Raw genomic sequence first — 115,343 nt, forward strand, 5'->3', positions numbered from 1 at the left:
CGCTGAAAGCGCTGCCGGAACTGACGGCCATCGATGCCCGTGAAGGCCGGGGCGCGCAGCAAGTGACGCTGATTGTCGACCGCGATCAGGCCAAGCGCCTGGGCGTCGACATGGACATGGTCACCTCGGTGCTGAATAACGCCTACAGCCAACGGCAGATTTCGACGATTTACGACAGCCTCAACCAGTATCAGGTGGTGATGGAGGTCAATCCGAAATACGCCCAGGACCCGATCACCCTGAAACAGGTTCAAGTGATCACGGCTGACGGCGCGCGGATCCCGCTGTCGACCATCGCCCATTACGAAAACAGCCTGGAAGACGATCGGGTCAGCCACGAAGGCCAGTTCGCCTCGGAAAGCATTTCGTTCGACATGGCTGAAGGCGTGACGGTGGAGCAGGGCAGTGCGGCCATCGAGCGGGCGATTGCCAAGGTCGGCTTGCCGGAAGACGTCATCGCGAAAATGGCCGGCACTGCCGACGCCTTTGCCGCGACACAGAAGAGCCAGCCGTGGATGATTCTCGGCGCGCTGGTGGCGGTGTATCTGGTGTTGGGTGTGCTGTATGAAAGCTACATTCATCCACTGACCATTCTCTCGACCTTGCCCTCGGCCGGCGTCGGTGCGCTGCTGTCGATCTATGCACTGGGCGGCGAGTTCAGCCTGATCTCGTTGCTCGGCTTGTTCCTGCTGATCGGCGTGGTGAAGAAAAACGCGATTCTGATGATCGACCTGGCCTTGCAGCTCGAACGCCATCAAGGCCTGGCGCCGCTGGAGTCGATTCGCAGCGCTTGCCTGCAACGTCTGCGACCGATTCTGATGACCACGCTGGCGGCGATCCTCGGTGCCTTGCCATTGCTGCTGAGCCGTGCCGAAGGTGCGGAAATGCGCCAGCCGCTGGGCCTGACCATCATCGGCGGGCTGATCTTCAGCCAGGTGCTGACCCTTTACACCACCCCGGTGGTTTACCTCTATCTCGACAAACTGCGCCATCGCTTCAACCACTGGCGTGGGGTGCGTACCGATGCTGCTCTGGAAACTCCGCTATGACTGACCGTTCGCTTATCAACCTGACTGCACCGCTGATCACGGCCCGAGGCTCGCGGTTGTTGAGCCTGTCGCTGTGTGTCGCACTGCTCAGCGCCTGCGCCATCGGCCCGGATTACCAGCGCCCGCAAACCGCCGAGCCGGTTCAATACAAGGAAGCAGCCGGTTGGCGTCAGGCCAAGCCGAGCGATTCCCTGGCACGTGGTGCCTGGTGGGAGTTGTATGGCGATCAACAGCTCAACGGCCTGATCGAAAAACTCAACAGTTCCAACCAGACGATCGCCCAGTCCGAAGCCCAGTATCGTCAGGCGCAGGCCTTGGTAAAAAGTGCCCGCGGTGCGTTTTTTCCGACGGTGGACCTGACGGTCGGGAAGAACCGCTCCAGCCAGGGCACCGGTAGCAGCAGTTCGAGCCTGACCAGTTCTTCCAGCGGGATTCGCGACACCTATACCGCCCAGGCCGGGGTCAGCTGGGAAGCCGATATCTGGGGCAAGTTGCGCCGTGGGTTGCAAGCCGACACCGCGAACGCCGAGGCAAGTTTTGCCGATCTGGCGGCGATGCGCCTGAGCCAGCAGTCGGAGCTGGTGCAGAACTACCTGCAATTGCGCGTGATCGATGAGCAGAAGCGCTTGCTTGAAGCGACGGTCGAGGCCTACCGGCGTTCGCTGACAATGACCCAAAACCAATACCGCGCCGGTGTTTCCGGCAAGGACGCAGTGGCTCAGGCGCAGACCCAGCTCAAGAGCACCGAGGCCGACCTGGTCGATCTGATCTGGCAGCGTGCCCAGTTCGAAAACGCCATTGCCGTGCTGATCGGGTCGGCGCCGGCCGAGTTCAGTCTGGCGGAAACCAAGGACATCCCGGTATTGCCCGAGGTGCCGCTGGGCTTGCCTTCGCAGTTGCTGGAGCGCCGCCCGGACATTGCCTCTGCCGAGCGTTCGGTGATCGCCGCGAATGCCAACATCGGCGTGGCCAAGGCTGCCTACTACCCGGACCTGACGTTGAGCCTGAACGGTGGCTATAGCAGCAGCACGTATGCCAACTGGATCAGCCTGCCCAACCGTTTCTGGTCGGTCGGGCCGCAACTGGCCATGACCTTGTTTGACGGTGGCCAGCGTTCGGCGGAAGTCGACCGCAGCGAAGCCGCCTACGACGAAACCGTGGCCAAATACCGGCAGACCGTGCTCGATGGCTTCCGTGAGGTGGAAAACTATATGGTCCAGCTCAAGGTCCTGGAAAACGAAGCAGGTGTTCGTCAGGAAGCGCTGGACGCTGCGCGCGAGTCCTTGCGCCTGATCCAGAACCAGTACAAGGCCGGGTTGATCGCTTACCTCGATGTGGTGGTGGTGCAAGCCACGGCGCTGAACAATGAACGCGAAGTGCTGAACTTGTTGCAGAGCCGCTTGATAGCCAGTGTGCAGCTGATCGCGGCGCTGGGCGGTGGCTGGGATGGGGCGTTGCAAGTCAGCGACAACGCGCAACGCAACTGAAGCAAAACCCAATGTAGGAACCCCGTAGGAGCCCCGTAGGAGCCCTGTAGGAGCTGTCGAGTGAAACGAGGCTGCGATCTTTTGATCTTTTAAAAGCCAGGATCAAAAGATCGCAGCCTCGTTTTACTCGACAGCTCCTACATAACGGCCATAACTCCCCCCACATTCCCCGTAAGCATCTCGTTACAGAACGTTCCCAGGCAATCAAACAAGCGTTTCATCGGCTTGATGGCTTTTTGCTAAATATTGTCAGTGCGTTCTTTTGCGCAATCAGTACAATCGCCCGATTTACCCCTCCGAGAATGGAAGCAGTACGGAGGGTCGTCGCGCGAGAAGTCTCATGCTCATCGGTAGCTATTCCCCCACGCTGGTTATCATCTCGCTCTGTGTGGCGATTCTCGCCTCCTATACCGCGCTCGACCTGACCGAACGCATCGCCACCGCCAAAGGCCGGGCGGTGCACCTATGGACAGCCGGCGGCGCGTTGGCCATGGGGATTGGCGTGTGGTCGATGCATTTCATCGGCATGCTCGCGTTCAAACTGCCCATCGACCTCGGTTACGACGTCGCCATTACTTTTCTGTCGCTGCTGATCGGGATCCTGTCCTGCGGCTTCGCCCTGTGGCTGGTCAGCCAGCCGCGATTACCGGCCTGGCAACTGGCGTTCGGCGCGTTGGTCATGGGGGCCGGCATCAGTGCCATGCATTACACCGGCATGGCCGCGATGCGCATGCAACCGGGGATCGATTACGACCCGACGCTGTTCGGCACATCGCTGCTCATCGCCGTCGGCGCCTCGGGTGCCGCGTTGTGGATTGCCTTCCGGCTGCGCCAGCACACCCCGTATGTCGGCCTGATTCGTGGCGGCGCGGCGGTGCTCATGGGCATCGCCATTGTCGGCATGCACTACACCGCCATGGCGGCGGCGCGCTTCGCCGATGGCAGTTTCTGCGGCGCGGCCATCACCGGGCTCAACGGCAAGGGCCTGGACAATCTGGTGCTGGTCACCACCCTGGCGGTGTTGAGCATTGCCTTGCTGACCTCAATTCTCGATGCGCGCCTGGAAGCCCGCACCGCCAGCCTGGCCCACTCGCTGACCGAGGCCAACCGCGAACTCACCCAACTGGCCCTGCACGACACCCTGACCGGCCTGCCGAATCGGGTATTGCTGGCGGACCGCATCGATCAAGCGATGTCGCGAGTGCAAGAGCAGGGGGGTTGTTTTGCGCTGATGTTCATCGATCTGGACGGCTTCAAACCGGTCAACGATGCCTTCGGCCACCACATGGGTGATCAGCTGTTGCGCGAAGTCGCCCTGCGTCTGCGAGAAGATCTGCGTAGCCAGGACACGCTGGCGCGGATCGGCGGCGATGAGTTCGTGTTGCTGGTGCAACTCGAAGAACAGAATGATGCCTTGAACCTGGCGGCTCGTCAGGTCGGGCTGATCGCGCGCTCATTCCGGGTTGGCGAACATGACTTGCAGATATCCGCCAGCGTCGGCATCGCGCTCTACCCGGGCAATGGCCAAACCGCCCACGAATTGCTGATGAACGCCGACGCGGCGATGTATCACGCCAAGGGCGCGGGGAAAAACGGCTACAGCTTCTTCGACGTTTCAATGAACAGCAACGCGCGCAAACAGTTGCAACTGCTGCAAGACCTGCGCAATGCAGTTGAGCAGCAACAGTTCAGCCTCTACTACCAGCCCAAGTTCGACGCCGCCAATGGCCGGCCGGTCGGTGCCGAGGCGCTACTGCGCTGGGAGCACCCGACTCAGGGCATGCTGCTGCCGGACAAGTTCATCGAACTGGCGGAGAAGACCGGGCTGATCATCCCGATTGGCGACTGGGTGCTCAACGAAGCCTGCCGCCAGATGCGCGAGTGGTACGTGCTCGGTTACACCCACTGGCGCATCGCAGTGAATCTCTCGGCCTTGCAGTTCTGTCACGTCGGCCTGGTGCAGAGCGTCGCCAAGGCGCTGGCCACGCACCATTTACCGGCCAACAGCCTGACCCTGGAAATCACCGAAACCACCGCCATGAGCGATGCCGATGCGAGCATGACGGTGCTTCAAGAGCTGTCGGAAATGGGCGTCGACCTGTCCATCGATGACTTTGGCACCGGCTATTCGAGCTTGATGTACCTCAAGCGCCTGCCGGCCAACGAGCTGAAGATCGACCGGGGTTTCGTTCGCGATCTGGAGCGTGACAGCGATGACGCCGCGATCGTGTCCGCGATCGTCGCCCTCGGCCAGGCCCTGGGGCTGCGAATCGTCGCCGAAGGCGTGGAAACCGACTCGCAGCAGGACTTCCTGACTCAGCTTGGGTGCGATTCGTTGCAGGGCTACCTGCTCGGCCACCCACTGCCGGCCGAACGCTTCATGATCGACATTCATCGCGCAGAACAACTCGCCACCGCCTGAAAATGCCCTGTGTAGCAGCTGTCGAGCCTGCGAGGCTGCGTTCGGCAGCGCAGCCGTCGTGAAATCAGGCAGCGCGGTGATTCTGGAAGATCCGGTAGTCAGGGTTTACGACGGCTGCGCCGCCGAACGCAGCCTCGCAGGCTCGACAGCTGCTACAGGTGTGTGAGCCATGGCATGCAAAAACCGGCAATGGCGGTTATTCTTGGCCCCGACCGCTTACGCTTGGATTGGGGGAAAATCACATGGATAAAGTCATCGTCATCACCGGCGGCAGCCGCGGCATTGGTGCCGCCACCGCCCTGTTGGCCGCCGAACAAGGCTATCGGATCTGCATCAACTACCAGGCCGACGAAGAAGCCGCGCAACGCGTGCTGGAGCAAGTCCGTGCCCTGGGTGCGCAAGCCATCGCGGTACGTGCCGACGTCAGCATCGAAGACGAAGTGATCGGCCTGTTCAATCGCGTGGACGCCGAGCTGGGCCGGGTCACGGCACTGGTCAACAACGCCGGCACCGTGGGGCACAAGTCCCGGGTCGACGAAATGTCCGAATTCCGCATTCTCAAAATCCTCAAGACCAACGTGCTGGCACCGATCCTCTGCGCCAAGCACGCGATCCTGCGCATGTCGCCCAAGCACGGCGGGCAGGGCGGCAGCATCGTCAACGTGTCCTCGGTGGCCTCGCGCTTGGGCTCGCCCAACGAGTACGTGGATTACGCGTCGTCCAAAGGTGCGCTGGACAGCTTCACGATCGGCTTGTCCAAGGAAGTGGCGGGCGAGGGCATTCGTGTCAACGCCGTGCGGCCAGGCTTTATCTACACCGATTTCCATGCACTGAGCGGTGATCCGGACCGGGTCAGCAAGCTTGAGTCGGCGATCCCGATGGCTCGCGGTGGACGACCGGATGAAGTGGCTGAGGCGATTGTCTGGTTGCTGTCGGACAAGGCGTCGTATGCGACGGGGACTTTTGTTGATCTGGGCGGCGGGCGTTAGCAGGTTGGATGTGCAATGCTGGATCTGGCCTCTTCGCGAGCAAGCCCGCTCCCACATTGGAATGCGTTCGAATGTGGGAGCGGGCTTGCTCGCGAAGGCGATAACCCAGACATCAGAGAACCCTCAGAACGACCGCACAATCCGCCCCAACGTCTCCATCGCCTTCTCGCAAGCCTCATCCCACGGGCTGCCGTAATTCAGCCGAATGCAATTCCTGAACCGCTGCGTCGGCGAGAAAATCGGCCCCGGCGCGATGCTGATGCCTTGCGCCAGCGCCATCTGAAACAACTTCAACGAATCCATCTGCGCCGGTAATTCCAGCCATAAAAAGTAGCCGCCGGCTGGTTGGCTGACGCGAGTCTGCGCCGGAAAGTACCGTGCAATGGCCGCGAGCATCGCGCTTTGCTGTTCTTCCAGGGCATAGCGCAATTTGCGCAGATGCCGGTCATAGCCGCCATGCTGCAAGTAATCGGCGATGGCGGCCTGGGCTGGCATTGAGGCGCAGAGCGAGGTCATGAGTTTCAGCCGTTCGATTTTTTGCGCATAGCGCCCGGCGGCGACCCACCCGATGCGGTAACCGGGGGCCAGGCTCTTGGCGAAGGAACCGCAATGCATCACCAGCCCTTCAGTGTCGAAGGCCTTGGCTGGTTTCGGCGCCTGTTGACCGTAATAGAGCTCGGCGTAGACATCGTCTTCGATCAGCGGCACCTGATGGCTGCGCAGTAATTCCACCAGTTCCTGTTTTTTCGCCTCGGGCATGGTCGCGCCCATGGGGTTCTGGAAGCTGGTCATGCACCAGCAGGCCTTGATCGGGTGCCGTTCCAGGGTTTGCGCGAGTACGCCGAGGTCGATGCCGTCGCGCGGGTGCACTGGAATTTCCACGGCCTTGAGTTTCAACCGTTCGAGTATTTGCAGGCAGGCGTAGAACGCCGGGGCTTCGATGGCCACCAGGTCGCCGGGCTCGGTGACGGCTTGCAGGCACAGGTTCAACGCTTCAAGGGCGCCGTTGGTGATCAGCAGCTCTTCCATGGGCAGCATCAGCCCGCCAACCATGTAGCGCAGGGCGATTTGCCGGCGCAACTGCGGGTTGCCCGGCGACATGTCGGTGACGACCATGCGCGGGTCCATCTCCCGGGCGGCGCTGGACAGCGAGCGGGACAGCCGCTGCAACGGAAACAGGGTCGGGCTGGGGAACGCCGAGCCGAAGGGCACGGTGTTGGGGTCCTTGATTGAATCGAGGACCGAGAACACCAGTTCGCTGACGTCGACTTCGGTGGACTCGTTGACCTGGCTGCTGATCACCGGCTCGGAAAACGGGCTGGGCGCATGGGCGTTGACGAAGTAACCGGAACGCGGACGGGCGCGGATCAAACCGCGACGTTCGAGCAGGTAATAGGCCTGGAACACCGTGGACGGGCTGACGCCGTAGGTCTGGCTGGCGTAGCGCACCGACGGCACGCGCTGGCCGGGGCCGAGGACGCCGGAGCGGATCAGTTCAGCGATGTCGTCGGCGAATTTTTCGTAGCGTTTCATCGAGTGCCCGGTTTGTTTTCATTCAAAAAAATCGAGGTGGCTTCTTCGCGGGCAAGCCTCGCTCCTACAGACACCAGTAGGAGCGAGGCTTGCCCGCGAAGGCCGCCCCGCAGTCTAAAGGCTCAACGATTCATCGGCGCAACAAACCGACTCTTCGCCACGCTATAAATATCCGGCTCATCACTGTCGACCACCTTGAAATTGAGGTTCTGCGAACTGCTGCTCGGCCGCTCCGTGGTCATCGCCACCGACACCGGCACATCGATAATCTCACCGGGCGCCAGGCTCAGTTCAGTCTTGCCTTGCAACTGGAAGCCGTCGCCATCGATCAGCGTCAGACGATAGTCCTGACGTTGCTGGGTTTTGTTGATGACCTTGAGGCTGTAGATGTTTTCGATCTGCCCCTGACTGTTCTCGCGGAACAAGCCACGGTCCTTGCTCACGTCCAGCGAGACCATCGGCCGTTCGACCAAGGCCAGGGCGAGGGCGCCGATCATCAGCACCAGCACCGCCGTGTAGCCGATCAAGCGAGGTCGCAGTAGGTGAGTCTTGCCGCCCTGCAACTGGTGCTCCGAGGTATAGCTGATCAGGCCGCGGGCGTAGCCCATTTTGTCCATGATCGAATCACAGGCGTCGATGCAGGCCGCGCAGCCAATGCATTCCATCTGCAAGCCGTCGCGGATGTCGATGCCGGTGGGGCAGACCTGCACGCAGAGCTGACAGTCGATGCAATCGCCGAGTCCGACCTCGGCCGGCGCCACGTCACGTTTACGCGGGCCACGGTTTTCACCTCGGGCCACGTCGTAGGAAATGGTCAGGGTGTCCTTGTCGAACATCACGCTCTGGAACCGGGCATACGGGCACATGTGCATGCACACCGCTTCACGCAGCCAGCCGGCATTGATGTACGTGGCGCCGGTAAAGAACAACACCCAGAACAGACTGACCCCGCCCATCTGCAAGGTCAGCAACTCTTCGGCCAGTGCCCGGATCGGCGTGAAGTAGCCGACAAAGGTCAGGCCGGTCAGCAGACTGATGGCCAGCCACAGGGTGTGCTTGGCCGAGCGACGCATCAGTTTGTTCACGCCCCAGGGCGCGGCTTGCAGCTTGATCCGCTGGTTGCGTTCGCCCTCGGTGATCTTCTCGCACCACATGAAGATCCAGGTCCAGGAACTCTGCGGGCAGGTATAGCCGCACCAGACGCGACCGGCAAACACGGTGATCGCAAACAGACCGAACGCAGCAATGATCAACAACGCCGACAGCAGGATGAAATCCTGCGGCCAGAAGGTCGCGCCGAAGATGTGGAATTTGCTTTCGGAAAGGTCCCAGAGCACCGCTTGCCGGCCACCCCAGTTCAACCACACCGTGCCGAAAAACAGCAGAAACAGAAACCCCGCGCCGCTCATGCGCAGGGTGCGGAACAGCCCGGTGAAACTGCGGGTGTGGATCAGGTTGTCGCTGGACTTGGCCTTCATCTTGGGACGCGAAGGCTCGAAGGTCTCAACTATTCGGACGGGGATTCTATCGCTCATGGTCTTTCGCTCATCAGCCTCCATCAGGCGTGAGCACTATGAGCGGCGATCTGTTTGCATAACAGACTCAGCTATTGCAATAAAAAGCGGATCAGATGGGTCTTGATCCGCTGCCTGCGACAACTTGATGCACCCGCCACAATGGGGCGCGGACGCCTATATCAGGCGCCCGGGCGAGTTATTGATGCGGGTCAGTCAAATCACCGAATCACTGTCCGTGGCCTTCAAATGCCTACGACCGTCGACGGCGCCTGCTACGGTCAATGCGTCGGCTTCTGCTTCGGTGATGTAGATACGCTGGCCGTTGAGCTCGACCGCCGACATGGCTTTTTCCGAGTCGGTGATGATGGTGACGTCGGGACACAGACGAATTTCTTCGCCGTTTTCGGTGGTGAAAAAGCAAGTCTGGTTTTCGATGCGCACGGTCATGGAGGCGTCCTTTTTTCTGCGGGGTTCTACAGTGTTAGGGCGCGCTCGGCGGTCATCGTTCGGTGCAACCGATTAATGGTCGGCGCGGTCCATCCTCTATTGGGCACTTTTCAGGGATTGCAGCATGAATGCTTGGTGGCATGAGGTTTGGGTGACCCTGCAAGCGGAGTTCGCCGACATCGGCGACGCGTCGCAACTGACGCGCATTACCGTGCGCCTGTTAATGGCCGCCGTGCTGGGCGGGATTCTCGGTTTCGAACGCGAGCAAAAGGGTAAGGCCGCGGGTGTGCGCACGCACATGCTGGTGGCGCTCGGCGCGGCGTTGTTTGTGCTGGTGCCGCAGATGTCCGGTTCCCAGGCCGATGCCATGAGTCGGGTGGTGCAGGGTGTGATCGCCGGGATTGGTTTTCTCGGCGCCGGGACCATCCTGAAAAACCAGGAAGGCGACGAAGGCCACGTCAAAGGCCTGACCACCGCCGCCGGGTTATGGATGACCGCGGCCATTGGGGTTTCGGCCGGCTTGGGGAGAGAAGCGACGGCGGTGTTCAGTACGTTTTTGGCGTTGGCGATTTTCAGCGTGATGCCGAAGATCGTGAAGATGCTGGAACGGAATCCCCCGTAGGCTGCGATCTTTTGATCTTGATCTTCAGCGATCTTCGAGGCGCCAAGTCAAAGTCAAAAGATCGCAGCCTCCGGCAGCTCCTACATTGAATCTTCATACGGCTCGGGCACTGTTCAGGGGTTTACGATCACCGGCGGCATGGTGTCCGGTGGTTCCTGCCGTGGGGGCGGGGTCGTGCCGGGCGGCTCTTGCTCGGGCACCGGTTCCGGCTCGGTCGGCGGGATGGTTGGACTGTCGATGTTCGGATCAGGCGTTTCGGCGGGAATCGGAATACTCATCGTTGAAGCCTCCAGTGGCACTTGGCGTAAGTCGTGCTTAAGTTGATTGACCACCGCGCAATGGAATTGATTCCCCCGAACGCCCAGGCAAATCGCCGTGAACTTTTACCGCCGCCAGTCGCTCGGAACCTAAGTGAGTCAATTCAGGGAACATCAGACACAAGAGCGTCCATGGGGCGTAAAGGAGAGATGCTCGATGACTGCCGAAAAACCGACAGAGCTTAATTACAACCCTCATATGCCGCTGTCGCAGGCGTTACTGCTGCCGCGCATCGCCATTGAAAACACCATGCCGACCCTCGATGGCGGGCAGTTTGCCGTGAAAGCCGTGGTCGGTCAGGACGTGGTCGTGAGCAGCAAAGTGTTCGCCGACGGTCACGACAAACTCGCCGTGCGCATCCGCTGGCGCGCCGATGGCGACGAGATTTGGCAGAGCGACGCCATGAGCGACCTGGGCAATAACGGCTGGCAGGGCCAGTTTCGTGTCGCGCGCCAGGGTCGTTATGTGTTTTGCATCGAAGCCTGGATCGATCAGTTCGCCAGCTTCTGCTATGAGCTGGAAAAAAAGCACGCCGCCCGAGTGCCCGTCAGCCTGGAGTTGCAGGAAGGGCGCACGATGGTCCAGCAAGCCGCTGAACGCGCCGATGGACAACTGAGCGAGCAACTGGCGCAGCTGCACCATGAATTGTCGGGCCTGCTCGAAACCGAGCAAGTCGCGCTGTTCATGCACCAGCGCAGCGCCGATTTGATGGCCGAGGCCGATCATCGCGCCTACTTGAGCCTGAGCCCGGAGTACCCGCTGGACGTCGAACGGGAACTGGCGCAGTTTGCCAGTTGGTATGAGTTGTTCCCACGTTCGATCACCGACGATCCGGCCCGCCACGGCACGTTCAACGATGTGCACTCGCGGCTACCGATGATCCAGGACATGGGCTTCGATGTGCTGTACTTCCCGCCGATCCACCCGATTGGCCGCAGCTACCGCAAAGGTCCGAACAACTCGCTGACCGCCGGGCCGGATGATCCGGGCAGCCCGTATGCGATCGGCAGCCCCGAAGGCGGGCATGAGGCGATTCACTCGGAACTGGGCACCCGCGAAGACTTCCGTCGGCTGGTGGCGGCCGCCGCTGACCATGGCCTGGAAATCGCCCTCGACTTCGCCATCCAGTGTTCCCAGGATCACCCGTGGCTGGAACAGCATCCCGGCTGGTTCAACTGGCGGCCGGACGGCACGATCAAATACGCCGAGAACCCGCCGAAGAAATACCAGGACATCGTCAACGTCGACTTCTATGCCTCGGACGCGATTCCAAGCCTGTGGGTCGAGTTGCGTGACATCGTGGTGGGCTGGGTCGAGGAGGGCGTGAAGATCTTTCGCGTCGACAACCCTCACACCAAACCGCTGCCGTTCTGGCAGTGGCTGATCGCCGATGTGCGGGCGTTGTACCCGGAAGTGATCTTCCTCGCCGAAGCCTTCACCACGCCGGCGATGATGGCCCGCTTGGGCAAGGTCGGTTACTCCCAGAGCTACACCTACTTCACGTGGCGCAACACCAAATACGAGCTGGCGACTTACTTCACCGAGCTCAACGAATCGCCGTGGCGCGAATGCTATCGCCCGAACTTCTTCGTCAATACCCCGGACATCAACCCGGCGTTTCTCCATGAGTCGGGGCGTGCCGGTTTCCTGATCCGTGCGGCGCTGGCGACCATGGGCTCCGGTCTGTGGGGCATGTACTCGGGCTTCGAACTCTGTGAGTCGGCACCGGTGCCGGGGAAAGAGGAATACCTCAACTCCGAGAAGTACGAAATCCGCCCAAGGGATTTCAACGCGCCGGGCAACATCATTGCCGAGATCGCCCAGCTCAACCGCATCCGTCGGCAGAACCCGGCGCTGCACACCCATCTGGGGCTGAAGGTCTACAACGCCTGGAACGACAACATCCTGTATTTCGGCAAACGCAGCGCGGATGGCAGCAATTTCATTCTGGTGGCCGTGAGCCTTGATCCGCATAACGTGCAGGAGGCGAATTTTGAGTTGCCGCTGTGGGAGATGGGTTTGCCCGACGACGCCAGCACCCAGGGCGAAGACCTGATGAGCGGGCACCGCTGGACCTGGCACGGCAAGTACCAGTTCATGCGCATTGACCCGGCGCATCAGCCGTTCGGCATTTGGCGGATCACCGTTTAGACGCAAAACCTGTGGGAGCGACGGTGCGACGATTCGACCTGCTCGCGAAGGGCCGGCACATTCACTATTGATGTCGCCTGACACACCGCCTTCGCGAGCAGGCTCGCTCCCACAGGGTAGGTGATCGGCTCAGGATTTTTCGAATTCAACAGGAGTTACCAATGGCGAAGAAACCCAAGGCAGCCACCTTCATCAAGGACCCGCTCTGGTACAAGGATGCGGTGATCTACCAGGTTCACGTTAAGTCTTTTTTCGACTCCAACAATGACGGGATCGGCGACTTTCCCGGTCTTATCGCCAAACTCGATTACATTGCCGATCTGGGCGTCAACACCATCTGGCTGTTGCCGTTCTACCCCTCGCCACGCCGCGACGATGGCTACGACATCGCCGAATACCGCGGCGTGCATTCCGACTACGGCACCCTGGCGGACGCCAAGCGGTTCATCTCCGAAGCGCACAAACGCGGTTTGCGGGTGATTACCGAGCTGGTCATCAACCACACCTCGGACCAGCACGCCTGGTTCCAGCGCGCGCGCAAGGCCAAGAAAGGCTCGGCGGCGCGGGACTTCTATGTCTGGTCCGATGACGATCAAAAGTACGACGGCACCCGCGTCATTTTCCTCGACACCGAAAAGTCCAACTGGACTTGGGACCCGGTAGCCGGCCAATACTTCTGGCACCGTTTCTATTCCCACCAGCCCGACCTGAATTTCGACAACCCGCAAGTCATGAAAGCCGTGCTGTCGGTGATGCGCTACTGGCTGGACATGGGCATCGACGGCCTGCGACTGGACGCGATCCCGTACCTGATCGAACGTGACGGCACCAACAACGAAAACCTGCCCGAGACCCACGACGTCCTCAAGCAGATCCGTGCCGAAATCGACGCCAACTACCCGGACCGCATGCTGCTGGCCGAGGCCAATCAATGGCCGGAAGACACTCAGCTGTACTTCGGCGACACCGATAAAAAAGGCCTGAACGGCGACGAATGCCACATGGCTTTTCACTTCCCGTTAATGCCCCGCATGTACATGGCGCTGGCCCAGGAAGACCGCTTCCCGATCACCGACATCCTGCGCCAGACCCCGGAAATCCCGGCCAACTGTCAGTGGGCGATTTTCCTGCGCAACCACGATGAGCTGACCCTGGAAATGGTCACCGACAAGGAACGCGATTACCTGTGGAACTATTACGCCGCCGACCGGCGGGCGCGGATCAACCTGGGGATTCGACGGCGTCTCGCGCCCCTGATGGAGCGTGATCGTCGCCGCGTGGAATTGCTCAACAGCCTGTTGCTGTCGATGCCGGGCACGCCGACCCTGTATTACGGCGATGAGATCGGCATGGGCGACAACATCTACCTCGGCGACCGCGACGGCGTGCGCACACCGATGCAATGGTCGATCGACCGTAACGGCGGCTTCTCACGCGCCGACCCGGCCAGCCTGGTGCTGCCGCCGATCATGGACCCGCAATACGGTTACCTGTCAGTCAACGTCGAAACTCAGGCCGGTGACCCGCATTCATTGTTGAACTGGACCCGACGCATGCTCGCCGTGCGCAAGCAGTCCAAGGCTTTCGGGCGTGGCACGCTGAAAATGCTCTCGCCAAGCAACCGGCGGATTCTGGCCTACACCCGTGAATACACCGGCCCGGATGGCAAGTACGAAATCATCCTGTGTGTGGCCAACGTATCGCGCAGTGCGCAAGCGGCGGAACTGGATCTATCGGCGTATGCCGGCATGGTGCCGGTGGAAATGCTCGGCGGTAACGCCTTCCCGCCGATCGGCCAATTGAATTTTTTGCTGACCCTGGCGCCTTACGGCTTCTACTGGTTCGGCCTCGCAGCGGAGAATCAGATGCCGAGCTGGCACGTCGAACCGGCGCAAAGTCTGCCGGACTTCACCACACTGGTGTTGAAAAAACGCATGGAAGAACTGCTCGAAGCGCCCTCGCGCGGCACGCTGGAGCAGGGCATCTTGCCGAGTTGGTTGCAGAACCGTCGCTGGTTTGCCGGCAAGGACGCGGCCATCGAAAAGGTCAACCTGGCCTACGGTGTGCGCTTCGGCGATGCGCAGCATCCGGTGCTGTTGAGCGAAATCGAAGTCACCAGCGGCGGCCAGACCAGCCGTTACCAACTGCCGTTCGGTTTTATTGCTGACGATCAGGTCGGTCCTGCGTTACCCCAGCAACTGGCGCTGTCGCGTGTCAGGCGTGGGCCTCAGGTCGGTTTGATCACCGATGCGTTCAGCCTTGAGAACTTTATCCGCACGGTGTTGCAGGGCATGCAGCACAACCTTGTGCTGCCATCCGATGGCGGCGAGATCCATTTCGAACCGACCGCCGAGCTGGCCAAGCTGGGCCTCACGGCTGAATCGGAAGTGCGTTACCTGTCGGCCGAACAATCCAACAGTTCGGTGGTGATCGGTAAAAGCCTGGTGCTGAAACTGATCCGCAAAGTCGCCTCGGGCGTGCACCCGGAACTGGAAATGAGCGCGTACCTGACCCGTGCCGGTTTCGCCAATATCTCGCCACTGCTGGGTTCGGTGATTCGCCGCGATGCGGCGGGCGAGGACAATCTGTTGATGATCGCCCAAGGCTACTTGAGCAATCAGGGTGACGCCTGGGAGTGGACGCAGAACAACCTTGAGCGTGCGCTGCGTGATGAACTCGCCGACGCCATGTCCGAGCAGGAACAGCACTACAACGCCCTCGGCGAGTTGAGGGACTTTGCCGGCATGCTCGGTCAACGCCTGGGCGAAATGCATCAGGTGCTCGCGGCGCCGACCGACAACCCTGACTTCGCGCCGCAAGTCACGACGCAAAAGGATGCGTTGGCTTCGGCCAAGGATGTCGCGGCGCAACTGGAACATGCGCTGAAGTTGCTCAAGCAGCATCAAAGCGAATTGAACCCGGCGGACAAAGCCTTGGTCAGTCGTTTACTGGACAACAAAAAAGCCATCCTGAGCCATGTCCAGGCGCTGGGTAAAAAAGCCGCCGGTGGCCTGCGCATTCGCGTCCACGGTGACTTGCACCTGGGCCAGGTGCTGGTGATCAAGGGCGACGCTTACCTGATCGACTTCGAAGGCGAACCGGCACGGCCGCTGCACGAACGCCGCGGCAAGCACAGCCCTTATAAAGACGTCAGCGGCGTATTGCGTTCCTTCGACTACGCGGCGGCGATGGCGATCAACGTACACAACGTCGATAACACGGCCGATGCACAAGCCGCTCGTCAGCGTGTCGCCGATCGGTATCTAAATGATGCAAAACAAGCATTTGTCGACGCTTATCGGCTGGCGGCAGCTAGTCTTGCTCATGCGTGGCAAGATCCGGAAGGCGAGGACGCCGCGTTGGCGTTGTTCGGTCTGGAGAAGGCGGCCTATGAGGTGGCGTATGAGGCTGAAAATCGCCCCACGTGGTTGCCGGTGCCATTGCACGGCTTGTATGGACTATTGAGTGGGCTTAAACCCTTTTCCGATCTTGGTGGAGAGTAGTTATGAGTTTCTCGAACAAGGAACAGGGTCATCATAAAGAGGCGCTGCTGCCCAAAGCGCGGGATATCGATGCGCTGGTACGTGCCGAACATCACGACCCTTTTGCAATTCTTGGCCCTCACGGCGATGGTGCCGGCGGGCAATTCATTCGGGCTTATCTGCCGGACGCCCTGAGCGTGCAGGTGGTGGCGAAGGACTCCGGGGAAGAACTCGGCAACCTTGAAGCCACCCAAACGCCGGGGCTGTTCGTCGGGCACTTTGACCGGGGCCAGGCGTATTTGCTGCGGACCCGGTGGGCCGGCGGCGAGCAACTGTCCGAAGACCCTTACAGTTTTGGCCCGCTGCTGGGCGAGATGGACTTGTACCTGTTCGCCGAAGGCAATCACCGCGACCTCAGCGCTTGCCTCGGCGCGCAGCTGAAGACGGTCGAGGGTGTCGACGGCGTGCGTTTCGCCGTGTGGGCGCCGAATGCCAAAAGGGTTTCGGTGGTCGGTGACTTCAACAACTGGGACGGTCGCCGCCATCCCATGCGCCTGCGCCATCCGACCGGTGTCTGGGAGTTGTTCATCCCGCGCATGCAGGCCGGGGAAGCCTATAAGTACGAGATCCTCGGTGCCCACGGCATTCTGCCGCTCAAGGCGGATCCGATGGCATTGGCCACCACACTGCCGCCAGACACCGCGTCCAGGGTCGCCGCGCCGCTGAAGATCGACTGGCAGGATCAGGCGTGGATGCAATCGCGGGGCGATCGGCATCGGCCGAGTGCGCCGCTGTCGATCTACGAATTGCACGCCGGCTCCTGGCAGTGCGAGCTGGACGATCTGGGCGAAGTCGCTCGCCAGTACACTTGGCACGAACTGGGTGAACGGCTGATTCCGTATGTGAAGGAGCTGGGCTTCACCCACATCGAACTGATGCCGATCATGGAACACCCGTTCGGCGGTTCCTGGGGTTACCAGTTGCTTTCGCAGTTCGCCCCGAGTGCCCGTTACGGCTCACCGGATGACTTCGCGGCGTTCGTCAATGCCTGTCACCAGGCCGACATCGGCGTGATCCTCGACTGGGTGCCGGCGCATTTCCCCACCGATACCCACGGCCTCGCGCAGTTCGACGGCACCGCGCTGTACGAGTACGGCAACCCGCAGGAAGGTTTCCACCAGGACTGGGACACGCTGATCTACAACCTGGGCCGCACCGAAGTGCATGGCTACATGTTGGCTTCGGCGCTGCACTGGCTCAAGCATTTCCACGTCGACGGCCTGCGGGTCGATGCCGTGGCGTCGATGCTCTATCGCGACTATTCGCGCAAGGCGGGCGAATGGGTGCCGAACCGTCACGGCGGTCGCGAGAACCTCGAAGCGATCGACTTCCTGCGCCACCTCAATGATGTGGTCGACCTCGAAGCGCCCGGCGCGCTGGTGATTGCCGAAGAGTCCACGGCGTGGCCCGGTGTCAGCCAGGGCACGCAACAAGGTGGGCTGGGCTTCGACTACAAGTGGAACATGGGCTGGATGCACGATTCGCTGCACTACATCCAGCAGGATCCGGTGTACCGCGCGCATCACCACAACGAACTGAGTTTCGGCCTGGTGTATGCCTGGTCCGAACGTTTCATCTTGCCGATCTCCCACGATGAAGTGGTACACGGCAAGCATTCGCTGATCGACAAAATGCCCGGCGATCGCTGGCAGAAGTTTGCCAACCTGCGGGCCTACCTGAGTTTCATGTGGGCGCATCCGGGCAAGAAGCTGCTGTTCATGGGCTGCGAATTCGGCCAGTGGCGCGAGTGGAACCACGATCAGCAGCTGGACTGGTACTTGCTGCAGTATTCGGAACACAAAGGTGTGCAGAAACTGGTGGGCGACCTCAATCGCCTGTACCGCGAAGAGCCGGCATTGCATGACCAGGATGACGCGCCTCAAGGGTTCCAGTGGCTGATCGGCGACGATGCGACCAACAGCGTTTACGCGTGGATGCGCTGGAGCAAGGAAGGTCGGCCGGTGCTGGTGGTGGCCAACTTCACGCCGGTGCCGCGTGAGGCTTATCGCGTGGGCGTGCCCTTCGCGGGGCGTTGGTCTGAGTTGATCAACAGCGATGCGGCGATGTATGCCGGTTCTAACTATGGGAACAGCGGCGGGGCGTTTACCGAAGAAGAGCCGAGCCATGGGCAGGCGCTTTCGCTGGTGCTGAATTTGCCGCCGTTAGCGGTACTGATCTTGCGGCCGGAGGGTTGATCTAACACCGCGTCGCGCCATTCGCGAGCAAGCCCGCTCCCACATTGGATTGATGTCGTACACATAACCAATGTGGGAGCGGGCTTGCTCGCGAAGGCGTCAGCCCAAACAACATCCCTCTTCAAGCCAATCGCTCACCAGCGCATCCGCACACCCAAACTGCCAATCAACCCGTTCAAATCATTGTCATCCACATCGCTGCTGTAATCGGCGCTGACGTACAGACTCACGGCGGGCGTCACCCTGGCCACCAGTCCCAAACCCAACTCAACCGTCGATGAGTTGCGGCTACTGCTGATTTTGTCGACCTGATCGAGGGTCACGGTGTTGCCGGTGTAGACCGTGTGCCACAAGTTGGTCCGCACATAAGGTTCGACCCCCAGGCCGTTGAAATCGTAACTACCTTTCAAGCGTGCACCGACCCGACCGCTCCAGGACGTCAAGTCTGTGGACGACGCATTGCCGGAGCCGGCATACGGCGTGTCCAGGGTAATGCGTTGATTGACTAACTGCGCTTGTGGTTCAACGACCCAGTTTTCGCTGATGCCGATGGGGAAACCACCTTCCACCGACAGCGTGACCGCGCTGCCCTCGGTGGCTTGTCGGGCGCCCTGGTCATTGCGGCTGTAGCCATTGACTCGCCCGCCACTGGCGGTCAAATCCACGTGCCAGCCATTAGGCCCGGTCAAGCTCCAGTAGGCGCCCAGGCTTTGGCCTTCAAGGTTGAGGGTGTCGGTGCCGGGGGCAGACAGGGCGCGACTGGTCAGCAGGCCATTACTGTTGCCCTGGATCTGATTGATCCCGCCGATCAGCCCCACCTGTTGCGTATGGCCGCTGTTGCTTTGCAGGGTCAGGATCGCCGGACCCTTGAATTCGGTTGCGCCAGGGCCGGAATAACCCTGCGCCATGACATCGGTTTGTGCTTGTCGCGAAGCCTGGCCATAGAGCTGATCCCAGGCCGAAGGCGCGACTTCTTCAATCGTCAGGTGCGAACTTCGCAAATCGGGACTGGCACTGAAACGGCCAGGATAGGTGGTAGCGAGTGCGGGCAAGGTGAGTACCGGAACGTCCTGTTTATACCAGGGCGTAGTGTCTTCCTCGACAGGTGAGGCTTGCACTTCCATTGTGGAGCACAGCAGGAGGGAACTCGAGACAGTGCAAAAAGTGACTTTGATCTCTTGTGAGTTGAGTGAGTTTTTCATGGAGGTCTACCTTGCAATCGCATGCGGTATCTCGCTCTGGCGTCTCTCCTACCCCGAATGAGGGGCGACCGAATGTATTGAGGCAAGCCTCTGGCCGCCCGTTTTTGCGGGTGTCTGGGGGTTTGCCCCTGGTGGTGATTCCGGGGGTAGTAACGTGTAGCTAAGAAGACCCCCGGCACTGCGTCAAGAAAATGGCCGATAAGTGGTATAGGTATTTTAGAGACTTCAAGTGACTGATTTACGCCGCACATCTAAGTTCTTGTTTGTTCGAAAAATCGTCAAAAAACCCGCGAGCTAGAGGGGTTTGGTAGCTGCCTAACGGCCTACCAGCTCACTCGCAATCCGACGTTTCCAAACAATCCTCGCATCGGATTGCTGTCGATATTGCCGGTGTAATCTGCGCTGGCGTACACGCTGACGGAAGACGCGAGACTCAACACCATCCCGATGCCGAGATCGGCTGAAGAGGACTTTTGTTGAGTCTCGATTTGATCGGCTCCGTTAAATGTGACCGTATCGGTGCCCGAAAACGTGTGCCACAGATTGGCTCGCAGATAAGGCTCCAAGGGGCGACCGCTGACTTCATAACGCCCCTTGAGGCGCGCGCCGAGGCGCCCGGTCCAGCTGCCGTCGGAATCGAACGACACGCGGGAAACGCCGTCGTTCTGGCTGTCCAGCGAGACTTTTTGATGGATCACTTGCGCCTGGGGTTCGATTTCCCAGTTGCCCGCCACTGGCAAGGGATACCCGGCCTCTGCCGACAGGGTCAGGGCATGGCCGCGGTTGTCGAGCTTGAGGCCGCGTTCGGAGTGGCTATCGCCGTCCAGCCGAGTGCCCATCACCACCGTGTCGACGTACCCGCCTTCAGGGCCGGTCAACGTCCAGTAGAGTCCGACGCTGTCACCCTCAAGTTCGACGCTGCCGGCGCGTTTGCCTTCGAAGCCCTGGTTGAAACCGTCGACATCGCCCTGCAAGCGACTGTGACCGACGAAAAATCCCATGCGCTGAGTTTGGCCGCCTGCCAGTTGAGAAGCGAACACGTCATTCCCCACCTGAAAACCGTTGAGTGAACCGTCGAGCCGGGGCGTCACAGTGCCGGCCCAGGTCTGGTCGAGGTTTTTGCCATAGACGCGGCCCCAGCCAGCGCCGAAGGCACCGGTTTCGCTGAGCAGGCGTTGATCGCCCTGGCGATCGTGGAAAGTACCGAGGGCTGTCAGGGTCAGCTGTGCAGCCGCTGGTGGCAGCACTGACCAGGTCGGGACCTCCGGACGATAAAGGGCGATCGGTGCGGCCCCTGGCACGGCGGCGGGGAGTTCCGGCAGTGCCGGGCTACCGGCCGGCGCGAGCGCGGCGACGGGTGTTGCCACCACGGGAACCGTTATCGGCGGCAAGGTGGGGTCGGGATTGGGAATAGTCGTGACGGCTGGCGCGACAACCGCAGAGCGCAGGTACCAGCTGTTTTCGGTGCCAGCGGTGACACCGCCCTTGAACAGTCGGTAATCGAAGGCACCCGCCGACAGCGTGCCGTCATTGAGCGCAAAAGCCCCGTTGTCGCTCACGGCCGTGCCTTGGGCTTGCACCAGCTGGATGCCATTTTGCGCGGTCAGTGCGCCGAGACCGCCAAGGTTGGTAACGGTGATCAGGGTCGTGCCGGTCAAGGTTCCCTCGTTGACCACCAGTTTGTCGCTGGGAGAACTGTCGTCACCCACGACACTTTGCAACAACAACCGGCCGCTGCTGCCGGCGTAATTGCCCTGTACCGTCAACGTGTCGTTGGTGCGGGTATTGCCACTGCTCAAGTCGATCACACCGGCATTGTTCAAGGTGACGCGCTGACCTGTGGCGAAGGGCGTGAAGCCGCCCTGGGTCGAAGTCACTGTGCTGCTGTCATCGATATTGAACACGCCGGTGCCAGTGCCGTTGTCGCCGAGGACGAAATTACCGCTGAGGTCGAATTGCGAGCCGTTGCGCAGGGTGACCGTTTCCCAGTTGAGGTAACGACCGGCGCCGGCTGAGGTGGTGTGATCGAAGGTCAGCAGATCGCTGCCACTGCCGCCATTGAGGCTCGGGGTCAGGGCGAGGGTGCTTTCGCCGAGATTGCGCAAGGTCGCGCTGTCGTTGCCGTCCTCCATCAGAATCGCCGAGTGGATAATGCCGCCGCCGTCCCACAGCAGCGTGTCGTTGCCGGTGCTGGCGCGGATCTCCCCGAGGATCTCGCCACCGGTCACAGTGATGCTGTCGTTGCCACCGCTGACACTGATGTTGCCGCCAATCCTGCCGCCGGAGACGATGATGGTGTCGGTGCCGAAGCCGGTGACCAGGTTGCCATCGATGAGACCACCCGACATGTCGAAGAGATTGTTATCCAGTTTCATGTCGACCCGACCGATTCTGCCACCGGTCATTCTGGCGGTGTCGCCATCCTCAAAAGCACCCATGATCCAGCCGTCGGTCATCAGGAAGAAATCGCGACTGTCGCCTTGGGCCAGGGACTGGAGGAGCCCGCCACTGATGATGACGTTATCGACGCCATTGCCCTGATTGACTGCGCCGGTAATCTGGCCGGCGCTGATGTTCAAGGTGTCGGCGCCGTCACCCTGAGTGAGTGTGCCAATGAGGGTGCCGGAGTTCATGTTGACCGTGTCGGCCCCGGCACCGAAGGTCACGTTGCCATTAATCGTGCCGGTGCCATTGGCGGGGAAGGTCAGGGTGTTGTTGCCCGACAGGTCGGTCAGCGGCCCGTTGCTGCCACTGTCACAGACGAAATTGTCGTTGCCGGCAGTGGGGATGAGGGTGCAGGCCGCTTGGCTGGTGTGCGGCCAACCGATGCATAAGCAGATGGAAACGGCGCAGGCGCTGTAGCGGTAACGGGGCAAGACTGTCGAAAAGTTCACACGCGTCTCCCGCGTAAGGATCGACGTCCGAGCCGCCACTATTCATCAGTGGCAAGGCAGCGGACGTGATCGGCAGCGCGAGTGGCGAGACAGCATCGGGAAAGTCATCACCCGAAACGGAACACGGCTACAGTGGGTCGTGTCCTTACCGTAGCAATAGTTCTGGGGTGTATCTACTGTCAGAAGTAACAGGTCGGATGGGTCAATTCGCCTTCAATACGGCGCATCTCGGGTGCTCATAGATGCACCTCAACCGCCAACGGCAAATGATCCGACAGGTGCGTCCAGGGCTTGCTCCCCAGTATTCGTGGCTCATGGCTGCTGGCATTACGCAGGTAAATCCGGTCCAGACGCAGTAGCGGAAACCGTGCCGGATAGGTTTTAGCCGGGCGGCCGTGGTGACGCTCGAAAGCTTCGTGCAGGTAGTCGCGGCGGGCGAGGGCGGCGTTGCCCTGGAGTTGCCAGTCGTTGAAGTCGCCGGCGATGATCACCGGGGCGCCATCGGGCAGGGATTCGAGCAGTTGGCAGAGTAGCTGCAACTGCAACTGACGATGGCTTTCGAGCAAGCTCAGGTGAACGCAGATCGCGTGGACTTCGGCATGCCCCGGCACGTCCAGCACGCAATGCAGCAATCCGCGGCGTTCGGGGCCGGTGATCGAAACGTCGAGGTTGCGGTACTCGCGGATCGGGTATTTCGACAGCAGCGCGTTGCCGTGGTGACCGTCCGGGTAAACCGCGTTGCGGCCGTAGGCGAAGTCGCTCCACATGCTGTCGGCGAGGAACTCGTATTGCGAGGTTTGTGGCCAGTCGTTGTAACGCGACGAGTGGCGCTCGTGCACGCCAATCACTTCTTGCAGGAACACCAGATCCGCCGAGGTACTGCGGACCGCCTCACGCAGTTCCGGAAGGATGAAGCGTCGGTTGAGTGCGGTAAAACCCTTGTGCGTGTTGACCGTCAACACTCTCAGTCGATGAATCGCCGGTGGCGTGTTCAAGGGGACCGATTCGACGGCCTGCGGCTTGGAATCGCTGGTCACGTTCACTCCTCTGAATCAGGGATGCCTATGTATGCGACTGATGTGGGGACGGGCAGTTCAGTTTGAGCGACGTCATTCTAATGTGGGAGCGGGCTTGCTCGCGAAAGCGGACTGTCAGTCGATAGAGATGTTGACTGACACACCGCTTCGCGAGCAAGCCCGCTCCCACATTGGGTCGGTGTTGGATCGAATATCCCATGATTCAGATGAACACAATTTCATAGGGCAAGCGCATACGCTCCAACAGCACCGGCGGCAGGAGCGGGGCGAGGCCGATGGCGGGTTCACCGTCGAGCTGGGTGGCGTAGGCGTGGGTGGCGTGGCTTTTACGCGCGACGGTCCAGGTGTCGAGGCGCACCTTGCGTGCACGGTCCCAAGGGATCAACCCTCGGTCGCGAGTCGGCCAGTGCCAGGCCCAGACCGGTACTTCGTTGAACCCTGCGCCTACCAGGGCGGCGGCCCTGGCGCTGGCTCGCCCGACGGTGTCGTGGTCGATGTTGCCGTCCTCGCACCACGTGCTGAACACCACATCGCCGGGGCGCAAATAGCGCACGATGAATTGGGTCAATTGCAGTTCGCGTTCGGCCAGGGCGTTGTCGGTGAAGCCGCCGCGAATCCACTTCAGGCTGTGCATCGGCAACCCGAGCCGACGCAAGGCTTCGACGCTTTCCTGCGGGCGAAACACGCTCAGGCGTTTCTCCGACCACTGTTGCGACCCCGGATGGCTGGCACTGCCGTCGGTGATCGAGATCAATTGCAGCGGATGCCCGAGACTGCTGAGCAACTGCAGCAGGCCGCCGCAGGTCACCACTTCATCGCCCGGGTGCGGGGCAATCACCACGGCGCGTGCGCCGCTCGGAACCAGGGTCTGGGTACTGATGACAGGGATGTTGTCGAGTTGCGGGGCGCTGTTCCAGATCTGTGCCGGGAGGCTGCTTTCACTGATGCTGAACGGTGTCATGGCTACGTCCTTGTTCTCATTGATAGCGTGTGCAGCGCTCCAAACCCTGGATTGCCGCGTGCAGAGTATTGCTCATGTACTGCTATTCGTCGCGTTGATGTTCCATCCGTTCCGTTTTTTTATCCGATCTGCGCCATGTCCCGCAAAAAATCACCAAAGCCACCCCGTGCCCGGCTGTCCAGTCGGGCACTGGTGAGCACCTGCGGGCGTTGACTCCAGGCGATCGTCGCGCCGCACCGTTCCAGTTGCCGCACCAGTTGCACGTCTTCATCACAGGCCAGAGGTTCGAAACCGCCGGCCCGCTGATACGCCTCGGCGCTGATACCCAGATTGGCACCGTGGATATGCCGGTGACCCTCGCGGGCCTGGTAATGCTGGTGATAGCGAATCTGTGCCGACTCATCAAAGGCAATGTTCCACTGATCGACCGTCACCGTGCCACACACCGCGTCGGTACCGAGGGCCAGTTGCGCCACCAGCCAGTCTTTGGCGACCCGGCTGTCGGCGTCGGAGCAGGAAATCCAGCGCACCCCGCGATCCAGCAGAAACCGTGCCCCCGCCGCGCGTGCCTGGCCGACGTTACGCGCCTCGATCGCCAGGCTGTGCACCGGGTATCGGTCGACGATCTCTGAAGAGCGGTCGGTGCAGCTGTCGAGCACCACCAGCACCAGCACCGTTTCGCCCTCCAGCCGTTCATGGCACGCGGCGCGCAAAGCGGCGCGAATGCATTCTTCGAGCAAATCTTCTTCGTTGTGCGCCGGGATCAAGATGCCGATCATCGCAAACCCTCCAGCGCCGCCACGGAGCGCGGTTCGCGGCTCCAGAGTTCCAAGAGGAAATCGGCTTCCTGATGCAGGACCAGGCGCGGCAAGGGTAAATGCTCATGGAGCAGGTCATGGACCTGTCGGGCGTTCAGCGGGCAGCCGTCGATGGCCGGGCGCCAATGGCAGGCCAGCAATTGGCCGTCGGCGGTCAGCGATTGTGCGGCGTGTTCGATCAGTTGCTTGAGGTCGTCGGCATCCAGGTAATAGCCGATCTCGCTGAGTACGATCAGGTCGAATTGCTCGTTCGGCCAATCCCCCGGCAAGCGGCTTTGGCGAACTTCGGCGTGGTCGAACAGGCTCAGGCGTGTGCGCGCCAACGCCACGGCGGCGGCTGCGGTGTCGCAACACAACAGGCGATCGCAGCGCGTGGCCAGTTCAGCGCTCAGCTCACCGTTGGCGCAACCCGGCTCGAAGATCGCGCGGTAGTGCGGCCGGGGCAGCGCGGCGAGGGTGATGGCGCGTTTGCGTTGTTCGTACCAGCGCTGACGAAACGCCCAGGGATCGTCGTTGCCGGCGAACAACCCGTCGAAATAGCGATCCTCGACACTCATACAAACACCACTTCAAAAGGTTGCAGCAAACGCTCCAGCACATAAGGGGCCAACACGGGCGGCAAGCCGATCTGCGGGTCGCCTTCCAACTGACTGGCAAAGGCCTGGAGCGCATGCCGCTTGCGCGCCACCTGTGTCGGAGTCAGGAGGATTTTGCGCGCGCGATGCCAAGGCACCCGGCAGTCTTCCGGTGTTGCCCAGTGCCAGGTCCACACGGGCAATTCATGCAGGGTGGCACCGACACGCTTCGCCGCTTCGGCACTGGCACGCCCCACGGCTTCGTGATCGCAATGGCCGTCTTCGCGCCACGTGGTGAAGACCACGTCACCGGGGCGCAAATGACTTTCGATGAATGCGCTGAGTTCGCTTTCCCGTGCTGCCACTTGACTGTCGGCAAAGCCGCCGCGTCGCCATTTCAACGTGTGCAGCGGCAGGCCGAGACGACGCAGGGCTTCGGCCGATTCTTGCGGGCGCACCGCGCTCAAGCGTTCCACCGGCCAGCGCTCGGAACCGGGATGGCTGGCACTGCCGTCGGTGACCGAGATCAGTTGCAACGGTCGCCCCGCCGCGGCCAGCAATTGCAGAAAGCCGCCGCAGCCCAACACTTCGTCATCGGGATGCGGAGCAACGATCACGGCGCGGGCGCCTTCGGGCACTAATGTGAGGATGTCGATCACCGGCAACTGCGCAAGATGGCTGGAGGTTTGCCACACCTGCAACGGCGTGCCCTGACCGACAATAGGATTGATTTTCATAACGTCCATGTTCCGTTGATGACTTTTTGGCCGAGGGCTGCAAGGTCCCGTTCGGCGTGACTTTGGCGCAGGAACACCGGCAGGTCGGCGATCAGCCGGGCGAACTGCCGATCCCTGCAATAGGGACCGGCGCCCAGGGCATGGCCGACGTGTTGGATGACCTGTTCGGCAGCGTGTTCAACCACCGCCCGAGCGCGACGGGCAAGGAGTTCGGCGTCGTCCAGAGGCGCGGCGTCGATGGCCCGTGCGCTGGCCCGCAACACCTCGGCAGCGCCATGCAACGCGCTGTCGACGGCGCCGAGGTGGGCGAGGGCGTGGGGTTCTTCACGTTGTGCGCAGTGACGGCGCAGGCGTTCGGCGATGCTGTGCGCGGCGCCGTACCAGCAGGCGGCAATGCCGATCCCGCCTTGCCAGAAGCCCGGGCGTTGCAAGTAATCGCCGGGGTTGCCAATCGCTTGCGCTTCGGCAGCGTCGAACAACACCTCGACGCTGCCGGTCGCGCCCATGCCCACGGCGTGCCAGCCTTGATCAGTGATCACCACGCCGGGCTGATCCAGTGCCACCGCAACCAGTTGCTGACGGTCCTGTTCATCCCATGCCGTGAGCAAGGCATGGCTCAACACCGCCGCCCCCGAACACCAGGCCTTGCGCCCGTTCAGCACAACCCGCTGGCCTTGCGCACTGACGCGCACGCGCGCCTGTGGCGGTTCGGCGGCCCACATGCCCCACGTGCTGGCGGGCATCGACGCGCCACCGAGTTGCTGGATAATCGCCAGCGCATCGGTGTGCCCTTCGTACAACTTGCACAACCCCAGGTCATGTCCACCGACCTCGGCCAGACGCTGAAAGCGCTCCAGCGTCTGGCCACTGCCGGGCAGCGGAAGCCGATCGAGACCGGCCGCCACCATCGCCCGCAAGCACCGGCCTAACGCCTGAGTGTCGGCGTCATCCGCGGGCTGATGCTGAAGAAAGCCCTGGAGGTCCATTTCACTCTTCTTCCTCATGCTGCAATTCGAACAGCAGCAGCGAACGGCCGGTGACCGAATATTCATGACCGAACTCGAAGCGTTCCTGACCGCGAATCGACGGTTGATTGGTGTCGATCATGCAGGTCCAGAACCCGCCATCCGGGACTTCCGGCAGCAGGAAATTGACGATGTCGTGGTGCGCGTTAACCACCAACAGCACGGTGGCGTCGGCGCCTTTACGGCGAATCCCGGTTTCCTGAGCGCGGCCATCGAGCAGCATGCCCAGGCAGCGGCCATGGGCTTCCTGCCATTGTTCAGTGGTCATTTCGCTGCCATCCGGCGCGAGCCAGGTGACGTCCTTGACCCCGATGTCCTCGTTGTAATTGCCCACCAGGAAGCGTCCGCGTCGCAGGATCGGGTAGGCCAGGCGCAGCTTGATCAGGCGTTTGACGAATTTGAGCAGGGCCTTGCCGTCGTCGCTCAGGTCCCAATTGACCCAACCGATGTCGCTGTCCTGGCAATAGGCATTGTTGTTGCCTTCCTGGGTGCGGGCGAACTCGTCGCCGGCCACCAGCATCGGCGTGCCCTGGGACAGCAGCAGCGTGGCGAAGAAGTTACGCATCTGGCGCTGGCGCAGCTCGTTGATCTCGGGATCATCGGTCGGGCCTTCGACGCCATGGTTCCAGGACAGGTTGTTGTTGCTGCCGTCCTGGTTGTTTTCGTCGTTGGCTTCGTTGTGCTTGTCGTTGTACGACACCAGGTCATTGAGGGTGAAACCGTCGTGGGCAGTGATGAAGTTCACCGAGGCGTAGGGTCTGCGACCCCGCTGGTTGAACATCTCGCCCGAGGCGGTCATGCGACTGGCGAAGTCTGCCAGTTGACCATCATCGCCTTTCCAGAACGCGCGCACGGTGTCGCGGTACTTGTCGTTCCACTCGACCCAGCCGGGCGGGAAACCACCGACCTGGTAACCGCCGGGACCACAATCCCACGGCTCGGCAATCATTTTCACCTGACGCAGCACCGGGTCCTGGCGGCAGGCCACGAGGAAACTGTGACGCTCATCGAAGCCGTCGTGATAACGCCCGAGAATCGTTGCCAGGTCGAAGCGGAAACCATCGACGTGCATTTCCGTGGCCCAGTAGCGCAAGGAGTCAGTGACCATCTGCAGCACGCACGGGTGACTCAAGTCCAGGGTGTTGCCGGTCCCGGAGTCGTTGATGTAGAAGCGCTTGTCGTCAGGCATCAAGCGGTAGTACGAGGCGTTGTCGATACCGCGCATCGACAGCGTCGGGCCTTGTTCGTTGCCCTCGGCGGTGTGGTTGTAGACCACGTCGAGGATCACTTCCAGATTGGCTTCGTGCAGGTGCGCGACCATTTCCTTGAACTCGGCGATCTTGCCGCTGGCCAGGTAGCGCGGGTCCGGGGCGAAGAACGCGATGCTGTTGTAGCCCCAGTAATTGGTCATGCCCTTGTGCAGCAGATGCTGGTCGTTGACGAACGCGTGGATCGGCAGCAGTTCCACGGTCGAGACGCCCAGCTTGCGGATGTGTTCGAGCACGTCATCGACCATCAACCCGGCGAAGGTGCCACGCACGTTCTCGGGGACGGAAGGGTGACGCATGCTGATGCCGCGCACGTGGGTTTCATAAATGATGGTCTTGTCCCACGGCACGCTGACCCGATGGTCGTGGCCCCAGGTGTGCGCCGGGTCGATCACTTTGCATTTGGGCACGAACGGCGCGCTGTCCCGCTCATCGAAACTGAGGTCGGCGTCGGGGTGGCCGATGGTGTAGCCGAACAGTGCCTCGGACCACTTCAACTTGCCGACCAATTGTTTGGCGTAGGGGTCGATCAGCAGTTTGTTGTGGTTGAAGCGATGACCGTTGGCCGGGTCGTACGGGCCGTACACGCGGTAACCGTAGATCAGCCCCGGATGCGCGTCGGGCAGGTAGCCGTGGTAAATCTCGTCGGTGTATTCCGGCAGCTCGATGCGTTCGAGTTCGACTTCGCCGGCATCATCGAAGATGCACAGTTCGACCTTGGTGGCGTTGGCGGAAAACAAAGCGAAGTTGACCCCCAGGCCATCCCAGGTCGCGCCCAGCGGGAAGGGCAAGCCTTCACGGATTCGCGAGGCCTCGGCTTGAGGTTCTGGCGCGGCTTTCTTTGGATTGGTCATAGATGCTCCTGCAAAAAGGGGTACGGGTGTCGCGTCGTTCTTACTGTAGGCGCCAGGCTTGCCGGCGAAGGCGTTTTGACGGGCGCATTCGCCGGCAAGCCTGGCTCCTACACGTTCAATAATTCAGGGCGAGCGAGTCCTCGGTGGCGAGAGGGCTCGCCACGCAGTGAATCAGGTCAAACAGGTGTAGCGTCAGACAGCAGGCGGTTTACGCGCTGCTCGAGGCTTTTTCTCGGCGGCTTTTTCGCCCGGCGGGATCACTTTTGAAGCCGCTGCAGGTTTGGCCTTGGCTTTGGTTTTGGGCTCGCCAGCCTTGCCGTTCGCGGTTTTGCTGACAGGCGCCTTGGTGGCGGCGGTTTTGCTGCCTGCCGCTTTTGCCGATTTGCTCGGCGCCAGGGCCTCAGCTTCTGCCAGCTTGCGCGCCATCTCCCAATGGCGAGCATCCTGGCCCTCGGGCTTTCCTTCCGACTCCCAGATCTGATAGGCAAATTCGCGGACGCGTTTATCGTCGGTACTCATCGCAATGCTCCTGAACTGAACTCAAGTGTTAGTCGTTTGGATAAAGAGATTGACCGGGAAATCCCCCAGCGCGGCACTGATCATCAGTTCCCTGTGATGTGTGACTGCGACGCTGGAAAAAAGTCCCTTTAGATTTTCGTCAGGGGCGGCGAACGGTATTTTGATCCGTGTATCGCCCCACTGCAGCGCGCCGATCCTGGGCTCGGCACTGTTTTCCAGCAGCTGTGCGCAACGTATCGGTACGATCACGATGGCCCGTTTCCCCTCATGTTCGCGAACAAACCCGAGCACGCGCTGTGCCTGGCTGCCGACCACTTCCAGCGCCTGATAAGTGCCTCGCCGAAACAGCTCGGCATGCTCGGCACGCAGGTTCAACGTGTGCGCAATCAAGGTTTGCTTGATACGCCCGTCACGCCAGTTCGCCAACAGATCGGGCAGGTCCAAAGGTCGCTGCATGGCCTGCTGGCGATTGGCGTAATCCACTGGCCGGCGGTTGTCCGGATCGACCAGCGTAAAGTCCCAGTAGTCGTTGCCCTGATAAAGATCAGGCACGCCCGGTACGGTCATACGCAGCAAAGTTTGCGCCAAACCGTTGAGCGCGCCGGGGATGGCGATGGTCCTGGCGGCCTTGCCGAGGGCGCTGCGCAACAGTTCACCTTCGGGGCTCAGCAATAGCTGTTGCAGGAAGCGCTGGACCGCGTGTTCGTAAGCGTCGTTGGGCGCGCTCCAGCTGCTTTGCAACTTGGCTTCGCGCAGGGCTTTTTGTTGCCACTGCCACACTCGTTGAGTGTAGTCCTCGAGCGCTGCTTGATCGTCACTGCGCAAGTCGAGTGGCCAGCTGCCGAGCAACGCTTGATAGAGGATCAACTCATCGCCCGCCGTGGGCATCTGGTCGTCGCTGCGCAGTGGCCGGGCGAGGGTCCGCCAGAGCGGCACCTGCTCGGCGAACCAGACGGCGCGCTCGCTCAACACCGCCAGGCGCGCGCGGGTGTCTTCGCCGCGTTTGTGATCGTGGGTGGCGGTGGCGAGCAAGTTGTCCGGGAATTGTTCGAGGCGATTACTGCACGCGGCATGGAAGTCGGCCACCGGGGCGCTGAACTGCTCGGTGCTGAAGCCGACATCATTGCGCGACAGCAACACCGCCGAGCGATAGAACGCGGTGTCTTCCACGGCCTTGGCCGCGGCCGGCGAGGTCAGTTGCTGAAAGCGTACGCAAGCGTGCTTGAGCATCTTGCGCGGGCGACCCACCGGCCGTTTGCGCCACGGCTCACCACCAAGCCAGCCGGCCAGGCAATCGAGTACCGGCCAATCTGCCTCGCTGAGCGTCTGACGGGCGCCGTCCATGGCTTGCTGGAAAAACACATCGTCTTCGGCGGAGCGGCCACGGGGGCTGATGTAGGTGCGGTACACCGGGAAATGCACGATCAGTTCCTGCAATGCCCGACGAATTGCGCCGAGGGTCAGGTCGCGGGTCATCAGGTCGTCCCGGGCCACTTGCAACAGGGCCTGGGCGACGCTTTCGAAATCCCCGGCGAGCGAGCCGTTGAGGATCTGCTGGCGCGCCAGTTGGGCTTCCTGACGGAAATCGGCGGGCCGTTCGCTGTAGCGGCTCCAGAGTTCGCCCAAGACCTGCGCGCCTTCGGGAGCGTGTTGCAGCAGCGACAATTGATTCATGAATTCGTAACCGGTGGTGCCGTCCACCGACCAGTCGCGGTGCAGGGTTTCGCCTTCGCCGAGGATCTTCTCGACGTAGATCGGCAAGTGCCGATCCGGTGACAGGCTATCGACCCGACGCCGCAGTTTGCGGCAATAACCCCGTGGGTCGGCGAGGCCGTCGATGTGATCGATACGCAGGCCGTCGACCAAACCTTCCGCCACCAGCTCGAAGATTTTTGCGTGGGTGGCTTCGAACACCGCCGGGCGTTCGACCCGTAGGCCGCCGAGTTCGTTAACGTCGAAAAAGCGCCGCCAGTTGATGTCGTCCGCTGCCGTGCGCCAGCTCGCCAAGCGATAGCTCTGGCGCTCAAGCAAGTTGTGCAAACGCTGAAAGCCTTCTGCGGTGAGCGAGTCGTACGCTTGCAGGTTGCGTTGGATGGCTTGAAGCGTCGCCGGATCGCCCGCCAGTTCACGCAGCTCCGCTTGCAGCGGCTTGGCCAGGCTGTGAGCGTCGGTCTGATAGCTCAACGCACTGAAACGGTCGGCCAGGAACTTGAGCTGCTCGGCCTGCTGCTCATTCAGTTCCTCGTCAGCCTTGAGCAGTTCGCCGTAGCTGCTTGGGCAGATCGGGAAATGATGGTCATAGTGCTCGACATAAAAAGCCCCGCGCCCGGCATCGAAACGCAAGGGCAGGGTGCCGTCTTGCAGGGCGACGCCGTAGTCGCTGCCGAGAAAGGGCAGCAGCAACTGACCTTCCATCAACGGATCGGGCGAGTGCCACTGGATATCGAAGAACTCGCCGTACGGGCTCAGGCGGCCCCATTCCAGCAGGTCCAGCCACCACGGATTGTCGCCACCGCCAACGGCCATGTGGTTGGAAACGATGTCGAGGATCAGCCCCATCTTTTGCTCGCGCAAGGCGCTGACCAAACGGCGCAACGCCGCTTCGCCGCCCAGTTCCGGGTTGACCGTGGTCGGGTCCACCACGTCGTAGCCGTGCATGGACCCGGCGCGGGCGCTCAGCAGTGGCGAGGCGTAGACATGGCTGATGCCGAGGCTGGCGAAATACGGCACCAGCGGCACCGCGTCGTCCAGCGTGAAGTCTTTATGAAACTGCAGCCGCAGGGTCGCCCGCAGCGGTTGGATTAGCGCCTGATTCATTGGTCACGCTCGGCCGCCTGGAGTCGCGCACAGGCCAGCAGCTCCAGGCGCCGGGCGGCGTCCGGGTCATCGAGCAAGGCTTCGCTGTTGCCGTTCAGGCGTCGCGACCAGTTGGGATGGGTGTCGATGGTGCCGGGCAGGTTGGCCTGCTGTTCGATACCCAGGGCATCTTCCAGCGGCAGCAACACCAGTGGCGCGCGGGTATGCCCGAGGAAACGGATCGCGGCGTCAAGCACCTGATCGGTTTCATGGGACTCTTCGCGGAAGTTTTGCGGGTCCTCGGTTAACACCCGGCGCAGGCCTTCGCGTTCCCGTTCACGGTGATGGCGCCATTCGATTTCGCCCGTGGCGTCGACCAGGCCGAGTCGCGAATTCCAGTCGATATCGTGGCCATGCCACCAACCGTTGAGGGTGGGCAAGTCGTGGGTGCTGGTGGTCGCCAGGGCGTTGTCCGGCCAGTCGAGAATCGGCTTGAAGTGTGCGTTGTCCTGTTCGAACAGCAAGACGCGCATGCCGAGGATCGAGCGGGCGATGAGTTTTTCCCGCAGGCCATCGGCCACGGTGCCCAGGTCTTCGCCGAGGACGATGGCCTGATGACGGTGGGATTCGAGGGTCAGCAAACGCAGCAGGTCGTCCACCGGATAATAGAGGTAGGCACCGTCGGCCGGTGACGCGCCGTTGGGGATCACCCACAGCCGCTGCAGGCCCATGACATGGTCGATGCGCAGGCCACCGGCGTGGGCGAAATTGGCCCGGAGCATTTCAATGAAGGCGCGGAAACCGTGACGCACCAGACCTTCCGGAGAGAACGCGGAAATGCCCCAGCCCTGACCGGTGCGGTTGAGGATGTCCGGCGGCGCACCCACGGTCAGCGAGGCGAGCAATTCGTCCTGGCGGCTCCAGGCCTGGCTGCCGCCGCCGTCGGCGCCCACCGCCAGGTCGGCGATCAGCCCAATGTGCATGCCGCTGCTGCGGGCGGCGGTTTGCGCGCGCTCCAGACAGCGGGTGATCAGCCATTGGCAGAAGGCGAAGAAGCCAATGCGTCCGGCGTTTTCTTCGGCGAACTCGGCCAGCGCGGCGCTGCGTGGGTCGCGCCATTGCTCGGGCCATTCGCGCCAGTCGAGGCTTTCACCCTTGGCGGCGCGGGCTTCCTGGATCGCTTCGAAGCGACAGTGGTTTTCCAGGGCTTCGCCCGCGGCGTGGCGGTAGCTGCTGAAGTCGGCATGCAACGGATGCTCACCCTGGACAAACCCTTCGTACAACGCCTGCAACAGGCGATGTTTGGCCTCGGCAGCGGCGGGCCAGTCGATCAGCGGCAGTTCTTCCAGGTGTTTCAATTCAACGGCCAGGCCAGTCGCATCAATCGCGGTGCGCATCGCGCGTTCGCCAAGAATGGCGCCCGGCGCGGCGTAAAGACTGTTGAGGAACAAGCGGCTGGACGGCGAATAAGGGCTGTAACGCTGGGTGTCGCTGGCAAACATGGCATGCAGCGGACTGATCGCCAGCGCCTCGGCACCGCGCTCGCCGGCCACCCGGGCGAGATCTTCGAGCGCCTGGGTATCGCCGAAACCGCCATCGCCGGGACGGCGCAGCGAGTACATCTGCACGCTCAGGCCCCAGGTCCGCGGGATCGGGCTGTCGACAGCATCGCCAACGCTGTAGCAGCGAGTCGGGGCGACGGCCAGCGTGAATTCCTGGCCATCGATGCTGACGTGCTGATAACCGACCGGGATCAACCCGGGAAGCGTCGCTTGGGCGTCCAGTTTCAGGTTGAGCCGCGAGCCATCTTCGAGGTGGATTTCGCAGGGCGTTTCGGGCTCAAAAAAATGCGCCAGTTTGAGACCGACACCGAAGTCTGCGGTCAACAGCGGCGGCAGGTGCCGGGTCTCTTGCACCTGTTGCAGCTCTTGCAGGCTGGCGTCGATTTCCTGGGCGCTGCCGGCCGGGTGGCCGAGGCCGGTCAGCACGGCGCGTAACACCGATGGAGCGACTTTTTGTGGGCGGCCATTGGCGTCGATCCAGTCGACGGCCAGGCCCGCTCGGGTGGCCAGTGTTTCCAGTTGCGCATCGCTCATTGGCGCTCTCCATCCGGGGGTAGCAAAGGGGCTGCGGCCTTGAGGCTGACTAGCGCGCAATACGGGGCAAGCGTGCCCTGTTCCAACAGGCCGGCTGACTGTGGCGGGGTTTCGAACAACAGCAACGCGTCGGCCTGTGGGGTGTGGACCACAGGCGTGTCGCTGAGGTTCAGGTCAATGCGCAGTTGACTGCCATCGCCCAGCAGCCAGCGCGCCGACACTGCGCCCTCAGCCAGCACGTCGGCCCCCAACGCCTGGGCGCCGGGCAAGCGCGGAATAATCTGCCGATGACGGATGTTCAGCAGTTGGTGATACAGCCCTTGCATCGCCGTTTGCCGGGTGGCGGTCAGCTTGGGCCGTGACGCTTCAAAGGTTTGTGGCGCGTTCGGATCGGGAATCTGTTCACGCTTGTGCGGATCAGCAAACGCGCTGAAGGCTGCAAACTCGTTTCGCCGTCCTTCGCGCACAAGTTCCGCCAATTCACCATGGTGACTGGTGAAAAACAGGAAGGGCTCTTCGGCGGCAAACTCGTCGCCCATGAACATCAGCGGAATCATCGGCGACAGCAGCAACAGCGCGGTCGCGGCGTTTAACGCGGCGGGGTTGGCCAGTTGGTGCAGGCGCTCGCCAAACGCCCGATTGCCGATCTGATCGTGGTTTTGCAGAAACAGCACGAAGGCGCTGGGCGGCAGGTGGCCGCTCGGCTCGCCACGGGCTTCGCCATGGCGGTTGATGTGGCCCTGAAACACGAAGCCCTGGCTCAGGCACCGAGCCAGTTGTTCGGTGGGGTTGTCGGCATAGTCGGCGTAATAGGCGTCGGTCTCGCCGGTCAGCAGCACGTGCAAGGCGTTATGGCCGTCGTCGTTCCACTGCGCGTCGAAACCTTCTTCCAACAGGCTGGCCTGGTTGTGCTCGTTCTCGACGTTGAGCCACACATGCCGCGCCGGGTCGGTCTGCTGGCGAACCCGTTGTGCCAGTTCCTGGAGAAAGTCCGGGGATTCGATGGCGTGCACCGCGTCCAGGCGCAAGCCGTCGAAGCGGTACTCCAGCAACCACATCAGCGCGTTTTCGATAAAGAAGTCGCGCACCTCGCGCCGGCGAAAGTCGATGGCCGCACCCCACGGGGTGTGCTTGTCTTCGCGGAAGAAACCCTTGGCGTAGCGATGCAGGTAATTGCCGTCCGGGCCGAAGTGGTTGTAGACCACGTCGAGAATCACCGCCAGGCCGTGGCCGTGGGCGGTGTCGATCAGGTGCTTGAGTTGCTCGGGAGTGCCGTAGGAGGCTTGGGGCGCGTAAGGCAGCACCCCGTCGTAACCCCAATTGCGATCACCGGGAAACTGCGCCAGCGGCATCAGTTCGATCGCGGTAACGCCCAGCTCGACGAGGCGTGCCAGGTGCTGCTCGACGGCACTGAAGCCGCCGAGTACGCCGACATGCAATTCGTAGATCACCGCCTCGTTCCACGGCCGACCCAGCCAGGTGCTGTGTTGCCACGGGTAGGCGAGGGGATCGACCACTACGCTGTGCTGATCGAGATCACCGGCCTGCGCGCGGGAGGCCGGGTCGGGCACCTCCAGCTCGCCGTCGATGTTATAGCGGTAACGCGTGCCTGCGGGGCAGCGGGTGTTGATCACGAACCAGCCATCAGCCTGAGGCAGCAGTGGCAAGGATTGTCCATTGTCCAGTTCGACACTGACGAAAAACGCATCTGGCGCCCACAAAGCAAAACGCGTGTGCTCTGCGTCCAGCATGATTGCGCCGTGGGGCCAGGTCTCAAGGGTCCGTAACGGCATCGATGAAAACCTCTTGTTATTTATGGCCCGATTTACCCAGGGCTTTAGTCACGAGTTGTTCGTAGAGTTCGGCGTAGGGTTCGACCGCCTTGCACCAGTTGAACGGTGCCGCCATGGCGCGGCAGCGCATGGCATTGAGCAGGTCGGGGTAGGCAAATACCTTGAACGCGCGGCTCAGGGCTTCTTGATAACTTTCTGCCGTGGATTCGTCGAACAGGAAACCGGTCACGCCGTTTTCAATGGTGTCGGCCAGGCCGCCGGTGTTGCGCGCCACCGGCAACGAACCGAAGCGTTGGGCATACATCTGGCTCAGGCCGCAAGGCTCATAACGCGAAGGCATCAGCAGGAAATCGCTGCCGGCAAACATGCGCCGGGCGTCGGTTTCGTTGAAGCCGATGCGCACGCCGATCTGGCCAGGGAAGCGCAGGGCCAGCTCACGCATGGCTTGTTCTTCTTCCGGTTCGCCACGACCGATGATCGCGATCTGGCCACCCGATTTGACGATGTATTCGGAGACGGCTTCGGTCAGGTCCAGGCCTTTTTGATAGACCAGGCGTGACACCACGGCAAACAGCGGCCCCTCGGAATCGTCCAGGCCGAACAGGTTGCGCACGTGGGCCGCATTGACCGCTTTGCCTTCCCAGTCGCCGATGCTGAACGGGCAGAACAGGTGTGGATCGGTGGCCGCGTCCCAGCTTTCATCAATGCCATTGGGAATACCACTGAGCAGGCCTTGCTGGGTCTTGGCGGCGAGAAAACCGTCGAGGCCGCAGCCGAAGGCCGGGGTGGTGATTTCCTGGGCGTAGGTCGCGCTGACCGTGGTGATGTGGCTCGAATAGGCCATGCCGGCCTTGAGGAACGACATCTTGCCGTAGAACTCCATGCCTTCCTGTTGCAGGGCGTGCATCGGAATACCCAGTTCCGGGCAAGAGCCCAGGCTGGTTACGCCTTGATAGGCCAGGTTATGGATGGTGAACAGCGTCGCGGTGCGCTGACCACGCCAGTGCATATAGGCAGGTGCCAGACCGGCAGGCCAGTCGTGGGCATGCACCAGATCCGGGCACCAGTGGATTTGCGCGAGGTTGGCGGCGATATCGGCAGCCGCCAGGCCCAGGCGGGCGAAACGAATGTGGTTGTCCGGCCAGTCGCGACCGTTGTTAGCGCCGTAGGGCGAACCTTCGCGCTCGTAGAGTTCGGGGCAGATCAACACGTAAATGACCAGACCGTCGGGCATGTCCATGCGCCCGATCTTGCAGGGCGGCAACGCTGCATGACCGCCGAGCTCACCAATAATATGAATCGGGTTTTCGCTGTGCAGCACTTGCGGGTAACCGGGAATCAACACGCGCACATCGTGCAAATGCGCCATCGCCCGGGGCAGCGCCGCGGAGACGTCGCCCAAACCACCGGTCTTCACCAGATCGGCGATTTCCGAGGTCACGAACAATACTTTCTTGCGGTTGGGGTTCTGACTTTTAACCGGTGCCAGCGTCTTGGTGCCAGGGACGCTAATCGATTGGGCGCTTGGAGCACTCACGGCGCTCGATTCGCCGACCTGCTGATGAGCACGTTCTCCCTGAATATCTAAAGCCGTACTGATCATATGAATCTCCCGTGTTGTTGATCTAATTCTTAGGTCTGGCAAACGGTGTTCCGTGGCCAATTCCTGTGGCCGGGCGCAAACGCGCTACGCATCGGTGAGCAAGCGCTGCCCAATGCGCTGAAGCAGTGTGGGTGGAGTAGCCATTGCAAAGATTGCACCAGTCGCAACGCACCTTCCCTTTAGGTGACCTTTCTCGACTGGCAAACGTTCCGACTATTTTTCCACTTTGTGACCGACTGGTTTCGACTCGCGAAAATCAGTCTAGGCCAGAAGTTAGAGCGGGGAAGGCCAAATGGCAAAATTGTTCGACAATCGGTTTATAGCGGTACGGACGTACCGATTGGAGGGGGAAACGCACCGACGAAGTGCAGGTTTTTTTGGCTTTTGGCCTCAAAAAGTCGTTGGGCCGTCATATAAATGTGCGAAGCACCGTAACACTCGCGCACTGTTGTGGTGCGCGATTGGTAAGTCCCGCTTTTGGCCGAACCGCTGCCTTACGGCTGGCTGTGCGGCCTTGTTATAGTTCGGGCCTCATTTTTGCCCGGTAAAGGATCACTACCATGTCTCATTACACCGCGTTCACCGTCGAACTGGCCGACAAAATCGCCCATGTGCAGATCAATCGCCCAGAAAAGATCAACGCCATGAACGCTGCGTTCTGGAACGAAATCATCGAGATTTTCCAGTGGGTCGATGACACCGACGAAGTCCGGGTGGTGGTCCTCAGTGGTGCGGGCAAACACTTTTCTTCCGGCATCGACCTGATGATGCTGGCGGGAGTGGCCAATGAACTGGGCAAGGACGTGGGGCGCAACGCGCGCCTGCTGCGTCGCAAGATCCTCGCGCTTCAGGCGTCTTTCAACGCCGTCGACAATTGCCGCAAGCCGGTATTGGCGGCGATTCAGGGTTATTGCCTGGGCGGCGCCATCGATTTGATCTCGGCGTGCGACATGCGCTATGCCGCCGAAGACGCACAATTCTCGATCAAGGAAATCGATATCGGCATGGCGGCCGACGTCGGCACCTTGCAACGCTTGCCGCGGATCATCGGTGACGGCATGCTGCGTGAACTGGCTTACACTGGTCGCACCTTCGGCGCCGAAGAAGCGCGTGGCATGGGCCTGGTCAATCGCGTTTACAGCGACACCGCCAGCCTGCTCGACGGCGTCATGGGCATTGCCCGCGAAATCGCCAGCAAGTCGCCGATTGCCGTCACCGGCACCAAAGAGATGATCAGTTACATGCGTGACCATCGCATCGACGACGGCCTCGAATACGTCGCCACCTGGAACGCCGCCATGCTGCAATCCACCGATTTGCGCGTGGCCATCGCTGCCCATATGAGCAAACAGAAACCCGAATTTCTGGATTGAATTAAACATGACTTCACGCTGGACCACTGCAGTACTGGATACCGACCAACCCGGCGGCTGGGCCGTGGCACGCAGCCCCGAAGGTTTCCTGTTTGATGACAATGGCGCGCTGTTCCCGCGCGAATGGCTCAAGCGCCAGGACCTGTCGGTCATTTCCGAACATGGCATCGGTCATCTGGATGGCGAACCTGTGTATCTGCTGGAACTGCGCAGCCACAGCGACGTGCCGGGCTGCAACTGGAAAGGCCTGCGCGCGTTCATGCTTGAAGGCGATCACACGGTTTACAAAGTGCTGGGGTATGCCGCGCAGATCGGTACCTGGGCGCGCGAGCACCGCTTTTGCGGCAATTGCGGGCAAGCGACCCACCAGGTTCCGCGTGAGCGGGCGATGTACTGCGAACCGTGCGATTTGCGTTATTACCCGCGCATCTCGCCGAGCATGATTGTGCTGATTACTCGCGGCGATGAGGTCTTGCTGGCGCGTTCACCGCGTTTTGTCACCGGGGTGTACAGCACGCTGGCGGGTTTCGCCGAGCCGGGCGAGTCGGCTGAGCAATGCCTGATTCGCGAGGTCCGCGAAGAGGTGCAGATCGAGGTCAAGAACATCCAGTACCTGGGCAGCCAGTGCTGGCCGTTCCCGCACTCGATGATGCTCGGTTTTCATGCCGAATACGCCGGTGGCGAGATTGTCTGTCAGGAAGACGAGATCGAAGACGCCCAGTGGTTCAACGTGCACGAACTGCCGCCGTTGCCGGCGTCAAAATCGATTGCCCGTTACCTGATCGACGTCTACGTGGCGCGGCGCTTAGGCCACGCTGAACCAGTGTTGCCAGGCTAACCGCACGGTCAAGCCCAGCACCACGGTGATGAACACCGGACGAATGAACTTCGCACCACCGCTGATGGCGGTGCGTGCGCCGAAGAAGGCGCCGACCATCACCGACAGGCCCATGCTCAGGCCGATGATCCAGTCCACTTGCCCGGAAAACACGAACACCGACAGCGCCGCAATGTTGCTGACGAAGTTCATGCTGCGCGCCACGCCGCTGGCCTTGACCAGGTCGATGGGGTACATCAGCAGGCTGCTGACGGTCCAGAACGCGCCCGTGCCGGGGCCGGCCACGCCGTCATAAAAACCGAGGCTGAAGCCTTGGGTCGATTGCCACTTTTTCATGATCGGTGCGTCGCTGTCCAGCGGCGCTTTCGGCGTGCCGCCGAACAACAGGTAGACGCCGCAGGCGAAAACGATCACCGGGAGCATTTTGTTCAGCCACTCCGCCGGCAGGTAATGCGCGACCACGGCACCGGTCAGTGCACCGACCAGGGTGCCGACGATGGCGTGTACCCATTGCCTGGGGTGGAACAACTTGCGCCGGTAGAAGGTGAAACTGGCGGTGGCCGAGCCGAAGGTCGAACTGAGTTTGTTGGTGCCCAACACCAGGTGCGGTGGCAGGCCGGCGGTCAACAGCGCCGGGGTGGTCAACAGACCGCCACCGCCGGCGATGGCGTCGATGAAACCGGCAATGAAAGCGACAAAGGCCAGAATGGCCAGGGTGGTGAGGTCAACGCTGAGTTCGAAAGGCATGGAATCGGCTTATTCGGCGGGGTGCAGGAAAGGGCTGCGGGGAAGGGCCGATATCTTACCTATATCCAACATCTGCGGCGACTGGTCTGGCACCTTCGCGGGCAAGCCTCGCTCCTACAGGTTATGCGCTGCTTCTGTAGGAGCGAGGCTTGCCCGCGAAGACTGACTTGCAGGCGCTACATCACTTTCGCTCAGGCCCATTGCCGATCTGCCATACAAACGGCGGCTCAGTCCCGTTGATCACCCAGTCACCGACAATCCGTGCCTTGTAAATCAGCGGATTATGCGAAGACACCGTCCGCGCATTACGCCAATGCCGATCCAGCGACTTGCCTTCGCGAATGTCCGAAGCCCCTAGTGCATTGAACAACTCGGTCGTTGCCCGCTGGATCAATTCCGACACCACCACCTGAGCCTTCGCCGATTCAATTTCTGCCGCGACGTTAGCCGCTCGCTCCAACCCTTCATCCCCCGAAAACCGTGCCAGATACGCCCGTTGCGCCGGTTGTGCGGCTTTCAAGGCGCTGGCCTCGGCCGCATACACCAGCGCGGCAATGTCACCGACCACTTGCTGCACTTGCGCGTCCTGGCGGACATGCTGCGCATTACCATGGCTGTAGATGCGTTTGCGTTCGCGCACCTGATGCGCCACATCGCTCAAGGCCGCACGGCCGATCCCGGCCAGGGTCGCCAGCAGTACCAACTGATAAAACGCCGTCTGGTACTTGAAGCGGGTAGCGAAGTCGATGACGTTCTCGGCTTCCACCTCGGCATCGGTAAACCGCGAGGTGCCGCTGCCGGTGGTGCGCTGGCCGAAACCGTCCCAGTCGTCGCTTTGCACGATGCCGGGCTGGCGGGTGCGGACGGCGGCAATCACGTCGCCGCCGGTATCGCTGCGCTGGGCATAGACGTCGATCCAGTCGGAAAACAGGCTGCCGGTGCTATAGAACTTCTCACCGTTGAGCCGCCACTGATCGCCGTGTGGCGAGACTTTGGTGATGACATCGCCAATCGCCACGCTGCCAATCTCGGTCCAGGCGTTGCCGACGAGGTCACCGTCGACGAAGCGTTTGAACCACAGATCCCGAGCCGGCCCCGGTGGCGAGTTTAAGCGATCCTCGGTGAAGGCGAAATGCCCGCGCAAGGCTTGAGGCACATTGGAATCGGCTTCGGCCAGCTCGATCAGCAGCTCAAACAGCTGTGGCAGCGAGGCACCGCCACCGCCGTATTCAAGCGGCACCCGCACGGCGCCAAAACCGGCCTCCTTGAGCCAGCGGATCGGCTCGAACGGCAAGCTGCGGGTTTGCTCGCGTTCAACCGCACCGGCAGCGATGCGCTGGAAGATCGGCCGGAACCTGCCGGCCAATGTTTCGTAGTCAGTACCAATGGACAGCGGGTTGATTACCTGGTGTTCGGTCATGGGACAGTTCCTTGGATCGGCAGTGAGTGCCAAGGGGGATTGCACGGTCCATGCCGGAGACGGCAGACAGGATTTACGGGGGCGTCTGGATGTCGAAGTGGCTTGAACTGTTGCTGCACCAACAGCACAGCAGCAAATTGCTTCAGACACGCACGAATAAAATGTGGGAGCGGGCTTGCTCGCGAAAGCGGTTTCACATTCAACCTGTTTATTGGCTGGCACACCGCGTTCGCGAGCAAGCCCGCTCCCACAGGGTTCTCAGTCGGTTTCAAATACTCGTGTCACACGCCCGTTTCAGCGCTGGCACGGTTGCTGCTCTTGTCCCAAGACTTCCCATACGTCCAGAGGACACGCCTATGAGTCAGCAAGCCGTCAAATTTGCCTACTGGGTACCGAACGTCAGCGGCGGGCTGGTGGTCAGCAAGATCGAGCAACGCACCCACTGGGGCATCGACTACAACCGCACACTGGCGCAACTGGCCGAAGCGGCGGGTTTTGAATACGCCCTGACGCAGATCCGCTTCACCGCCGGTTACGGTGCCGAATACCAGCATGAATCGGTCGCCTTCAGCCATGCGCTGCTGGCCGCGACCACCACACTGAAAGTGATCGCCGCGATCCTGCCGGGCCCGTGGCAACCGGCGCTGGCAGCCAAGCAACTGGCGACCATCGACCAACTGACTAACGGCCGGGTGGCCGTGAACATCGTCAGCGGCTGGTTCAAGGGTGAGTTCCAGGCCATCGGCGAACACTGGCTTGAGCACGACGAGCGCTATCGCCGCTCCGAAGAATTCATTCGTTCATTGAAGGGCATCTGGTCTCAGGACAACTTTACCTTTCGCGGTGACTTCTACCGCTTCGACAACTACAGCCTCAAACCGAAACCGCTGGGCCAGCCGGAAATCTTCCAGGGCGGCAGTTCCCGCGCGGCCCGGGACATGGCCTCGCGGGTCTCGGACTGGTACTTCACCAACGGCAACACCCCGGAAGGCATCAAGGCCCAGGTCGATGACATCCGCGCCAAGGCTGCCTTGAACAATCATTCGGTGAAGGTCGGCGTGAACGCGTTTGTCATCGCCCGCGACACCGAAGAAGAGGCCCGCGCAGTGCTGGCGCAGATCATCGATCAGGCCGACCCGGAGGCGGTGAATGCGTTTGGCGATGCGGCGAAGCAGGCGGGCAGGGCGTCGCCTGAAGGCGAGGGCAATTGGGCGAAGTCGACGTTCGAGGATTTGGTGCAGTACAACGACGGCTTCAAGACCAACCTGATCGGCACGCCGCAGCAGATTGCCGAAAGAATTGTCGCACTCAAAGCGGTGGGCGTGGATTTGGTGCTGGCGGGGTTTCTGCACTTTCAGGAAGAGGTGGAATACTTTGGCAAGCGGGTGTTGCCGTTGGTGCGTGAGCTGGAAGCCAAGGCTGGTTTGAAGCCGCAAGCTGCGGTCGCCTGACCACCACAAAAAACTGTGGGAGCGGGCTTGCTCGCGAATGCGGCTTAACATTCAACATCCATGTTGCCTGTCCCACCGCTTTCGCGAGCAAGCCCGCTCCCACATTTGATCTATGTGAATTTACAGGCCCAGGTCGGACAGGCCCGGATGATCATCCGGCCGACGACCCAGCGGCCAGTGGAACTTGCGCTCGCTTTCCTTGATCGGCATGTCGTTGATGCAGGCAAACCGGTTGGCCATCAAACCGTTCTCGTCAAATTCCCAGTTCTCGTTACCGTAGGAACGGAACCAGTTGCCCGAATCGTCGTGCCATTCATAGGCATAACGCACGGCGATGCGGTTACCGGTGAACGCCCACAGTTCCTTGATCAACCGGTAGTCCAGCTCTTTCGCCCATTTGCGGGTCAGGAAACCTTTGGCTTCTTCGCGGTTGTAGGCGAATTCCGCGCGGTTACGCCATTTGGTGTCCAGGGTGTAGGCCAGCGACACCCGTTCCGGATCGCGTGAATTCCAGCCGTCTTCGGCCAGGCGAACTTTCTCGATGGCCGACTCACGGGTAAACGGCGGCAATGGCGGACGAACTTCAGCGTTAGACATGTACAGTCTCCTTATCAAATTAAAGTTCAAGCACGTTGTCGGGCTTGGTCAAGTTATTACAGGTCCAATAACTTTCGCGCCATGCATTGCGCATTATCGGCAGCACTGTGATCACCCATGACAAGCGCCACGGTGATGGCCCCGTCGATCAGGATCAGCAGCTGTTTGGCCAGCGTCTCCGGGTCTTCAGCGCCATGTTCGGTACAGAGCTCGTGCAGGTAGTCGAGCAGCTTCTGTTTATGTTCTTTGGCCACCAGGCGAACCGGGTCTTGCGGGTCGCCGGTTTCGCCGCTGGTGTTAATGAATGCGCAGCCACGGAAGCCTTCGGAGGCGAACCAGGCCTTGAGCACGGTAAACAGGTTGAGCAGCCGGTCAGCCGGGGTTTCGGCCTGGTCGACGGCACTTCTGTACCAGTGCATCCAGCGCACATCGCGACGTTGCAGGGCCGCGACGGTAAGCTCCTCCTTGTTGTTGAAGTAGCGGTAGATACTCTTTCTGGAGACGCCGGCGGTCTTCACCAGAAGATCCATGCCAGTGGCCGCGATGCCACTTTTGTAGATCAACTTTTCGGTGACATCCAGAATGATGTCGCGTGTGTCGTTGCTTGTGATTTCGTTCATGCGGCCTACAGTAGAACGGTCGTTCTCCTTGGTCAAGTAGATATTTATAGTGCCTGTGAAATTGCCTTCGCGGGCAAGCCTCGCTCCTACAGATGCATGCATAACCTGTAGGAGCGAGGCTTGCCCGCGAAGAGGCCAGAACGGACAGCCACAAGACCCAAGCCAATCCATGGTGTAAGCTCTCGGGTTCTTCGGATTCGACCCATTGCGAGCCCTATGCCGTCGCTTTTCAAACGCCCTCTGCTGCCTAAACTGCGCAGTTTTCCGCTGACCGCCGATGCCGTCACCATCCTTTCCGGCGCCGCCGAGTTTCGCCGTTGCCTGCTGGAAAAAATCGCCAGCGCAACCCGGCGCATCTACATCGTTGCGCTCTATCTGCAACAGGATGAGGCCGGCCAGGAAATTCTCGATGCCTTGCACGCGGCCAAACTGGCACGTCCTGAACTGGATGTGGTGGTAATCGTTGACTGGTTGCGTGCCCAGCGCGGCTTGATCGGCGCCGGCAAGCAGCCGGGCAATTCGGCCTGGTATCAGGAAATGACCCGCACACATGCCAGCGAAGTGCCGGTGTACGGCGTTCCGGTGCAGACTCGCGAATTGTTCGGCGTGTTGCATCTCAAAGGCTTTGTGATCGATGACTGCGTGATCTACAGCGGCGCGAGCCTGAACAACGTCTATCTGCACAAGTTCGACAAGTACCGCTATGACCGTTATCACCTGCTGCAGAACCAGGCACTGGCCGATTCGATGCATCACCTGGTCAAGCACGGCCTGATCACCTCCAAGGCGGTGCATCGCCTCGACCTGCCGAACCCGCCGACCACCCGCAGCCTGCGCAACGACATTGGCGACCTGCGTAGCCGCCTCAAGTACGCGGCCTACGACACCACGATGGGCACCACGGACAAGAGTGGTCTGTCGGTCAGCCCGTTAATCGGCGTGTGCAAGAACAACCCGTTGAGCCGGGTGATTGGCGAACTGATCGGCAGTGCCCAGCATCAACTGACGATCTGCACCCCGTACTTCAACCTGCCGCTGGCGGTGACCCGGGAAATCAACCGGGCGCTGGCGCGAGGCGTGAAGATCGACATCATCGTCGGCGACAAGACCGCCAACGACTTCTACATTCCACCCAGCGAGCCGTTCAAGGTGATCGCCGCGCTGCCGTATCTCTATGAGATCAGCTTGCGACGCTTTGCCAAGCGTCATCATCGCAGCATCGAAAGCGGGCAGTTGAACCTGCACCTGTGGAAAGACGGCGACAATACCTATCACCTCAAAGGCATGTGGATCGATCAGCGCTACACCTTGCTGACCGGCAACAACCTCAATCCGCGGGCCTTTCGTCTCGACCTGGAAAACGCCTTGCTGCTCGACGACCCCAAAGGCGAACTGCTGGAACCGCGCCGGACCGAACTGGCGCAGATTTTCCAGCACACTAGCCGCATCGAGCGTTATCAGGACCTGGAAACGCTCCTGGATTATCCGGCGGCGGTGGCCAAGTTTCTTCGACGCGTCAGTCGGGTGCGGATCGAACGTTTGCTCTATCGGATTTTGTAAACGTATACGGGGTAGGGGCCCGAGAGAGCCAGGCACAGGGGTCATTAGCGGCAGAGCGTAATTTTATAGTTCCTTTCAGGTGTGCGTTTTAGGCTGACGCCATGCACTCATGTAAAAGGAATTTGAAAAGATGGTCACGTCATCTGCCGCTGCAAGCACCACCTCTTTCATCGCATCCTCTCAATCCGAACGTAATCCTCTAGCACAAACCCGTGTGTCCAGGTCGCTCTCGGGCACCCAAAGCAGCCCACGTCACCTACAGCGCGTTCCATCGAACCCGGACATGACGCGTGCCGAAGAACGCGCGGCCAGGGTGCCCGACCTCACGAGTGATTCAGATATCACTGCACTGGCGGATCGAGCGCTACAAGCACTCATGCTCGGACAATTGGAGGCCAATCAAAATATTCCACTGCTTGCCACGCCAGGCAGCTTGATTGACAAGCCATTGGATCTCTACAAACAAGCCTTGAACGATCCAAAAGTGCTGGCATGGTTCGAAGCCAAGGGCGTGACACTGAGTACATTGAACATTCAAGAATGCTCAATATCAGCCAACGTCACCCTTAACGGCGTGAGCACCACAGAAACGTTTACCGTTTGGGACAACTCAGGATGGTGGCGGGTATCAGCGCAAGTTCTAGCCGCCCGGCAAGTCCTTGATCCGGGAGACTTTGGCTTACCGTATGTGAGTGACGATCGAAAACTTGTTCCGTGTAACGTAATGATGGATTTTTATGGGGTGCTACCGCCGACTTCAGATCAGGAAGCCAGTGCACTTGCCAGCCGCCTGAAACTGGAGGGATGGCCTGAGATCACGGCCGATGAAAAGGTCGAACTCGATAAAGAGTGTCAATGCGCCAAGGAGTCGATCAGAGAGGCGAAGGCACGAGAAACGCTGATCAATGAATTGGGTAGTTTGGTGAAGGATCAGGCGGACGCCAAAGACCTCAAGTTGTCGAATAAATACAGTGAAAGTGCCAGCGACTCTCCGCTGGCGCACAAGAGCTTGGCTATTGTTCATCACTTGAATAATTTTTTCGTGTTGCCGGAAATGATTGCGCTCTCTGAGCGCGAACGCATCGACTTCAATTCACTGCCTGTCAGGATTAGTGAAAACAAAATCGAGGTCTTTAGCGCTTCAGAATGGTATGACTTGACGGCCCTGGTTACCCGCCAACCCTCATTGGTTACACCGTTCAACAACTTGCTGAGCAAGGTCAGGGATACGGGAAATGCGCTGTACGCTCCATTGCGCTTCGACTTTCAGCAAATATTGTCTTTCAGTGGATTTGGCGCTGTGAACACCGCGGGTGAAGTCCGCAACATCATCCGATGGCTACAAGCTTCATTGCCACAGGCAACCCCACTGGGCGACTACGGTGCTGAGTTACTGGCGAACTCCCCGTCGCTGGTACGACTGACTGCGGCCGAACGAGCGAAAATCAATTTTGAGGCGAGTGATTTTTTGAGCGATGGCAGCTCGATTATTGATGAATTGGGCGCTGACTTGTTGCCCGGTACATCGGTTGAATTCAGGCGCAACAATGCCGATGAGTTGTTGAACAAGATGTTTGCGAAAGACCAGGCCGATTGCTGGGGGCAGCAATTGCTCCAGGAGCTGAACTGGTATGGTACCGGGCAAACGGCTGCGCCCGAGCACTATCAAAAATTGTTGCTGGCAGCGATCAAACTGGTCGTCGATCCCGACGCCTGCGGTAAGCCCGGAATCATCGCAGGTTACGACGTTTACCAGGCAGAAAACCTGGGGCGTGATCTCACGGTGGTGCGGACAGAGATTGAACAGCACCTGATCGAACACAAGGGTGTAAGTTCGCTGGCGGCACCCCTGATTGCGCATTTGTTTCTGGCAGATGCAGCGCCGGAATTTCTCGCGCAGGATCTCAATGAGGGCATTCAGGTGGGCAATGCGGCCTGGATGGCCCTGAGCCTGGGGATCGCCATTGCCGAGGTGCTGGCTCCCGGGTGTTCGCGAATCATGACCCCTGACCAGTTGATGTCGCTTGCGCTGCTTGAGCCCACGACACCCGAGCAGAAACTGTTGTTCAAGACCCTTGCCGCCGACATTTCAATTATATGGGCCGTCATGAATGGCGTTATACAACGTCGTGCAGATTGCGCTTACTCTTCCCAGGACTACGAGACAGCAGCGCAGAAATTTGCGACTCAAAGAAGCGATCTTTCTGAGGCGCTGAATGGGTTTAAGCTCGAGCTGCATACGCGTAGGGAAGTTGCAGCTCTAGAGCTTCGGATTGCCTTTCCAAATACACCCAGGGCACTAACGGAGGCAGAGGTGAAAAAGGCGGAAGAGGCGAAAGAGTCGAAAGAGGCAGAAGAGACGAAAGAGACGGAAGAGGCGAAAGAGGCAGAAGGGGCGAAAGAGGCAGAAGAGAAAAAAAAGAAGGACGAAGCTCAGGTGCCCATTGAGAAAATAATACTCGGGCCTCGGCAAATTACACACTTCGACACCAATTACACGGGGGACCCGATATCGATCGTCGACGCTTATATGAACGGAAAGGAGTCTGGAAGTTTTGAAATGTGTCATGTGCAGATGGAGGATAAGGACTTTGACTCCGGCTGGGAGTCGTTACCCCTTCTAGTGGACGCTTTCAATGAATCCGTGGATGTTTTTTTTAATGCGCGAAAGCAAAGTTTTATTACCGCGACCAAATCCCTGATTGCGACCTTGCCGCTGGAAGATCGTCAGAGCCTTGAATTTGGGGAAGTAAGGTTTTTTACGTTGCGCGAAGAAACGGGAGAGCTTAAAGAAGATGAAACATCGACGCACCGGGCAAGTTTCCGCGGTCGCCAAGGAACGCTATTGCGCACTGAATACCAGGACGGCGAGCGGAGAAACGTTAGCTACTTCGAAGTGTTTCCTGGACGGATGTTAATCATCAAACGCACGGATTTACCGGATGACTTGCCGCTAAATGGCAAAATGAAAATCAAAAAGGTCAACGTGAGCGGAAGAGGGTCGGTCAACGCTGACATACAACGTGGAACCGAATTACGGTTTGACTTTGATGCCTATGCAAAAGGTTCCGAGCCGATAGACGGTGCTAAATCGAACAAGCTGATTATCGAAGAACTGGGTGGAAGCCTTCCCGCCAGCACAGCACAGGTAAATATCCGTGGGGCCGTGCCGAACAGTTACTTCTCACAAAGGACCTCCGACATTGTCGACAGAATCATCAACGACAATCTTCTTCAAGGCGAGCGGGAATTTCTGTTCAAAAAAGCCGAAGGTTCCACCAAAGAAGAAGAAAATCGGGCGTACCGGGAAAAAGTCACGAATTTCCTGTTGCAGCTCATTCCATTCGTGGGTTGTACGGAAGATTTGCGGTCGGGGGATCGAATGCGTTTCATCAACGGTGCCTTTGGTTGTTTTACAGACCTGGTTTCCAGCCTGAGCACGGTGGCCGGTGGTGTGGGCAAACTGTCGACTGTGTTGAAGTCCATCACCCCTATCAGAGCCAAGGCCTTTGAAGTCATCAAACTGGCCGGGCAGACCACGGTTTCATTGGTCAACCCGCTGGACGGAGTTACAGGCCTTGTCGCAGGCGGCGCAAGAACCGTGGGTGGTTTCGCCAAGCTCTGCAAGAGTGGGATGTTTACGTTGACGGGAACGGGTATTGGACGTTTGCAGACAAGTCTGGACCGTCTCAGGGGATGGTTTGGAGGTTTTGCCAGCGGAGCCGCCGGGGCCGTGCAACCCAATCGGATGAACACTTTTATCAATCAGGTGACCGGTACTGTCGACGGTTCCGAGATAACGGCCATTCGAGACAATGGAAAATGGTACGCGCTGGATAAAACCGGTAGCCCGATTGGCCGGGCACTCGATAACTTCATAGTGCTGACGGCTTAGGAGTCGTTGGAAAAGCCTTGACGAGACCCAACCCGCCAAGCGGAAATCCTGCGACTGACTGTTGATGTCAGTCGCAGGCCGGTCGTGTGACCAAACCTCAGTTCAAACCCAATTTTCCACGCAACGTCGACAAATCCTCAGCCAGTGTATTCACCGGCCCGACCAGTGCCTTGCGGTCGTTTTCCTTGACCTTGTCGTAGGTCTCGAAACCGCCATTCGCGGTCTTGTACTTGGCCAGGATCTTGTTCACGGAAGCGAAGTTCTTGTCGACTTTGGCAATGAAGGCCGCGTCTTGTTTCTGGATCTGCGGTCGGAACAGGTCGACGATTTTCTTCGCGCCGTCGATGTTGCCCTGGAAGTCGTAAAGGTCGGTGTGGCTGTAGCGATCTTCCTCGCCGGAGATCTTGGTCGCGGCGACTTCTTCAAGCAGCGCAGCGGCACCGCCGACGACTTTTTCCGGTGGGAATGTCAGGCCGGCGACGCGGCTTTGCAAGTCTTTGACGTCTTTGTCCAGGCCGTCGGCCAGTTCGCCCAGGCCTTGGGTGCTTTTTTCCGAGAACAACGAATACTCGATGCGGTGGAAGCCGGTGAAGTCCTCGGCTTTTACGCCTTTTTCGTGGTCGTCGACACGGGAGTCAATGGACGCGTCGAGGTCACTGAACAGTTCGGCAATCGGCTCGATCGACTCATAGAAAACGCGGGTCGGTGCGTAGAGTTTTTGCGCGGTGGCCAGGTCACCTTTCTTCACGGCGTCGGTGAATTGTTGGGTGTGGCTGGCCAGCTCATCCAGTTGTTCGGTAACGTAGATCTTGTAGTCCGAGACCGGCCCCACCAGATCCAGCGGCGCCGTCGCCGCGAACGCCGAAAACGGGGTGTTGAGCAAGCCAAGGGTCAGCATTAAAGCGAGGGGCGACTTTTTCATGGGACGGTTCCGTGTGGGGGGTTATGCAGTTGTTTTGGGTTGAACGGCAGGTTGTGTCGCGTCAAGCAGCGAGCGACCAATGAAATCCTTGTCGCCCGTGACCCCGGGCAGGGTGAAGAAGTAGCCGCCGCCGACCGGTTTGAGGTATTCCTCCAACGGTTCGCCGTTGAGTCGGGTTTGTACGGTGATGAAGCCTTTTTCCAGATCCGCCTGGTAGCAGATGAACAGCAAACCCATGTCGAGCTGACCGTTCTTGTTGACGCCGTTGGAGTAGTTGAACGGCCGCCGCAGGATCAGGTTGGCCTGGCTGGCGGCGGTGCGCGGGTTGGCCAGACGGATGTGCGCGTCGAGTTTGGTCAGCTTGCCTTCCGGGTCCCTGGCGTAATCCGGCACCTGGGTTTCATGCTCGCCGCCCATGGGCGCGCCGGTGCTTTTGACCCGGCCGAGAATGCTTTCCTGTTCCTGCAACGGCGTACGGTCCCAGCGCTCGACGAAGTTGCGGATGATCCGCACCGCCTGATAGCTGCCATTGGCCGCCCAGGCCGGTTCGTCGCTGCCGGGCTGGACCCAGACGAGGCTGTCCATGGTCTTGGCATCGTTGGAATCGGGGTTGGCCGAGCCGTCGCGAAAGCCCAGGAAGTTGCGCGCACTCTGCGCCGGAGCACCGGGTTTCGCCGGTGCCTGCGGCGGCACGCTACCTTCCTGTTTCCAACGCACCAGCAGCAAGTCCGGCAGGTTTTTCACGATGTCGCGCAGGGCGTGAATGTTGGTGTCGGTGGTGTTGGCGCAGAACTGCACACTGAGGTCGCCGTGGCAGCCATCGGCTTCCAATGCGTCGTTGGGGAAGCCGACCATGCGGATCAAGCGCTTGGGTTTGGCGTCGGCCAGGCCGAAGCGTTCGTCGAACAAGGATTCGCCGACCGACACGGTGATGGTCAGGTTGTCCGGCGTCACCACCGGGCCAAGGATTCCCGAATCCACCGGCGGCAATTTCGGGTCGACCTGCGCCACCGGGCCGCCCTTCATCAGGAACGCGATGCGCTCATTGAGCGTGCGGAACAAGCGCTCCAGGTCCTCACGATCGCTGGCCAGTACATCGAAGGACACCAGCATGCCCGAGGCCGGACGCGGCGTGACGATGCCGGTCTGGTGTTTGCCGTGGAACGCGTGGCGGTCGCCGGTTTTTTCACTGCTCGGTGCTTCGGTCACCTGCGCGGGGCTGGCGGCCATGGCCGGGCAGCTCAATGCCGAACCGGCCAAGGCCACACCGGCGGCCCCCATTCCCATCAAGACGCGACGGCGTTGCGCTGAAAACTGCTCTGAATCGTTCATGTAAAAGGGGTCTTCTGCTTACAGGCCGGAAAGGCCAAGGGCGGGATCGATTCCATCGAGTGCGGCGGCCAGCACCTTGGCCTGGTCGGCGATCTGTTTGCGCTGATCGGCACTGAGCGTGTCGTAGCTGGCGTAGCCGTCCTTGACCGTGAATCCGTTGAGTTGCGCGTCTAGGGCGGCGATCGCGCTGTCGATCGTCGGCAGCACATCGGCGGCGGACTGGGTGAGTAACGGTCGCAACAGATCGACCACTTTGCGGGCGGCGAAAAGGTTACCGGCGAAGCCATTCAGGTCGGTGTGGCTGTAGCGTTCTTCTTCACCGCTGCTGGCGCGGACATCGGCGAGGGTGTTGAGGTTGCGCACTAGAATGCTCACCAGTTGCTCGGGCGGTAGAGACTGGGCCAACAGTTGCTGCTTCAGCGTGCTGACATCGGCGACAAGCCGCTGGGCAACTGGCGCCAGGCCGTCGAGATTGCGCTGCTGGAACAGTGCATATTCGATCCGGTGGAAGCCGACGAAGTCCGGATCCTGCTCGCGTTTCTCGAAATAATCGGCACGGGCGTTGATGCTGTTGTCCAGTTCGGCCAGGCGCTGGGCGGCCGGCGCGATGCGTTGGTAAGCGGCGCGGGCCGGCACATAAAGCGCTTGGGCCTGGTTCAGGTCACCGGCCTCGATGGCTTGTTCCAGCGCGGTCACGGCTTTGATCAGCGCGCTGCTCTGCGTGTTCAGGTAAACGCGGAACTCCGACAGCGGGCCGATGAACGCCACCATCGAAGGCCTTGCCTTGGCCGCCGCCTCAGACGCCGCCGTCGGCGTCACCTGCAAGGTGCCGCGCGGGTTGCTCAGCAGGCCGCAGGTGATCGTGTAGTCGCCGGGCAACAGGTTGGCGTTGATCACCTGGCTCAAGCCGGGCGCAATGTTTTCCCGTTCTTCGAGCACCAGCACGCCGTCGAGGATTTCCCATTCAACGGCGCGATCCGAGTGGTTGACGATGCGGAAACTGGCGCGCCCGGCCGGCACCGTCAGGGCATTCGGTTCGCAGCTGTGCGGATGGATGGTCACCGTCACTTCGTCATGGTGGGCCTGGCGCTTGGCCGCGGCCATGTTCGAGGCGTAGTAGAACAGGGCACCGGCGGCGATCATCACGATCACCGAACCGGCCACCGCCCAGCGCAAGGCGCGGGGAGGGGAAGCCTGGGGAGGAACTTGATTTGGCATGGGTGCCCTTACTGACTGGAAAAATTTCAACGCACGGCCCCTGTAGGAGCGAGCTTGCTCGCGAGAAACCCGAGCCCGCCACAGGGCATCAGGCACGCAGCGTCATCGTTAACGATCATCGCGAGCGAGCTCGCTCCTACGGGGAGGCGGTGCAGGGAGAAAGAACATCACCAACGCCACCAGCAGATAAATCAGATACGCCCCGAGGGTGCTGACGGTCGGCGCGTCCTGGTAGCCGAACATTCCGGCCAGCACCGAGCCGAGCGGGCCGTCCATCGGTAGCGCGGCGCTGAAGTCGAAGAGCACGGTCTGCAGGTGATTCCAGACCCCGGCTTCGTGCAGCGCTTGCACGGAATTGGCGAGGATCCCGGCCGCGACGACCAGGATGAACAAACCGGTCCAGCGGAAGAACGCACCGAGGTTCAGGCGCATGCTGCCGCTGTAGATCAGGAAGCCGACGATGATCGCCAGGATCAGGCCGAGCAGGGCGCCGATCGGTGCCGTCGGGCCTTCGCTTTGCTGGAACACCGCGAGCAGGAAGAACACCGTTTCCAGGCCTTCCCGGGCCACGGCGAAAAACACCATGGCAATCAACGCGGTCACCTGATGTTTGGATCCGGTCAGCGCGTGGTCGAGGGAAACGTGCAGCGAATGCTTGATCGAACGCGCGACCTTGCGCATCCAGAACACCATGGAGCTGAGGATGCCGACGGCCACCAGGCCGACCACGCCTTCGAAGAGTTCCTGTTGCTTCTGCGGAAATTCGGCGCTGACCAGCTCCAGGCCACCGCCGACCAACAGGGCGAGGGCGACAGCGAGGAATACGCCGATCCACACCGCCGGCATCCACTGGCCACGGCCGGTCTGCTGAAGGTAGCTGGCGATGATGCCAACGATCAGCGCGGCTTCAATGCCTTCGCGCAGCATGATCAGAAAAGGAACAAGCATTCAGCACCGTAACGTCATTAGATAGGGTGCTAATTTGTAACATAATGACACTCATTCTCAAATGCCAGGCATTGACATTTACCTGAACCTAACCTGAACAAACCTGAAGATCACTCCGCCCCTGTAGGAGCGAGGCTCGCCCGCGAAGAACGATAACGCTGTGTTCCACTAAAACCGCGTCATCGTTCTTCGCGGGCAAGCCTTGCTCCTACGGAACCGTGTCGCTGTGCGCTAATATGCCCACCACTCAAACAAGAACAGGGCGCGCAACACTCAATGTCGGAAAAAGACACCATCTCCATTCAACTGGTGCGTGAAGCGCTGTTGCAAAGCTGTGCCCCGGGAGCCGCCACCGAAGAGGTGTTGAGCAAGGTCGGCATCGACCCGGCACTGCTCGAAAGCAGCGACGCACGCGTCCCGGCAACGGCTTATGCACGGCTGTGGCGTTTGCTGGCGCGGCGCGGGAACGATGAGTTTTTTGGCATGGATCCGCGCAAGCTCAAATCAGGCAGCCTGGAATTTCTCTGTCGCTGCTCCATGGTCCAGCCGAGCCTGGCGGCCGGTCTGACTTCGGGCCTGAGCTTTCTGTCATTAATGCTGGAACACCTACCGGCGCAACTGGTTCGCCAGCAAAGCCTGGCGGAAATCGTCCTGCTGGAGGACGACCAGGACCCGCGACGGGCCTTCACGTATTTCACCTACTGGATGATCGTTCACGGCGTTGCGTGCTGGCTGGCGGGGCGGCGGATACCGATCCTGGCCATCGAGTTGCGCTGTGCAGAGCCGGATTTCTGCGACGACTATCAGGTGATGTTTTCCGAGAACCTGCGTTTCGACCGGCCGCGCACGCGGATGATTTTCTCCGCCGAGTGCCTGGACTTGCCGATCAAGCGCAGCCCGGAAGAACTCAAGCGCTTCCTGGCCCATGCGCCGGCGAACATTCTGGTCAAGTACCGCGACCCGGAGAGCCTGTCCAGCCGGATCAAGCACGATTTGCGGCATCTGAGCGCCGAGCACTGGCCGGAAACCGAAGCCCTGGCGCATAAGTTGTGTATGTCGGCGTCAACCTTGCGCCGGCGGCTCGCCGAGGAAGGGCAGACGTATCAAGGGCTCAAGGACAGCGTGCGCAAGGAACTGGCCATTGTCTGGCTGGCTGAGCCTGCCATTAGTTTTGCCGACATTGCGACGCGGTTGGGGTTTGCTGATACGAGTTCGTTCTACAAGGCGTTTCGCAAGTGGTCGGGGTCCAATCCGGGGCATTACCGGAGTTTGATTTTGAATGAGGCTGACTGATCCGGACGTTATATTGATTGGTCGGGCCCCTTCGCGAGTAAGCCCGCTCCCACATTTAACCGCGTTCCTCCAGAGAGAACACGGTTAAATGTGGGAGCGGGCTTGCTCGCGAAGAGGCCATCACAGGCACCACACCCCTCAAATCTTGGCCAAACCAGTCAAGCAACTTGATAGCTTTGACCATTGCCCCACCCCCCGCGCAGAGCGAGTATTTCCCTGTCAATTCAAGGTTCCCCCAACCTAATAAGAACACAGAGGGATTCTGGCAATGCGCGATTACTTGTCTGCTACATCACAGTTCAATTATCAGCACACCGTCGACGCTGCGCTCGCCGGCGATTTGACCGCACTCAACGCCTGCATCGAGTGTTGTGACCGGCATGCATTGCCGGGGCGCATTGCGTTGTTCTGGGAAGGTCGCGACGGCACGGGCGCGACGTACACCTTCAGCGGCTTGCAGGACAAAGCCGCGCGTTTTGCCAATTTCCTCCTGGCCCAAGGCGTGAAGAAGGGCGACAAAGTCGCCGGCCTGCTGCCACGCAACATCGAATTACTGATCACCGTGTTCGCCACCTGGCGTATCGGCGCGGTCTATCAGCCGCTGTTCACCGCCTTCGGCCCGAAAGCCATCGAACACCGCCTCGGCTGCTCCGGCGCCAAAGTGGTGGTGACCGACGCGGTCAATCGCAGCAAACTCGCGGAAGTCGCCGACTGCCCAACCATCGTCACCGTCGCCGGCCCCAAAGGCCAGGGCATCGTTCGCGGCGATTACAGCTTCTGGGCCGAACTGGCCAATTATTCCCCTGAGTGCGAACCGGTGTTGCTGACCGGCGAAGACCCGTTCCTGCTGATGTTCACCTCGGGCACCACCGGCCCGTCGAAAGCGTTGTCCGTACCACTGAAGGCCATCGTCGCCTTCCAGAGTTACACCCGCGACGCCGTGGACCTGCGCCCCGAAGACGCGTTCTGGAACGTCGCCGATCCGGGCTGGGCTTACGGTATCTATTTCGGTGTCACCGGACCGATGTCGATGGGGCATCCGATCACCTTTTACGATGGCCCGTTCACCCTCGAAAGCACCTGCCGGGTGATCAACAAGTACGGGATCACCAACCTCACCGGCTCACCCACGGCCTACCGTTTGCTGATCGCCGGTGGCGACGAGTTCGCCAAGTCGATCAAGGGCAAGCTGCGCATCGTCAGCAGCGCCGGCGAGCCACTGAACCCGGAAGTGATCCGCTGGTTCGCCGACAACCTCGGCGTGGTCATTCACGACCACTACGGCCAGACCGAACTGGGCATGGTCCTGTGCAATCACCACGCGCTCGAACACCCGATCCACATGGGCGCCGCCGGTTTTGCTTCGCCCGGCCATCGCATCGTCGTACTGGATGATGACTACAAGGAACTCGGCATCGGTGAGCCGGGCATTCTGGCCATCGATCGCACTCAGTCGCCGATGTGCTGGTTCAACGGCTATGAAGGTGCGCCGACCAAGGCCTTCGTCGGCAATTATTACCTGAGCGGCGACACCGTCGAGTGGAACCCGGACGGCAGCATCAGCTTCGTCGGCCGCAGTGACGATGTGATCACCACCTCTGGCTATCGCGTCGGCCCGTTCGACGTGGAAAGCGCATTGATCGAACACCCGGCGGTGGTCGAAGCGGCGGTGGTCGGCAAGCCTGACCCGGAACGCACCGAGCTGGTTAAGGCCTTCGTCGTCCTCAGCCCGCAGTACCGTGCCGAGCCGGAATTGGCCGAAGAACTGCGCCAACACGTGCGCAAGCGTCTGGCCGCGCATTCATACCCTCGTGAAATCGAATTTGTCAGCGAATTGCCGAAAACCCCTAGCGGCAAATTGCAGCGCTTTATCTTGCGCAACCAGGAAATCGCCAAGGCTCAAGAGGCCACCGCGAAGAACGTTTCAGCTTGAATCCAAGGAAACAATGATGCAGATCGAAAACAAGGTTTTTCTCGTCACCGGCGGTGCGTCCGGCCTGGGCGCGGCCACCGCTGAAATGCTGGTGGCGGCTGGCGCCAACGTGATGCTGGTGGACATGAACGCCGAAGCGGTTGCCGCTCAAGCTGAACGTCTCGGCGCGCAAAGTGTGGTGGCGGACATCAGTGACGAAGCCGCAGCGCAAGCAGCGGTGCAGGCCACGGTCAAAGCCTTCGGCGGCCTCAATGGTCTGGTCAACTGCGCGGGCATCGTGCGTGGCGAGAAGATCCTCGGCAAAAACGGCCCGCACGCCTTATCCAGCTTCAGCCAGGTGATCAACGTCAACCTGATCGGCAGCTTCAACATGCTGCGCCTGGCCTCGGCGGCGATTGCCGAAACCGAAGCGGATGCCGATGGCGAGCGCGGTGTGATCATCAACACCGCCTCGGCAGCGGCGTACGACGGCCAGATTGGCCAGGCTGCCTACGCGGCCTCCAAAGGCGCGATCGTCAGCCTGACGTTGCCCGCGGCCCGCGAACTGGCGCGCTTCGGCATCCGTGTGATGACCATCGCTCCCGGCATTTTCGAAACCCCGATGGTGGCCGGCATGACCCCGGAAGTCCGCGCATCGTTGGCCGCTGGCGTGCCATTTCCGCCGCGCCTGGGCAAACCGGACGAGTATGCCGCGCTGGTCAGGCATATCATTGAAAACAGCATGCTCAACGGCGAGGTGATCCGTCTCGACGGTGCCTTGCGCATGGCCGCCAAATAAGGAGGATTTGTCATGACTATTGCCAACGATCCAATCGTTATCGTCAGCGCCGTCCGTACCCCGATGGGGGGATTCCAGGGCGAACTGAAAAGCCTGACCGCGCCGCAACTCGGTGCCGCTGCAATCAAAGCCGCAGTTGAACGCGCCGGGATTGCGCCGGATGCGGTTGAAGAAGTGCTGTTTGGCTGCGTACTGCCCGCCGGTCTCGGCCAGGCGCCCGCCCGTCAGGCTGCATTGGGCGCCGGGCTGGACAAATCGACTCGCTGCACCACCCTGAACAAGATGTGCGGTTCGGGCATGGAAGCGGCGATTCTCGCCCACGACATGCTGGTTGCCGGCAGTGCCGACGTGGTGGTCGCCGGTGGCATGGAAAGCATGTCCAATGCGCCGTACCTGCTGGACCGCGCCCGCAGCGGCTATCGCATGGGTCACGGCCGGGTACTCGATTCGATGTTCCTCGACGGTCTGGAAGACGCCTACGACAAGGGCCGCTTGATGGGCACCTTCGCCGAAGATTGCGCCGAAACCAATGGTTTTACCCGCGAAGCCCAGGATGCGTTTGCCATCGCTTCGACCACCCGCGCCCAGCAGGCGATCAAGGATGGCAGCTTCAAGGACGAGATCGTCCCGCTGACCGTGACGGTCGGCAAAGAGCAGGTGCTGATCAGCAATGACGAGCAGCCACCGAAAGCCAAACTGGACAAGATCGCTTCGCTGAAACCTGCGTTCCGCGAGGGCGGCACCGTCACGGCGGCGAACTCCAGTTCGATCTCCGATGGCGCGGCGGCACTGGTGCTGATGCGTCGTTCCGAAGCGGAAAAACGCGGTCTGAAACCACTGGCGGTGATTCACGGCCATGCGGCGTTTGCTGACACCCCGGGCCTGTTCCCGGTGGCACCGGTCGGCGCGATCAAGAAGCTGTTGAAGAAGACCGGCTGGTCCCTGGACGAAGTCGATCTGGTCGAAGTCAACGAAGCGTTCGCGGTGGTCAGCCTGGTCACCATGACCAAACTGGAAATCCCCCACGAGAAGATCAACGTGCACGGCGGTGCTTGCGCCCTGGGCCACCCGATCGGTGCGTCCGGCGCGCGGATCCTCGTGACCTTGCTCTCGGCCCTGCGCCAGAAAGGCTTGAAACGCGGCGTTGCAGCGATCTGCATCGGCGGCGGCGAAGCCACGGCCATGGCTGTGGAATGCCTTTACTGAAACTGACGCTACCCAATGTGGGAGCGGGCTTGCTCGCGAAAGCGGTCTGTCATTCAACATTGATGTCGACTGACACGGCCTCTTCGCGAGCAAGCCCGCTCCCACAGGTTCAGCGTTACGACCAGGCATCGTGTGCGAAAGGCTCATTTTTGAAGGATTCACCATGATTCCCAATGACGAACAACAGCAAATCAGCGACGCGGCCCGGCAGTTCGCCCAGGAACGGCTGAAACCGTTCGCCGCTGAATGGGACCGCGAGCACCGTTTCCCCAAGGAAGCCATCGGCGAGATGGCCGAACTGGGCTTCTTCGGCATGTTGGTGCCGGAAGAGTGGGGCGGTTGCGACACCGGTTACCTGGCCTACGCCATGGCCCTGGAAGAAATCGCCGCCGGTGACGGCGCCTGCTCGACCATCATGAGCGTGCACAACTCGGTGGGTTGCGTGCCGATCCTCAAGTACGGCACCGATGAACAGAAAGAACGCTTCCTCAAGCCATTGGCCAGCGGTTCGATGCTCGGCGCCTTTGCGCTGACCGAGCCCCAAGCTGGCTCCGATGCCAGCGGCCTGAAGACCCGCGCCAGGTTGAACGGCGATCACTACGTGCTCAACGGCTGCAAACAGTTCATCACCTCCGGGCAGAATGCCGGGGTGGTCATCGTGTTCGCCGTGACCGACCCAAGTGCCGGTAAACGCGGGATCACCGCACTGATCGTGCCCACCGATTCGCCCGGCTACAAAGTCGCACGGGTCGAAGACAAACTCGGCCAGCATGCTTCCGACACGTGCCAGATTCTGTTCGAAGACGTGAAAGTGCCGGTGGCCAACCGGTTGGGCGAGGAGGGCGAAGGTTATCGAATCGCCCTGGCCAACCTTGAAGGAGGCCGTGTTGGCATTGCCTCACAATCGCTGGGCATGGCCCGCGCCGCGTTCGAAGCGGCCCGCGACTATGCGCGTGAACGTGAAAGCTTCGGCAAGCCGATCATCGAACACCAGGCCGTCGCATTCCGCCTGGCGGACATGGCGACCCAGATCGCCGTCGCCCGGCAGATGGTGCACTACGCTGCAGCGCTGAGAGACAGCGGCAAACCGGCGCTGGTGGAAGCGTCGATGGCCAAGCTGTTCGCCTCGGAAATGGCGGAGAAAGTCTGCTCCTCGGCGTTGCAAACCCTCGGCGGTTACGGTTACTTGAACGATTTTCCGCTAGAGCGGATCTACCGCGACGTGCGCGTCTGCCAGATCTACGAAGGCACCAGCGATATTCAGCGCATGGTTATTTCGCGCAATCTATAAAGGAACCCCCCGTAGGTCCTGTAGGAGCTGTCGAGTGAAACGAGGCTGCGATCTTTTGATCTTGCTCTTGATACAGAAGATCAAAAGATCGCAGCCTCGTTTCACTCGACAGCTCCTACAGGTCCTACGGGGGGATCGGTCTTATGCAAAGCAGGAGTGAAGTATGAGTTACGAAACGATTTTGTTGGAAACCCACGGTCGAGTGGGCCTGATCACGCTCAACCGTCCGCAAGCCTTGAACGCGTTGAATGCGCAAATCGTCGCCGAATTGAACCACGCCCTCGATGGCCTGGAAGCTGATTCGAACATCGGCTGCATCGTGCTGACCGGCTCGAAAAAAGCCTTCGCCGCCGGCGCCGACATCAAGGAAATGGCCGAGCTGACCTATCCGCAAATCTACCTCGACGACCTGTTCAGCGACAGCGATCGCGTGGCCAACCGGCGCAAGCCGATCATCGCGGCCGTCAACGGTTTTGCCTTGGGCGGTGGTTGTGAACTGGCGCTGATGTGCGACTTCATTCTGGCCGGCGACAACGCCAAATTCGGTCAGCCGGAAATCAACCTCGGCGTATTGCCAGGCATGGGCGGCACCCAGCGCCTGACCCGCGCAGTGGGCAAGGCCAAGGCCATGGAAATGTGCCTGAGCGGTCGTCTGATCGATGCGGTGGAAGCGGAGCGTTGCGGGATTGTCGCGCGGATCGTGCCGGCGGATGAATTGCTGGAAGAAGCACTGAAAGTCGCGGCGCTGATTGCCAAGAAGTCGTTGCCAATCGCGATGATGATCAAGGAAAGCGTTAACCGCGCGTTTGAAGTGAGCCTGTCGGAAGGCGTGCGCTTTGAACGTCGGGTGTTCCATGCGGCGTTTGCGACGCAGGATCAGAAGGAAGGGATGGCGGCGTTTATTGCCAAGCGTGAGGCGGAGTTCCAAGGTAAGTAATGTAGCGTTCTGACGGACGCTTTCGCGGGCAAGCCTCGCTCCTACAGGGATATGCTTCCCCTGTAGGAGCGAGGCTTGCCCGCGAAGCTTTTAGGGTTTCACACCAGATAGTTCTTCAGTTCGCGGGCAATCACCATCCGCTGTATCTCGCTCGACCCTTCATAAATCTGCGTTATCCGCGCATCCCGGTAGTAACGCTCAACCGGGTAATCTTCCAGATACCCATACCCGCCATGAATCTGCATCGCCGACGAGCAGACCTTCTCGGCCATTTCCGACGCAAACAGCTTGGCCTGCGAGGCCTCGGACAGACACGGCTTGCCGGCACTGCGTAACCGCGCCGCGTGCAGGATCAGTAGCCGCGCCGCGTTCAACCGGGTGTGCATGTCCGCCAGCATATTCGCGATGCTCTGGTGCTCGATGATCGGCTTGTCGAACTGCACCCGATCACGGGAATAGGCCAGCGCCGCTTCGAACGCCGCACGGGCAATACCGAGCGCCTGCGCTGCGATGCCGATGCGGCCGCCTTCAAGGTTCGACAGGGCAATCGCCAGCCCCTTGCCGCGTTCACCCAGCAGGTTGGCTTCAGGAATCGTGCAATTACTCAGGGTCACTGCGCAGGTGTCAGACGCGCGGATGCCCATCTTGTGTTCGGTGCGATCAACGATGAAGCCTGCGGTATCAGTCGGCACCAGGAACGCCGAGATGCCACGCTTGCCCAGGTCCGGGTCGGTCACCGCAAACACGATCGCCAGTTTCGCCCGTTTGCCGTTGCTGACGAATTGCTTGGCGCCGTTGATCACCCACTGGCCGTCGCGCAGTTCGGCGCGGGTGCGCAGGTTGTGGGCTTCGGAACCGGCCTGGGGTTCGGTCAGGCAGAAGCAGCCAATGGCCTGGCCGCTGGCCAGATCGGGCAACCAGGTCTGTTTCTGTTCATCAGTGCCGTAATTCAACACCGGCCCGCAGCCCACCGAGTTGTGGATGCTCATCAGCGCACCGGTGGCGCCGTCACCGGCCGAAATCTCTTCCACCGCCAGGGCGTAGGCGACGTAATCGACATAGGTGCCGCCCCATTCCTCGGGCACCACCATGCCCAGCAGGCCCAGCTCACCCATCTTCGCCACCAGGCCGTCGTCGATCCAGCCGGCCTTTTCCCAAGCCTGGGCGTGGGGCGCGATTTCGCCACGGGCAAAATCCCGGGCCATGTCGCGGATCATCACTTGCTCTTCGCTCAATTCGATATCGTGCATGGCTCAGCTCCCGCTGTGGTTGAACCCGGTGAAGAAACTCGCGACGTGCTCGGCGTCCAGCGCCTGCAAGGTCGGCGGGTTCCAGCGCGGGTTCTTGTCTTTGTCGATCAGCAAGGCACGCACGCCTTCGATCAGGTCGCCGCGCTCGAACCATTGGCGGTCCAGGTGCAGCTCAAGGGCGAAGCAGTTTTCCAGGTCCAGTTGTCGGCCGCGACGCAGCATTTCGAGGGTCACGGCCATGGCCAGCGGCGAACGGCTTTCCAGCAGGTCGGCGGTGGCAATCGCCCATTCATGGCTGTCGGCGACGGTGACGGCTCGCAGTTGCTCAACAATACTCGGCACGTCGGGCAGGGCGAAGAAGTGATCGATGGCCGGACGCAGCGCAATCAACGGCGCATCGGGCAACTGTTGCACCGCGAGTTTTGCCAGCAGGCCTTGAAGGTCCTTGAGCGGCGAATCGTGCCATTGCAATTGGTCGAGTTGCTCGTCCAGCGTACTCAGTCTGGTGCTGTCCAGGAACCAGTCGGCCAGGCCGCAATAGAGCGCGTCGGCGGCGCGAATCTGCACGCCGCTGACGCCGAGGTAAATCCCCAGTTCGCCGGGCACGCGGGACAGGAAGTGGCTGCCACCGACGTCCGGGAAATAACCGATGCCGACTTCCGGCATCGCCAGGCGGCTTTTGTCGGTGACCACTCGCAGGTCGGCGCCTTGCACCAGACCCATGCCGCCGCCGAGGACAAAACCGTCCATCAAGGCCAGCACCGGTTTACGGTAATGGTGGATCGCGAGGTCGAGGGCGTATTCCTCGACGAAGAAATCCTGGTGCAGCGTATCGCCGCTTTTATAGCTGTCATACAGCGAGCGGATATCGCCACCGGCACAGAAGGCCTTCTCGCCGGCACCGCGCAACACCACCGCATGCACCTGCGAATCCTGCGCCCAGGCATCGAGCTGACGCTGCAGGCTGCGGACCATGTCCAGGGTCAGGGCATTGAGGCCGGCGGGGCGATTGAGGGTCAGGTGACCGATGTGGTTGCGAACCTCGGCCAGCACTTCGTTTTGCGTGGCATCCATGGACGAAGTCCCCTTCGATGTAACCTGAGCAGTCATCACTAACTCCCTGCTTTTATTGTTCTTTATAGAGAAGCTCGCGCGCGAGCGATGAGGGATCGTACCAGTGCAAATTTGTGATGTACAACCCGGATAAGTGCAGCTTGCCTATGCATTTTTACCTTAAGGGTAGATCAAAAGATCGCCGCCTTTGGCAGCGCCTGCAGGTTGTTCGCGATCAATCTTTTTGATCGATCACGGCCAACGACCGAATCGGCTGTGAAAGCCCCTCGTTCAGCACAGTTGAGCTGTCTGGGCACGGACTTTCGACACCCGCGCAATCCCGGCAATTGGCATTCTGGCGTTCCATTTCAAGCGCTTCTTGCAGTGCGCCTGGAACGGACTGCACCCCGACGACTGGCCTGGCCCGGTCGAGAACAACAACAAATACGGCTGCGGTACATACCGCATCGACTCTCTGCCCCTGTCAAAAAGTGTGGTTCGGCGTAAGCGCCGGCCGCGATAAATCAAAATAATCCGGGACTCAAGAAGATGAACATCAAATGGCTGACCTTGCCGGCACTGGCATTGCTGTGCTGCTCCACCGGCGCCAGCGCCAAGGAATGGAAAGAGTTGCGATTCGGCGTCAACCCCAGCTATCCGCCGTTTGAGTCGACCACGGCCGATGGCGGTGTGCAGGGCTTCGGCGTGGACCTGGGCAATGCGATCTGCGCCGAATTGAAGCTGACCTGCGTGTGGGTCAGCAATGACTTTGATGGGTTGATTCCGGGGCTCAAGGCCGGCAAGTTCGACGCCATCGAGTCCTCGATGACCGTTACCGAAACCCGTAAGAAACAGATCGACTTCACTGACCGTCTGTACGCCGGGCCGACCGCGATTGTCACGCGCAAGGATTCCGGTTTGTTGCCCACCGCCGAGTCCCTGCGGGGCAAGACCATCGGCTACATGCAGGGCACGATTCAGGAAACCTACGCCAAGGCCAAACTGGGCCCGGGCGGGGTGAAGCTCAAGGCGTATCAGAATCAGGACCAGGTGTACGCCGACCTGGTGTATGGCCGTCTCGATGCGTCAATCCAGGACAAGCTGCAAGCGCAGATGAGTTTCCTCACCTCGCCGCAAGGCGCCGACTTCCAGAACAGCGAAGGCATCAGTGACCCGATGGTGCCGTCGGAAATTGCGATTGGCGTGCGCAAGGACAACGAAGAACTCAAAGGCATGCTCAATGCCGCCATCAAGGCCCTGCATGACAAGGGCATCTACGCGCAGATCCAGCAGAAACACTTCGGCGATCTGGACCTCTACAACAACTGATCCTCGCGCCCCGGCCGCTGTGTTGCAGCGGCCGTACGGGCGCCTCAAGACAGGTGACTGGCGTGAATTCCTTCCTGAATCTGATCGGGGTCGATCTTTCGGCCCTGCAAGGCTATGGCCCTTTGTTGCTGCATGGCACCTGGGTCACCCTCAAATTATCCGCGCTGTCGTTGCTGGTGAGCATGGCACTGGGGCTGCTCGGGGCGGCGGCGAAACTGTCGCCGCTGAAGCTGTTGAACCTGCCCGCGACCTTCTACACCACGTTGATTCGTGGCGTACCGGACCTGGTGCTGATGCTGCTGATTTTCTACAGCCTGCAAGGCTGGCTGAGCAGCCTGACCGAGGCCATGGGCTGGGCCTACATGGAAATCGACCCGTTCGTGGCCGGCATCATCACCCTGGGCTTTATCTACGGCGCGTACTTCACCGAGACCTTTCGCGGGGCGATCCTCAGCGTGCCGCGCGGGCAACAGGAAGCCGCCGCGTGTTTCGGCCTCAACCGCTGGCAGCGGTTTCGCCACGTGGTGTTCCCGCAGATGATGCGCTTTGCCTTGCCGAGCCTGGGCAACAACTGGCTGGTGTTGCTCAAGGCCACGGCGCTGGTGTCGATCATCGGTTTGTCGGACCTGGTCAAGGTCGCGCAGGAGGCCGGTAAAAGCACCTTCAACATGCTCGACTTTCTGCTGTTGGCGGCGGCGTTGTACCTGCTGATCACCAGCGCGTCGAACTACGTCTTGCGCGTGCTGGAACGGCGCTACAACCAGGGCGTGCGGGGGATGGCGCGATGATCGAGTTGATTGCCGACTACTGGAAACCCTTTCTGTTCACCGACGGAGACACACTGACCGGGCTGGCCATGACCTTGTGGCTGCTGGTGGCGAGCATCGTCATGGGGTTCTTCCTGTCGCTGCCCCTGGCGATTCTTCGAGTGTCGCGCTGGGGTTTGCTGCGCTGGCCGGTTCAGTTGTTCACCTACGTGTTTCGTGGCACGCCGTTGTACATCCAGTTGCTGATTTGCTACAGCGGGATCTACGGCATCGCTGTTGTGCGCTCGCAACCGCTGCTCGAAGCATTCTTTCGCGACGCGATGAATTGCACCTTGCTGGCGTTCACCCTCAACACGTGCGCCTACACCGTGGAAATTTTCGCCGGGGCGATTCGCAGCATTCCCTACGGCGAAATCGAAGCAGCCCACGCCTATGGCCTGAGCGGTTGGCGTTTGTACCTGCGGCTGATTCTGCCCTCGGCGTTGCGCCGGGCGCTGCCGTACTACAGCAACGAAGTGATCCTGATGTTGCATGCGACGTCGGTAGCGTTCACCGCGACCATTCCCGACATCCTCAAAGTTGCCCGAGACGCCAACGCCGTGACGTTCATGACCTTTCAGGCCTTCGGCATCGCCGGTCTGCTGTACCTCGCCTTGTCGTTCGGCCTGGTCGGAGGCTTCCGGTTGGCGGAGAAGCGCTGGCTGAGTTTCCTCGGTCCGACTCACTGAATTTTTTCTCCCCAGAACACAGCAGAGCAGCGTCGCATCAGGCGCTGCGGCAGGAGTTTTTTGCATGTACAAACTCACGGTTGAAAATCTGTATAAACGTTTTGGTGACAATGAAGTGCTCAAGGGCGTCTCGTTGAACGCACGGGCGGGCGATGTGGTCAGCATGATCGGCGCCAGCGGCTCTGGTAAAAGCACCATGCTGCGCTGCATCAATTTTCTCGAGCGGGCGGACGAAGGTGCGATCGCCCTGGACGGCGAGCGCGTCCTCACGCGTCAGGGCATCGGTGGCATGCGCGTTGCCAACCCGAAGCAGTTACAGCGCTTGCGCACGCGCCTGGCGATGGTGTTCCAGCATTTCAATTTGTGGAGCCACCTGACGGTACTGGAGAACATCGTGCTGGCACCGTGTCGGGTGTTGGGTGTGAGCCGCAAGGCCGCCGAAGAGCGTGCGCGGGCCTATCTGGACAAGGTCGGATTGCCGCAACGCGTGGCTGATCAATACCCGGCGTTTCTCTCCGGCGGTCAGCAGCAGCGGGTAGCGATTGCCCGGGCGCTGGCGGTGGAGCCGGACATTCTGTTGTTCGATGAGCCGACCTCGGCACTCGATCCGGAATTGGTCGGTGAAGTATTGAAAGTAATTCAGGCGTTGGCCGAAGAAGGCCGGACCATGTTGATGGTGACCCATGAAATGGGTTTTGCCCGGCAGGTGTCCAGCCAGGTGTTGTTCTTGCATCAGGGACGGGTCGAGGAGCAGGGTGATGCAACGATCCTCGATGCGCCAAACAGTGAACGTTTACAGCAATTCCTATCGGGTCGTTTGAAGTGAGGCAAGACGTACATGGCGGACATCCGCGATCTGTCGATCGTGCTTGATCGTATTGATCAGGCCATCATCGAAGTGCTGCGCCACGAAGGGCGCATCACTTATCAAAAGCTTTCCGAGCGCGTGCACCTGACGCCCAGGCCGTGCCTGGAACGGGTGCGCAAGCTCGAACAGCTCGGGGTCATTCGCGGGTATGGGGCGATTCTCGATGAGAAAAAACTGACACCAGGCTTGTCGTTGCTGGTGTTGGTCGCCCTGTCGAACCAGAGTGGGCGGGCGGCGCAAAAGGCCTTCGAGGCCAAGGTCCGCGCCTGTCCGCAGGTGTTGGAATGTCGTTTGATCAGCGGTGCGTTCGACTACAGCCTGCGCATGCGCTGCCGGGACATGGAGCATTACCGGGTGCTGACCGAAGTCTGGTTCGACGACCCGGATCTGCACATCGACAAGCTGGTCAGCCATCCCGAATTGGCGATGGTCAAGACCACGATGGAGTAGAAGTCGAACGCTGTACAACCTGTGGGAGCGGGCTTGCTCGCGAAGGCGTCGTGTCAGTCAACATTGATGCTGGATGACACACCGCCTTCGCGAGCAAGCCCGCTCCCACATTTTGCTTTGTGGTGTTTGCCGAATCGGCTGAACGATCCAGTATCTTCAGCCGTTTCCATCACCACAACCCCCCGTATCAACCGGGTTTTCCAGCCTCCGAAACAGACAATGAGCCTCTCTCAACCCTCATTGAATCTGTGCCCATGCAAACCACCAATACCGTTTTGATGATTCGCCCGACACGTTTCTCCTTCAATCAGGACACGGCGGCGAACAACCGTTTCCAGCAACCGGCGGCAGTGTCCGAAGACGTGCAGCTCAAGGCCCTGCAAGAGTTCGACGGCTACGTCGCTGCGCTGCGCAGCCATGGTGTCGACGTCAAGGTGCACAACGACCGCGAAGCGCCGCATACCCCGGACTCGATTTTCCCCAACAACTGGTGGAGCAGCCACCCCGACGGCACGTTGGTGTTGTACCCGATGCAGGGTCACAACCGGCGTCTGGAACGCGATAAAGGTGTACTCGACTGGCTGCGCGACGAATACCGCGTCGACCAGTTGCTGGACCTGTCCAGCCTCGAACAGCAGGACGTGTTCCTGGAGGGCACCGGCAGCATGGTGCTGGATCGGCAGCAGCGGATTTGCTACGCCGGCTACTCCACCCGCACCCATGCCCGCGCGCTGGATCAAGTGGTCAAGCAGTTGGGCTACGAGCTCTGTGCCTTCAACGCGGTAGACCGTCAGGGCGTCGCGATTTACCACACCAACGTGATGATGAGTGTCGGCACGCGCCTGGCCGTGGCGTGCCTGGCGTCGGTCACCCACCCCGGTGAACGTCTGGCCCTGCGTAAACGGCTCGAAGACAGCGGCAAGCAGGTGATCGCCCTGAACTGGGCGCAGCTGGAATCCTTCGCCGGCAACATGCTCGAAGTCCACAACGCCGAGGGCGAGCCGCTGCTGGTGATGTCGCGCACGGCCTGGCAGTCGCTGGAGGCCGACCAACGTCGTGTGATCGAAGCCCACACCACGCCGCTGCCGGTCAACATCGACACCATCGAACGCATCGGCGGCGGCAGCGCGCGGTGCATGTTAGCCGAGGTCTTTTTGCCCAGACACCTGACCGCCAAGGAGCCAGTGCGATGATCGTCCGTCCCGCCACACCCGCAGATCTCCCGGCCCTGTTGGCCCTGGCCCATAGCGCCGGGACCGGTTTGACCACCTTGCCCGCCGATGCACCGCGTTTGCGTCAGCGGCTTGAATGGGCCGCGAAAACCTTCGCCGGCGAAGCGCAACGCGCCGATGCCGATTACCTGTTTGTGTTGGAAAACGACCGGCAGGAAGCCATCGGCATTTGTGCACTGGCCGGAGCGGTCGGCCTGCGCGAGCCCTGGTACAACTATCGGCTGGGGCTGTTTGTCGCGGCGTCGAAAAACCTCGGAATCAATCAGCAGTTGCCGACGCTGTTCCTTGGCAACGACATGACTGGCCATTCGGAGCTGTGCTCGCTGTTCCTGCATGCCGATCACCGCAGTGGCCTGAACGGCCGTTTATTGTCGAAGGCGCGGTTCCTGTTTCTGGCAGAGTTTCGCGAGCAATTTGGTGACAAGGTGATTGCCGAGATGCGCGGCTACTCGGACGAAGAGGGTGTTTCACCGTTCTGGGAAGGGTTGGGACGGCACTTCTTCAAGATGGATTTTGCCGATGCCGATTACCTGACGGGACTGGGCAACAAGACTTTTATCGCCGAGCTGATGCCGAAGTTTCCGCTGCCAACCTGCCTGTTGCCGGAAGCCGCACGCACGGTCATCGGCCGGGTTCATCCCAATACTGAACCGGCACTGGGCATGCTCAAGGCTGAGGGCTTCGAACACCGGGATTACATCGACATCTTCGACGGCGGGCCGCTGATCGAATGCGCCACCGGGGATATCCGCGCGGTGCGTGACAGCCAGGTGCTGCAACTGAGTATCGGCACACCGGGGGAACAGGCGGCGACCTACCTGATTCATAACCGCCAGTTTGCCGATTGCCGGATTACCGCGGCCCCGGCACGGATGGCGGCCGGGACGCTGATTGTCGAGGCGCAGACCGCGAAGACGTTGGGGTTGAGCGCCGGCGCGTCGGTGCGTGCGGTGAGCCTGGCAGTGCCAGCGCAGCAACAGTCCGCCGCCTGACCCATTTTTGAACCCGCATGGAACCTGTGGGAGCGGGCTTGCTCGCGAAAGCGCTGTGTCATCCAGCATCAATGTCGCTGACACCACGTCTTCGCGAGCAAGCCCGCTCCCACAGGGGATCTGTGTTTCTTCAGGTTCTGCTGCTGAGCACTTCGCCGATGCTGCGCCGTTTGGCATGCAGTTCGCTGATGTGGATCAGTTGTTCCAGGTCTTCGGGCGTGACATCGAAGAACGCTTCCATGTCCGCCAGCGCCAGTTTCAGGTCTTGGGCGGTGATCGCCTGACTGTCGACCGGAGGATGATCAGCGGGCACCACGGCAACCGGTTCGCTGGCACGTTTGGGGTAACGAATGCGCGTCAGGTTATTGAACACCAGGGCGCTGAACAGCATGGTCGCGGCACTGAGCATCACCGGGCCGAGGGCTTTCCAGTCCATGGCAATGGTCGCCGGGTCGGCCAACACCAACAGCAAGGCCAATGCCCCGGCCGGCGGGTGCAGGCATCGCAGCCAGCACATCAGAATCAGCGCCATCCCGGCCGCCAGGCACGCGCTGCCCAACGTCCGCCCGAGCACGTGAGCCACCAGCAGCGAAACCACCCCGGCGCAGAGGTAGCCGCCCAGAATCGACCACGGCTGGGCGAGCGCGCCGGACGACACGGCGAACAACAGCACCGCCGAAGCACCCAATGGGCCGACCAGGTGTTGCGCGACTTCCATGCCAAAAAACTGAGCGCACAGCCAGACGCTGAACAGCGTGCCCAGGGACATGCCGATGGCCGCGCGGCTCCATTCCGAGGGGCGGGTGTTGATGGCGGCGGGTAACCAGCGAGCGAGCATGATAAAAACCGATCCGTTAATAAAAAAACCTAGGCAAAAAAAGGGCTTGCCGGGGATACCCAGAAAGCCCTTGAAGGTGTTCCAACTATTGGGGGAGGAACAACCACAGTGTGCCGTCCTATTTCGATGCTGACAAATTCATATTAATGCAGTTTCAATGCATTAATTTTGCTGCATGGCCACCCGCCGGCCACTCATGAAACACAGGAAGCCGCCCATGGCGGTCAGCGCGCTCAAGGCATAAAACATGGTCGGCGCGGGCGTGTGCATCAGCAGGAAACCGCAAATCACCGGGCTCAGGGCGCCGCCGAGTGCAGCGAGGTTTTGCGCGCCGTAATAGCTGCCGCGCAGTTCTTCCGGGGCGAGGGTGTCGACGAAGAGGAATTCGGCGGGGTAAATGATCATTTCACCGAGGGTGAAGATGAACATGGCCACGCACCAACTCACCAGGCTGTCGGCCAGACTGAAACCGATCAGCCCGACGATGAACAGGCTGGTGCCGCCGGCAATCCAGTAGCGCAGTTGCTCACGCTTGAGGAAACGGCCGATCTGGTATTGCAGCAGGATCACGCTGATGGCGTTGCAGGCGAGCAGGGCGGCCATGGTTTCCAGGGCGCGCTTGGAGTCGTGGGTCACCAGCAGGTATTGCGACAGGTACAGGGTGAAACGCCCGTGGACCACGGTACTGAGCAAACAGCCGCAAGTGAACATGATCAAGGTGCGGTCGTTTTTCAGGGTCACCAGGGTCTTGAGGAAACTGGCCGGCTGGCCGATCGCGGGTGTCTGGGCCGAGTCCTTGGGAATCCCGATCATCAGGAAGATGCTGAAAAACGCGATGCCGCCGGCGATCAGGAACGGTGCAATCGGGTACACGCCGGCGATCACCACGCCGAGCATCGGCCCGGTGGCGTAGCCGATGTTGGTCAGGGTGTAGCGCAGGGAAAACGCCTTGGCGCGCTGGCCCATGGGCAGGTTTTCGCTGAGGATCGCTTTCGACCCGATCAGGAACAAGGCCGAGGCGGTTTCGGTGATCACCAGGGTGGCGGTGGTCAGGTAAAGGTTCGAGGCGAAGGTCAGCAACACGAAACCGATGGCGCTGGAGAGCATGGCAAGAATCAACAGTCGCCGTTTTTCCAGACGGTCGATGATGTAGCCGCCGTAGAGGGCGAGCAGGGTGGCGATGAACACCGCGATGCCCAACAGCAAGCCAACGTCCTGTTGGTTGAGGCCAAGTTTGTTGCTCAGGAACAGCGTGAGCAACGGGCTGGTGATGGCACGGCTGACAACGATGGTCAGCGAAACGATCATCAAGCGGCGGATAACGAGTGAGTAAGTGGCCACGGTGGGGCAAATGTCCTTATTTTGGGTGTTCGACGGTGTACCGGGTTGCGGCCATTCGCGAGCAAGCCCGCTCCCACAGGAGAACGCATTTCAAATGTGGGAGCGGGCTTGCTCGCGAAGAGGCCAGTCCAGGCAATGCAAGACTCAAGTCAACCACCGATCAAGAGAGCCAACCGATTCAAGCGTTTCCAGCTGCCACAACTGCCCAAGCAATTCCTCCGCCTGCAACCGCGGCATCACCCGCACCGCCAGGCTGAAAAATTTCTCCTCCAGCGCCTCATCACTCAGCGGATTCCCCGGAGCCCCCAAGGGTGGATCGACGCACAGGCTCGCCTGCCGACCGTCCACGGTCCGCACGCTCACCAGCGGCTCGCCATCCTCTGACAGTTGCGCGTCCACATCAAGGCGAATACGCGACATCCATTGGCCAATCCGCGGATCGCCGCGCTGCGCCTCGTCATAGGTCTCCAACCGGCAATGACCATGCACCAGCCGCGCTGCGAGGGCATACGGCAGGCTCATCTGCGCCGCCGCCAGCGTACTCACGTCGCGGCCACCGCACATGTCCTGCAGAAACCCGCACAACGCCACCTGAACATCCTCGACCTGATCCGCGTCGATGCTCAGTTGATCAAGCAACAGCCCCAAGGCGTCGATCGCCGAATGAGTGCCCCGGCATGCGGCGTACGGCTTGATCGAGCTGCGCGCGAGTTTCCACACCACGCCCAAATCGGCATCCAGCGCCTGCGGTTGCGACGTCACACCGGCCAGGGTTTTCAAGAAGCCACCCCACACGTCATCAAACAACTTCGTCGGCCCGGTGATGCCTCGCTGGGCAAACCGCGTCGCCAGCAAGCCGCCTTCCGCTGCACGACCGCTGTGCAGTTTTTTGCTGTGCGAGCCATCGTGGATGAACGCCCACAAGCCGCCGCTAAAACTGCCGGCGATGCCCAGTGCCGACATCGTTTGTTCGGCGTTCAAACCGAGAATCCGCGCACTCGCCGCCGCTGCACCGAACACACCGCAGGTCGCCGTGGAATGCCATCCGGCACCGTTGTGCGCCGAGTAACCGCCGCAGGCTTCGAGCACCCGGCGACCGACTTCGTAGCCGATCACCACGGCCGTGATGAACTCACGACCGCCCACCGGTTTAGTCGACATCGAAACGGCGGCCATGACCGCCGGCAGCACCACGGCGCCGGAATGATCGCAGCCACCGGTGTCGTCGAGTTCCAGGGCATGCGCCGCGACGCCGTTGAGCATCGCAGCCTGGGCGGCACCAACGCGCAGATCAGTACCCCAGACCAACGTGCTGCCGGTTTCGCCGTCGAACACCTGGCGTGCCTGTTTCGCCACCTCGCTATCAGCCCCGGCCAAGGTCGCGCCGAAGGTGTCGAGAATGTGCCGCTTGGCTTGCGCCACCAACGCCGGCGGCAAGTCTTCAAATCGCAAGTCGACGCAGAATTGCGCCAGTCGCTGCATGCGTTCAGTCATACGTTGTAATCCCGATAATGCCGCTCATACACCGCCGCCGGGTGATCCTCGGTCACAGGTGTCGCCGAATCCGCCCACCATTGCGCGACTTCGGCCCCGGTGGCGATCCACACGTCATCGTGCTGCTGGATGCCCTCAAGCAACTCGCGCAACACCCCAATGCGCCCCGGCGTGGCAATGATTTCCGGGTGCAGGCGCAGCACATAACACAGCCCGAACCGGTGAAAACCGGCGAAGTCCATTTGCAGGTTGCCCAGGGTGTGGCTGTAAGAGGCGATCCGCGATTGCGCCGGTGGCACGGCGGGGCTGAGGTTGAAGGCGAAGTAGGGTTCGTCTTCCAGTTCGTAGTGCAACGGCAACTCGATCACCTCGGGTGCCGTCGGGTGAGCGAACGGCAAATCATCGCCACGCCACGACGACGACCAGCGAATGCCGTGGTCCTTCAAGGCCTCGATAAAACCCGGTGCACCGTTGCCGGCCGGGATGCGAAACCCGGTTGGACGTTGGCCGGTCAGCGCCGTCAAGACTTCGCAGCCCTTGGCGATGTCGACGCTCTGCGCGGCCAGGTCGAGGGTGTCGTAGTTCTGATGGCGATAGCCAGCGCAGGCAATTTCATGCCCACCGGCCTGGATCGCTCGAATGTGTTCTGGGTTTTCTTCGGCGACGATGCCGGGAATGCACCAACTGCTTGAAACCCCCAGTTCTGCGAATAAACCGAGCAAGCGCTCGACGCCGCGTTGGGTGCCGTAACGCCAGACCGACAGGGTCTTGTCGCGTCCGGCGACTTCCGGGGCCTGAGTGAGAATGCCGTGGATGTCGTTGTAATCGACGGTCAGCACCACGGCGCAACGGTAGCCTTTGGGCCAGACAGTGGAATCAGCCATGGTGATGCTCCTTGAGCCACCACTGGGCGACATCGCGGCAGGTGGCGAACCACACGTCATCGCGCTGGCGCATGTGTTCGAAGAGTTTTTCCAGCAACAGGATGCGTCCCGGTTTGCCGGTGATCTTGGGGTGGAACAGGGTGGTCAGGCACAGCCCTTCGTTCATCGCGCCGTCGTATTCGCGGCACCAGTTGTCGAGGGTCAGTTCATAGCTGGCGGTGCGGTCCAGCCCCGAAGGAAAGTTCGGCGCGCGGGTGTAGGCGAGGGAGGCGTAATCGTCCATTTCCCAGCGCCCGGGGATTTCCACCAGCGGCGTGTCGAAGCCGGGTACGTTGACCAGATACGGTCGGTCATCGCCGCGCATGCTGCTGGAATAGGTCACGCCGGCTTCCACCAGCATCGCCGGGGTTTCGGCGCGCCAGTCGCCGGACGGGGTGCGAAAGCCTTCGGCGCGGATGTTCAGGTGGTTCCAGAACACCTCGCGAGATTTATTCATGACGTCCTTTTGCTGTTCCAGCGTCAGGGCGTAAAAGGATTCGTGTTTGTAGCCGTGGTACGCCACTTCATGCCCGCGCTCGACAATCGCCTGGCACTGTTTCGGCCAGTTCTCCACGACCCAGGCGGGGACGAAAAACGTGGTCGGGATGCGGAACTCGTCGAGCAGATCGAGGAGGCGCGGCAACGCCCGGTAAGGGCCGTAACCGCCGAAACCGAAGTACTCGGGCTTGCGCCAGATCGAGCCATTGAGCATGGCATCGCCGGTCGGCCCATCGAGGTCGAAGGCCAGGGCCAGACAGGCTTTGTGCTGGCCGGGCCAGGTGGGTTGCAACGAGGAGGACATCAGTGGCACTCCATTGATAGGTAAACCGCAATCCCTGTGGGAGCGGGCTTGCTCGCGAATGCGTTGTGTCATTCAACATAAATGCCGGCTGACAGGGCCTCTTCGCGAGCAAGCCCGCTCCCACACTGGATTTGGGTCGATCAGGGAACCCTGTAGGAGCGAGGCTTGCCCGCGAAGGGGCCGTCACAGTCAACATCACCGTTGACTAAAACACCGCCTTCGCGGGCAAGCCTCGCTCCTACAGGGCAAGCATTACTTGCCGGCGTTAATCGTTACGGTCTTGATCGCGCCCAGTTCCAGGTCCCACTTCTTCAGGATGGTCTGATAGGTGCCGTCGTCGATCATGCTCTGCAACGCAACCTTCAGCGCTTCGCTCAACTCAGGCTTTTTCTTGCTCACGCCCAGCCCGGTGAACTGCTCGGAAATCGGCAGGCCCACGGTTTTGTACATGTCCTTTTCCTGGGTTTTCAGGTACGACAAGGTCTCGCTGCCTTGCATGGCGGCATCGATACGGCTCTGACGCAGTTGCGCACGGGCATCGGCCGAACCTTCGGTGCCGATCACGTTGATCGCTGGCTTACCGGCCGCTTCGCAATTGGCCTTGCTCCACTCGGCGATTTCCGCCGGGAAGGTGGTGCGGCGGCTGGTGCCGACTTTCTTGCCGCACAGGTCGATGATCTCGTTGAAGTCCTTGTTTTTCTGCAAGGTGTAGAACTGCGGTCCGCTGGTGAAGTAGTCGACGAAGGTCACGCTGGCCTGACGCTCGGCGGTGTCGGTCATGCCCGACATGACCATGTCGACGCGGTCGGTGGTCAGCGCGTTGATCATTTGCTCGAAGCCGGTTTCCTGCCATTTGATCTTCACGCCCAGACGTTCGGCCAGGGCGTTGCCCAGGTCATAGTCGAGACCCGTCAGCGTGTTGGTCGCCGGGTCCTTGAAATCCATCGGCGGGTAGTTCGGCATGATCGCTACGACGACCTCGCCCTTGGCCTTGATGCTGGCCGGCAATTCGGCGGCGAAGGTGAAGCCGGATGCCATAACGCCTGCGAGTACTGCTGGAATAACGAAGTTCTTCATGGTCGTTCTCTTATGAGTGTTGTTACGCAGCTCTTGGTTTGCGAGGCTGGCGCTTAGGTTCGAACGGCAGAAATGAAGCTTTGGGTGCGCGGGTTTTGCGGACTTATTAGTATTTCTTCGGGGCTTCCTGCCTCCACGATCTGCCCGCCGTCCATGAACACCATGCGGTTGGAAACCTCGCGAGCGAAGCCCAGTTCATGGGTGACGACGATCATGGTCATGCCGGTCTGCGCCAGATCGCGCATCACCGACAGCACCTCACCGACAAGTTCCGGGTCGAGTGCCGAAGTGGGTTCATCGAACAGCATCAGCTTGGGTCGCATGGCCAACGCACGGGCAATGGCGACACGTTGCTGCTGACCACCCGAGAGTTCGATCGGGTAGCTGTTGCGCTTGTCGGCCAGGCCGACGCGAGCGAGCAATTCCACGGCTTCTTCGTGCGCCTCTTTGGGCGAACGCTTGAGCACCTGGCACGGCCCTTCGATGATGTTTTGCAGCACAGTCATGTGCGGGAACAGGTTGAAACGCTGGAACACCATGCCGGTGGACAGGCGTTGACGGGCGATCTGCGACTCGTTGAGCTCGTGCAGTTTGTTGCCGACGACCCGGTAACCGACCAGCTCGCCGTCGACCCAGAGGCCACCCTTGTCGATCTTTTCCAGCTGGTTGATGCAACGCAGCAAGGTACTTTTGCCGGAGCCGGACGGGCCGATGATGCACAGCACTTCGCCTTGCTCGACTTCGATGTTGACGTCCTTGAGGGCGTGGAAATGGTCGTAGTACTTGTTCAGGCTCACGGCCTTGACGATGCTTCTCATGTGCGGTTCCTCAAGTACGCTTGCCGGCGCCGCGAGCGAAACGACGCTCCAGACGGCTTTGACCGAAGGACAGGACGGTGACGGTGGCCAGGTACCAGATACCGGCGACAATCAGCAGCTCCATCACCCGGGCGTTGGCGTAGTAGATGTTCTGGGCGTTGTAGAGCAGTTCCGAGTACTGGATGACGCTGGCCAGCGAGGTCATTTTGACCATGCCGATGAACTCGTTGCCCACGGGCGGAATGATCACCCGCATGGCCTGCGGCAGAATGATCCGACGCAGCGCTTGCAGGCGCGGCATGCCGATCGACTTGGCGGCTTCGTACTGGCCGGTGTCCACCGACAGCAGGCCGGCGCGCACGACTTCGGCGGTGTAGGCGCCCTGGTTGATGCTCAGGCCGAGGAGGGCGGCCACGAACGGCGTCATCAGGCTCACGGTGTCCATTTCGAACAGGCCGGGAATGCCGATGGTGGGAAAGATCAGCGCCAGGTTGAACCACAACAGCAGTTGCAGGATCAGCGGCGTACCGCGAAACAGCCAGGTGTAAGTCACCGCGACGTAGCGCAGGATCGGGTTGGCCGACATGCGCATGACCGCCGTGATCACCCCGAAGACGATCCCCAGGACCATCGCCAGCACCGCCATGATGATGGTGTTGAGCAAGCCCCACATGATCGCCTGGGAGGTGAGGAACTGACCGATGTACGACCATTCGATCTTGCCTTCGGCGAACGCCCGCACCAGGCCGAGAATCGCGATGACGATCACGGTGGCGAAGAAAATCCGTCCGTAGTAACGCCGTGGCACGTGGTGGTACTGGGTGATATCGAACTGGTTGTCCGCCAGTTTGCGCTCCGCCTGGAGTCGTTCTGCCTGAGTCTGGCTCATGTTGTTTCTCCGTACACTGGTGTTTCAGGTCACACACAATCCCTGTGGGAGTGAGCCTGCTCGCGATGGCGGCGGGTCAGGCACAGGGAGGTTGAATGTCATACCGCTATCGCGAGCAGGCTCGCTCCCACAGGTTTTGTGTTCTGCTTCAGAGGCGGAAGCCCTGATAGTTTTCGGTCCACTCTTGCTGGGCGGCGAGGGCGGTTTTCAAGCGGCCGATCTGCTCGCGTACCTGTTGCGGCGCGGTCCCGCCCCAGCCACTGCGGGCGGCAATGGCGGCTTCGAGGGTCAGGGCCTCACGCACTTCGGGTGTCAGGCGCGGATCGATCTCGGCCAGCAGCGCCGGCGAGGCTTCCCACAGTTCGATGTCGTGTTTCTCACAGGCCTGGACCAATGCGCCGGTGATTTCGTGCGCTTCCTTGAACGGCACGCCGCGCATGGCAAGCCAGTCGGCGACTTCGGTGGCGAGGGTGAAACCCATCGGAGCCTGACGGCGCAGTTCTTCGACGTTGACCTTCATGGTCGCCACCATCCCGGCCATGGCCGGCAGCACCAGCAACAGGGTGTCGACGCTGTCGAGCACACCGTTCTTGTCTTCGCTCAAGTCGCGGTTGTAGGACAGTGGCAAGGATTTGAGGATCGACAGCAGACCGGTCAGGTTACCGATCAGGCGACCCGCCTTGCCGCGAGCCAGTTCGGCGATGTCCGGGTTCTTCTTTTGCGGCATGATCGAACTGCCGGTGGCGTAGGCATCGTCCAGTACCACCCAGCGAAATTGCCGCGACGACCACAGGCAAAACTCTTCGGCGAGGCGGGAAATGTTGATCCCGAGCATGCTGGCGATGAACAGGAATTCGGCGACGTGATCGCGGCTGGCGACAGCGTCGATGGAGTTTTCGCACACGCCGCTGTAGCCCATTTCCTTGGCCGACTGTTGCGGCAGGCGCGCGATGGCGGAACCGGCCATGGCCGCCGCGCCAAGTGGCGACAGCGAAGTGCGCACGTCCCAGTCCACCAGGCGCTGCACGTCACGCAGCATCGATTGGGCGTGGGCCAGCAAATGGTGGGCGAAGACGATGGGTTGGGCCTGCTGCAGGTGAGTGAAGCCCGGGCAGATGCTCTCGATGTGTTGCTCGGCTTGATCCGCCAGCGCTTGCTGCAAGGCCAGCACTTCAACGGCCAGGGTGCGCACGTGATCACGCAGGAACAGACGCAAGTCGTTGGCGGTCTGGTCGTTACGGGAACGGCCGGCGCGCAGCTTGCCGCCGAGGGCGCCAAGGCGTTCGGTCAGCAGGCGTTCGATGAAGGTGTGGACATCTTCGTCGTCGAGGGTCGGTGCGATGCTGCCGGCGCGGAAGTCGTCACCGATACGCTCAAGGGCGTCGAGCATGGTCTGGGTTTCTTGCTCGTCCAGCAGCCCGGCGCGCTGCAGTTCACGGGCATGAGCCTTGGAGCCGGCGAGGTCGTACGGGGTGAGGCGGAAGTAGCGCTCAGGGCAACGGGACAGGGCCGCCAGGGCTTCGGACGGGCCGCTTTTGAAGCGAGCACCCCAGAGACGGTCGGTGGTTTGAGACATTGTTATTTTCCTCGTCGGTAGAGCGAACAGAAGTCGATGTGCCGGACCTGAAAACGCGCCGTAAATCGTGGGGGCGTGGTTAGGTCAGAGCAGTTTTCAAGAGGGCAGTTGCGAAAGGGCGAGAGCTGATCGAAGTGTCAGCTTTTAGTAGTTCGAAATCAGTGAGTTGGCACCGATGTGCGGAATTTATTAGCGGTTGCCAAGCCTGGTTTTCTGTGTTCATTATTATTGGCCAGCTATGTTTTTGTTGTTGAGCACAGAGTGTTGAATAGGGCGCCAGAGGTAAATAAGCATTATGGAAACCCCACTTTCCAATTCCGGAAACCCGCCACCGAAAACGTCACATCGAGCACCGCTGGCCCTCAGCGGCCTGGACTTCAAACTGCTCAAAGTGTTCAAGGCGGTGGTCGAGGCCGGCGGCTTCAGTGCGGCCCAAAACGAGCTGAATGTGGGGCTGGCGGCTATCAGCAAACAGATTTCCGACCTTGAGATTCGCATCGGCATGCGCTTGTGCACCCGAGGCCGGGAGGGTTTTCACCTGACTGAAGAAGGCAGCCTGGTGTATCAGGCGTCCATCGACTTGTTTGCCTCGGTCGACAACTTTCGTGATCGTCTTAGTTCGGCACAGAATGAACTCATCGGCGACCTTGGCGTAGGCGTGATTGATAATACGATTTCGGATGTTAATTCACCGTTAGTTGCTGCGCTTAGACGCATCAATGAAGAATCACCGAAAGTAAGGTTTCAACTTCAGGCGTCGCAACTGGATGAGGTGGAAAGAGGCGTGGTAGAGGGGCGGTTAGTCGCGGGGATCGTGCCGGTTTATCAAAAAAGAGAAGAGTTTGATTACTACGCGTTGTATGAGGAACGCTCGGAGGTTTATTGCGCGGTCGGTCATCCGTTGTTCTCGATGGCGGACGCTGAAATGGGCAGCGATGTGCTCAAGGATTATGAGTGCATCAACCACCGTTATGCGATCCACCGCGACAAGCTGAACTTTGCCCACTACGACAGTTTTTCTGCCTCGGCGACCCAGGTGGAAGCTGTGGCGCTATTGATCAAGACTGGCCGTTTCGTGGGTTTCCTGCCTCAGCATTATGCGGCGGCGATGGTTGCTCAGGGGCAGTTTCGGGCGGTGCGTCCGGACCTGATCAGCATCGTTACGCCGTTCAATCTGATCCTGCGGCATAACACTGTGCGCAGTCCGCTGGTCAAGGCGTTTGCCCAGGCGTTGGGGGTGGATTTGAAGGTGCCGCTGTGATTTTTGGCGGCGTTGAGAACGTGATCTGAATCGAAGTACTCCTTTGCGACTTACATTAACTTTTTGCACTGGATAACTTACGAGTGCTGCGCAGTTGGACGCAGGCTACATACCGCTCCGTATACGCATAGTGTTGTGACAGGTTGGCGAAGGATTGAATCGGGGGCATATCCATTCCTGCGGTAACGGCTGCTTATGGTTTCGCTCTTACAGCGACTCACTTTTCCAGACGCCGAAAAGTAAGCAAAAGGCTTTGCCCCTCCATTCGGTGCCTCGCTAAGGCTCGGCATGCCCTCACTCCGGCATTGCTCCGGGGGCCCGCCGCCATCGGCCATCCCTGGCCGGGGGCGGCTAACCCGGCATCCATGCCGGGTTGCCCCCTGCGCAACGCCTGCGTTCGGCCTCTGGGAAAGGGGCAACAGATCAAGATCAAAAGCCGAAGCAACGGCAAGATCAAAAGCGAACGTAGCGTCCGAAATCACCGCATCCCTGTAGGAGCGAGCTTGCTCGCGATGGACCCACAGGCACCGCATTTATCCGGTTAAAACGCGTCATCGTTGACGTTTTTCGCGAGCAAGCTCGCTCCTACAGGGGGGATGCATTGCCTTGAAATCAGGCCGGCCTGCAGGCCGCCGTGCTTTTGATTTTGATGCACCGCCCTCTCGAGAGGCCGAGTGGAGGTTCTGCGCAGTGGGTAACCCGGCAGGGATGCCGGGTTAGCCGCCCCCGGCCATGGATGGCCGATGGCGGCGGGCCCACGGAGCAGGACCGGAGCGAGGGCATGCCGAGCCTTAGCGAGGCACCGAACGACAGGGGCAAGAGCCCTTGGTTACTTGGGGCTTTTCCAAGTGACTCGCCGTAAGGGCGAAACCGATATAAGCCACGACCCAAAAAACGGATATGCACCCCACCAAAGGCCCCAACTCACGACCACTTCGTCGCCGAACGCAGCCTCGACAGCTGCTACATGGGATTAAGGTGCAGCAACACAAAATCATTCTTATCAAAACGCCCGCTCAACACCGGTTGCAAGTTGCCCAGAGGAGTGTCTTTCAAAGCCCTGTAATCGCTCTGGTCCATCATCAACCACGCCGGCCCCTGAAGGTTTTCCAGTTCTTGGGTGGATTCGGTGAACACCGGCTGCAAGTCCTGCTCGATATTGACCATGAACTTGATGGCCTTGGCATCCTTGCCCATGACGTGCATCACCAGCGGCGCCGGGTCTTTCTGAACCATCGCGAAGGCCGCACGGCTGAAGGTTTGCGTGTCGTAGAGCCGACGTTCGACCGGTTCGAATACCAGGATGTAAAACGACCACAGCGCCAGGATCGTGCAAACGGCCAGCGTCTCTTCCCGCCAGCGCGATCTGAAAAGAACCAGCACCCCGATCAGTTGCAGCACGCCGAGCAGCAGCAACGTCACCGTAACGTTGACCAGTTGATCGGGCATACGCCGCTGAGCGACCAGCAATACAACGATCAACAGCCCCGGTATCAACAACCAAAGCCCCTGCATCAACCCGCGCAACCACACAAACACCCGACCCTGCACCACCTGAAACGGATACGCCGCAATAATCGCCACCATGGGCAACATCGGCAGCAGATAGCGGGCCTTTTTCGCCTGGGGAATCGATAAGCCGACCATCACAATCAACGCCGCTGCCGTGCAGTATTGCAACAGGCGCAGCGCCGGTCCGCTTTGGCGTGGATTCGTCAGCCACACCGCCGCCAACACCAGCAGCGCCAACGGATAAGCCAGCGCATAGTTGCCCACCGAGCTGGTGAAGTAATACAGCGAACCACTGACGCCTTCGCTGCCGTCCAGGCGCCCCATGACTTGCATGCGCACCACGTCCTGCATGAAGGCCGGGCCGCCAATGGTTTCGGCCAGCCACAACAGCACGCCGACGCACACGGCCAGTAGCACAGCGGCTGTCAGGCCAAAACCGAACAAGCGCTGCCATTGCCGATTAAGCACGAAGTAGCTGCACAACATGCCGGTGGGGATCACCAGGCCAATCGGCCCGCGAACACCGAAGCCCAGCAGCAACAGCGTGAAAACCAGCAGCCAGCGGCGTTTCGCCTCGAAATGATCGGCGGCATAACCGAGGTAAAACACCGAAAAAGCCACCGCCGCGAGCATCAGGTCCTGGGACACGGCACGGGTTTCGGTGACAAAGGTGTTGGTCATCAGCATCAGGGCGATGCTCAGTAAGGCCCAGCGCTGGGAGTAGGGCGCCAGCAACCGGTACATCAACGTCACGATCACCGCCCCGGCGATCGCACTCGGCAACCAGGCACTCAGGCTGTTGACCTGCCCGAACGGCAAAGACAACCACCAGATGAACAGCGTCGAAAGCGCCGAGTAATCGGCGTAAGGCTGGCCATACGTGGTCGGGAACACCGACGGTCCGTGGCGCAGCATCTCCTGGGCGAACAGCACAAACCGCGAATCGAAACCGATCGGCGCCTGCTGGTACACCCCGGCGCTGAACAGCAACAGTGCCAGCAGCCCAAGCCCCAGGGACTGCCGGCGGATAAGGGGGGACATGCCGATGACCTAGGCGACCACGGATGCAACAGGCCACTGCTGATGCGGAATCGGCAACTTGCGCGACTCGCCCCGGCCCATTGGGAAGTACATGAAGCCGCTGCGCGCCAGGCGTTCGGCGTCGTACAGGTTACGCCCGTCAAAAATCACCGGGGCAGCGAGCCGTTGGCGGATCAGGTCGAAATCAGGTGCCTTGAACTGCTGCCACTCGGTGCAGATGATCAGCGCATCGGCGCCCGCCAGGACCGATTCCGGGGTGCCCATGAGCATCAGTTTCGATTCGTCCGGGTACAAATGCTGGGTTTCCTGCATGGCCTCCGGGTCGAACGCCCGCACATTGGCCCCGGTCGCCCACAGCGATTCCAGCAACACCCGGCTCGGCGCATCGCGCATGTCGTCAGTGTTCGGTTTGAACGCCAGGCCCCACAGGGCAAACGTCCTGCCGCGCAAATCGCCCTTGTAGAACGCGTTGATGCGCTCGAACAGTTTGTGTTTTTGCCGCTGGTTAATGGCTTCCACCGCTTGCAGCAGATCGCTCGAACAGTGGGCCTCTTCGGCACTGTGGATCAGCGCGCGCATGTCCTTGGGGAAACACGAGCCGCCATACCCGCAGCCCGGATAGATGAAGTGGTAACCAATGCGCGAGTCGGCACCGATGCCCAGGCGCACCGATTCGATGTCGGCCCCCAGGTGTTCGGCCAGTTCGGCGATCTGGTTGATGAAGCTGATCTTGGTCGCCAGCATGCAGTTGGCAGCGTATTTGGTCAGCTCGGCGCTGCGCAGGTCCATGAACATGATCCGGTCATGGTTGCGGTTGAAGGGCCCATAGAGTTCGCGCATCACCTCACGCACCTCATCGCTTTCACAGCCAATGATGATTCGGTCCGGACGTCGGCAATCGGCCACTGCGGAGCCTTCTTTCAAAAACTCCGGGTTGGAGACGATATCGAACTGCAACAGCCGGCCAACCTTGATCAGACACTTGTCGATGTGCGCGCGCAAGGTGTCGCCGGTGCCCACGGGCACGGTGGATTTCTCCACCAGAATCACCGGTTGTTCACGATGCCGGGCGACGGCTTCGCCCACCGACAGCACGTAGCGCAAGTCGGCCGAGCCGTCGTCCCGGGACGGGGTTCCCACGGCGATGAACAGAACTTGCCCGTGCTGCACCGCGAGCTTCTCGTCGGTGGTGAATTGCAGCCGCTTGGCTTCCAGGCTTTCGCGCACCAGGCTGGCCAGCCCCGGTTCGAAAATGCTCACGTGGCCTTGTTGCAGCAACTCGACTTTTTTCTCGTCAATGTCCATGCAGACCACGTCGTGGCCGACTTCAGCCAGGACAGCGGCCTGCACCAGGCCAACGTAACCGCTACCAAATACACTGATTTTCATGAGGCACTCCTGAGTTCGGGCGCGCGAGCAGGTCGAGAGTTAATGGTGATGACGCCGAGGATGACCAGGGCCACGCCAAGGCTTTTGGAAAGGCTGAACGCTTCGTTGAACAGCGGCAGGCTGGCGGCCAGCAGGTACACCAGCGCATAGCTGATGCTCAACAGCGAATACGCCCGGCCCAGTGGCACATCCCGCAGGGCGAGCAGCCAGCAAAGCATCGACAGGGCATAGGCGAGGACGGCGGCCAGCACCACGGCGACGGCAGACAAATCAATCGGCGCGCTGAGCCAGTGTTCCGGCGTCGGCAGGCGGCTCATGCTCCAGCGCATGGCCAACTGCGCAGCGCTGACCAGCAACACGCTGCCCAGGGCAAAGGTGAATCCGCGACGCAGGTTCATGCCTGTTGCCCCAGCAGCGCCACGCCGCCGATCACCAGTGCCACGCCCAGCCAGTGACGCCGGTCGATGGCTTCGTGGAAAACGAAACGGGCGACCAGGGTAATCAGTACGAAATTCAGGCTCAGCATCGGGTAGGCAATGCCGACTTCGAGGCGCTGCAACACCAGCAGCCACACCAGCAAACCCAGCCCCAGGGAGGCGAGTGCCAGCCACAACCACGGCGAACGCAGTTTTTCGCCCCAGCCCGAAGCCTGGCCACGCCAGCTTTCCACGGCGTACTTCTGGGCGATCTGACCCAGGCAGGTCAGCAGGCAGGCGGTCAATAGCAGTAGCAGGCTCATGATTCGGCCTGCGGAAAAATCAAAATCACGAGATTGCCTTGTTCATAGCGCTTGCCATCCTTTGGCAGCCGTTCGACTTCGCGCAGTTCGTCCTCCCCCTTGACCCGCATCAGCACGCCGACGGAACCGTTGCGACGGGCTTCGCGCATCCACTGTTGCACCTGTTTGGGGTCGACTCGCTGCTGCACGCCGTCAGGATAGGCCAGGCCATATTTCAGTTCGCCTATCGTGTTGTACAACGCCACGTTCGGGCGTTTCAGGCGCCAGGCCAGGGCCGAGGCAGCGCCCAGGTCGTTGCTCAGTAGCTGGCCGGACTGGCCCAGTTCCTCTGCGTGTTCGAGGATGAACTGGTCGGGCATTTTGTTGGCAACCACCGAATCAGGCAGCCCGGCCGGCAGCAAGCCGATCAGCAACAGACTGCCGAAGGCCGGTGCGGCCCAACATTGCAGTGGCCTGAACGCTTGCAGCAGACTGGCCATGATCCAGCCGATCAGGCCGATGAACACCAGCACCAAGTTATGCAGTTCATGGTTGTAGAGCGGTTTTTTCAGTTGCAGGTAGACCAGGGTGAGAAGGACGAGCAAACCCAGAACCAGATTGAGCAAGCCATTGATGCCCAATGCCCGGCCTTGCTCGCGCTGCAAACGGTCCGCCAGGGCATGGCCCAGCAACAACGCCAGGGGCAACAGGCACGGCAGGATGTAGCTCGGCAATTTGCCGTTGCTGAGGCTGAAAAACAGCAGCGGCATCAACAACCACAACAACAGGAAAGCGATATTCGCCTGACGACGCGTTTGCCACGCTTGCTTGAGCGCCGGTGGCAACAACGCCACCCACGGCAGACTGAACGCCACCAGCAACGGCAAGTAGTACCACCACGGCGCTTCGTGCTGCGCATCGTCCCCGGCGAAGCGGCGGATGTGTTCGTGCCAGAAGAAGAAACGCCAGTAATCGGGCTCCTGCGCATGCACTGCCAAGGCCCACGGCAAGCTGACGGCAATGGCCACGACAATCGCCAGCGGCCCGTAGACCAGCAGCTCACGCCAGCGTTTTTGCCAGAGCATCCAGGGCAGGGCGATCAGCACTGGCAGCAGCCAGGCGAGGAATCCCTTGGTCAGGAATCCCATGCCACAGGCGAAGCCCAATCCCGCCCAACCGATCAACCGCTGGCCACGGCTGGCGCTGTCCAGCGCAAACCACAAGGCCACCAGACTCAGGTTGACCCAGAAAGTGAATTGCGGATCGAGGTTGGCGTAACCCGCCGCGCCGGCGATGACGGTGAGACTCATGTACAGCAGCGCGCAGGCAAAACTCTTGCGCGGATCGTTCCACATCCGCCGAGCGATGAGGTAACACAGCAACACACTCAGCCCGGTACTCAGGGCTGAGGCAAACCGCACGCCGAACAGGTTCTGGCCAAACAGCGCCTGGCTGGCGGCGATCATCCAGTAGCCGGCCGCCGGTTTTTCGAAATAACGCAAACTCATGAAATGCGGCGACACCCAGTTGCCGCTCAGGAGCATGTCCTGGCTGATCTGGGCGTAGCGGGTTTCGTCGGGAATCCATAAGCCATGACTGCCGAGTGGCAGCAGGTACGCGATCAGAAAAATCCCCAGCAACAACGGTAATGTCCAGGGTTTGCTCATGCGCCTTGCACCCCCAGCCAGCCTTCACGGCCTTCGAGCGTGCCGCGCACGACACGACCGGTCGGCAAGTTGCCGGGTGCCTCAGGCAGCAGATTGCCCAAGGGTTGAAAACAGATACCTTGCTGACGCGCACCGGCCAGCAGTTGACGAAAATCGTTGGCCATCAGAATCCCTTCTACTTCGGCATGGATCGTGTAGACGTTGAGTTGTTCGGCGCTGAAGCGCTCGAGAATGAACGCGTTGAAGTCCTTGGCGGCCACCGTCGAGCCGACCACTTCATCGAAGGTCGGCAGGTCCACCGGAATCTGCGGCGAGCCCAAACCACCCTCGGCCAAGGTCGGCTGGAACAGGTTTCGGCCGCGGCAATCACTGTTGTAGCGAAAGCCGAACGCCTGCTTGGCCTCGATCACACGCTCGTCCGCGCGCCAACCGGCGGCGGCCGAACACTCGACTTTTTGCCCGAGAATGTCGCTGAGCGTGTCGACGCCCTGGCGGATCTGCTCGATCAGTTGCGCGTCGCTCCAGCGCCCGGCATTGGCCTGCCAGCCATGGTGATCCCAGGCATGCAGGCCGACTTCATGCCCGGCATCCCGGGCTTGGCGCATCAAGTGCCCGAGGTCACGGCCAATCGGTTTGCCCGGCCACGCGGTGCCGGCCAGCAAGATGTCCCAGCCGTACAGGCCGGCGGCGTTGGAACGGAGCATTTTCCAGAGGAATTGCGGACGAATAAGGCGCCACAAATGGCGCCCCATGTTGTCCGGCCCGACACTGAAGAAAAACGTCGCCTTGACCTGCGCTTCATCGAGGATTTCCAGCAGCCGCGGCACCCCCTCACGGGTGCCTCGGTAGGTATCGACATCGATTCGAAGACCTGCCTGCATCAAGGTTTGTCCGCGATTTCGAGCATGGCCTCGCGCAAGAAGAAGTCCAGCGTGTTGCCGATGGTTTCACTCATTTCCACGGTTGGCGTCCAGTCCAGCAGGCGCTTGGCGTTGGCGATGCTCGGTTTGCGGTGGGACACGTCCTGGTAACCGGTGCCATAGAACGCTTTGCTTTCGACATCACGGAACCCGGCGAACGGCGGGAAGTTGTCGCGCAGCGGATGCGCTTCGAACTGGCGCAGCAGCTCTTCGCCCAACTGGCGAATGCTGGCTTCGTTCTCCGGGTTGCCAATGTTGATTATCTGGCCATTGCAGGCGTCATTGTCGTTGTCGATGATCCGTGCCAGCGCTTCGACGCCGTCGGCGATGTCAGTGAAGCAGCGTTTTTGCTCACCGCCGTCGAACAGGCGGATCGGCGTACCTTCGACCAGGTTGAGGATCAGCTGGGTAATCGCCCGGGAGCTGCCGATACGGGCCGAGTCCAGGCGGTCGAGGCGTGGGCCCATCCAGTTGAAGGGGCGGAACAAGGTGAAGTTCAGGCCTTTCTGACCGTAGGCCCAGATCACCCGGTCGAGCAGTTGCTTGGAGATCGAGTAGATCCAGCGTTGCTTGTTGATCGGACCGACGACGAGGTTGGAGGTGTCTTCGTTGAAGTTGTTGTCCTGGCACATGCCATAGACTTCCGAGGTCGACGGGAAGATCACGCGCTTGTTGTATTTGACGCAGTAGCGCACCAGTTTCAGGTTCTCTTCGAAGTCCAGTTCGAAGACGCGCAGCGGGTTGCGGGTGTACTCGATTGGCGTGGCAATCGCGACCAGCGGCAGGATCACGTCGCACTTCTTGATGTGGTACTCGATCCACTCGGAGTGGATGCTGATGTCGCCTTCGACGAAGTGGAAATGCGCGTGGCTGCGCAGGCGCTCGATGGCGTCGGAGCCGATGTCGAGGCCATACACTTCGTATCGGTCGTCACGTAGCAGGCGCTCGGACAAGTGATTGCCGATGAAGCCGTTGACGCCGAGGATCAGCACACGGGTGCGACGCGGCGCGCGCCCGGACTCGGCGCCACGCAACACGGAGCCGTCGACCAGCCCCAGCTCGTTGGCCAGTTGCGGGCCGCTGAGGTACAAGCCGTTGTCGTTGCGCTGGCCCGCGTTGATCACCAGGGAATCCTTGCCGCAGGCGATACGCAGCGGGTCGACACTGATCACCCGGCCCGGCGCCTGGCCTTCGTTGCCCTGGGCGACTTCGGCGCTCCAGACGATCAGCTTGTGTTCGCCCACCGCGCAGAATGCGCCCGGGTAAGGTTGGGTCACGGCGCGAACCAGGTTGAACAGTTCTTCGGCCGGACGTTGCCATAGCAGTTTGCCGTCCGCGGCGGTGCGGCGACCAAATACCGTGGCTTTGGACTCGTCTTGAGGCGTTTCACTGACTTGACCGGCCAGCAACGCGGGCAAGGTGTCGCGCAGCAGGTCGGTGGCCGCTACGCGCAATTTGCGGTGCAGGGTCAATGCGCTGTCGCTGCGGTTGATGGCAACTTTTTGCTGGGCGAGGATGGCGCCGGCATCGGCACGCTTGATCATGCGATGCAGGGTGACGCCGGTTTCGGTTTCGCCATTGACCAGCACCCAGTTGGCCGGCGCGCGACCCCGGTAGCGCGGCAACAATGAACCGTGCAGGTTGAATGCGCCTTTACGGGCGGTGGCCAGCAGCGGCTCGCTCAACAGGTTACGGTAGTAGAACGAGAACAGGTAATCCGGGTTGAGCTTGCTGATGCGCTCGATCCACAACGGGTGGTTGGCATCTTCGGGGGCATGCACCGCGATACCTTTGCTGGCACACAATTGCGCAACGGAGCCGTAGAACGCGTTCTCCTTCGGATCATCGGCGTGGGTGAAGACCGCGGCAATGTCATAACCGGAACTGAGCAAGGCTTCGATGCCGGCACAGCCAATATCGTGATAGGCGAAGACAACAGCTTTTGCACTCATGAGAGAACCTGATCTGAAGAAGTGGAAGTGAGGCCGTCAACGGTGACAACAGGGGCCGGCATGGCGGGTTGGCCACGCAGGACTTTCTCGATAAAGAACCGGGGACGGGCGCGCACGTCGCTGTACATGCGGCCCAGGTATTCGCCCAGCAGACCCATGCCAATGAACTGGCCACCGGTAAACACGAACAGCACGGCGAACAGCACAAACGTACCGCCACCGGCCCAACTGGCACCGAAGGCCAGGCGCAAGACGATCAAGGCAATGGCGAACAGCACGCCCAGACCGGCCATGGCGAAGCCGACAATGCTCAGCAGCCGCAGGGGTGTGGTGGTCATGCAGGTGATCAGGTCGAACATCAAATTGACCAGGCGCATCGGGCTGTACTTCGATTCGCCGTGTTCGCGCTCGGCGTGGGTCACCAAGATTTCCGTGGTGTGCCGGGCGAAGCTGTTGGCCAGGATCGGGATGAACGTGCTGCGTTCGCGGCAGGCGAGCATGGCGTCGACAATGCTTCGGCGGTAGGCCCGCAGCATGCAGCCGTAGTCGCTCATCGCGACGCCGGTGGAACGCTGCACCGCGAGGTTGATCAGCTTCGACGGCCAACGGCGCAAGGCCGAGTCCTGACGGTTGTTGCGAACCGTGGCGACCACGTCATAGCCGAGTTCGGCCTGGGCCACCAGCCGGGGAATTTCTTCCGGAGGGTTTTGCAGGTCGGCGTCGAGGGTGATCACCACGTCGCCTTTGCACTGCTCAAACCCCGCCATGATCGCCGCATGCTGGCCGTAATTGCGGTTCAGAATGACCGCCACCACCGGGCTGCACTCACGCCTGGCGGCTTCTTCGAGAATGTGCGCGGAGTCGTCGCGACTGCCGTCATCGACCAGCACGATTTCGTAGTCATGGTGCAGCTGCCGGCACGCCGCTTCGGTCCGCCTGAGCAACTCGGGCAGGCTGTCTTGCTCGTTGTAGACCGGGATGACAATCGACACGCAACGGATCGGATAAGGTTTCACAGGCTTCTGTCCATAATGTTTTCAATGGCGCCGACGACACGATCGACGTCATCGACGGTCATGTCGGGGAACAACGGGATCGAACACAGCCGCGCCGAATTCCATTCGGTGTTGGGCAGGTGAACGTGGGGGAAACGTTGGCGGTAGTAGGTGTGCAAGTGCGTGGCGATGAAGTGAATGCCGGTGCCTATGTTCTGCTCCTGCAGGGCTTTCATGAACGCTTCGCGATCCAGCCCGCAGCGCTCGGGATCGATGCGCAGGATGAACAGGTGCCAGGCGTGCTGCTGCGGGTACGTCGGAATCGCCAGCGGTTGCACCTTTGAGCCTTCGAAGCGTTGCAGGTAGGCGCGGGCCAGTTCCGTGCGCTTGGCGTTGATCTCGTCCAGACGCTTGAGCTGCACCAGGGCGATGGCGGCATTGATGTCGGCCAGGTTGTACTTGAAGCCGGGCTCCATGACCTGGGCCTGGGGTTTACGGCCGTGGGTCAGGCGGTCGTAGGCATCGACGCCGAGGCCATGAAACTTGAGCATGCGCACCCGCGCGGCCAGGGCTTCGTCATCGCTGACGAACATCGCGCCTTCGGCGCAGGTCATGTTCTTGATCGCGTGGAACGAGAAAATGGCCGCGCCTTTCGCGCCGACGTGGCGCCCCTTGTAGAAAGTGCCTGCCGCGTGCGCGGCGTCTTCGATGACGGCAATACCGTGTTTGTCAGCCAGCGCATAGAGCGGATCGAGATCGAACGCCGCGCCGGCGTAATGCACGGGGATGATTGCTTTGGTGCGGGGAGTGATCGCCGCTTCGATGCTCGACAGATCACTCATCAAGGTGTCGCGGTCGACGTCGACAAACACCGGCGTCGCGCCCAACAGGCAGATCATATTGGCGGTGGAGACCCAGGTCTGCGACGGTGTAATCACTTCATCGCCCGGACCGATGCCCATGGCCAGTAACGTGATGTGCATGCCGCCAGTGGCCGAGGACAATGCCACGGCATGACGACACCCGACGTAGTTGGCGAATTGCTCTTCCAGTTCCTGGTTTTTCGGCCCGGTAGTGATCCAGCCAGAGCGCAAAACTTGCTCTACGGCAGCCATTTCTTCATCGCCGATAGTGGGGCGGGAGAAGGGGAGAAAAGCCTGACTCATGCGTACCTCGGGGCTGAAAGATCAATGACGTTCAGTGCGGAACCGTTGGATCCAATGACAGCGTAGACGCTAAAACGAAAGCTGCATCAATAAGTTGAAACAGAGTGGTGATAAACCGCATCAATTGACATTCAACGACTGAGCCGGCAGTTTGGGTCAGCGTTCGGTAGCTCAGGACGCAATAAGGTTATGCCCGTTTTTGTGAAAGAAACATGAAAAACCGGTCGGCGGATCGTTTATCTGAAAGCTATTAAGCCACTGTTCAGACTACTGCCGTTCATCGCGGTTTTTAGTGGAAAAGTCCTACAGAAGTGTTCCTCCTTATATGAAAGATGTTTCAATCCTTATTTGTTTTATTGAATTGTTTTTACTCAAGGCCGTTTCGTTTGATTGACTTACCTATTGCTGATTCAAGTACGCTAAAGACCAATCCGTTGACCGTGTACCTGGCGCGCCTTGCGCCATCCAGTCAACTCACCATGCGCTATGTTTTGCAGGATGCCGCCGACCGTCTGGGCTTCGAAGACATGAACATCGAGGAAATCCCGTGGCATGAACTTCAGCCCGACAACGTGATTGCGTTAGTGGCGACCTTGCGCACCGACGGTTACGCACCGAACACCTCTTCGCTGTACGTCAACGCGGTGCGCGGGGTGATGAACGAGGCATGGCGCATGAGCCTGATCAGTCAGGAACACTTGTTGAAAATGCGCTCGGTCAAGGGCATTGCCGGTACGCGGTTATCCCAGGGGCGCAACCTGCGGCGCACGCTGATCCAGGAATTGATGGCGGTCTGCGCCGCCGACCCAAGGCCACAAGGCTTGCGGGACGCGGCGATCATCGGGATTTTGTATGGCTCGGGGATGCGCAAATCGGAGTCGGTGAACCTCGACCTCAACCAGCTCGATTTCGCCGAGCGCAGCCTTCGGGTCACCGCCAAAGGCAACAAGCAACTGATCAAGTACGCGCCAGCCTGGGCGTTCGCCAAGCTGAATGACTGGCTGGAACTGCGGCGCTCGCAGTTGAAAGAGGGTGAAACGGACGATACGTTCCTGTTCAACCGCATTCGCCGGGGCAGCCACATCACCCGCGAGCGCATTACCAAACATGCGATCTATTACATCGCCCGGCAACGCGGCGCGCAGGTCGGGGTGAAAATCATGCCGCATGATTTCCGGCGTTCATTCATTACCCGAGTGATCGAAGAGCACGACTTGTCGATCGCGCAAAAACTCGCGCATCACAGCAATATCCAGACAACCGCCAACTACGATGTGCGCGATGACAACGAGCGGCGGCGGGCGGTTGATCGCTTCGATCTGTGACGCACGGCGTCAGGTTTCGCTGAGGACATGGGCATGGCCGATGGTCGAGACATGCACCGCACTACCCGCCGGTGGCGCGTGCATGCCGGAGCTGCGCACCAGTAGCGAGCGGCCGGGTTGGTCTTCGTTGACCAACGACTGCAGTTCCACGGTCAACGTGCAGGTATTGCCGCCGAAATCGCGGTCCGTCACCACGCCTTTGCAGCCTTGTGAATGGGCTTCGCCGGTGATCGGACTGCACACCTGAAGTTGCTCGGGTCGCAGCATGATTTGCGCTGAACGATTGTTGCGGTGGTTGTTGACCGGTATCCGCCCCAGGTCGCAATGCGCCCAGCCCGCTTCGATTCTGGCGGGCATGACCACGGCTTCACCGAGGAACAGTGCGGTTTGCTCATCATCGGGATAGCGGTACAGGTCCAGCGGATGGCCTGATTGCACCAGCCGGCCCTGGCGCATCACCGCCAGCTGATCGGCGAACGACAACGCTTCACTCTGGTCATGGGTGACCAGAATGGTGGTGACGCCCGCGTCAGCCAGCAGCCGCGCGACCAGTTTGCGCATGGCGGCGCGCAGGCCGGTATCGAGTGCCGAAAACGGTTCGTCCAGCAGCATCAATCGCGGTTGTTGCGCCAAGGCTCGCGCCAGCGCCACGCGCTGTTGTTGGCCGCCAGACAGTTCGTGGGGCCAACGCTCGGCCATGTTCGAATCCAGCGCCACGCTGTCCATCAGCTCAGCGATCCGCTCCTGTTTTTCCAGGCCCTTGGTCGACAGTCCAAAGCCAATATTGGCGGCCACGGTCATGTGCGGGAAGAGGGCGCCGTCCTGGGGCACGTAGCCAATCAAGCGCTGATGCGCCGGCACTTCGTGGGTGCTGTCGACCAGTGTCTGACCGTTGAGCGTCAGGCGACCGGAGTCCGGGAATTCGAAGCCGGCGATCATCCGCAGCAAGGTGGTTTTGCCGGAACCCGAAGGGCCGACGATCACCGTGCGGCTGCCGGTGGGCACCGACAGGCTGATGTTTTCCAGGGCCCGTTGGGAACCGTAGGCCTTGTAGATCGAGTGCAGTTCGAGTGTGTTCATCGGCCAGCCGTTCGTTTGGATTGGTGGTAGAGAATTCCGGTCAACGGAAGCGACAGCAAAATCATCAGCAGGGCATAAGGCGCCGCGGCGGCGTAATCGATTTCGCTGGTCAGGGCCCAGAACCCGGTGGCCAGGGTCCGCGTGCCGTTTGGCGCGAGCAGCAAAGTGGCGGTCAATTCATTGGTGATCGCCAGAAACACCAATGCGGCGCCTGCGGCGGCACCGGGCGCGGCCAGGCGCAGGGTGATCAGCCACAACGCCCGAACAGGGGAGCGGCCGAGGCTGCGGGCGATGTTTTCCAGTTCCACCGGTGCCTGGGCAATACCGGCCCGCAAACTGACCAGGGCGCGGGGCAAGAACATCAGCAGGTACGCCAGCAGCACCGTGACCGTGGTCTGGTAAATCGGCCGGGCAAAATGGATGGTGATCGTCACCAAGGCCAGGGCCACGACAATTCCCGGCAACGAACTGGTGATGTAGTTGCAGCGTTCCAGCAGCCGTTGCAGACGGCCCGGCGAGCGAATCGACAGCCAGGCAATCGGGATGGCCGCGCAGGTGGTGAGCACGGCGCCTGCGGCACCGAACTGCAGGGTCTGTTGCAGGGCCGGCAACAGTTCGCTCAGCTCCCAGACTTGCGTGCCACCGGCGATCAGCCACTTGCCCAGGGTAATCAGCGGCACACCCAGCGCCAGTGCGCAGGTGACGATTTGCAAGGCCAGCGCCAGGGCGGTTGCCCTGGTCTTGAGGTGCACGACCCGTTGGTCCCGGGCACTGCCGGAGCCGAGCCGGGCGTAACGCGCGTTGCCGCGAGCCGCCGACTCAAGCGTCAGCATCACCAGGCAGCACAGGGCGAGCACACCGGCGAGCATGTTGGCCGCAGGCCCGTTGAAGGTGGATTTGAACTGATCGAAGATCGCCGTGGTGAAGGTGTCGAAGCGGATCATCGCGTACAGCCCGTATTCCGCCAGCAGGTGCAGGCCCACCAGCAAGGCGCCGCCGCAGATCGGGAGGCGCAATTGCGGCAGCACCACGCGGAAAAATACCGCCCAGGGTTTGAGGCCCAGGGATTCGGCGACGTCTTCTATCGCCGGATCGAGCCGGCGCAGGGTTGCCGCCACCGGCAAGTACAGGAACGGGAAGTAGGCGATGACCGAGACCAGCACCCCGGCGAACAACCCATGGATCGGTGGCACCAGACTGACCCAGGCATAGCTGTGGACGAAGGCCGGCACCGCCAGTGGCGCGGTCGCCAGCAACGACCACCCACGCCGCCCGGGCAAATCGGTGCGCTCAGTCAGCCAGGCCAGCGCCACGCCGAGGGTGACGCACAAGGGAATCGTGATCACCACCAGCAACACGGTGTTGATCAACAACTCGCCGACCCGTGGCCGGAATACCAGCGGCACCAGGGTTGCCCAACCCGTCTCAAAGGACACGCCAATGACGAAGGCAATCGGCAGGAGCGCCAGCATTGACACCAGCACCGACAAACCAGTCACCCACGCGCCACCACGGCCCGCAAGGAGACCGCGTGAGCGTCGGCGCAAATTCGCGGGTACCGCCTCAGCGACACCCGCCGGCAGGGTTTCAGGCATCAATTAGAGCAGTCCGGCCTGAGTCATCAGTTCCACGGCTTTTTTACTGTCGAGCTTTGAGGCATCGACTGTTGGCGCGTCGAGTTGCTGCAAAGGCACCAGTTTGGGGTTGGATTCTGCGTTCTTGCCCACGGCGTATTCGAACGATTTACCGTTCTTGAGGATGGCCTGGCCGTCTTTGCCGGTGATCCATTTCAGGAACGCCTGGGCTTGTTCCTTGTGTTTGCTGGACGCCAGGACGCCGCCACCCGAGACACTGACAAACGCGCCCGGATCTTTGTGCTTGAAGTAGTGCAGGGCGGTGTTCTTGCTGTTTTCACCGGTCTTGGCCTGGTCGCCAAAGCTGTAATAGTGATAAATCACGCCGCTGTCGACTTGCCCGGCATTGACCGCCTTGAGCACGGCGCTGTTGCCGCGGTAGGCGGTAAAGTTGGTTTTCATGCCTTTCAACCATTCGAGCGTGGCGGCTTCACCCTTGAGTGCCAGCACCGCGGCGACGATGGCCTGGAAGTCGGCACCGGCCGGCGAAGCGCCCCAGCGACCTTTCCAGTTCGGGCCGGCGAGGTCCATCAGCGACTTGGGCAATTGGGCTTCAGGCAGTTTGCTCGGGTTGTAGACAAACACCGTGGAGCGCGCGGCAATCCCCACCCATTTGCCATGGGCCGGACGATACGCTTCGCCAACCTGTTCCAGAGTGGTCGGGGCGACCGGGGCAAACAGCCCCGCGTTGTCGACCAGCACCATGGCCGGGGAGTTTTCGGTGAGGAATACGTCAGCCGGTGAGGCCGCGCCTTCTTGCACGATCTGATTGCCCATCTCGGTGTCGTCGCCGTTGCGTAGCGTGACCGGAATACCGGTTTCCTGGGTAAAGCCCTCGGCCCACGATTTGGTCAGGCTTTCATGCTGGGCGTTGTAGACCACAATGCCCACGGCATCAGCTGCGTACACGTGACCGGCGCTCAACAGAGCGCTGACCAGCAGGGCTTTTTTCAGGAAAGAAGGGGTACGGGAATTCATGCGTGGGCAGCTCCTGGCTTTTTTTAGAATCGTGCGCGCAGACTCGACAGAATCAACGGGAAGGGTCGTCGATCAGTGTAGATCAATACGAATCATTTGCATGTTTGAGGCGCGGCGAATGTAGAGCTTGAATTGAGAAAAAAACGTCAAAATTTCATCACAAATGCATCCAGCTTGCACTCGACCCCTGTAGGAGCTGTCGAGCCTGTCAGTTGCGTTCGGCCCCTGTAGGAGCTGTCGAGCTTGCGAGGCTGCGATCGGCCCCTGTAGGAGCTGTCGAGCCTGCGAGGCTGCGATCGGCTGCGAAGCAGTCGTAAACCCTGAACACGCGGTCTTCCTGACGCACCGCATTGCCTGATTTCACGACTGCTTCGCAGCCGATCGCAGCCTCGCTAGCTCGACAGCTCCTACAGGGGGCCGATTTCAGCCTCGCAAGCTCGACAGCTCCTACAGGGGTCGAACGGTTTCGGCACAGGGGATCAGGTTGATGGGCAGCCTTGTTGTGCTCCGCTGGCGGCTTTACTGATCAGCGCGGCCAGGCGCTTGACGTTGTTTTGCTGGGCCGTCACCAACTCGTCGATCGACGGGCCGGAAGGCGTCTGCAACGTGCTGCGGCACGTCACCAGCGAGACATCGGTTTGCCCGAGGTCGCGCAGGCGCCATTTAACGTCGATCAAGCCGTATTGGCCGGGAATCGAGTCGAAACGTTGCACATCCAGGCGTACCGACACTTTGCGCCGGGGGTTGCTGTTGACCAGTTGCTCCACCAGCGCGCTGCGCAGCTCATCCACCAGACTCGCGGCCCACCATTGGGTTTCCAGGATCGACAGGCCGCTATTGCCTTGGCGAACAACAATCTGCGGACGGTCGACCTGCGGTGGCACGCTGAGGCTTTCGATCTGGATATCCTCCACGCCGGCCCTTGAGTTACCCGCCAATTGGGTCGGGATCAGCGTATGAAATTGAATCGGATCACTGCGGCAAGCGGTGAGCAGCAACAGCGCAGTGACCAAGGTGATCTTGTACGAAAAAGCCATGGGTGTTGCTCCTGTGGTCAGTTGCGCGGTGGCGCTTGCAGATCCATTGGCGCGGCGTTGTTGGGGCGACCGCGGATCAGCGATTCCGGATGCCGTCCCAGGTAATCCGACAGCTCACGCAACGAGCGCGACATGCGTCCGAGTTCGTCCAGGGTCTGGGTCAACTGCTCACGTTGCGGTGAATCCTCGGCGAGCGTCGAACTGGCCGAATTCAGGGTTTTGCTGACGTCCGCCAGAGTGGATTGCACGCCGGGCAGGGTCTTGGCGTTGAATTGGGTCAGGCCTTTGCGCAGTTCGACGAGGTTGCCGTCGAGGTTGCTGGCGATGCGTTCCACGGGCAGGTTGTTGATCTTGTTGATCATGGCCTCGAGTTTTTCCTGCAACTGTTCGAGGCTGCCGGGAACGGTCGGAATCATCACCGGGCGGGCGTTCGGATCGAACACGACTTTGTCTGCCTTGGGGTAGAAATCGAGGGCAATGTAGAGCTGGCCGGTCAGCAGATTGCCGCTACGGGCCTGGGCCCGCAGACCGTTTTCGATGAAGGTGCCCATCAGCCGAACGCCTGCGGCTTCGTCGTTGGGGTCATGCTTCAAGGCCTCGAGCATTTTGATATGGGCCTGGCCGAGTCGTTGCGGGTAGATCACGATGCCGACATTGATCGGGAAACTGCGTTTTTTCGCGTCGAAATCCAGATTGACCGCCACGACTTTGCCGAACTCGACACCGAGGAATTCCACCGGTGCACCGACCTTGAGGCCGCGTAACGCCTGATCGAAGCGCAACGCCAGGTATTGCCCCTTGCCGTTGGGTGGGGCGAGGGCGGTTTGCTGGTCTTCGAACAGTTCGAAGGTTTTTTCCTCCCCGGCCAGCTCATCGTTGGGGCTGTATTCCGGTGCCCGGAAGGCAATGCCGCCGACCAGGATGGAGGACAGCGACTCGGTTTTTACCGAAAACCCGTTGGCGCCAACATTCACGTCAATGCCACTGGCGTTCCAGAACCGGGTGTTTTTAGTGACGTAGGCATCGTTGGGCGCGTGGATGAAGACTTCGATGTTCACCCCTTTGCCGTCGGCATCCAGCGCATAGGCCACCACCTGGCCGACAGGAATCTTGCGGTAGTAAATGGGCGAGCCGATGTCCAGTGAACCGAGGTCTTCGGTGTGCAGCATGAAGCGCTTGCCCGGCTCGCCATAGGTAATCGGTGGTGGGTTCTCCAGGCCGGTGAAGTTTTTTGATCGGGTATTGGACTGGCCGATATCGGCGCCAATGTAGTCCCCGGACAGCAGGGTATCGATGCCCGATACCCCACCCGCGCCGATTCGCGGGCGCACCACCCAGAACTGCGAGTCTTCACGGGTAAAGCTTTCGGCTTGTTTGGCCAGTTTGACGGTGGCGTTGACGCTTTTCTGGTCGTTGCTCAGTTCAACATCGGTGACGTGCCCGATCACCACGTTGCGGTATTTGACTTCGGTTTTGTTGGCGGTCAGGCCGCTACCGGTCTTGAAGGTAATGGTAATGGTCGGGCCTTCCTGCAGGAGGCTGTGCACCACCAGCGAAATCCCCACCAGCACCGCGACGATTGGCACGATCCATACCAGCGAAACGCTGAAACGACGGGTCTTTACAGGTGCCTGGCCGGGCGCTTGCGGCCCGTCAGTGGCTTGCGACTTCATCCATGACCTCCTCGTTTTGTGGGTTGTCCTGCTCTTTTTGCCAGATCAGGCGCGGGTCGAAACTCATCGCCGACAACATGGTGAACACCACCACCAGGCCAAAGAATAGAATGCCCGGGCGCGGTTCGATATCGGCCAGGGCTTGAAACTTCACCAGGGCGGCGACCAGGGCCACCACGATCACATCGAGCATTGACCAGTAACCGATGAGCTCGACGAAACGGTACAGCGTTGACCGTTCCTTGCGTGCCCAAAAACTGCCACGCTGCACGGTAATCAACAGCAGCGTCAGGGCGACGAACTTGATGCCCGGTACCGCGATGCTGGCGATAAAAATGATCAGGGCGATGTCCCAGGCGCCGTGCTGCCAGAACTCCAGCACACCGCTCATGATCGTGCTGTCGGCGCCGTTGCCGACCATCTTGGTGTTCATCACCGGCAGCAGATTGGCCGGGACGTAAAACGCCAGGGCGGTGAACATGTAGGCCCAGGTCCGGGCGAGCGAGTTGGTTTTGTACCGATGCAGCGGCGCGCCGCAGCGCTCGCATTCATGGGGCTCGTGGGTCATGTCGCAGGCCAGCCCGCAGCTGTGACACAGGCACAGGTTGAGTTCGCTTGCCACCGGAGGTCTGTTCATAGGATGTCCCACAGATCACGGACGTCGCGCCCGGCGATGCGGATCATCATCAGGCTGAGAATTGCCAGGGCAAACAAACCGATCCCTGGCAATACGTCCAGCAACCCGGCGAGCTTGATCACCGCGACCATGGCGCCCAGCAGGCACACCTCCAACATGCTCCAGGGCCGCAGGGTTTCCAGCCAGCGCATGCAGAACTTGAAACCGGGAGAGCGCTGGTCCGCGAGGGCGAAGCTCAGGACCCAGATCAGCAGCACCAGCTGGAAAATCGGCGCGATGATCATTGCGATCGCCGCCACCATTGCAATGAACGTGATAGGCCCGTGACTCAGGGCCAATACCGAATCCCAGAGCGTGGCGCTGTTTTTCAGGCCTTTGAGGCTGATGCTCATGACCGGGTAGAAGTTGGTGAAGATCCATAGCACCAGCGCGGTGAAGCTCAACGCCAGGCGCTGTTGCACCGTCAGACCGTTATAGCGCTGAAGCACGCCGCCGCAGCGCGTACACAGGGTTTTCTGATGTTTGGCGAGCGTGACTTTTTCATACACGCAGTCGCAGTGCTCGCAAATGATCAGCTGGTCAGTCGTTGCCATGGGCCAAGCTCGACAGGAGGCAGAAAGTGATGAGCACTCCCTCAATATAGAAGTGCCTCGCGATTGAGCAAATCGAAAGGCTGAACAAGAGAAGGACTGGGCGGGCATTTTTGGCAAATGCCCGATCAGATAACCTGACGCGATCCATGTAGCAGCTGGCGAAGCCTGCGTTCGGCTGCGCAGCAGTCGTAAAACCTGAGCGCGAGCATCCTGAAGGACCGTGCTGCACGGTTTCACGACTGCTGCGCAGCCGAACGCAGGCTTCGCCAGCTGCTACATCTAGGGTAGGTGCTGGGGCTTTATCCCAGTATTTCGCGCAGGCGATACCAGAACATGCCAAGGGCCAGCAGCGGCGAACGCAGCAGCGGGCCGCCGGGGAAGGTCATGTGCGGCACCGCGCTGAACACATCAAACCCCTGACTGTGCCCGGCATGGATCGCCTCGCCCAACAACTTCGCGCACCAGTGGGTCACGTTCAGGCCATGGCCGGAATAGCCCTGGGCGTAGAACACGTTCGGATGCTGGTTCAAGCGTCCGACTTGCGGGAAGCGATTGGCCGAGATGCCGATCTTGCCGCCCCATTGATAGTCGATGCGCACATTCGCCAATTGCGGGAATACCTTAAGCATTTGCGGGCGCATATACGCCGTGATGTCCGCCGGATCACGTCCCGAATAGTGGCAGGCACCGCCGAACAGCAAACGCCGGTCCGCCGAGAGCCGGTAGTAATCCAGGCCGACTTTCTGGTCGCACAGCGCCAGGTTGTGCGGGATCAATTGCGCAGCCACGTCCGGCGCCAGGGGTTCGGTGGCAATGATGTAGCTGCCCGCCGGGAGCACCTTGCCGCTCAAGCGCGGTTCGAGTTCTTCCAGGTGCGCATTGCAGGCCAGCACCAGACTGCCGGCGCGCACCGTGCCACCGGCACAACGAACCTGTGCGGTGCTGCCATGGATCAATTCCAGCACCGGGCTCTGCTCGAAGATTTGCACCCCGAGGGATTGCGCCAGCCGCGCCTCGCCGAGGACCAGATTGAGCGGGTGCAAGTGCCCCGACCCCCTATCCACCAGACCACCGGCATACACGCCGGAGTTCACCACCTGTTCACGGATCTGCTCAGGGCCGACCAGCCGGGTTTCGTGGGGATAGCCCGACTCGGCAAGGCCTTCCTGTTCAGTCTTGAGTGCCGCGAACTGCGCTTTGGTATTGGCCAGTTCGCAGAAGCCCCAGCGCAGGTCGCAATCGATGCCGTGCTCACGGATGCGGTTGCCCACCAGCGCCACCGACTCGATCCCGGCGCGCTCGAGATAACGCACGCCTTCGTCACCGATATGCCGGGCGAAACCACTGACGTCATGACCGATACCGCGAATCAGCTGGCCACCGTTGCGCCCGCTGGCGCCCCAGCCAATCCGCCGGGCCTCCAGCACGATCACCTTGAGCCCGCGCTGAGCCAGTTCGATCGCCGTGTTGATGCCGGTAAAACCACCGCCGATCACACAGACATCGGCTTCAAGGTCCGCCGTCAGTGCAGGGTAGGGCGCCATTCCGTTGGCCGACGCGGCGTAGTAGGACTGGGTGTGTTCATCGCTGTACTGATTCATTTGTTGGACTTCACTTTGCTCCAGGAACGGGTCATCAGACGCATGATCGCCTGGGGCGGGGTGGTCGAAATGTAAAGCTTGTCGAGGACTGCCTGAGGCGGGTAAACCTCAGGATTGTTCACCAGCTCAGCGTCCATGTACTGCTTGGCGGCCGGGTTCGGGTTGGCGTAACCGACCGAGGCACTGACCTTGGCGATCACTTGCGGGTCGAGCAGGTAATTGATGAAGGCGTGGGCTTCTTTTGGATTGCTGGCGTCGGCGGGAACGGCCAGCAGGTCGAACCACAAATTGCTGCCTTCTTTGGGAATGGCGTACGCGATGTTCACGCCGTTCTTCGCTTCCTTGGCCCGGTTCGCGGCCTGGAACACGTCGCCTGAATAACCGAAGGCCACGCAGATGTCACCGTTGGCCAGGTCCGAGACGTACTTGGAGGAGTGGAAATACGTGATGTACGGCCGGATGCTCAACAGTTTGGCCTCGGCTTTCTTGAAGTCTTCCGGGTTTTCGCTGCGTGGGTCCATGCCCATGTAGTTGAGGATCGCCGGGAACACTTCATCGGCCGAGTCCATCATCGACACGCCGCACTGGCTGAGCTTCTTGATGTTCTCCGGTTCGAACAGCACCGCCCAGGAATCGATGTGATCGATGCCGAGTACTTGCTTGACCTTGTCGACGTTGTAGCCAATGCCGTTGGTGCCCCACAGGTACGGTACGGAGTGCGCGTTTTCGGGGTCGTTCTTCTCCAGCAGCGCCAGCAGTTTCGGGTCGAGGTTGGCGAAGTTCGGCAGCTGCGAGCGATCCAGTTTGAGGAACGCACCGGCCTTCACCTGGCGGGCGAGGAAGTGGTTGGACGGCACCACCACGTCATACCCGGTGCGGCCGGCGAGCAGTTTGCCCTCCAGGGTTTCGTTGGAGTCGAACACGTCGTAGATCACTTTGATCCCGGTTTTTGCCTGGAAGTCGACGAGGGTGGTCTCGCCGATGTAATCGGTCCAGTTATAGACACTGACCTGTGGCTGAGCCTGTGCCACAGCGCTGAACAGAACGGCCAGCGCGACCGGGACCATGGATTTCAATAGACGCATTCGACACCTCTTTGAGTTGTTGGTTTTTTCAGGCGTTTCTTTGGTGTTCTGACGGCCGTCTTCGCGAGCAAGCCCGCTCCCACATTTGAAATGCACTCCCCTGTGGGAGCGGGCTTGCTCGCGAAGAGGCCCTCACGGGCACTGCAAATCTCAGACGCTCAGCAGCAGGAACTCGCGCTCCCAGGAGCTGATCACGCGCTTGAAGTTCTCGTGTTCGGCGCGCTTGACCGCGACGTAACCGCGAACGAATTTGCTGCCCAGGTAGCGCGAAACGGTGTCGCACTCCTCCATCTGCGTCAGCGCGTCCTCGATGGTGATCGGCAGGCGCAAGTTACGGCGCTCATAGGCCCGACCTTGCACCGCAGCGCTCGGCTCGACGCGCTCAACCATCCCCAGATACCCGCACAACAAGCTCGCGGCGATGGCCAGATACGGGTTGGCATCCGCTCCCGGCAAACGGTTTTCCACGCGCATCGCGTCCGGACTTGAGGTCGGCACACGCAAGCCGACAGTGCGGTTTTCTTCGCCCCATTCGACGTTCACCGGCGCCGAGGTGTCCGGCAGGAAACGGCGGAACGAATTGACGTTGGGCGCAAACATCGGCAGCACTTTGGGGATGTACTTTTGCAGGCCGCCAATGTGATGGAGGAACAGCTCGCTCATGGTGCCGTCGGCATTGGCGAAAATCGGCTGGCCGGTGGCGATGTCCACCACGCTCTGGTGAATGTGCATGGCGCTGCCAGGCTCATCGCCAATCGGCTTGGCCATGAACGTCGCCGCAACGTTGTGCTTGAGCGCCGCCTCACGCATCGTGCGTTTGAACACGGTGATCTGGTCCGCCAGGTCCAGCGCGTCGCCGTGACGGAAGTTGATTTCCATCTGCGCCGGGCCGTCTTCGTGGATCAGCGTGTCGAGGTCCAGGCCCTGCAGTTCGCACCAGTCGTAGACATCTTCAAACAGCGGATCGAATTCGTTGGCGGCGTCGATGGAAAACGACTGACGACCACTTTCCGCACGGCCTGAGCGGCCCATTGGGGCCTTGAGCGGCAAGTCCGGGTCTTCGCAGCGCTGCGTCAGGTAAAACTCCATTTCCGGCGCGACAATCGGCCTCCAGCCTTTGTCGGTGTACAGCTGCAGGACTTTCTTCAGCACGTTGCGCGGCGACAGTTCGATGGGGTTGCCAAACTTGTCGAAGGTGTCGTGAATCACGATGGCCGTCGGCTCGATGGCCCATGGAATCACGTAGACCGCGTCGGACACCGGTTTGCAGACCATGTCGATATCGGCCGGGTCGAGCAGGTCGTAGTAGATGTCGTCGTCGACAAAGTCCCCGGTTACCGTTTGCAAAAGCACACTTTCCGGCAGGCGCATGCCTCGCTCATGCAGGAACTTGTTGGTGGGTGCAATTTTGCCGCGCGCAATGCCGGTCAGGTCGCTGACGACGCACTCGACTTCGGTAATCTTGTGATCTTTCAGCCACGTCAGCAGCTGATCGAAAGGGACATTCATAAAGACCTCGTTATTGGTTTTATTAACGCCAGGAGAAGCCGATTTCATCTTTCGGACACTTCCCCTGTAGCGCGTTGACGACTATCTTGGGCGAGCCTTGCGGTTCCATCTATCCACTTTAAGCAGCACAAAGCGCACCAAAAGAGTGCGCAAGGTCTCCCATGACAATCTGTAATTCCTTGCAAGTCCAAGCGTTCAATACCGCCGATGTCGCCGAGCAAATCCGCGCTACACCGGGGTGGGTCCAGCATTACCAGCAGATGTCGCCGGGGCATTTCGCCGGGCGGGTGCGTTATCTGGACCTGCAAGGCGTGGAGATTTACGAGGAGCAGATGAACACGCGGGTCGAGCAGAATTTCAGCGCGCCCGAGGGTTCGCTGGCGTTCTGTTTCGATCGCAGCGACAACGCGCTGTACGTGTTGAATGAAGAAAGTCGCAACATCTGGATCACCCCGGAGAACTACCAGGAAATCGCTGTGGTGTTTGGTCCGGAGTTTGTTCAGCGCCATGGGTTGAATGTCGCGCGGCTTGAAGGGTTGTTCATGGCGCCGCTGAATTCGGGGCAGAACGCGCTGTTCAGTCGCTGGTTGAGCGGGACGCTGACCCGGCTGACGCAGACGTTTGATCCGCCGAGCAAGGAGGCGTTGACCCAGCAGTTGCTGGAGGACTGTTTGTACATCCTCGATAACGCCTGTGTGTGTCTTGATCGCGGCGGTTTGCAGCGCCGGGCCGAGGAACGCGCGGTGATGAAACGCATCGGTGAGTGGGCGGCGGATGCGCCGGAAGAGACCTTGAATTTGTTGGAGCTTTCACAGATTGCCGGGGTTTCGTTGCGGCAGTTGCAGCATGCGTTCAAGGCTTATACCGGGATGACACCGACTCATTGGCTGCGCTTGCGTCGGCTGAACAGCGCGCACCGTGAATTGCTCAGTCGTTCGGCAATGGAAACCACGGTGGCGGAAGTGGCGATGCGTTGGTCGTTCTGGCATTTGGGGCGGTTTTCCAGCAGCTATCGGGCGTTGTTCAAGGAGTTGCCGAGTGAGACGTTGAAGCGGGTGGGGCGGGGCTGATTGGGCTGGAGCTGCTCACTTGAGATTGGGTGTATATCCGTTTTTGGGGTTACGGCTGATATCGGTTTCGCCCTTACGGCGAGTCACTTTCGAGAAGCGCGAAAGTAACCAAAGCGCTTCTGCCCTTTCGTTCGGTGCCTCGCTAAGGCTCGGCATGCCCTCGCTCCGGTCCTGCTCCGTGGGCCCGCCGCCATCGGCCATCCATGGCCGGGGGCGGCTAACCCGGCATCCCTGCCGGGTTGCCCCCTGCGCAGAACCTCCACTCGGCCTCTCGGGGGGCGGTGCATCAAAATCAAAAGCACGGCGGCCTACCGGCCGGCCTGATTTCTGCGTATGCATTCCCCTGTAGGAGCGAGCTTGCTCGCGAAGAACGTCAATGACGGCGCGTGTTAACAGGATAAACGCGGTGCCTATGGGTCCATCGCGAGCGAGCTCGCTCCTACAGGGATGCGGTGATTTCAGACGTTACGTTCGCTGTTGATCTTGCCGTTGCTTCGGCTTTTGATCTTGATCTGTTGCCCCTTTCCCAGAGGCCGAACGCAGGCGTTGCGCAGGGGGCAACCCGGCATGGATGCCGGGTTAGCCGCCCCCGGCCATGGATGGCCGATGGCGGCGGGCCCTCGGAGCAATGCCGGAGTGAGGGCATGCCGAGCCTAGGCGAGGCACCGAATGGAGGGGCGAGAGCCCTTGGTTACTTGGGGCTTTTCCAAGTGACACGCCGTAAGGGCGGAACCTGAAGTGGCCGTTACCGCAGAAATGGATATGTACCCCCATCCCATCCCATCTGATTCAAACCGCCGGCACCGGTTTCGCCAACTCAATACCCGCCGCCCCCAATCGCTTGAGAATCTCAAACAACAAGTCACTCTTGGTACTGGCCACAATCCTCGGGCTACTCACGTACCCCGTAATCGTCAGCGTAATCCCTTCCGGCGTCAGCTTGCTGAAACGCACAGCGGGAGCAGGGTGGTCGAGAATGGTTTCATGCTCACAATACGTCTCATACAACAGGTTCTTGACCTGCTCGGGATCGATGTCCAGCGGAAACACCAACTCAAGAATCGCCACCCCCTGAGCACTGCCGCCCATGGTCACGTTGCGCAAATTTTGTGAAATCAGCTGCGAGTTAGGCACGATCACAATCGAGCGGTCACTGAGCTGAATCTCGGTCGCGCGCACATTAATCCGCCGGATATCACCCTCAACCCCGCTAATGCTGATCAGATCGCCGACCTTCACCGGGCGCTCAGTCAGCAGGATCAACCCCGACACGAAATTCTTCACGATCTCCTGCAAACCAAAGCCGATCCCCACGGACAACGCGCTGACAATCCAGGCCAGATTGGTCCACTTCACGCCCAACGAAGACAGCGTCAGCAGAATGACCAGCGCGTAGCCGATGTTGCTGAACAAAGTGCTCAGCGACGCGCCCATGCCAGGGTCCATATCGGTTTTGGGCAGGAACTCATTGTCCAGCCAGCGGCGCAGGGATCGAATCAGGTAGATGCCGATCAACAGCGCCAGGACTGCATTCAGCAGATTCTCCGGGATGATGTTCAGCTTGCGCAGGCCATCGCCGCCGAGTATCGCTGAAACCCGGTCCGTCAGCTGCCCGAAAGTCGATCCAACACCCCCCACAAACGTTGTAATCACCGCAATCAGTATCAAGGTCGCTCGGCCGAGGCCCGACAAGACCACCTCGATTTGTTCAAGCCTCACATCGCCGATACCGAGCAATTGTTTGATGGCCTTGCCACTGGGGTGTTTGGGTGAAAACAGGTAGTCGCACAAATCCCTGAACAGCTGCGTCAGCAAATAGAAACTGGAAATCACGATATACAGCCAGACGATTTCATAGGTGATGAATCTGGCGAGGGAGACGTAACCGACCAACAGGCCAAACAGCGAAATCAATACGCCAATGCTGATGCCGGAATAAATCAGGCCTGCCAGCGTCGTACCGGCCTCAGGCGCTTCCCCGGCAATCACCATCGCTCGACGGGTTTTATTGGTGCGCAGCAACAGTGCCCCCAAAATCAGGGCAACGACCAGAGCGACGATGCCCCGGCAGAAGATCACCGCCTGCGAACTCATGCCCATCGCATTGGGGATCTGCGTGAGCGATACCAGCACCAGCAGCGACCCGGCCAGCAAGGCCGGATAGGGGCTCATTGCAACCGCCACTTCATCGGCGATCCCCGGCAGGCGCCAGGAGGGATTGCGCCTGGACAGCAGGGCCCGACTCAGGCCGGTGATCATGGCGCAGGTGTAGGCGAGCTTCTCGATGTCCTCGAAATAGCCTTGCAGCGGCTGCGTCAGAGGATTGAGCCGAGTGGCAGCCATCAGGATCAGTTGGATGGCGCAACCAGCGCTCAACAGGGTGGCGAGTACCGTCGCTATCGCCAACGAGCTTCTGCGCAAACGACCTTCCGGCACGTGATGGATGCAGATCCAGGTCAGCCCGCGTTCAGCCAGCCGGCGCCCCAGCGACCAGAAGGCCAGGGCCAGCACTAGCAACGTGACCGTCATACCGCGCTCGCCGGGTTGCCAGGCGGGCTGGACGACACTGTCGAACTGGTCGCTAAAAAAACTCAGGCGGTTTCTATCCTCTTCTATCGGAGAAAACAGCGGTAACCAGAATCGAGGATTGAGCAGGCTGGTGGTGCGCTGGACCAGTTCGGTCTCCAGTTGAGTGCGGCGAATGCTGGCGATCTGCGTGATGAGGTTGGCTGCGCCGAGTTTGATGGCCTGCAGTATCTGGAGATCGTCATCCACCTTGTCTTTTTGTTCGGTGAGGTAGGTGCGCTGTTTCACCAGATCGGCCTTTTCCATGGCCAGGCTGGTCGCGGAGGTCGTCCCGAGCACATTGAGCTGCGCTTGCAATTGCGCCTGCTCGGGCAGTAACACGGCCTCCAGTTTGCTCGTGTCACTGAGGAGTAATTGAACACTGTCCTGAAAACCCACCAACTGCGTGTAATTGCTGCTCAACGACACCTGTTGTTTAAGGTTGTCCAGCCTGAGTTGCAGGGCTTCCAGATCGCCCTTTGACACGGTCGTGGTGGTGCTCGCCTCTGATGCAATCGCGGGTTCATCTGCCGACAGCGCCCCGATGTTCGCCGCCAACAGCGCAAACACGATGAACACGAGTAATTTCAGTGCAGGACGCATAGGTATGCCCCGGCGGCTTTAGCCATTCAGGTTAGGCCATGGCGTGTGCAGGCGCGAAAAATACTTCCGGCTAGCACTTCATTCCCTGTAGGAGCCGAGCTTGCTCGCGAAGGCGGCGTGTCAGGCAACGCTGCTGTGATTGACAGACCGCCTTCGCGAGCAAGCTCGGCTCCTACAGGGTTCAGGGGTGGGCGCAACAATTTGCCCAAGCGAATCCCCGGGCGATTGTTCTGAATACGCAAACACTGATGTCGCCGAGAATGGAATTGTTGGTGCAGGGGCGGGCTTGTAGCCTCCATTACGCCGAACACCACGATTTGCCAATGATCGGGTGGAGCTCAAGCCAGGGCTCATCAAGACGTCATACCTTGCTTTCGGCCACGCGCCCCTTCGGGGTTGGCTCCTAATAAAAATAAGGTAGGCAGGTATGAGTATTCGTGCGTGGGTTTGCGCAGCAACCCTGTTCGCTCCCGTTCTGGGCGCCAACGTTTTATTTCCCTCAAGCGCTTCGGCGGCGGACGATCCGATGGGGTCGCTGGTTCGCGGCGTGTTCGGCGACAGCCTTGAGCGTGAACACGGTATCAAGGTCTACGGCTGGGGCCAGGTCGGTGTGAGCTATAACAACAACGGCACGGATGACGTCAGCAAGCAAAGCTTTTTCACCACCGACGAAGGCGTCAACCTCAACCAGTTCGCCTTGGCCGTGGAAAAGAAACCCAAGAGCAACGTGATCGGCCGTGTCGGGCCGTTCCCCGGGCCGATGCCGCAAGAGGCGGACTGGGGCTTCAACGTCACCGCGCTGTACGGCAAGGATGCGCGATTCTTCAAGACCTACGGCTGGGACGAGGACCTGAGCGTCAATCGCGACAACAAGGCCGAAGGTGAAGCGTTCACCGTCGCTCAAGCGTACGTCGACTTTTACTTTCCGGTGCTCGGCGGTTCCGACCTGATGATCGGGATTTTTCACACGCCGCTGGAAAATGAAATCGGTTTTGCCTTGCCGTCACCCGCACCGACTGACTTCTATTCGCACACCTATTCCTTCATGCACGGCCCGGCCAAACATGCCGGTGCGCTGTACTCGTTCAAGCTGCCCTCGGCGCCGGGGGAAAGCATGTTGGGCTTCGAGCTGGGCGTGGTGCAGGGCTGGAACAACCTGCAAGACCCGAACCATGACCCCGACATCATCGCCAACGTACGCTGGCGCTCGGCGGATTTCAGCACTTGGATCGACTGGGAAAACATCTACGGCAACGGTGCCGGCGACAGCTTCGCCGAATGCGCGTGTGGCTCGCCGTTGCCCGCCGGCACCAAGGATGACGACTACAAACGCGTCGCCTCGTACCTGACGTTGTCCCAGGTCATCGACCCGAACAACCGCGTGGCGCTGGAGTTGAATTACGGCAAGCAGGAGCAGGGCGCCTTCGCCGGGTTTGCCAACAAAAGCGATGCGACCTGGTACGGCACCGACCTCAATTGGTATCACAAGCTCAGCGAAAACCTGATGTGGAACAGCCGGGCCGAGTGGTTCTACACCGATGCACCCGTGCACGTGATGATGGCCAACATCGACCCGAATACCGGAATTCCCGATCCGACCTGGGGCAGTTTCTACGGTGTGACCACTAACCTGGCCTGGACACCGACGCCCAACGTGCGACTGCGCCCGGAACTGCGCTACGACATCCATTCCGGCCCCGGTCGCGATGCCTACGCCGATGGGCAAAAGGACTCGCAGCTGGTCGCGTCGTTCGACGTCAGCTTCTTTTTCTAAACCGACTTCTTTCGTTTACCTCTGACCCTGCGTGATGGCCCAGCCACACGTTGCGACCCTGTTCGTCCGGGCTTTTGGAGTACTTTCATGACAGACAACAACGATAAAAACCTGTTTGGCCGCGACTTCACCCGTCGCGATTTCCTGCGCGGCACCGGCGTTGCCGCCGGCGGCGTGGCGCTGGCCAGCCTGCCGTTCAACTTCGCCCTGGGCAGCGAGCGGGTGATCAAGCTCGGTTATGTCAGCCCGCAAACCGGGCCATTGGCGCCCTTTGCGGCGGCCGACAACTACATCATCGAATCGCTCAAGCAGGTGCTGAAGAACTCGATCAACGTGGCCGGCAAGGCCTATCGCCTGGAGATCATGGTCAAGGACAGCCAGTCCAACCCCAACCGCGCGGCGGAAGTGGCGAGCGAGCTGATTTTGTCGGATCAGGTCGACCTGATGCTGGTGTCGTCGACACCGGAAACCACCAACCCGGTCTCCGACCAATGCGAAATCAACGAGATCCCGTGCATTTCCACGGTGGCGCCGTGGCAGCCGTGGTTCTTTACCCGTGGCGGCAAGCCTGACCAGGGTTTCGAATGGACCTACCATTTCTTCTGGGGCCTGGAAGATGTGATCGGCACGTACAGTTCGATGTGGGGCGCCATGCCGTCGAACAAGGTGGTTGGCGGTCTGTTCCCCAACGATGGCGACGGCAATGCCTGGGGCGATCCGAAACTCGGCTTCCCACCGGTGCTGGCGCAAAAGGGTTTCCAGTTGGTCGACCCCGGTCGCTTTCAAAGCCTGACCGACGATTTCTCGGCGCAGATCGCCGCGTTCAAAAAAGCCGAGGTCGAGATTGTCACCGGTGTGGTGATTCCACCGGACCTCAGCACCTTCTGGACCCAGGCTCGCCAGCAAGGCTTCAAACCGAAAGCAGTGTCGGTTGGCAAAGCGCTGCTGTTTCCCACGGCGGTCGAAGCGCTGGGCAAGGCCGGCAACAACCTGTCGACCGAAATCTGGTGGAGCCCGACGCACCCATTCAGTTCGTCTCTGACCGGCGCCAGTGCCGGGCAGTTGGCCCAAGGGTTCACCCAAGCCACCGGCAAACAGTGGACGCAACCGCTGGGTTTCGTGCATGCGCTGTTCGAACTGGCGGTGGACATCCTCAAACGCACCGAAGAAGTCGGCAACCCACACGCGGTCCGCGATGCCTTGCTCAAGACCCACCTCAACACGGTCGTCGGGCCGATCAACTGGAACGGCGGGCCGGTGAAGAACGTCGCGAAGACGCCGCTGGTCAGCGGCCAATGGCGACTGGGCAATGACAATAAATACGACCTGATCGTCACCAACAATGCCACCGCACCCGCTATTCCGCTGGGCGGCGAGATGCAGGCCATTACGTATTGATCGCGGGTGCACCATGCAACAGCCACTTCTGCAAATGAACGATGTGCACAAAAGCTACGGCTCGGTGAAGGTCACGGACGCCATGAGCCTGAGCCTGCAACCGGGCGAAGCCCTGGGCATCATCGGCCCCAACGGCGCGGGTAAAAGCACGCTGTTCAACCTGATCGCCGGCGGCGTCGCGGCTGACAGCGGCACGATCCATTTCGAGGGCCGCAATGTAACCCGCGAACCGGTGTTCAAACGGTGCCAGCAAGGCATCGGCCGCTCGCATCAGATCCCGCACCCGTTCGTGAAAATGACGGTGTTCGAGAACCTGTTGGTGGGCGCAACTTTTGGCGCGCGGTTGCGCGACAAGGAGGCGAGCCAGTGGTGCGCGCAGACCCTGGAACTCACCGGGCTGATGCGCAAGGCCAACGTGTTGGCCGGCTCGCTGACCCTGCTCGACCGCAAGCGCCTGGAAATGGCCCGCGCCTTGTCGACCCAGCCACGGCTGTTGTTGCTGGACGAAATCGCCGGCGGCCTGACCGAACCGGAGTGCCTGGCGCTGGTGGAAACCATTCAAGGCATCCACAAGGCCGGCGTCGCGATCATCTGGATCGAACACATCGTGCATGCCTTGCTGGCCGTGGTCAGCCGCCTGACGGTGATCAACTTCGGCGCCAAACTGGCCGAAGGCGAACCCCGCAGCGTGATGGCCGATCCGCGAGTCCAGGACATCTACATGGGCATCGGGAGCTAAAACATGACGACGCATTCGAACCTGCTGTCCATCAACAAACTCTGTGCCGGCTACGGCGACTTTCAAGCGCTGTTCGACATCAGCCTGACCCTTGAGGCGGGCGAAACCGTGGCGATCATCGGCTCCAACGGCGCCGGCAAATCGACGTTCCTGCGCTCGCTGGCCGGGCTGATCAAGAACCAGCC

90 protein-coding genes (2 of these 90 running past the window's edge) are annotated in these 115,343 nt (G+C 60.6%); 33 read left to right on the forward strand and 57 right to left on the reverse strand.

Annotation, left to right across the window (positions count from 1 at the left end):
• The 4 genes from ACIPL2_RS01060 to ACIPL2_RS01075 all read left to right on the forward strand — a co-directional run.
• Positions 1-1,049 carry the final stretch of an efflux RND transporter permease subunit gene (locus ACIPL2_RS01060; protein ID WP_401352092.1) on the forward strand. Its footprint begins 2,059 nt before the window's first position, so 1,049 of the gene's 3,108 nt are visible here — the last part of the coding sequence; its start codon lies beyond the left edge, outside the window; it ends in the stop codon at positions 1,047-1,049.
• Entirely contained in the window at positions 1,046-2,536 is a 1,491-nt protein-coding gene (locus ACIPL2_RS01065) for an efflux transporter outer membrane subunit (protein WP_401352094.1), read from the forward strand. Before ACIPL2_RS01060 ends, ACIPL2_RS01065 begins: the two co-directional genes overlap by 4 nt.
• A 340-nt stretch (positions 2,537-2,876) precedes the next feature.
• Positions 2,877-4,958, forward strand: a complete 2,082-nt coding sequence (locus ACIPL2_RS01070) for a putative bifunctional diguanylate cyclase/phosphodiesterase (RefSeq protein ID WP_401352096.1) — start codon at positions 2,877-2,879, stop codon at positions 4,956-4,958.
• Positions 4,959-5,200: 242 nt separating this feature from the next.
• A complete protein-coding gene (locus ACIPL2_RS01075) occupies positions 5,201-5,947 on the forward strand; it encodes an SDR family oxidoreductase (RefSeq protein WP_401352098.1) in 747 nt (248 codons plus the stop codon).
• A 123-nt stretch (positions 5,948-6,070) separates the two neighbouring features.
• Here ACIPL2_RS01075 and mapR read toward each other — a convergent pair whose 3' ends face one another.
• From mapR to ACIPL2_RS01090, 3 genes are all read right to left on the reverse strand, one after another.
• A complete protein-coding gene (gene mapR, locus ACIPL2_RS01080; RefSeq protein WP_401352101.1) occupies positions 6,071-7,480 on the reverse strand; it encodes a GntR family transcriptional regulator MpaR in 1,410 nt (469 codons plus the stop codon).
• 122 nt (positions 7,481-7,602) lie between these two features.
• A complete protein-coding gene (gene ccoG / locus ACIPL2_RS01085; protein ID WP_401352104.1) occupies positions 7,603-9,015 on the reverse strand; it encodes a cytochrome c oxidase accessory protein CcoG in 1,413 nt (470 codons plus the stop codon).
• Between the two features lie 195 nt (positions 9,016-9,210).
• The gene (locus ACIPL2_RS01090) at positions 9,211-9,444 is read right to left on the reverse strand and encodes a DUF3203 family protein (protein ID WP_401352107.1); all 234 of its coding nucleotides are present in this window, start codon (positions 9,442-9,444) and stop codon (positions 9,211-9,213) included.
• Between the two features lie 124 nt (positions 9,445-9,568).
• Between ACIPL2_RS01090 and ACIPL2_RS01095 the strand changes: the two genes are divergently transcribed.
• The gene (locus tag ACIPL2_RS01095; protein ID WP_401352110.1) at positions 9,569-10,066 is read left to right on the forward strand and encodes an MgtC/SapB family protein; all 498 of its coding nucleotides are present in this window, start codon (positions 9,569-9,571) and stop codon (positions 10,064-10,066) included.
• A 113-nt stretch (positions 10,067-10,179) separates the two neighbouring features.
• Here the strand turns inward: ACIPL2_RS01095 and ACIPL2_RS01100 are convergent, their stop codons facing one another.
• Positions 10,180-10,344 (reverse strand): hypothetical protein, encoded by a 165-nt coding sequence (locus ACIPL2_RS01100; protein WP_401352113.1) that lies wholly within the window; start codon positions 10,342-10,344, stop codon positions 10,180-10,182.
• A 196-nt stretch (positions 10,345-10,540) separates the two neighbouring features.
• Here ACIPL2_RS01100 and ACIPL2_RS01105 point away from each other — a divergent pair, with 196 nt between their 5' ends.
• From ACIPL2_RS01105 to glgB, 3 genes are all read left to right on the forward strand, one after another.
• Positions 10,541-12,535 (forward strand): alpha-1,4-glucan--maltose-1-phosphate maltosyltransferase, encoded by a 1,995-nt coding sequence (locus ACIPL2_RS01105; protein WP_401352116.1) that lies wholly within the window; start codon positions 10,541-10,543, stop codon positions 12,533-12,535.
• A 161-nt stretch (positions 12,536-12,696) separates the two neighbouring features.
• Entirely contained in the window at positions 12,697-16,038 is a 3,342-nt protein-coding gene (treS, locus tag ACIPL2_RS01110; protein ID WP_401352119.1) for a maltose alpha-D-glucosyltransferase, read from the forward strand.
• 2 nt (positions 16,039-16,040) lie between these two features.
• Positions 16,041-18,272 carry a 1,4-alpha-glucan branching protein GlgB gene (gene glgB / locus ACIPL2_RS01115; protein WP_401352121.1) on the forward strand — a complete coding sequence of 744 codons (2,232 nt, stop codon included), beginning with the start codon at positions 16,041-16,043 and terminating at the stop codon, positions 18,270-18,272.
• A gap of 134 nt (positions 18,273-18,406) precedes the next feature.
• On the opposite strand, the gene ACIPL2_RS01120 is transcribed toward glgB, so the two are convergent.
• The 14 genes from ACIPL2_RS01120 to glgA form a co-directional block, all read right to left on the reverse strand.
• Complete coding sequence (locus ACIPL2_RS01120) at positions 18,407-19,474, reverse strand: autotransporter domain-containing protein (RefSeq protein ID WP_401352124.1); 1,068 nt, start codon at positions 19,472-19,474, stop codon at positions 18,407-18,409.
• Between the two features lie 323 nt (positions 19,475-19,797).
• Positions 19,798-22,368, reverse strand: a complete 2,571-nt coding sequence (locus ACIPL2_RS01125) for an autotransporter outer membrane beta-barrel domain-containing protein (protein WP_401352127.1) — start codon at positions 22,366-22,368, stop codon at positions 19,798-19,800.
• Between the two features lie 236 nt (positions 22,369-22,604).
• On the reverse strand, positions 22,605-23,405 hold the full coding sequence (locus ACIPL2_RS01130; RefSeq protein WP_401352129.1) for an endonuclease/exonuclease/phosphatase family protein: 801 nt from the start codon (positions 23,403-23,405) through the stop codon (positions 22,605-22,607).
• 202 nt (positions 23,406-23,607) lie between these two features.
• A complete protein-coding gene (locus ACIPL2_RS01135; RefSeq protein ID WP_401352131.1) occupies positions 23,608-24,366 on the reverse strand; it encodes a PIG-L deacetylase family protein in 759 nt (252 codons plus the stop codon).
• Between the two features lie 119 nt (positions 24,367-24,485).
• Positions 24,486-25,145 carry a glycosyltransferase gene (locus ACIPL2_RS01140; protein ID WP_401352134.1) on the reverse strand — a complete coding sequence of 220 codons (660 nt, stop codon included), beginning with the start codon at positions 25,143-25,145 and terminating at the stop codon, positions 24,486-24,488.
• On the reverse strand, positions 25,142-25,741 hold the full coding sequence (locus tag ACIPL2_RS01145; RefSeq protein ID WP_401352137.1) for an SAM-dependent methyltransferase: 600 nt from the start codon (positions 25,739-25,741) through the stop codon (positions 25,142-25,144). Before ACIPL2_RS01145 ends, ACIPL2_RS01140 begins: the two co-directional genes overlap by 4 nt.
• Complete coding sequence (locus ACIPL2_RS01150) at positions 25,738-26,496, reverse strand: PIG-L deacetylase family protein (RefSeq protein WP_401352139.1); 759 nt, start codon at positions 26,494-26,496, stop codon at positions 25,738-25,740. The genes ACIPL2_RS01145 and ACIPL2_RS01150 overlap by 4 nt, the downstream gene beginning before the upstream one ends.
• Positions 26,493-27,482: an acyl-CoA dehydrogenase family protein gene (locus tag ACIPL2_RS01155; protein ID WP_401353324.1), complete on the reverse strand. Its 990-nt coding sequence runs from the start codon at positions 27,480-27,482 to the stop codon at positions 26,493-26,495. The genes ACIPL2_RS01150 and ACIPL2_RS01155 overlap by 4 nt, the downstream gene beginning before the upstream one ends.
• Position 27,483: 1 nt before the next feature.
• Positions 27,484-29,643 (reverse strand): glycogen debranching protein GlgX, encoded by a 2,160-nt coding sequence (gene glgX / locus ACIPL2_RS01160; RefSeq protein WP_401352141.1) that lies wholly within the window; start codon positions 29,641-29,643, stop codon positions 27,484-27,486.
• A gap of 192 nt (positions 29,644-29,835) precedes the next feature.
• The gene (locus ACIPL2_RS01165) at positions 29,836-30,162 is read right to left on the reverse strand and encodes a DUF2934 domain-containing protein (protein ID WP_401352144.1); all 327 of its coding nucleotides are present in this window, start codon (positions 30,160-30,162) and stop codon (positions 29,836-29,838) included.
• Between the two features lie 21 nt (positions 30,163-30,183).
• A complete protein-coding gene (locus tag ACIPL2_RS01170; protein ID WP_401352147.1) occupies positions 30,184-32,979 on the reverse strand; it encodes a malto-oligosyltrehalose synthase in 2,796 nt (931 codons plus the stop codon).
• Positions 32,976-35,054, reverse strand: a complete 2,079-nt coding sequence (gene malQ / locus ACIPL2_RS01175) for a 4-alpha-glucanotransferase (protein WP_401352149.1) — start codon at positions 35,052-35,054, stop codon at positions 32,976-32,978. The genes ACIPL2_RS01170 and malQ overlap by 4 nt, the downstream gene beginning before the upstream one ends.
• On the reverse strand, positions 35,051-36,847 hold the full coding sequence (treZ, locus tag ACIPL2_RS01180) for a malto-oligosyltrehalose trehalohydrolase (RefSeq protein ID WP_401352152.1): 1,797 nt from the start codon (positions 36,845-36,847) through the stop codon (positions 35,051-35,053). Before treZ ends, malQ begins: the two co-directional genes overlap by 4 nt.
• Positions 36,848-36,863: 16 nt before the next feature.
• On the reverse strand, positions 36,864-38,450 hold the full coding sequence (glgA, locus tag ACIPL2_RS01185; protein WP_401352155.1) for a glycogen synthase GlgA: 1,587 nt from the start codon (positions 38,448-38,450) through the stop codon (positions 36,864-36,866).
• Positions 38,451-39,010: 560 nt separating this feature from the next.
• Here glgA and ACIPL2_RS01190 point away from each other — a divergent pair.
• Together ACIPL2_RS01190 and nudC are read left to right on the forward strand one after the other, a co-directional pair.
• Positions 39,011-39,823 carry a crotonase/enoyl-CoA hydratase family protein gene (locus ACIPL2_RS01190; protein ID WP_401352158.1) on the forward strand — a complete coding sequence of 271 codons (813 nt, stop codon included), beginning with the start codon at positions 39,011-39,013 and terminating at the stop codon, positions 39,821-39,823.
• Positions 39,824-39,830: 7 nt separating this feature from the next.
• Entirely contained in the window at positions 39,831-40,661 is an 831-nt protein-coding gene (gene nudC / locus ACIPL2_RS01195) for an NAD(+) diphosphatase (protein WP_401352161.1), read from the forward strand.
• Here the strand turns inward: nudC and ACIPL2_RS01200 are convergent.
• Positions 40,629-41,408 (reverse strand): TSUP family transporter, encoded by a 780-nt coding sequence (locus ACIPL2_RS01200; RefSeq protein ID WP_401352164.1) that lies wholly within the window; start codon positions 41,406-41,408, stop codon positions 40,629-40,631. The two genes, nudC and ACIPL2_RS01200, sit on opposite strands and share 33 nt — an antisense overlap.
• Before the next feature lie 181 nt (positions 41,409-41,589).
• Entirely contained in the window at positions 41,590-42,828 is a 1,239-nt protein-coding gene (locus tag ACIPL2_RS01205; protein ID WP_401352166.1) for an acyl-CoA dehydrogenase family protein, read from the reverse strand.
• Positions 42,829-43,184: 356 nt separating this feature from the next.
• Between ACIPL2_RS01205 and sfnG the strand changes: the two genes are divergently transcribed.
• Positions 43,185-44,279 carry a dimethylsulfone monooxygenase SfnG gene (sfnG, locus tag ACIPL2_RS01210; RefSeq protein ID WP_401352169.1) on the forward strand — a complete coding sequence of 365 codons (1,095 nt, stop codon included), beginning with the start codon at positions 43,185-43,187 and terminating at the stop codon, positions 44,277-44,279.
• A 120-nt stretch (positions 44,280-44,399) separates the two neighbouring features.
• On the opposite strand, the gene ACIPL2_RS01215 is transcribed toward sfnG, so the two are convergent.
• On the reverse strand, positions 44,400-44,876 hold the full coding sequence (locus ACIPL2_RS01215; protein ID WP_401352171.1) for a DUF1348 family protein: 477 nt from the start codon (positions 44,874-44,876) through the stop codon (positions 44,400-44,402).
• Positions 44,877-44,932: 56 nt separating this feature from the next.
• Entirely contained in the window at positions 44,933-45,496 is a 564-nt protein-coding gene (locus ACIPL2_RS01220) for a TetR/AcrR family transcriptional regulator (RefSeq protein ID WP_401352174.1), read from the reverse strand.
• A 216-nt stretch (positions 45,497-45,712) separates the two neighbouring features.
• On the opposite strand from ACIPL2_RS01220, the gene pssA reads away from it, so the two are divergent.
• A complete protein-coding gene (gene pssA, locus ACIPL2_RS01225) occupies positions 45,713-47,056 on the forward strand; it encodes a CDP-diacylglycerol--serine O-phosphatidyltransferase (RefSeq protein ID WP_401352176.1) in 1,344 nt (447 codons plus the stop codon).
• A gap of 283 nt (positions 47,057-47,339) precedes the next feature.
• Positions 47,340-50,951, forward strand: a complete 3,612-nt coding sequence (locus tag ACIPL2_RS01230; protein ID WP_401352179.1) for a hypothetical protein — start codon at positions 47,340-47,342, stop codon at positions 50,949-50,951.
• A 97-nt stretch (positions 50,952-51,048) separates the two neighbouring features.
• On the opposite strand, the gene efeO (ACIPL2_RS01235) is transcribed toward ACIPL2_RS01230, so the two are convergent.
• The 4 genes from efeO (ACIPL2_RS01235) to efeU all read right to left on the reverse strand — a co-directional run bounded on the left by efeO (ACIPL2_RS01235) (position 51,049) and on the right by efeU (position 55,371).
• A complete protein-coding gene (gene efeO, locus ACIPL2_RS01235) occupies positions 51,049-51,873 on the reverse strand; it encodes an iron uptake system protein EfeO (protein ID WP_401352182.1) in 825 nt (274 codons plus the stop codon).
• 21 nt (positions 51,874-51,894) lie between these two features.
• Positions 51,895-53,205, reverse strand: coding sequence for an iron uptake transporter deferrochelatase/peroxidase subunit (gene efeB, locus ACIPL2_RS01240; RefSeq protein WP_401352185.1), 1,311 nt, complete (start codon positions 53,203-53,205; stop codon positions 51,895-51,897).
• 18 nt (positions 53,206-53,223) lie between these two features.
• Entirely contained in the window at positions 53,224-54,423 is a 1,200-nt protein-coding gene (efeO, locus tag ACIPL2_RS01245) for an iron uptake system protein EfeO (RefSeq protein WP_401352188.1), read from the reverse strand.
• Between the two features lie 108 nt (positions 54,424-54,531).
• On the reverse strand, positions 54,532-55,371 hold the full coding sequence (gene efeU / locus ACIPL2_RS01250) for an iron uptake transporter permease EfeU (protein WP_401352190.1): 840 nt from the start codon (positions 55,369-55,371) through the stop codon (positions 54,532-54,534).
• A gap of 276 nt (positions 55,372-55,647) precedes the next feature.
• Here efeU and ACIPL2_RS01255 point away from each other — a divergent pair, with 276 nt between their 5' ends.
• The 6 genes from ACIPL2_RS01255 to ACIPL2_RS01280 all read left to right on the forward strand — a co-directional run bounded on the left by ACIPL2_RS01255 (position 55,648) and on the right by ACIPL2_RS01280 (position 62,809).
• Positions 55,648-56,664: an AraC family transcriptional regulator gene (locus ACIPL2_RS01255; RefSeq protein WP_401352193.1), complete on the forward strand. Its 1,017-nt coding sequence runs from the start codon at positions 55,648-55,650 to the stop codon at positions 56,662-56,664.
• A gap of 268 nt (positions 56,665-56,932) precedes the next feature.
• Positions 56,933-58,597 (forward strand): AMP-binding protein, encoded by a 1,665-nt coding sequence (locus tag ACIPL2_RS01260; RefSeq protein WP_401352196.1) that lies wholly within the window; start codon positions 56,933-56,935, stop codon positions 58,595-58,597.
• A 16-nt stretch (positions 58,598-58,613) separates the two neighbouring features.
• A complete protein-coding gene (locus tag ACIPL2_RS01265; RefSeq protein WP_401352199.1) occupies positions 58,614-59,375 on the forward strand; it encodes an SDR family NAD(P)-dependent oxidoreductase in 762 nt (253 codons plus the stop codon).
• 12 nt (positions 59,376-59,387) lie between these two features.
• Positions 59,388-60,581: an acetyl-CoA C-acyltransferase gene (locus ACIPL2_RS01270; protein WP_401352201.1), complete on the forward strand. Its 1,194-nt coding sequence runs from the start codon at positions 59,388-59,390 to the stop codon at positions 60,579-60,581.
• Between the two features lie 163 nt (positions 60,582-60,744).
• Positions 60,745-61,872, forward strand: coding sequence for an acyl-CoA dehydrogenase (locus ACIPL2_RS01275; RefSeq protein WP_401352203.1), 1,128 nt, complete (start codon positions 60,745-60,747; stop codon positions 61,870-61,872).
• Positions 61,873-62,035: 163 nt separating this feature from the next.
• A complete protein-coding gene (locus ACIPL2_RS01280) occupies positions 62,036-62,809 on the forward strand; it encodes an enoyl-CoA hydratase (RefSeq protein WP_401352205.1) in 774 nt (257 codons plus the stop codon).
• 98 nt (positions 62,810-62,907) lie between these two features.
• Here ACIPL2_RS01280 and ACIPL2_RS01285 read toward each other — a convergent pair whose 3' ends face one another.
• Both ACIPL2_RS01285 and ACIPL2_RS01290 read right to left on the reverse strand, forming a co-directional pair.
• Positions 62,908-64,059 (reverse strand): acyl-CoA dehydrogenase family protein, encoded by a 1,152-nt coding sequence (locus tag ACIPL2_RS01285; RefSeq protein WP_401352207.1) that lies wholly within the window; start codon positions 64,057-64,059, stop codon positions 62,908-62,910.
• Between the two features lie 3 nt (positions 64,060-64,062).
• Complete coding sequence (locus ACIPL2_RS01290) at positions 64,063-65,169, reverse strand: enoyl-CoA hydratase/isomerase family protein (protein WP_401352209.1); 1,107 nt, start codon at positions 65,167-65,169, stop codon at positions 64,063-64,065.
• 492 nt (positions 65,170-65,661) lie between these two features.
• Here ACIPL2_RS01290 and ACIPL2_RS01295 point away from each other — a divergent pair, with 492 nt between their 5' ends.
• The 7 genes from ACIPL2_RS01295 to astA all read left to right on the forward strand — a co-directional run bounded on the left by ACIPL2_RS01295 (position 65,662) and on the right by astA (position 71,478).
• Entirely contained in the window at positions 65,662-66,441 is a 780-nt protein-coding gene (locus ACIPL2_RS01295) for a transporter substrate-binding domain-containing protein (protein WP_059402383.1), read from the forward strand.
• Positions 66,442-66,503: 62 nt separating this feature from the next.
• Positions 66,504-67,229: an ABC transporter permease gene (locus tag ACIPL2_RS01300; protein WP_401352211.1), complete on the forward strand. Its 726-nt coding sequence runs from the start codon at positions 66,504-66,506 to the stop codon at positions 67,227-67,229.
• The gene (locus ACIPL2_RS01305; RefSeq protein WP_401352213.1) at positions 67,226-67,936 is read left to right on the forward strand and encodes an ABC transporter permease; all 711 of its coding nucleotides are present in this window, start codon (positions 67,226-67,228) and stop codon (positions 67,934-67,936) included. Before ACIPL2_RS01300 ends, ACIPL2_RS01305 begins: the two co-directional genes overlap by 4 nt.
• A 64-nt stretch (positions 67,937-68,000) precedes the next feature.
• A complete protein-coding gene (locus ACIPL2_RS01310; protein ID WP_401352215.1) occupies positions 68,001-68,762 on the forward strand; it encodes an ABC transporter ATP-binding protein in 762 nt (253 codons plus the stop codon).
• A gap of 12 nt (positions 68,763-68,774) precedes the next feature.
• Complete coding sequence (locus ACIPL2_RS01315) at positions 68,775-69,254, forward strand: Lrp/AsnC family transcriptional regulator (RefSeq protein ID WP_007974731.1); 480 nt, start codon at positions 68,775-68,777, stop codon at positions 69,252-69,254.
• 254 nt (positions 69,255-69,508) lie between these two features.
• Entirely contained in the window at positions 69,509-70,447 is a 939-nt protein-coding gene (ctlX, locus tag ACIPL2_RS01320; RefSeq protein ID WP_401352218.1) for a citrulline utilization hydrolase CtlX, read from the forward strand.
• Positions 70,444-71,478, forward strand: coding sequence for an arginine N-succinyltransferase (gene astA, locus ACIPL2_RS01325; RefSeq protein ID WP_401352220.1), 1,035 nt, complete (start codon positions 70,444-70,446; stop codon positions 71,476-71,478). Before ctlX ends, astA begins: the two co-directional genes overlap by 4 nt.
• A gap of 130 nt (positions 71,479-71,608) precedes the next feature.
• Here astA and ACIPL2_RS01330 read toward each other — a convergent pair whose 3' ends face one another.
• From ACIPL2_RS01330 to argH, 9 genes are all read right to left on the reverse strand, one after another.
• Positions 71,609-72,316 carry an HPP family protein gene (locus tag ACIPL2_RS01330; protein WP_401352222.1) on the reverse strand — a complete coding sequence of 236 codons (708 nt, stop codon included), beginning with the start codon at positions 72,314-72,316 and terminating at the stop codon, positions 71,609-71,611.
• 162 nt (positions 72,317-72,478) lie between these two features.
• Entirely contained in the window at positions 72,479-73,657 is a 1,179-nt protein-coding gene (locus ACIPL2_RS01335) for an MFS transporter (RefSeq protein WP_401352224.1), read from the reverse strand.
• A gap of 144 nt (positions 73,658-73,801) precedes the next feature.
• Positions 73,802-75,151, reverse strand: coding sequence for an MmgE/PrpD family protein (locus ACIPL2_RS01340; protein ID WP_401352226.1), 1,350 nt, complete (start codon positions 75,149-75,151; stop codon positions 73,802-73,804).
• Positions 75,148-76,035 (reverse strand): polysaccharide deacetylase, encoded by an 888-nt coding sequence (locus ACIPL2_RS01345; RefSeq protein ID WP_401352228.1) that lies wholly within the window; start codon positions 76,033-76,035, stop codon positions 75,148-75,150. The genes ACIPL2_RS01340 and ACIPL2_RS01345 overlap by 4 nt, the downstream gene beginning before the upstream one ends.
• Positions 76,028-76,876, reverse strand: coding sequence for a polysaccharide deacetylase (locus ACIPL2_RS01350; protein WP_401352230.1), 849 nt, complete (start codon positions 76,874-76,876; stop codon positions 76,028-76,030). The genes ACIPL2_RS01345 and ACIPL2_RS01350 overlap by 8 nt, the downstream gene beginning before the upstream one ends.
• Before the next feature lie 252 nt (positions 76,877-77,128).
• Complete coding sequence (locus tag ACIPL2_RS01355) at positions 77,129-77,953, reverse strand: ABC transporter substrate-binding protein (protein ID WP_401352232.1); 825 nt, start codon at positions 77,951-77,953, stop codon at positions 77,129-77,131.
• Between the two features lie 53 nt (positions 77,954-78,006).
• Entirely contained in the window at positions 78,007-78,771 is a 765-nt protein-coding gene (locus ACIPL2_RS01360; protein ID WP_401352234.1) for an amino acid ABC transporter ATP-binding protein, read from the reverse strand.
• Between the two features lie 10 nt (positions 78,772-78,781).
• On the reverse strand, positions 78,782-79,660 hold the full coding sequence (locus ACIPL2_RS01365) for an amino acid ABC transporter permease (protein WP_401352237.1): 879 nt from the start codon (positions 79,658-79,660) through the stop codon (positions 78,782-78,784).
• A gap of 148 nt (positions 79,661-79,808) precedes the next feature.
• Positions 79,809-81,236: an argininosuccinate lyase gene (gene argH, locus ACIPL2_RS01370; RefSeq protein ID WP_401352240.1), complete on the reverse strand. Its 1,428-nt coding sequence runs from the start codon at positions 81,234-81,236 to the stop codon at positions 79,809-79,811.
• 295 nt (positions 81,237-81,531) lie between these two features.
• Here argH and ACIPL2_RS01375 point away from each other — a divergent pair, with 295 nt between their 5' ends.
• The gene (locus tag ACIPL2_RS01375; protein WP_401352243.1) at positions 81,532-82,497 is read left to right on the forward strand and encodes a LysR family transcriptional regulator; all 966 of its coding nucleotides are present in this window, start codon (positions 81,532-81,534) and stop codon (positions 82,495-82,497) included.
• A 963-nt stretch (positions 82,498-83,460) separates the two neighbouring features.
• Here ACIPL2_RS01375 and ACIPL2_RS01380 read toward each other — a convergent pair.
• Genes ACIPL2_RS01380 through arnB form a run of 9 tightly spaced genes read right to left on the reverse strand, consistent with a single transcriptional unit; the run spans position 83,461 to position 93,857 of the window.
• Entirely contained in the window at positions 83,461-85,050 is a 1,590-nt protein-coding gene (locus ACIPL2_RS01380; protein WP_401352246.1) for an ArnT family glycosyltransferase, read from the reverse strand.
• A gap of 9 nt (positions 85,051-85,059) precedes the next feature.
• The gene (locus ACIPL2_RS01385; protein WP_401352249.1) at positions 85,060-86,439 is read right to left on the reverse strand and encodes a UDP-glucose dehydrogenase family protein; all 1,380 of its coding nucleotides are present in this window, start codon (positions 86,437-86,439) and stop codon (positions 85,060-85,062) included.
• Positions 86,436-86,837, reverse strand: a complete 402-nt coding sequence (gene arnF / locus ACIPL2_RS01390) for a 4-amino-4-deoxy-L-arabinose-phosphoundecaprenol flippase subunit ArnF (RefSeq protein WP_401352252.1) — start codon at positions 86,835-86,837, stop codon at positions 86,436-86,438. Before arnF ends, ACIPL2_RS01385 begins: the two co-directional genes overlap by 4 nt.
• Positions 86,834-87,178 (reverse strand): 4-amino-4-deoxy-L-arabinose-phosphoundecaprenol flippase subunit ArnE, encoded by a 345-nt coding sequence (arnE, locus tag ACIPL2_RS01395; protein ID WP_401352254.1) that lies wholly within the window; start codon positions 87,176-87,178, stop codon positions 86,834-86,836. The genes arnF and arnE overlap by 4 nt, the downstream gene beginning before the upstream one ends.
• The gene (arnT, locus tag ACIPL2_RS01400) at positions 87,175-88,824 is read right to left on the reverse strand and encodes a lipid IV(A) 4-amino-4-deoxy-L-arabinosyltransferase (protein WP_401352257.1); all 1,650 of its coding nucleotides are present in this window, start codon (positions 88,822-88,824) and stop codon (positions 87,175-87,177) included. Before arnT ends, arnE begins: the two co-directional genes overlap by 4 nt.
• Positions 88,821-89,705, reverse strand: coding sequence for a 4-deoxy-4-formamido-L-arabinose-phosphoundecaprenol deformylase (gene arnD, locus ACIPL2_RS01405; RefSeq protein WP_401352260.1), 885 nt, complete (start codon positions 89,703-89,705; stop codon positions 88,821-88,823). Before arnD ends, arnT begins: the two co-directional genes overlap by 4 nt.
• Entirely contained in the window at positions 89,705-91,696 is a 1,992-nt protein-coding gene (gene arnA, locus ACIPL2_RS01410) for a bifunctional UDP-4-amino-4-deoxy-L-arabinose formyltransferase/UDP-glucuronic acid oxidase ArnA (protein WP_401352263.1), read from the reverse strand. Before arnA ends, arnD begins: the two co-directional genes overlap by 1 nt.
• Positions 91,693-92,712 carry an undecaprenyl-phosphate 4-deoxy-4-formamido-L-arabinose transferase gene (arnC, locus tag ACIPL2_RS01415; RefSeq protein ID WP_401352265.1) on the reverse strand — a complete coding sequence of 340 codons (1,020 nt, stop codon included), beginning with the start codon at positions 92,710-92,712 and terminating at the stop codon, positions 91,693-91,695. The genes arnA and arnC overlap by 4 nt, the downstream gene beginning before the upstream one ends.
• A complete protein-coding gene (gene arnB, locus ACIPL2_RS01420; protein ID WP_401352268.1) occupies positions 92,709-93,857 on the reverse strand; it encodes a UDP-4-amino-4-deoxy-L-arabinose aminotransferase in 1,149 nt (382 codons plus the stop codon). The genes arnC and arnB overlap by 4 nt, the downstream gene beginning before the upstream one ends.
• Positions 93,858-94,243: 386 nt before the next feature.
• On the opposite strand from arnB, the gene xerC reads away from it, so the two are divergent.
• The gene (gene xerC / locus ACIPL2_RS01425) at positions 94,244-95,182 is read left to right on the forward strand and encodes a tyrosine recombinase XerC (RefSeq protein WP_401352270.1); all 939 of its coding nucleotides are present in this window, start codon (positions 94,244-94,246) and stop codon (positions 95,180-95,182) included.
• A 9-nt stretch (positions 95,183-95,191) separates the two neighbouring features.
• Here xerC and ACIPL2_RS01430 read toward each other — a convergent pair whose 3' ends face one another.
• From ACIPL2_RS01430 to ACIPL2_RS01475, 10 genes are all read right to left on the reverse strand, one after another.
• Entirely contained in the window at positions 95,192-96,262 is a 1,071-nt protein-coding gene (locus ACIPL2_RS01430) for an ABC transporter ATP-binding protein (RefSeq protein WP_401352273.1), read from the reverse strand.
• Complete coding sequence (locus ACIPL2_RS01435; protein ID WP_401352276.1) at positions 96,259-97,857, reverse strand: ABC transporter permease; 1,599 nt, start codon at positions 97,855-97,857, stop codon at positions 96,259-96,261. Before ACIPL2_RS01435 ends, ACIPL2_RS01430 begins: the two co-directional genes overlap by 4 nt.
• A gap of 3 nt (positions 97,858-97,860) precedes the next feature.
• A complete protein-coding gene (locus ACIPL2_RS01440; protein WP_401352279.1) occupies positions 97,861-98,874 on the reverse strand; it encodes an iron ABC transporter substrate-binding protein in 1,014 nt (337 codons plus the stop codon).
• Positions 98,875-99,353: 479 nt separating this feature from the next.
• Entirely contained in the window at positions 99,354-99,911 is a 558-nt protein-coding gene (locus ACIPL2_RS01445; protein ID WP_401352281.1) for a membrane integrity-associated transporter subunit PqiC, read from the reverse strand.
• A 17-nt stretch (positions 99,912-99,928) separates the two neighbouring features.
• Positions 99,929-101,584 carry an intermembrane transport protein PqiB gene (locus tag ACIPL2_RS01450; protein WP_401352283.1) on the reverse strand — a complete coding sequence of 552 codons (1,656 nt, stop codon included), beginning with the start codon at positions 101,582-101,584 and terminating at the stop codon, positions 99,929-99,931.
• Positions 101,565-102,221 (reverse strand): paraquat-inducible protein A, encoded by a 657-nt coding sequence (locus tag ACIPL2_RS01455; RefSeq protein ID WP_401352286.1) that lies wholly within the window; start codon positions 102,219-102,221, stop codon positions 101,565-101,567. The genes ACIPL2_RS01450 and ACIPL2_RS01455 overlap by 20 nt, the downstream gene beginning before the upstream one ends.
• Positions 102,218-102,814 (reverse strand): paraquat-inducible protein A, encoded by a 597-nt coding sequence (locus tag ACIPL2_RS01460; RefSeq protein ID WP_401352289.1) that lies wholly within the window; start codon positions 102,812-102,814, stop codon positions 102,218-102,220. The genes ACIPL2_RS01455 and ACIPL2_RS01460 overlap by 4 nt, the downstream gene beginning before the upstream one ends.
• A 299-nt stretch (positions 102,815-103,113) precedes the next feature.
• The gene (locus tag ACIPL2_RS01465) at positions 103,114-104,415 is read right to left on the reverse strand and encodes an NAD(P)/FAD-dependent oxidoreductase (RefSeq protein WP_401352292.1); all 1,302 of its coding nucleotides are present in this window, start codon (positions 104,413-104,415) and stop codon (positions 103,114-103,116) included.
• Positions 104,412-105,500: a polyamine ABC transporter substrate-binding protein gene (locus tag ACIPL2_RS01470; protein ID WP_401352294.1), complete on the reverse strand. Its 1,089-nt coding sequence runs from the start codon at positions 105,498-105,500 to the stop codon at positions 104,412-104,414. The genes ACIPL2_RS01465 and ACIPL2_RS01470 overlap by 4 nt, the downstream gene beginning before the upstream one ends.
• A gap of 150 nt (positions 105,501-105,650) precedes the next feature.
• Positions 105,651-107,009 carry a glutamine synthetase family protein gene (locus ACIPL2_RS01475; RefSeq protein ID WP_401352297.1) on the reverse strand — a complete coding sequence of 453 codons (1,359 nt, stop codon included), beginning with the start codon at positions 107,007-107,009 and terminating at the stop codon, positions 105,651-105,653.
• 161 nt (positions 107,010-107,170) lie between these two features.
• Between ACIPL2_RS01475 and ACIPL2_RS01480 the strand changes: the two genes are divergently transcribed.
• Positions 107,171-108,079 (forward strand): helix-turn-helix domain-containing protein, encoded by a 909-nt coding sequence (locus ACIPL2_RS01480; RefSeq protein ID WP_401352300.1) that lies wholly within the window; start codon positions 107,171-107,173, stop codon positions 108,077-108,079.
• A 789-nt stretch (positions 108,080-108,868) separates the two neighbouring features.
• Here the strand turns inward: ACIPL2_RS01480 and ACIPL2_RS01485 are convergent.
• Entirely contained in the window at positions 108,869-111,247 is a 2,379-nt protein-coding gene (locus ACIPL2_RS01485; RefSeq protein ID WP_401352302.1) for a DUF3772 domain-containing protein, read from the reverse strand.
• A 427-nt stretch (positions 111,248-111,674) separates the two neighbouring features.
• On the opposite strand from ACIPL2_RS01485, the gene ACIPL2_RS01490 reads away from it, so the two are divergent.
• From ACIPL2_RS01490 to ACIPL2_RS01505, 4 genes are all read left to right on the forward strand, one after another.
• Positions 111,675-113,021, forward strand: a complete 1,347-nt coding sequence (locus tag ACIPL2_RS01490) for an outer membrane beta-barrel protein (RefSeq protein ID WP_401352304.1) — start codon at positions 111,675-111,677, stop codon at positions 113,019-113,021.
• Between the two features lie 87 nt (positions 113,022-113,108).
• Positions 113,109-114,419, forward strand: coding sequence for an ABC transporter substrate-binding protein (locus ACIPL2_RS01495; protein ID WP_401352305.1), 1,311 nt, complete (start codon positions 113,109-113,111; stop codon positions 114,417-114,419).
• 13 nt (positions 114,420-114,432) lie between these two features.
• On the forward strand, positions 114,433-115,158 hold the full coding sequence (locus ACIPL2_RS01500) for an ABC transporter ATP-binding protein (protein ID WP_401352308.1): 726 nt from the start codon (positions 114,433-114,435) through the stop codon (positions 115,156-115,158).
• A 21-nt stretch (positions 115,159-115,179) separates the two neighbouring features.
• Positions 115,180-115,343, forward strand: the 5' end (the start) of a protein-coding gene (locus ACIPL2_RS01505) for an ABC transporter ATP-binding protein (protein WP_401353326.1). It continues 529 nt past the right edge of the window; the window shows 164 of its 693 coding nt (coding positions 1-164); the start codon lies at positions 115,180-115,182; its stop codon lies beyond the right edge, outside the window.

This window comes from Pseudomonas sp. NPDC086251, assembly GCF_044746405.1.
Taxonomy (GTDB): domain Bacteria; phylum Pseudomonadota; class Gammaproteobacteria; order Pseudomonadales; family Pseudomonadaceae; genus Aquipseudomonas.

Coding starts and splice junctions, on each gene's coding strand:
- arnE (WP_401352254.1), bottom strand. CDS start 87,178: ATGAGCCTGCTACTGCTATTGACCGCCTGCCTGCTGACCTGCCTGGGT.
- ACIPL2_RS01095 (WP_401352110.1), top strand. CDS start 9,569: ATGAATGCTTGGTGGCATGAGGTTTGGGTGACCCTGCAAGCGGAGTTC.
- ACIPL2_RS01280 (WP_401352205.1), top strand. CDS start 62,036: ATGAGTTACGAAACGATTTTGTTGGAAACCCACGGTCGAGTGGGCCTG.
- glgX (WP_401352141.1), bottom strand. CDS start 29,643: ATGACCAATCCAAAGAAAGCCGCGCCAGAACCTCAAGCCGAGGCCTCG.
- ACIPL2_RS01275 (WP_401352203.1), top strand. CDS start 60,745: ATGATTCCCAATGACGAACAACAGCAAATCAGCGACGCGGCCCGGCAG.
- glgA (WP_401352155.1), bottom strand. CDS start 38,450: ATGATCAGTACGGCTTTAGATATTCAGGGAGAACGTGCTCATCAGCAG.
- ACIPL2_RS01220 (WP_401352174.1), bottom strand. CDS start 45,496: ATGAACGAAATCACAAGCAACGACACACGCGACATCATTCTGGATGTC.
- arnF (WP_401352252.1), bottom strand. CDS start 86,837: ATGAACCTGCGTCGCGGATTCACCTTTGCCCTGGGCAGCGTGTTGCTG.
- arnT (WP_401352257.1), bottom strand. CDS start 88,824: ATGAGCAAACCCTGGACATTACCGTTGTTGCTGGGGATTTTTCTGATC.
- treS (WP_401352119.1), top strand. CDS start 12,697: ATGGCGAAGAAACCCAAGGCAGCCACCTTCATCAAGGACCCGCTCTGG.
- ACIPL2_RS01155 (WP_401353324.1), bottom strand. CDS start 27,482: ATGGACCTCCAGGGCTTTCTTCAGCATCAGCCCGCGGATGACGCCGAC.
- ACIPL2_RS01445 (WP_401352281.1), bottom strand. CDS start 99,911: ATGGCTTTTTCGTACAAGATCACCTTGGTCACTGCGCTGTTGCTGCTC.
- ctlX (WP_401352218.1), top strand. CDS start 69,509: ATGCAAACCACCAATACCGTTTTGATGATTCGCCCGACACGTTTCTCC.
- ACIPL2_RS01480 (WP_401352300.1), top strand. CDS start 107,171: ATGACAATCTGTAATTCCTTGCAAGTCCAAGCGTTCAATACCGCCGAT.
- ACIPL2_RS01120 (WP_401352124.1), bottom strand. CDS start 19,474: ATGAAAAACTCACTCAACTCACAAGAGATCAAAGTCACTTTTTGCACT.
- ACIPL2_RS01135 (WP_401352131.1), bottom strand. CDS start 24,366: ATGACACCGTTCAGCATCAGTGAAAGCAGCCTCCCGGCACAGATCTGG.
- ACIPL2_RS01105 (WP_401352116.1), top strand. CDS start 10,541: ATGACTGCCGAAAAACCGACAGAGCTTAATTACAACCCTCATATGCCG.
- ACIPL2_RS01380 (WP_401352246.1), bottom strand. CDS start 85,050: ATGTCCCCCCTTATCCGCCGGCAGTCCCTGGGGCTTGGGCTGCTGGCA.
- ACIPL2_RS01170 (WP_401352147.1), bottom strand. CDS start 32,979: ATGAATCAGGCGCTAATCCAACCGCTGCGGGCGACCCTGCGGCTGCAG.
- ACIPL2_RS01385 (WP_401352249.1), bottom strand. CDS start 86,439: ATGAAAATCAGTGTATTTGGTAGCGGTTACGTTGGCCTGGTGCAGGCC.
- ACIPL2_RS01140 (WP_401352134.1), bottom strand. CDS start 25,145: ATGATCGGCATCTTGATCCCGGCGCACAACGAAGAAGATTTGCTCGAA.
- efeU (WP_401352190.1), bottom strand. CDS start 55,371: ATGCTTGTTCCTTTTCTGATCATGCTGCGCGAAGGCATTGAAGCCGCG.
- ACIPL2_RS01165 (WP_401352144.1), bottom strand. CDS start 30,162: ATGAGTACCGACGATAAACGCGTCCGCGAATTTGCCTATCAGATCTGG.
- ACIPL2_RS01295 (WP_059402383.1), top strand. CDS start 65,662: ATGAACATCAAATGGCTGACCTTGCCGGCACTGGCATTGCTGTGCTGC.
- ACIPL2_RS01145 (WP_401352137.1), bottom strand. CDS start 25,741: ATGAGTGTCGAGGATCGCTATTTCGACGGGTTGTTCGCCGGCAACGAC.
- ACIPL2_RS01470 (WP_401352294.1), bottom strand. CDS start 105,500: ATGCGTCTATTGAAATCCATGGTCCCGGTCGCGCTGGCCGTTCTGTTC.
- ACIPL2_RS01230 (WP_401352179.1), top strand. CDS start 47,340: ATGACGCGTGCCGAAGAACGCGCGGCCAGGGTGCCCGACCTCACGAGT.
- ACIPL2_RS01065 (WP_401352094.1), top strand. CDS start 1,046: ATGACTGACCGTTCGCTTATCAACCTGACTGCACCGCTGATCACGGCC.
- ACIPL2_RS01430 (WP_401352273.1), bottom strand. CDS start 96,262: ATGAACACACTCGAACTGCACTCGATCTACAAGGCCTACGGTTCCCAA.
- ACIPL2_RS01330 (WP_401352222.1), bottom strand. CDS start 72,316: ATGCTCGCTCGCTGGTTACCCGCCGCCATCAACACCCGCCCCTCGGAA.
- arnD (WP_401352260.1), bottom strand. CDS start 89,705: ATGCAGGCAGGTCTTCGAATCGATGTCGATACCTACCGAGGCACCCGT.
- ACIPL2_RS01075 (WP_401352098.1), top strand. CDS start 5,201: ATGGATAAAGTCATCGTCATCACCGGCGGCAGCCGCGGCATTGGTGCC.
- ACIPL2_RS01500 (WP_401352308.1), top strand. CDS start 114,433: ATGCAACAGCCACTTCTGCAAATGAACGATGTGCACAAAAGCTACGGC.
- nudC (WP_401352161.1), top strand. CDS start 39,831: ATGACTTCACGCTGGACCACTGCAGTACTGGATACCGACCAACCCGGC.
- ACIPL2_RS01365 (WP_401352237.1), bottom strand. CDS start 79,660: ATGAGCCAGACTCAGGCAGAACGACTCCAGGCGGAGCGCAAACTGGCG.
- ACIPL2_RS01215 (WP_401352171.1), bottom strand. CDS start 44,876: ATGTCTAACGCTGAAGTTCGTCCGCCATTGCCGCCGTTTACCCGTGAG.
- ACIPL2_RS01355 (WP_401352232.1), bottom strand. CDS start 77,953: ATGAAGAACTTCGTTATTCCAGCAGTACTCGCAGGCGTTATGGCATCC.
- ACIPL2_RS01460 (WP_401352289.1), bottom strand. CDS start 102,814: ATGGCAACGACTGACCAGCTGATCATTTGCGAGCACTGCGACTGCGTG.
- ACIPL2_RS01440 (WP_401352279.1), bottom strand. CDS start 98,874: ATGAATTCCCGTACCCCTTCTTTCCTGAAAAAAGCCCTGCTGGTCAGC.
- argH (WP_401352240.1), bottom strand. CDS start 81,236: ATGTCTCAAACCACCGACCGTCTCTGGGGTGCTCGCTTCAAAAGCGGC.
- ACIPL2_RS01270 (WP_401352201.1), top strand. CDS start 59,388: ATGACTATTGCCAACGATCCAATCGTTATCGTCAGCGCCGTCCGTACC.
- ACIPL2_RS01360 (WP_401352234.1), bottom strand. CDS start 78,771: ATGAGAAGCATCGTCAAGGCCGTGAGCCTGAACAAGTACTACGACCAT.
- ACIPL2_RS01350 (WP_401352230.1), bottom strand. CDS start 76,876: ATGTCCTCCTCGTTGCAACCCACCTGGCCCGGCCAGCACAAAGCCTGT.
- ACIPL2_RS01465 (WP_401352292.1), bottom strand. CDS start 104,415: ATGAATCAGTACAGCGATGAACACACCCAGTCCTACTACGCCGCGTCG.
- malQ (WP_401352149.1), bottom strand. CDS start 35,054: ATGAGCGATGCGCAACTGGAAACACTGGCCACCCGAGCGGGCCTGGCC.
- arnA (WP_401352263.1), bottom strand. CDS start 91,696: ATGAGTGCAAAAGCTGTTGTCTTCGCCTATCACGATATTGGCTGTGCC.
- pssA (WP_401352176.1), top strand. CDS start 45,713: ATGCCGTCGCTTTTCAAACGCCCTCTGCTGCCTAAACTGCGCAGTTTT.
- ACIPL2_RS01345 (WP_401352228.1), bottom strand. CDS start 76,035: ATGGCTGATTCCACTGTCTGGCCCAAAGGCTACCGTTGCGCCGTGGTG.
- ACIPL2_RS01495 (WP_401352305.1), top strand. CDS start 113,109: ATGACAGACAACAACGATAAAAACCTGTTTGGCCGCGACTTCACCCGT.
- ACIPL2_RS01100 (WP_401352113.1), bottom strand. CDS start 10,344: ATGAGTATTCCGATTCCCGCCGAAACGCCTGATCCGAACATCGACAGT.
- ACIPL2_RS01150 (WP_401352139.1), bottom strand. CDS start 26,496: ATGAAAATCAATCCTATTGTCGGTCAGGGCACGCCGTTGCAGGTGTGG.
- ACIPL2_RS01260 (WP_401352196.1), top strand. CDS start 56,933: ATGCGCGATTACTTGTCTGCTACATCACAGTTCAATTATCAGCACACC.
- ACIPL2_RS01485 (WP_401352302.1), bottom strand. CDS start 111,247: ATGCGTCCTGCACTGAAATTACTCGTGTTCATCGTGTTTGCGCTGTTG.
- ccoG (WP_401352104.1), bottom strand. CDS start 9,015: ATGAGCGATAGAATCCCCGTCCGAATAGTTGAGACCTTCGAGCCTTCG.
- ACIPL2_RS01190 (WP_401352158.1), top strand. CDS start 39,011: ATGTCTCATTACACCGCGTTCACCGTCGAACTGGCCGACAAAATCGCC.
- treZ (WP_401352152.1), bottom strand. CDS start 36,847: ATGCCGTTACGGACCCTTGAGACCTGGCCCCACGGCGCAATCATGCTG.
- ACIPL2_RS01310 (WP_401352215.1), top strand. CDS start 68,001: ATGTACAAACTCACGGTTGAAAATCTGTATAAACGTTTTGGTGACAAT.
- ACIPL2_RS01305 (WP_401352213.1), top strand. CDS start 67,226: ATGATCGAGTTGATTGCCGACTACTGGAAACCCTTTCTGTTCACCGAC.
- ACIPL2_RS01450 (WP_401352283.1), bottom strand. CDS start 101,584: ATGAAGTCGCAAGCCACTGACGGGCCGCAAGCGCCCGGCCAGGCACCT.
- sfnG (WP_401352169.1), top strand. CDS start 43,185: ATGAGTCAGCAAGCCGTCAAATTTGCCTACTGGGTACCGAACGTCAGC.
- ACIPL2_RS01205 (WP_401352166.1), bottom strand. CDS start 42,828: ATGACCGAACACCAGGTAATCAACCCGCTGTCCATTGGTACTGACTAC.
- ACIPL2_RS01475 (WP_401352297.1), bottom strand. CDS start 107,009: ATGAATGTCCCTTTCGATCAGCTGCTGACGTGGCTGAAAGATCACAAG.
- mapR (WP_401352101.1), bottom strand. CDS start 7,480: ATGAAACGCTACGAAAAATTCGCCGACGACATCGCTGAACTGATCCGC.
- efeO (WP_401352182.1), bottom strand. CDS start 51,873: ATGAAAAAGTCGCCCCTCGCTTTAATGCTGACCCTTGGCTTGCTCAAC.
- ACIPL2_RS01255 (WP_401352193.1), top strand. CDS start 55,648: ATGTCGGAAAAAGACACCATCTCCATTCAACTGGTGCGTGAAGCGCTG.
- ACIPL2_RS01070 (WP_401352096.1), top strand. CDS start 2,877: ATGCTCATCGGTAGCTATTCCCCCACGCTGGTTATCATCTCGCTCTGT.
- efeO (WP_401352188.1), bottom strand. CDS start 54,423: ATGCCAAATCAAGTTCCTCCCCAGGCTTCCCCTCCCCGCGCCTTGCGC.
- glgB (WP_401352121.1), top strand. CDS start 16,041: ATGAGTTTCTCGAACAAGGAACAGGGTCATCATAAAGAGGCGCTGCTG.
- efeB (WP_401352185.1), bottom strand. CDS start 53,205: ATGAACGATTCAGAGCAGTTTTCAGCGCAACGCCGTCGCGTCTTGATG.
- ACIPL2_RS01340 (WP_401352226.1), bottom strand. CDS start 75,151: ATGACTGAACGCATGCAGCGACTGGCGCAATTCTGCGTCGACTTGCGA.
- ACIPL2_RS01315 (WP_007974731.1), top strand. CDS start 68,775: ATGGCGGACATCCGCGATCTGTCGATCGTGCTTGATCGTATTGATCAG.
- ACIPL2_RS01375 (WP_401352243.1), top strand. CDS start 81,532: ATGGAAACCCCACTTTCCAATTCCGGAAACCCGCCACCGAAAACGTCA.
- ACIPL2_RS01435 (WP_401352276.1), bottom strand. CDS start 97,857: ATGCCTGAAACCCTGCCGGCGGGTGTCGCTGAGGCGGTACCCGCGAAT.
- ACIPL2_RS01265 (WP_401352199.1), top strand. CDS start 58,614: ATGCAGATCGAAAACAAGGTTTTTCTCGTCACCGGCGGTGCGTCCGGC.
- ACIPL2_RS01490 (WP_401352304.1), top strand. CDS start 111,675: ATGAGTATTCGTGCGTGGGTTTGCGCAGCAACCCTGTTCGCTCCCGTT.
- ACIPL2_RS01290 (WP_401352209.1), bottom strand. CDS start 65,169: ATGACTGCTCAGGTTACATCGAAGGGGACTTCGTCCATGGATGCCACG.
- astA (WP_401352220.1), top strand. CDS start 70,444: ATGATCGTCCGTCCCGCCACACCCGCAGATCTCCCGGCCCTGTTGGCC.
- ACIPL2_RS01200 (WP_401352164.1), bottom strand. CDS start 41,408: ATGCCTTTCGAACTCAGCGTTGACCTCACCACCCTGGCCATTCTGGCC.
- arnB (WP_401352268.1), bottom strand. CDS start 93,857: ATGAGTCAGGCTTTTCTCCCCTTCTCCCGCCCCACTATCGGCGATGAA.
- ACIPL2_RS01090 (WP_401352107.1), bottom strand. CDS start 9,444: ATGACCGTGCGCATCGAAAACCAGACTTGCTTTTTCACCACCGAAAAC.
- ACIPL2_RS01455 (WP_401352286.1), bottom strand. CDS start 102,221: ATGAACAGACCTCCGGTGGCAAGCGAACTCAACCTGTGCCTGTGTCAC.
- ACIPL2_RS01285 (WP_401352207.1), bottom strand. CDS start 64,059: ATGCACGATATCGAATTGAGCGAAGAGCAAGTGATGATCCGCGACATG.